The 115,343-nt window shown below is 61.9% G+C and carries 103 protein-coding genes, 2 tRNA genes and 2 pseudogenes (1 of these 107 running past the window's edge); 62 read left to right on the forward strand and 45 right to left on the reverse strand.

Translation table 11 applies throughout. From position 1 onward, the window contains the following. Together KG722_RS00885 and KG722_RS00890 are read left to right on the forward strand one after the other, a co-directional pair. Positions 1 to 361: META domain-containing protein (locus KG722_RS00885; RefSeq protein ID WP_213268592.1), on the forward strand; the 361-nt coding region annotated here is incomplete at its 5' end. Between the two features lie 88 nt (positions 362 to 449). Beyond that, on the forward strand, positions 450 to 1,931 hold the full coding sequence (locus KG722_RS00890) for an NAD(P)/FAD-dependent oxidoreductase (RefSeq protein ID WP_213268594.1): 1,482 nt from the start codon (positions 450 to 452) through the stop codon (positions 1,929 to 1,931). Positions 1,932 to 1,979: 48 nt separating this feature from the next. On the opposite strand, the gene KG722_RS00895 is transcribed toward KG722_RS00890, so the two are convergent. Continuing rightward, positions 1,980 to 2,825, reverse strand: a complete 846-nt coding sequence (locus KG722_RS00895; protein ID WP_213268596.1) for a crotonase/enoyl-CoA hydratase family protein — start codon at positions 2,823 to 2,825, stop codon at positions 1,980 to 1,982. A gap of 161 nt (positions 2,826 to 2,986) precedes the next feature. Here KG722_RS00895 and KG722_RS00900 point away from each other — a divergent pair, with 161 nt between their 5' ends. Further along, entirely contained in the window at positions 2,987 to 3,205 is a 219-nt protein-coding gene (locus KG722_RS00900; protein ID WP_213268598.1) for a hypothetical protein, read from the forward strand. Here the strand turns inward: KG722_RS00900 and KG722_RS00905 are convergent. The 5 genes from KG722_RS00905 to KG722_RS00925 form a co-directional block, all read right to left on the reverse strand. Then, positions 3,202 to 4,218: an NAD(P)H-dependent glycerol-3-phosphate dehydrogenase gene (locus KG722_RS00905; protein WP_213268600.1), complete on the reverse strand. Its 1,017-nt coding sequence runs from the start codon at positions 4,216 to 4,218 to the stop codon at positions 3,202 to 3,204. The genes KG722_RS00900 and KG722_RS00905 overlap by 4 nt on opposite strands. Positions 4,219 to 4,263: 45 nt before the next feature. Then, the gene (locus KG722_RS00910; RefSeq protein ID WP_213268602.1) at positions 4,264 to 4,992 is read right to left on the reverse strand and encodes a hypothetical protein; all 729 of its coding nucleotides are present in this window, start codon (positions 4,990 to 4,992) and stop codon (positions 4,264 to 4,266) included. 26 nt (positions 4,993 to 5,018) lie between these two features. Continuing rightward, positions 5,019 to 6,536: an acetyl-CoA acetyltransferase gene (locus tag KG722_RS00915; protein ID WP_213268604.1), complete on the reverse strand. Its 1,518-nt coding sequence runs from the start codon at positions 6,534 to 6,536 to the stop codon at positions 5,019 to 5,021. A 122-nt stretch (positions 6,537 to 6,658) separates the two neighbouring features. After that, positions 6,659 to 7,657, reverse strand: a complete 999-nt coding sequence (locus KG722_RS00920) for a haloalkane dehalogenase (RefSeq protein ID WP_213268606.1) — start codon at positions 7,655 to 7,657, stop codon at positions 6,659 to 6,661. Positions 7,658 to 7,759: 102 nt separating this feature from the next. Then, entirely contained in the window at positions 7,760 to 8,407 is a 648-nt protein-coding gene (locus KG722_RS00925; protein ID WP_366909854.1) for a LysE family translocator, read from the reverse strand. Positions 8,408 to 8,531: 124 nt separating this feature from the next. Here KG722_RS00925 and KG722_RS14875 point away from each other — a divergent pair, with 124 nt between their 5' ends. From KG722_RS14875 to KG722_RS00935, 3 genes are read left to right on the forward strand one after another with little or no spacing between them, the layout of a single operon-like run. Then, positions 8,532 to 9,284, forward strand: coding sequence for an FAD-dependent monooxygenase (locus tag KG722_RS14875; protein WP_300998133.1), 753 nt, complete (start codon positions 8,532 to 8,534; stop codon positions 9,282 to 9,284). Beyond that, the gene (locus tag KG722_RS14880; RefSeq protein WP_300998134.1) at positions 9,193 to 9,762 is read left to right on the forward strand and encodes a hypothetical protein; all 570 of its coding nucleotides are present in this window, start codon (positions 9,193 to 9,195) and stop codon (positions 9,760 to 9,762) included. The genes KG722_RS14875 and KG722_RS14880 overlap by 92 nt, the downstream gene beginning before the upstream one ends. A gap of 4 nt (positions 9,763 to 9,766) precedes the next feature. After that, positions 9,767 to 10,126 carry a nuclear transport factor 2 family protein gene (locus tag KG722_RS00935; protein ID WP_300998135.1) on the forward strand — a complete coding sequence of 120 codons (360 nt, stop codon included), beginning with the start codon at positions 9,767 to 9,769 and terminating at the stop codon, positions 10,124 to 10,126. A 20-nt stretch (positions 10,127 to 10,146) separates the two neighbouring features. On the opposite strand, the gene KG722_RS00940 is transcribed toward KG722_RS00935, so the two are convergent. The 5 genes from KG722_RS00940 to KG722_RS00960 all read right to left on the reverse strand — a co-directional run bounded on the left by KG722_RS00940 (position 10,147) and on the right by KG722_RS00960 (position 13,319). After that, positions 10,147 to 10,707 (reverse strand): universal stress protein, encoded by a 561-nt coding sequence (locus tag KG722_RS00940; protein ID WP_213268610.1) that lies wholly within the window; start codon positions 10,705 to 10,707, stop codon positions 10,147 to 10,149. Then, the gene (locus KG722_RS00945; RefSeq protein WP_213268612.1) at positions 10,640 to 10,996 is read right to left on the reverse strand and encodes a universal stress protein; all 357 of its coding nucleotides are present in this window, start codon (positions 10,994 to 10,996) and stop codon (positions 10,640 to 10,642) included. The genes KG722_RS00940 and KG722_RS00945 overlap by 68 nt, the downstream gene beginning before the upstream one ends. A 12-nt stretch (positions 10,997 to 11,008) precedes the next feature. Beyond that, complete coding sequence (locus tag KG722_RS00950) at positions 11,009 to 12,499, reverse strand: SulP family inorganic anion transporter (RefSeq protein ID WP_213268614.1); 1,491 nt, start codon at positions 12,497 to 12,499, stop codon at positions 11,009 to 11,011. Positions 12,500 to 12,680: 181 nt separating this feature from the next. Beyond that, positions 12,681 to 13,091 (reverse strand): DUF2177 family protein, encoded by a 411-nt coding sequence (locus tag KG722_RS00955; RefSeq protein WP_213268616.1) that lies wholly within the window; start codon positions 13,089 to 13,091, stop codon positions 12,681 to 12,683. A 154-nt stretch (positions 13,092 to 13,245) separates the two neighbouring features. Beyond that, a tRNA-Gly gene (locus KG722_RS00960) sits at positions 13,246 to 13,319 on the reverse strand. A 105-nt stretch (positions 13,320 to 13,424) separates the two neighbouring features. On the opposite strand from KG722_RS00960, the gene crcB reads away from it, so the two are divergent. Genes crcB through KG722_RS00980 form a run of 4 tightly spaced genes read left to right on the forward strand, consistent with a single transcriptional unit; the run spans position 13,425 to position 15,794 of the window. After that, positions 13,425 to 13,808: a fluoride efflux transporter CrcB gene (gene crcB / locus KG722_RS00965; RefSeq protein ID WP_213268618.1), complete on the forward strand. Its 384-nt coding sequence runs from the start codon at positions 13,425 to 13,427 to the stop codon at positions 13,806 to 13,808. Beyond that, entirely contained in the window at positions 13,805 to 14,854 is a 1,050-nt protein-coding gene (locus KG722_RS00970) for an RluA family pseudouridine synthase (RefSeq protein ID WP_213268620.1), read from the forward strand. Before crcB ends, KG722_RS00970 begins: the two co-directional genes overlap by 4 nt. Beyond that, positions 14,854 to 15,117, forward strand: a complete 264-nt coding sequence (locus KG722_RS00975; RefSeq protein ID WP_213268622.1) for a hypothetical protein — start codon at positions 14,854 to 14,856, stop codon at positions 15,115 to 15,117. Before KG722_RS00970 ends, KG722_RS00975 begins: the two co-directional genes overlap by 1 nt. After that, a complete protein-coding gene (locus KG722_RS00980) occupies positions 15,114 to 15,794 on the forward strand; it encodes an HAD-IA family hydrolase (RefSeq protein ID WP_300998137.1) in 681 nt (226 codons plus the stop codon). The genes KG722_RS00975 and KG722_RS00980 overlap by 4 nt, the downstream gene beginning before the upstream one ends. 6 nt (positions 15,795 to 15,800) lie before the next feature. Here the strand turns inward: KG722_RS00980 and KG722_RS00985 are convergent, their stop codons facing one another. Then, positions 15,801 to 16,319, reverse strand: a complete 519-nt coding sequence (locus KG722_RS00985) for a hypothetical protein (RefSeq protein WP_213268624.1) — start codon at positions 16,317 to 16,319, stop codon at positions 15,801 to 15,803. 221 nt (positions 16,320 to 16,540) lie between these two features. On the opposite strand from KG722_RS00985, the gene KG722_RS00990 reads away from it, so the two are divergent. The 20 genes from KG722_RS00990 to KG722_RS01085 all read left to right on the forward strand — a co-directional run bounded on the left by KG722_RS00990 (position 16,541) and on the right by KG722_RS01085 (position 39,361). Further along, the gene (locus KG722_RS00990) at positions 16,541 to 16,987 is read left to right on the forward strand and encodes a hypothetical protein (RefSeq protein WP_213268626.1); all 447 of its coding nucleotides are present in this window, start codon (positions 16,541 to 16,543) and stop codon (positions 16,985 to 16,987) included. A 53-nt stretch (positions 16,988 to 17,040) separates the two neighbouring features. Then, positions 17,041 to 17,769, forward strand: a complete 729-nt coding sequence (locus KG722_RS00995; RefSeq protein ID WP_213268628.1) for an ATP12 family protein — start codon at positions 17,041 to 17,043, stop codon at positions 17,767 to 17,769. Positions 17,770 to 17,864: 95 nt separating this feature from the next. After that, a complete protein-coding gene (locus KG722_RS01000; protein WP_213268630.1) occupies positions 17,865 to 18,386 on the forward strand; it encodes a hypothetical protein in 522 nt (173 codons plus the stop codon). Between the two features lie 155 nt (positions 18,387 to 18,541). Further along, a complete protein-coding gene (locus tag KG722_RS01005; RefSeq protein WP_213268632.1) occupies positions 18,542 to 20,074 on the forward strand; it encodes an acyl-CoA carboxylase subunit beta in 1,533 nt (510 codons plus the stop codon). 187 nt (positions 20,075 to 20,261) lie between these two features. Continuing rightward, positions 20,262 to 22,340 carry an amidohydrolase family protein gene (locus tag KG722_RS01010; protein ID WP_213268634.1) on the forward strand — a complete coding sequence of 693 codons (2,079 nt, stop codon included), beginning with the start codon at positions 20,262 to 20,264 and terminating at the stop codon, positions 22,338 to 22,340. 55 nt (positions 22,341 to 22,395) lie between these two features. Further along, complete coding sequence (locus KG722_RS01015; protein ID WP_213268636.1) at positions 22,396 to 23,145, forward strand: DUF695 domain-containing protein; 750 nt, start codon at positions 22,396 to 22,398, stop codon at positions 23,143 to 23,145. Between the two features lie 172 nt (positions 23,146 to 23,317). Next, on the forward strand, positions 23,318 to 24,253 hold the full coding sequence (locus KG722_RS01020) for a hypothetical protein (protein ID WP_213268637.1): 936 nt from the start codon (positions 23,318 to 23,320) through the stop codon (positions 24,251 to 24,253). A 244-nt stretch (positions 24,254 to 24,497) separates the two neighbouring features. Continuing rightward, on the forward strand, positions 24,498 to 26,069 hold the full coding sequence (locus tag KG722_RS01025; protein ID WP_213268639.1) for a hypothetical protein: 1,572 nt from the start codon (positions 24,498 to 24,500) through the stop codon (positions 26,067 to 26,069). 12 nt (positions 26,070 to 26,081) lie between these two features. After that, positions 26,082 to 26,855, forward strand: coding sequence for a hypothetical protein (locus KG722_RS01030; RefSeq protein ID WP_213268641.1), 774 nt, complete (start codon positions 26,082 to 26,084; stop codon positions 26,853 to 26,855). 74 nt (positions 26,856 to 26,929) lie between these two features. Continuing rightward, the gene (locus tag KG722_RS01035) at positions 26,930 to 27,925 is read left to right on the forward strand and encodes a threonine/serine dehydratase (protein WP_213268643.1); all 996 of its coding nucleotides are present in this window, start codon (positions 26,930 to 26,932) and stop codon (positions 27,923 to 27,925) included. Positions 27,926 to 28,111: 186 nt separating this feature from the next. Next, positions 28,112 to 28,996 carry a Flp pilus assembly protein CpaB gene (cpaB, locus tag KG722_RS01040; RefSeq protein ID WP_213268645.1) on the forward strand — a complete coding sequence of 295 codons (885 nt, stop codon included), beginning with the start codon at positions 28,112 to 28,114 and terminating at the stop codon, positions 28,994 to 28,996. Continuing rightward, positions 28,996 to 30,294: a type II and III secretion system protein family protein gene (locus KG722_RS01045; protein ID WP_213268647.1), complete on the forward strand. Its 1,299-nt coding sequence runs from the start codon at positions 28,996 to 28,998 to the stop codon at positions 30,292 to 30,294. The genes cpaB and KG722_RS01045 overlap by 1 nt, the downstream gene beginning before the upstream one ends. 3 nt (positions 30,295 to 30,297) lie before the next feature. Then, the gene (locus KG722_RS01050; RefSeq protein ID WP_213268649.1) at positions 30,298 to 30,561 is read left to right on the forward strand and encodes a hypothetical protein; all 264 of its coding nucleotides are present in this window, start codon (positions 30,298 to 30,300) and stop codon (positions 30,559 to 30,561) included. A 44-nt stretch (positions 30,562 to 30,605) separates the two neighbouring features. Then, positions 30,606 to 31,775 carry a hypothetical protein gene (locus tag KG722_RS01055; protein WP_213268651.1) on the forward strand — a complete coding sequence of 390 codons (1,170 nt, stop codon included), beginning with the start codon at positions 30,606 to 30,608 and terminating at the stop codon, positions 31,773 to 31,775. Next, a complete protein-coding gene (locus KG722_RS01060; protein ID WP_213268656.1) occupies positions 31,772 to 33,157 on the forward strand; it encodes a CpaF family protein in 1,386 nt (461 codons plus the stop codon). The genes KG722_RS01055 and KG722_RS01060 overlap by 4 nt, the downstream gene beginning before the upstream one ends. 14 nt (positions 33,158 to 33,171) lie before the next feature. Beyond that, entirely contained in the window at positions 33,172 to 34,155 is a 984-nt protein-coding gene (locus KG722_RS01065) for a type II secretion system F family protein (RefSeq protein ID WP_366909863.1), read from the forward strand. Positions 34,156 to 34,166: 11 nt separating this feature from the next. Next, positions 34,167 to 35,099 (forward strand): type II secretion system F family protein, encoded by a 933-nt coding sequence (locus KG722_RS01070; protein WP_213268658.1) that lies wholly within the window; start codon positions 34,167 to 34,169, stop codon positions 35,097 to 35,099. Between the two features lie 44 nt (positions 35,100 to 35,143). Next, positions 35,144 to 36,100 carry an acetyl-CoA carboxylase carboxyltransferase subunit alpha gene (locus KG722_RS01075; protein ID WP_213268660.1) on the forward strand — a complete coding sequence of 319 codons (957 nt, stop codon included), beginning with the start codon at positions 35,144 to 35,146 and terminating at the stop codon, positions 36,098 to 36,100. 9 nt (positions 36,101 to 36,109) lie between these two features. After that, positions 36,110 to 37,036 carry a thiamine-phosphate kinase gene (gene thiL, locus KG722_RS01080; RefSeq protein ID WP_213268662.1) on the forward strand — a complete coding sequence of 309 codons (927 nt, stop codon included), beginning with the start codon at positions 36,110 to 36,112 and terminating at the stop codon, positions 37,034 to 37,036. Between the two features lie 147 nt (positions 37,037 to 37,183). Continuing rightward, positions 37,184 to 39,361, forward strand: coding sequence for a sodium-translocating pyrophosphatase (locus tag KG722_RS01085; protein WP_213268664.1), 2,178 nt, complete (start codon positions 37,184 to 37,186; stop codon positions 39,359 to 39,361). 292 nt (positions 39,362 to 39,653) lie between these two features. Here KG722_RS01085 and bamE read toward each other — a convergent pair whose 3' ends face one another. Then, the gene (gene bamE, locus KG722_RS01090) at positions 39,654 to 40,136 is read right to left on the reverse strand and encodes an outer membrane protein assembly factor BamE (RefSeq protein WP_213268666.1); all 483 of its coding nucleotides are present in this window, start codon (positions 40,134 to 40,136) and stop codon (positions 39,654 to 39,656) included. 74 nt (positions 40,137 to 40,210) lie between these two features. Here bamE and KG722_RS01095 point away from each other — a divergent pair, with 74 nt between their 5' ends. The 9 genes from KG722_RS01095 to KG722_RS01135 all read left to right on the forward strand — a co-directional run bounded on the left by KG722_RS01095 (position 40,211) and on the right by KG722_RS01135 (position 47,266). Further along, complete coding sequence (locus tag KG722_RS01095; protein ID WP_213268668.1) at positions 40,211 to 40,747, forward strand: ubiquinol-cytochrome C chaperone family protein; 537 nt, start codon at positions 40,211 to 40,213, stop codon at positions 40,745 to 40,747. A gap of 118 nt (positions 40,748 to 40,865) precedes the next feature. Continuing rightward, positions 40,866 to 41,900: a phosphate acyltransferase PlsX gene (gene plsX, locus KG722_RS01100; RefSeq protein ID WP_213268675.1), complete on the forward strand. Its 1,035-nt coding sequence runs from the start codon at positions 40,866 to 40,868 to the stop codon at positions 41,898 to 41,900. A 32-nt stretch (positions 41,901 to 41,932) separates the two neighbouring features. Next, entirely contained in the window at positions 41,933 to 42,904 is a 972-nt protein-coding gene (locus tag KG722_RS01105) for a beta-ketoacyl-ACP synthase III (RefSeq protein ID WP_213268677.1), read from the forward strand. 95 nt (positions 42,905 to 42,999) lie between these two features. Continuing rightward, a complete protein-coding gene (locus tag KG722_RS01110) occupies positions 43,000 to 43,296 on the forward strand; it encodes an integration host factor subunit alpha (protein WP_213268679.1) in 297 nt (98 codons plus the stop codon). Between the two features lie 19 nt (positions 43,297 to 43,315). Next, the gene (locus KG722_RS01115; RefSeq protein ID WP_213268681.1) at positions 43,316 to 43,795 is read left to right on the forward strand and encodes a MerR family transcriptional regulator; all 480 of its coding nucleotides are present in this window, start codon (positions 43,316 to 43,318) and stop codon (positions 43,793 to 43,795) included. 89 nt (positions 43,796 to 43,884) lie between these two features. Next, a tRNA-Pro gene (locus KG722_RS01120) sits at positions 43,885 to 43,962 on the forward strand. 127 nt (positions 43,963 to 44,089) lie between these two features. Next, a complete protein-coding gene (msrB, locus tag KG722_RS01125) occupies positions 44,090 to 44,494 on the forward strand; it encodes a peptide-methionine (R)-S-oxide reductase MsrB (protein WP_213268683.1) in 405 nt (134 codons plus the stop codon). Between the two features lie 67 nt (positions 44,495 to 44,561). Continuing rightward, a complete protein-coding gene (locus KG722_RS01130) occupies positions 44,562 to 46,799 on the forward strand; it encodes a S9 family peptidase (RefSeq protein ID WP_213268685.1) in 2,238 nt (745 codons plus the stop codon). Between the two features lie 5 nt (positions 46,800 to 46,804). After that, a complete protein-coding gene (locus KG722_RS01135; RefSeq protein WP_213268687.1) occupies positions 46,805 to 47,266 on the forward strand; it encodes a hypothetical protein in 462 nt (153 codons plus the stop codon). Between the two features lie 65 nt (positions 47,267 to 47,331). Here KG722_RS01135 and KG722_RS01140 read toward each other — a convergent pair whose 3' ends face one another. Next, positions 47,332 to 47,787: a MaoC family dehydratase gene (locus KG722_RS01140; protein ID WP_213268689.1), complete on the reverse strand. Its 456-nt coding sequence runs from the start codon at positions 47,785 to 47,787 to the stop codon at positions 47,332 to 47,334. A gap of 136 nt (positions 47,788 to 47,923) precedes the next feature. Between KG722_RS01140 and KG722_RS01145 the strand changes: the two genes are divergently transcribed. Next, on the forward strand, positions 47,924 to 48,283 hold the full coding sequence (locus tag KG722_RS01145) for a DUF4870 domain-containing protein (protein ID WP_213268691.1): 360 nt from the start codon (positions 47,924 to 47,926) through the stop codon (positions 48,281 to 48,283). A gap of 1 nt (position 48,284) precedes the next feature. Here the strand turns inward: KG722_RS01145 and KG722_RS01150 are convergent, their stop codons facing one another. The 5 genes from KG722_RS01150 to KG722_RS01170 all read right to left on the reverse strand — a co-directional run bounded on the left by KG722_RS01150 (position 48,285) and on the right by KG722_RS01170 (position 52,874). Further along, on the reverse strand, positions 48,285 to 49,619 hold the full coding sequence (locus KG722_RS01150; protein WP_213268693.1) for a GH1 family beta-glucosidase: 1,335 nt from the start codon (positions 49,617 to 49,619) through the stop codon (positions 48,285 to 48,287). Between the two features lie 210 nt (positions 49,620 to 49,829). Further along, entirely contained in the window at positions 49,830 to 50,351 is a 522-nt protein-coding gene (locus KG722_RS01155) for a GNAT family N-acetyltransferase (protein ID WP_213268695.1), read from the reverse strand. Further along, positions 50,348 to 50,935, reverse strand: a complete 588-nt coding sequence (locus tag KG722_RS01160; RefSeq protein ID WP_213268697.1) for an ATP-binding protein — start codon at positions 50,933 to 50,935, stop codon at positions 50,348 to 50,350. Before KG722_RS01160 ends, KG722_RS01155 begins: the two co-directional genes overlap by 4 nt. Continuing rightward, on the reverse strand, positions 50,932 to 51,588 hold the full coding sequence (pnuC, locus tag KG722_RS01165) for a nicotinamide riboside transporter PnuC (protein ID WP_213268699.1): 657 nt from the start codon (positions 51,586 to 51,588) through the stop codon (positions 50,932 to 50,934). Before pnuC ends, KG722_RS01160 begins: the two co-directional genes overlap by 4 nt. A 68-nt stretch (positions 51,589 to 51,656) precedes the next feature. Further along, on the reverse strand, positions 51,657 to 52,874 hold the full coding sequence (locus KG722_RS01170) for an NADP-dependent isocitrate dehydrogenase (protein ID WP_213268701.1): 1,218 nt from the start codon (positions 52,872 to 52,874) through the stop codon (positions 51,657 to 51,659). Between the two features lie 84 nt (positions 52,875 to 52,958). Between KG722_RS01170 and KG722_RS01175 the strand changes: the two genes are divergently transcribed. From KG722_RS01175 to KG722_RS01190, 4 genes are all read left to right on the forward strand, one after another. Next, complete coding sequence (locus KG722_RS01175; RefSeq protein ID WP_213268703.1) at positions 52,959 to 53,705, forward strand: RNA methyltransferase; 747 nt, start codon at positions 52,959 to 52,961, stop codon at positions 53,703 to 53,705. Between the two features lie 185 nt (positions 53,706 to 53,890). Further along, the gene (locus KG722_RS01180; RefSeq protein WP_213268705.1) at positions 53,891 to 54,667 is read left to right on the forward strand and encodes a hypothetical protein; all 777 of its coding nucleotides are present in this window, start codon (positions 53,891 to 53,893) and stop codon (positions 54,665 to 54,667) included. 637 nt (positions 54,668 to 55,304) lie between these two features. Further along, entirely contained in the window at positions 55,305 to 55,655 is a 351-nt protein-coding gene (locus KG722_RS01185; RefSeq protein WP_213268706.1) for a hypothetical protein, read from the forward strand. A gap of 117 nt (positions 55,656 to 55,772) precedes the next feature. Continuing rightward, complete coding sequence (locus KG722_RS01190; protein WP_213268708.1) at positions 55,773 to 56,168, forward strand: hypothetical protein; 396 nt, start codon at positions 55,773 to 55,775, stop codon at positions 56,166 to 56,168. A gap of 540 nt (positions 56,169 to 56,708) precedes the next feature. Here KG722_RS01190 and KG722_RS01195 read toward each other — a convergent pair. Then, positions 56,709 to 57,473: a crotonase/enoyl-CoA hydratase family protein gene (locus KG722_RS01195; RefSeq protein WP_213268710.1), complete on the reverse strand. Its 765-nt coding sequence runs from the start codon at positions 57,471 to 57,473 to the stop codon at positions 56,709 to 56,711. A gap of 110 nt (positions 57,474 to 57,583) precedes the next feature. On the opposite strand from KG722_RS01195, the gene KG722_RS01200 reads away from it, so the two are divergent. The 5 genes from KG722_RS01200 (at position 57,584) to eda (ending at position 61,970) form a co-directional block, all read left to right on the forward strand. Beyond that, positions 57,584 to 58,777, forward strand: coding sequence for an acyl-CoA dehydrogenase family protein (locus KG722_RS01200; protein WP_213268712.1), 1,194 nt, complete (start codon positions 57,584 to 57,586; stop codon positions 58,775 to 58,777). A gap of 5 nt (positions 58,778 to 58,782) precedes the next feature. Next, positions 58,783 to 59,829 (forward strand): acyl-CoA dehydrogenase, encoded by a 1,047-nt coding sequence (locus KG722_RS01205; protein ID WP_213268714.1) that lies wholly within the window; start codon positions 58,783 to 58,785, stop codon positions 59,827 to 59,829. Between the two features lie 118 nt (positions 59,830 to 59,947). Continuing rightward, positions 59,948 to 60,502, forward strand: coding sequence for a hypothetical protein (locus KG722_RS01210; protein ID WP_213268716.1), 555 nt, complete (start codon positions 59,948 to 59,950; stop codon positions 60,500 to 60,502). Further along, complete coding sequence (locus tag KG722_RS01215; RefSeq protein WP_300998139.1) at positions 60,499 to 61,152, forward strand: N-acetyltransferase; 654 nt, start codon at positions 60,499 to 60,501, stop codon at positions 61,150 to 61,152. Before KG722_RS01210 ends, KG722_RS01215 begins: the two co-directional genes overlap by 4 nt. Positions 61,153 to 61,334: 182 nt before the next feature. Continuing rightward, complete coding sequence (gene eda, locus KG722_RS01220; RefSeq protein WP_213268718.1) at positions 61,335 to 61,970, forward strand: bifunctional 4-hydroxy-2-oxoglutarate aldolase/2-dehydro-3-deoxy-phosphogluconate aldolase; 636 nt, start codon at positions 61,335 to 61,337, stop codon at positions 61,968 to 61,970. A 15-nt stretch (positions 61,971 to 61,985) separates the two neighbouring features. Here the strand turns inward: eda and KG722_RS01225 are convergent, their stop codons facing one another. Further along, positions 61,986 to 63,515 (reverse strand): lipopolysaccharide biosynthesis protein, encoded by a 1,530-nt coding sequence (locus KG722_RS01225; protein WP_213268720.1) that lies wholly within the window; start codon positions 63,513 to 63,515, stop codon positions 61,986 to 61,988. A gap of 611 nt (positions 63,516 to 64,126) precedes the next feature. Here KG722_RS01225 and KG722_RS01230 point away from each other — a divergent pair. From KG722_RS01230 to KG722_RS01245, 4 genes are all read left to right on the forward strand, one after another. Next, the gene (locus tag KG722_RS01230) at positions 64,127 to 68,533 is read left to right on the forward strand and encodes a MupA/Atu3671 family FMN-dependent luciferase-like monooxygenase (protein WP_213268722.1); all 4,407 of its coding nucleotides are present in this window, start codon (positions 64,127 to 64,129) and stop codon (positions 68,531 to 68,533) included. A gap of 5 nt (positions 68,534 to 68,538) precedes the next feature. Next, positions 68,539 to 74,790: a type I polyketide synthase gene (locus KG722_RS01235; RefSeq protein WP_213268724.1), complete on the forward strand. Its 6,252-nt coding sequence runs from the start codon at positions 68,539 to 68,541 to the stop codon at positions 74,788 to 74,790. A 2-nt stretch (positions 74,791 to 74,792) separates the two neighbouring features. Beyond that, positions 74,793 to 75,770, forward strand: coding sequence for an alpha/beta fold hydrolase (locus KG722_RS01240; protein ID WP_213268726.1), 978 nt, complete (start codon positions 74,793 to 74,795; stop codon positions 75,768 to 75,770). Between the two features lie 133 nt (positions 75,771 to 75,903). Further along, positions 75,904 to 77,046 carry a glycosyltransferase family 2 protein gene (locus KG722_RS01245; RefSeq protein WP_213268728.1) on the forward strand — a complete coding sequence of 381 codons (1,143 nt, stop codon included), beginning with the start codon at positions 75,904 to 75,906 and terminating at the stop codon, positions 77,044 to 77,046. A 184-nt stretch (positions 77,047 to 77,230) separates the two neighbouring features. On the opposite strand, the gene KG722_RS01250 is transcribed toward KG722_RS01245, so the two are convergent. Next, on the reverse strand, positions 77,231 to 77,599 hold the full coding sequence (locus KG722_RS01250; protein ID WP_213268730.1) for a hypothetical protein: 369 nt from the start codon (positions 77,597 to 77,599) through the stop codon (positions 77,231 to 77,233). A 220-nt stretch (positions 77,600 to 77,819) separates the two neighbouring features. After that, positions 77,820 to 78,977, reverse strand: a complete 1,158-nt coding sequence (locus KG722_RS01255) for an L-lactate dehydrogenase (protein ID WP_213268733.1) — start codon at positions 78,975 to 78,977, stop codon at positions 77,820 to 77,822. Positions 78,978 to 79,346: 369 nt separating this feature from the next. Here KG722_RS01255 and KG722_RS01260 point away from each other — a divergent pair, with 369 nt between their 5' ends. From KG722_RS01260 to KG722_RS15320, 4 genes are all read left to right on the forward strand, one after another. Then, on the forward strand, positions 79,347 to 80,636 hold the full coding sequence (locus KG722_RS01260) for an outer membrane beta-barrel protein (RefSeq protein WP_213268735.1): 1,290 nt from the start codon (positions 79,347 to 79,349) through the stop codon (positions 80,634 to 80,636). Between the two features lie 58 nt (positions 80,637 to 80,694). Then, positions 80,695 to 83,100: a polysaccharide biosynthesis tyrosine autokinase gene (locus tag KG722_RS01265; protein WP_213268737.1), complete on the forward strand. Its 2,406-nt coding sequence runs from the start codon at positions 80,695 to 80,697 to the stop codon at positions 83,098 to 83,100. 75 nt (positions 83,101 to 83,175) lie between these two features. Beyond that, a complete protein-coding gene (locus tag KG722_RS01270; protein ID WP_213268739.1) occupies positions 83,176 to 84,315 on the forward strand; it encodes a hypothetical protein in 1,140 nt (379 codons plus the stop codon). A 69-nt stretch (positions 84,316 to 84,384) separates the two neighbouring features. Then, a complete protein-coding gene (locus tag KG722_RS15320; RefSeq protein WP_213268741.1) occupies positions 84,385 to 85,668 on the forward strand; it encodes an O-antigen ligase family protein in 1,284 nt (427 codons plus the stop codon). Positions 85,669 to 85,749: 81 nt separating this feature from the next. On the opposite strand, the pseudogene KG722_RS01280 reads toward KG722_RS15320, so the two are convergent. The 10 genes and pseudogenes from KG722_RS01280 to KG722_RS14890 all read right to left on the reverse strand — a co-directional run. Further along, positions 85,750 to 86,483 (reverse strand): annotated as a pseudogene (locus KG722_RS01280) (integrase core domain-containing protein); the annotation flags it as partial. A gap of 180 nt (positions 86,484 to 86,663) precedes the next feature. Next, positions 86,664 to 88,277, reverse strand: a complete 1,614-nt coding sequence (locus tag KG722_RS01285) for a glycosyltransferase family 39 protein (RefSeq protein WP_213268743.1) — start codon at positions 88,275 to 88,277, stop codon at positions 86,664 to 86,666. A gap of 24 nt (positions 88,278 to 88,301) precedes the next feature. Then, positions 88,302 to 89,165: a sulfotransferase gene (locus KG722_RS01290; protein WP_213268745.1), complete on the reverse strand. Its 864-nt coding sequence runs from the start codon at positions 89,163 to 89,165 to the stop codon at positions 88,302 to 88,304. 10 nt (positions 89,166 to 89,175) lie between these two features. Beyond that, positions 89,176 to 90,330 (reverse strand): hypothetical protein, encoded by a 1,155-nt coding sequence (locus KG722_RS01295; protein WP_213268747.1) that lies wholly within the window; start codon positions 90,328 to 90,330, stop codon positions 89,176 to 89,178. 72 nt (positions 90,331 to 90,402) lie between these two features. After that, on the reverse strand, positions 90,403 to 91,644 hold the full coding sequence (locus KG722_RS01300; RefSeq protein WP_213268749.1) for an acyltransferase: 1,242 nt from the start codon (positions 91,642 to 91,644) through the stop codon (positions 90,403 to 90,405). A gap of 419 nt (positions 91,645 to 92,063) precedes the next feature. Further along, complete coding sequence (locus KG722_RS01305) at positions 92,064 to 93,824, reverse strand: PQQ-dependent sugar dehydrogenase (RefSeq protein WP_213268751.1); 1,761 nt, start codon at positions 93,822 to 93,824, stop codon at positions 92,064 to 92,066. Positions 93,825 to 93,860: 36 nt separating this feature from the next. Continuing rightward, positions 93,861 to 95,294, reverse strand: coding sequence for an FAD-dependent oxidoreductase (locus tag KG722_RS01310; RefSeq protein WP_213268753.1), 1,434 nt, complete (start codon positions 95,292 to 95,294; stop codon positions 93,861 to 93,863). 26 nt (positions 95,295 to 95,320) lie between these two features. After that, the gene (locus tag KG722_RS01315; RefSeq protein ID WP_213268756.1) at positions 95,321 to 95,791 is read right to left on the reverse strand and encodes a GtrA family protein; all 471 of its coding nucleotides are present in this window, start codon (positions 95,789 to 95,791) and stop codon (positions 95,321 to 95,323) included. A gap of 186 nt (positions 95,792 to 95,977) precedes the next feature. After that, entirely contained in the window at positions 95,978 to 97,150 is a 1,173-nt protein-coding gene (locus KG722_RS01320; protein ID WP_213268758.1) for a glycosyltransferase family 2 protein, read from the reverse strand. 319 nt (positions 97,151 to 97,469) lie between these two features. Further along, positions 97,470 to 98,025 (reverse strand): annotated as a pseudogene (locus tag KG722_RS14890) (integrase core domain-containing protein); the annotation flags it as partial. A 249-nt stretch (positions 98,026 to 98,274) separates the two neighbouring features. Between KG722_RS14890 and KG722_RS01330 the strand changes: the two are divergent. From KG722_RS01330 to KG722_RS01340, 3 genes are all read left to right on the forward strand, one after another. After that, on the forward strand, positions 98,275 to 98,478 hold the full coding sequence (locus KG722_RS01330) for a hypothetical protein (protein ID WP_213268761.1): 204 nt from the start codon (positions 98,275 to 98,277) through the stop codon (positions 98,476 to 98,478). Positions 98,479 to 98,586: 108 nt separating this feature from the next. Next, a complete protein-coding gene (galE, locus tag KG722_RS01335; RefSeq protein WP_213268762.1) occupies positions 98,587 to 99,594 on the forward strand; it encodes a UDP-glucose 4-epimerase GalE in 1,008 nt (335 codons plus the stop codon). Between the two features lie 42 nt (positions 99,595 to 99,636). Beyond that, positions 99,637 to 100,635 carry a glycosyltransferase gene (locus tag KG722_RS01340; protein WP_213268763.1) on the forward strand — a complete coding sequence of 333 codons (999 nt, stop codon included), beginning with the start codon at positions 99,637 to 99,639 and terminating at the stop codon, positions 100,633 to 100,635. On the opposite strand, the gene KG722_RS01345 is transcribed toward KG722_RS01340, so the two are convergent. From KG722_RS01345 to KG722_RS01375, 7 genes are all read right to left on the reverse strand, one after another. Further along, positions 100,628 to 101,581 (reverse strand): RDD family protein, encoded by a 954-nt coding sequence (locus KG722_RS01345; protein WP_300998140.1) that lies wholly within the window; start codon positions 101,579 to 101,581, stop codon positions 100,628 to 100,630. The two genes, KG722_RS01340 and KG722_RS01345, sit on opposite strands and share 8 nt — an antisense overlap. After that, complete coding sequence (locus KG722_RS01350) at positions 101,578 to 102,576, reverse strand: stage II sporulation protein M (RefSeq protein WP_213268765.1); 999 nt, start codon at positions 102,574 to 102,576, stop codon at positions 101,578 to 101,580. Before KG722_RS01350 ends, KG722_RS01345 begins: the two co-directional genes overlap by 4 nt. Beyond that, the gene (locus KG722_RS01355) at positions 102,573 to 103,886 is read right to left on the reverse strand and encodes a DUF58 domain-containing protein (RefSeq protein WP_213268767.1); all 1,314 of its coding nucleotides are present in this window, start codon (positions 103,884 to 103,886) and stop codon (positions 102,573 to 102,575) included. The genes KG722_RS01350 and KG722_RS01355 overlap by 4 nt, the downstream gene beginning before the upstream one ends. Continuing rightward, positions 103,883 to 104,839 carry a MoxR family ATPase gene (locus KG722_RS01360; protein WP_213268769.1) on the reverse strand — a complete coding sequence of 319 codons (957 nt, stop codon included), beginning with the start codon at positions 104,837 to 104,839 and terminating at the stop codon, positions 103,883 to 103,885. The genes KG722_RS01355 and KG722_RS01360 overlap by 4 nt, the downstream gene beginning before the upstream one ends. After that, positions 104,826 to 106,046, reverse strand: a complete 1,221-nt coding sequence (locus KG722_RS01365; protein WP_213268771.1) for a DUF4350 domain-containing protein — start codon at positions 106,044 to 106,046, stop codon at positions 104,826 to 104,828. The genes KG722_RS01360 and KG722_RS01365 overlap by 14 nt, the downstream gene beginning before the upstream one ends. Then, complete coding sequence (locus KG722_RS15325) at positions 106,043 to 106,855, reverse strand: DUF4129 domain-containing protein (protein WP_213268773.1); 813 nt, start codon at positions 106,853 to 106,855, stop codon at positions 106,043 to 106,045. The genes KG722_RS01365 and KG722_RS15325 overlap by 4 nt, the downstream gene beginning before the upstream one ends. 243 nt (positions 106,856 to 107,098) lie before the next feature. Continuing rightward, positions 107,099 to 108,637, reverse strand: a complete 1,539-nt coding sequence (locus KG722_RS01375) for a GMC family oxidoreductase (protein WP_213268775.1) — start codon at positions 108,635 to 108,637, stop codon at positions 107,099 to 107,101. 138 nt (positions 108,638 to 108,775) lie between these two features. Between KG722_RS01375 and KG722_RS01380 the strand changes: the two genes are divergently transcribed. Next, on the forward strand, positions 108,776 to 109,741 hold the full coding sequence (locus KG722_RS01380) for an aldo/keto reductase (protein ID WP_213268777.1): 966 nt from the start codon (positions 108,776 to 108,778) through the stop codon (positions 109,739 to 109,741). A 60-nt stretch (positions 109,742 to 109,801) separates the two neighbouring features. Continuing rightward, a complete protein-coding gene (locus KG722_RS01385) occupies positions 109,802 to 110,269 on the forward strand; it encodes a GAF domain-containing protein (RefSeq protein ID WP_213268779.1) in 468 nt (155 codons plus the stop codon). On the opposite strand, the gene KG722_RS01390 is transcribed toward KG722_RS01385, so the two are convergent. The 5 genes from KG722_RS01390 to KG722_RS01410 all read right to left on the reverse strand — a co-directional run. Beyond that, the gene (locus tag KG722_RS01390; protein ID WP_213268781.1) at positions 110,255 to 112,255 is read right to left on the reverse strand and encodes a carboxylesterase family protein; all 2,001 of its coding nucleotides are present in this window, start codon (positions 112,253 to 112,255) and stop codon (positions 110,255 to 110,257) included. The two genes, KG722_RS01385 and KG722_RS01390, sit on opposite strands and share 15 nt — an antisense overlap. Before the next feature lie 65 nt (positions 112,256 to 112,320). Beyond that, a complete protein-coding gene (locus KG722_RS01395; protein ID WP_213268783.1) occupies positions 112,321 to 113,442 on the reverse strand; it encodes a cystathionine gamma-lyase in 1,122 nt (373 codons plus the stop codon). Continuing rightward, positions 113,435 to 114,430 (reverse strand): glutathione S-transferase C-terminal domain-containing protein, encoded by a 996-nt coding sequence (locus KG722_RS01400; RefSeq protein ID WP_213268786.1) that lies wholly within the window; start codon positions 114,428 to 114,430, stop codon positions 113,435 to 113,437. Before KG722_RS01400 ends, KG722_RS01395 begins: the two co-directional genes overlap by 8 nt. After that, complete coding sequence (locus KG722_RS01405; RefSeq protein WP_213268788.1) at positions 114,427 to 114,849, reverse strand: DUF1330 domain-containing protein; 423 nt, start codon at positions 114,847 to 114,849, stop codon at positions 114,427 to 114,429. Before KG722_RS01405 ends, KG722_RS01400 begins: the two co-directional genes overlap by 4 nt. A 3-nt stretch (positions 114,850 to 114,852) precedes the next feature. After that, positions 114,853 to 115,343, reverse strand: the 3' portion of a protein-coding gene (locus KG722_RS01410) for an NUDIX hydrolase (protein WP_213268790.1). The gene runs 79 nt beyond the window's last position; only the last 491 of its 570 coding nucleotides appear in the window; its start codon lies off the right edge, out of view; the stop codon is at positions 114,853 to 114,855.

Consider the following 115,343-nt stretch of genomic DNA (forward strand, 5'->3'; position numbering starts at 1 on the left):
CTCCTTCCCTTCCTTCCGGGCGTGTTCTGCCCGGGTGATGCCCGGCGCGGAGATGACGATGACGCCTGAGCCCGAAGCGGCCCCCGCGCCGGAAACGCCGGGCGCGTTCGTGCCGGGAACGGGCCGCCTGAGCAGCAAATCCGGCTGCAACCCCTATGGCGCGGGCTATACGCTGTCCGGCGAGGGGGTGAGCTTTGGCGACGCGTTCTCAACCGAGATGGCCTGTGAGCCGGACCTGAGGGAGCAGGCGCAGGCGTTTCTCGACGCGCTGCGCCATGTGACCGCGATCTCGTTCGATCCGGGTGGGGAGTTGAAGCTGCGCGATTATGAGTTCCGGCAGATCTGTCTCCGGTGCCAGTGAGCCCTGCCCCTCGGGCACCGGTTGACGGGCCGGGCGCCGCTTAGCAATCCTCCTTGCAAAGACACCTATCAGAGGGGCAGGCGGCCAGATGGGCTCGACGGTCAACAAGGCAACGACACGGATTGCCATTCTCGGCGCGGGGATGAGCGGGCTCGGCGCGGCGGCCAGGCTGAAGCAGGCCGGCTACAGCGTTATCGACATCTTCGAGAAATCTGAAGGCGTGGGCGGCACCTGGCGGGACAACACCTATCCGGGGTGCGGATGTGATGTGCCCAGCCACCTTTACTCCTATTCTTTCGAGCTTAATCCGGACTGGGACTATAAATGGTCGCTGCAGCCGCAGATCCTCAAATATTTCGAGGATTTTGCCGACAAGTATGATCTGCGCCGGCATTGCCGGTTCAGCACCGAGATCACCGAGTGCAAATGGAGCGACGCGGCCAATACCTGGACGCTGACCGACCGGGCGGGAAAGATCCATACGGCCGATGTCTTGATTTCTGGTCTTGGGCAGCTGAACATTCCGCATACGCCCAATTTTCCGGGACTTGAAACGTTCAGGGGCGCGGCGTTCCATTCGGCGCGGTGGGACCATACGGCGGACCTGAAAGGCAAGACCGTGGCGGTTATAGGAAATGGTCCGAGCGCGGTGCAATTTGTGCCGGAGATCCAGAAGGTGGTCGGCAGGATGTTGAGCTTTCAGCGCTCGCCGGCCTGGTGCCGCCCGCGCGGGCAGCGGGCGTATGACGCGAAGGCGAAGAAGTATTTTTCGGGCGCAGACTGGCGGATCAACTGGTACCGTTGGCGCATCCGGGCGTTTGCCGATTTCGGATTTGGGGCCTTCCTGCAGAAGTCTCCGATGGGGCTTGCGGGCTCGATGAAGAAGATGTGCCAGAAGCATCTTGAGGATCAGGTGAGCGATCCGGTGCTGAGGGAGAAGCTGACGCCGGACTTCGAGCCCGGCTGCAAACGTATTCTGATCTCGGATGATTATTATCCCGCACTGGCCCAGCCGAATGTCGAGTTGCTGCGCCAGGGCATCAAGGCGGTGACGCCGGATGGCGTGATCGGCGAGGATGGCCAGGAACACAAATGCGACGTGATCATCTGGGCGACCGGGTTCCAGTCGACCCAGTTCCTGACGCCGATGGAGGTTCATGGCCGCAATGGTCTCAGCCTGAACCAGGCCTGGAAGGACGGGGCGGAAGCATTCAAGGGCATGGCGGTGTCCGGCTTCCCGAACTTCTTCCTGCTCTACGGGCCCAATACCAATCTTGGCCACAACTCCATCATCCTGATGGTGGAGCACCAGATCCATTACATGATCCAGTGTATCGACAAGATTGCCGAGAAGGGCGTGGCAGCGATTGACGTGACGCCGTCCGCGATGACGGCGTATAACGTGCGTGTACAGAGTGAAATTGCCAAGACGGTCTGGGCATCAGACTGTCATAGCTGGTACAAGAACGAGGCCGGAAAGGTGACCAATAACTGGTATGGCAAGACAACCGACTACAAGAAGGAAACCCGGCATCCGGACTGGACCGATTTCGAAGTGATGAAAGGCTGACCCTCTCGCCCGACAAGAAAAAGCCCCCTCCGAGGAGGGGGCTTTTTGTTACATCGGCTCTGTGCGGACGGGGGCAAGGTCGGGGTAGACCGGCTCGCGCTTCTCCACCCTGGCAGAGAAAGCTTCGGCCATGTGGGGCGGCGGGAACATCGCGGCGTTCCAGACGCCGATATAGTCGAGCGTGTCGGCGGTATTGTGGTCGCGCCCGTAATTGATCAGGACTTTCGAGCCGGTGACGGCGAGGGGGTTTTTCGAGGCGATCTCGCGGGCCGTGGCCAGGACGCCGGCGATGAGCTCTTCATGCGTGTCGTAGATGTCGTTGACGAGGCCGATTTCCTTGGCCTTGACGGCATCGATCCGGCGGCCGGTATAGGCGAGTTCCTTCACCCAGCCTTCGGGGATGTAGCGCTGGAGGCGCGGGAAGGTACCGACATCGGCGGTCATCGCGATGTTGATTTCCATGATGCAGAAATAGGCGTCTTTGGTGCACCAGCGTATGTCGCCTGCGGTGATCATGTCGATAGCGCCGCCGATGACTGCGCCGTGGCAGGCGAAGAGGACCGGCACGCGGGCTTCTTCCATGCAGTTGAAGGATTGCTGGATGGCTTTGACATTGGAGCGGAAGGCCTCGGCAGAGACGTAGCGGTCATGCTCGGCGGCGGGGCGGGGGGCGGTGAAGACAGACGTGTCCATGCCGGCGGAGAAATGCTTGCCGGTGGAGGAGATGACGATGACGCGGGCGAGGGCATTGTTGTCGATCGCGCGGACGATTTCGGGCAGTTCGTTCCAGAACGCCTTGTTCATCGTGTTCATCGCCTCTGGGCGCGACATCTGGATGTGGGCAACCTTGTCCTCGATGGTCACCTTGAAGGCTTCGTAGGTGTCTTTCAGCATGGGTGTCTCCTCCGTTTGGGCATAAGTGTAGCAGGCGGGCACGGCGGGGCGAGGGGTGACGCCGGGGGAGGCGGCTCCATTGCCGTGGCGCCCGAAAACGCTAGTCCTTACTGTCAGGCAATGCCCAGGGCAGAGGAGCGCCTATGTATCGAAACAAAGCCGTGCTGGAGGCTGTCCTTCGGGTTCTGCGCGAGCGAAAATTGTCATTGGACGAATGGGAAGAAACCATTGGCTGGCCAAAGGGAACCCTATTGGCATCGCTGCAGCCCCCCGATGAACTCAGCATCAACCGGAACATCAAGCTCCCTGCCGAAAAACTCGGAATTGACGGGGCCGCCTTTTTTGAACAGGTCAGGCGGATTGATGCGGAACTTGACTAGCTCGGGCGATTGACCGCCTCAGCCTTTACCGGGCGCATCAGCAGGGCGGTGATGGCCTCGTCCACGGTGATTTCACCTTCTATGACGGCGGCGACGGCTTGGCAGATGGGCATTTCGATGCCGTGCGCGCGGGCAAGGCGGCGCAGGACCGGGGCGGTGGCGACGCCTTCGGTGACAGCGTTGCGGGCGGCGAGGATGCCGACGAGGGGCTCGCCCTTTCCGAGCGCCATGCCGAGGGACATGTTGCGGCTTGTTTCCGACGAGCAGGTGAGGACGAGATCGCCGAGGCCGGAGAGGCCGGTGAGGGTTTCAGCTTCTGCGCCGAGGGCGAGAGCGAGGCGCGTCATCTCGGCATAGCCGCGCGCAATGAGGGCGGCATGTGCCGAACGGCCGAGGCCTTTGCCGAGGGCAATGCCGCAGGCGATGGCAAGGACGTTTTTCACCGAGCCGCCAATCTCCGCCCCCAGAAGGTCCGTACCCAGATAGGGCCGGAAGGTGGGCGTGGAGATGGCCTGGATCAACTCGGCGCCGACGCGGGTATCTTCGATGGCGAGGGTAACGGCTGTGGGCAGGCCCCTGGCAACATCGATGGCAAAGCTGGGGCCGGACATGACGGCGGGTATGGCTTCGGGCAGCTCATCCTTCAAAACCTGCGTCATGAATTCGCCGGTGGCCAGTTCGATGCCCTTGGAGCAGAGGACGACGGGTGTGCCGGGGCGCAGGCTGGCGCGCAGGGCGCGAAGGGTCGTACGGGTGTGCTGGGCCGGGGCGACGGCGAAGATCACGTCAGCTGCGCCGAGGTCTTCCAGCTTGTTGGTGGCGCGGATTTCCGGCTTCAGGAGCACGCCCTTGAGGAAGGCGGTGTTCTCGCGCGAGTTGTTGATCGTGGTGGCGACCTCAGGCTCCAGCGCCCAGAGATGCACGGTCTGGCCGTCGCGGGCCAGCATCTGGGCGATGGCAGTGCCCCAGGCGCCCGCGCCGATGACGCCGAATGTCTTGAAGTGTGTCGTCATGGAAAGCTGTTTGGCGGAAGCTGCGGCTTGCAGCAAGGTGCTGGTTCAGCCGATCAATGATAAAGTCTGACCCAGAATAACTGCCGCGCCCGCCACAAGGGTCAGATGCCAGAGGAAGATTTGCCGGAAGTCGTAAACAGTCTGGCCCTCCCATGTGCCGTGGGCCTCTGTAACCATGCTGGCAAAGTCGGTGAGTTCGCGACGGGGAACTGAAGAAGAAATGCTCTCACCTTCCGGACCTGGGCCATCGACCACGAAGGGGGTCTTGAGCCGATAGAGCGCCATAAGCGGCCAGAACAGCCGGACGAATCCGTCCCGCGTGATCCTCGGCAGGCTCAGCAGCAGGGAATCGACGCGTCCCCTGGTTATCCACTCCCAGAAGAGTTTCCATCGATCCGAGTTGCCATTCTCGACTGCCACGAGATCATCTTTCTCGGCCCGGGACCAAGTGTTTCCGATAGACAGGTAAAGGGCAAACGCGTCTGCTAGCCAGAGCGGAAACGACACACCGTATCGCAGCAAGACGTCGCCCAGCTGATCCAGCGCGTCTTCTTGGGTTTCGACAATCCTGAGTGCCAGTCCCTCCAATTCAATCAAGTCCGCCAGATTGAGGTATTTGATCACCGAGATGGCTGCGAGAAGAAACAGGGGAAACCCCAGAATGGAAAAGATGCTGCGAAACGCGCGGCGTATGGACGGCCAGACCGACCCTGCAAGTAATTGAAGTTTCGTGGGAGCCTCTTTCACCAGCTCAGCGGAGCGAACCGTTTCCATGTCTTTGTTCATCGCGCGTAACAGGTTCAGACGAAGACGAAAGTGCCTTGTTCGCCATCTACCAAGACGGCGACCTTGCGGCCCACGGGGCTGGCGTCTTCGCGCAGAACGGCCAGCGTGGCCGCGTCGGCATTGTTGGCGAGGGCGCGGCGGCCGTCGGCGAGGCGGGCGAAGATGATGCCGCGTTCGGGGCCTTCCTTGCCATGTGTGACGGTGAAGGTTTCGAGCGTGGCGTCGCAGTTTTCCGTGGCGATTTCAACCTGGCTTTCCGGTTTGGCGCCTTTCTCGGCGGGGGTGAATTTCGCCGGTCTGGTGGTGGAGTAGACGCCGGCGGCTTCCTTTGTCATCCAGCCGCCATTGGCGAGGACGAGGCCGGTATTACCGGGGCTCTGGCGCAGCGTAGCGACCATCTCGGCTATTCCGTGCAGGGAGTAGTTGTTGCCTGGGCCGCCGAAGAAGGGCAGGCCGCCTGTGAGGGTGAGGGGGCGCTTGTCGGTTTTCCAGTCCAGCCCAAGGGCGGCAGCGCCGGAGAATACCGCGCAGGGGAAGCAGGAATAAAGATCAAGGTGGTGGATGTCTGCGCTGGTTTTTCCCGCTTGCGCGAGGGCGCGGGAGACGGCGGTTTCCATCGCCCAGGAGCGGTCGAGCACCGGGCGCACGGAGATATGATCATCACCCGCTTCGCCCCCGCCATGGAGGTAGACGCGTTTTGCTTCCGGCACGCCGAGTTCGTCTGCCTTTGAAGAGGAGACGATGATCGCGGCGGCGCCCTGGTTGACCGCGTCCTGGGCGATGAACCATTTCAGGAAGGGGTCTGCATACTCATAGTTTTCGCGGGAAGGCGTGGAGAGGAACTCGACCGAATGCTCCTGCGGGAATTGCGACCAGGGGTTTTTCGCGGCGACGGCGGAGAAGGGCTGGAAGAGTTCCGCCATGGCCTTGCGCTGACCGGAGCGGCTGCGGCCTTCGCGGGCGGCGATGGCGTTTTCGAACAGGCCGTAGAAGTAAGCGGGCGTGACGAGGCCGTGCTTGATCTCGCCGCGCGTCAGCATCATCGGTCCAAGGCCGCGGTCTTCGTAGGCGCGGGCGTCCTCGTCGGCCCAGTTGATCTCCACGCCATGCTTGCGGGCGCCCTTGGAGGCGCGGTTTGCCTCCGATCCGGAGACGAGGACGGCTTCGAACTCGCCTTCATGAATGCGGCGGGCAAACTCGTTGACGAGGGCCTGGGGGCTCTGGCCGCCGACGGTTTCGTAGAGAAGATAGGCGGGGTTTGTGCCGGTTTCGCGCGCCAGCGTGCCGGGCAGGTTTGTGTTGTGGCCGTGGGGGTGGCGGTCGCCGGGGACAGAATCCTCGAAGATGCGCACCACCGCGAGGGCATCGATGGCGGCGGCAATGCCAGGCGCGCCGGTGTCGGCGAGGGCGGCCTTGGAGGCGTCTGCCATGAGGGAGAGGGGCGAGGGGGCGCCGGGAGCGCCCTGCTTGCCATCCCACTGGCTCATCGCCTGGCCAACGCCGATCAGGACCGGAAAATCACCTTTTGCCATTGCCCGCGCTCCTCACATCCAAACAGGTCAGAGGCCGGTTTAACGCGCAGGAGCGTGGCAGGGGAGCCCCGACGCAGGGGAAGGACTGCGCCGGGGCGCAGGAGCTGACAGCGGCGCTGTTTTCAGGGGTTGGCGCGGATGAAGGCAATGATGGCGTCGCTGAAAGCTTCGGGCCGGTGTTCCTGCAGGAAGTGGCCGCCGCCGGAGATGGTGACGTGGTTCTGGCCCTTGGCGCCGGGGATACGGGTCTGGAACGCCGCTTCGCCGCCCTTGGTGACGGGATCGTCGTCAGCGAAGGCGGTGAGCACGGGCTTTTCGAACTTTTCCAGAACGGCCCAGGCCGCGTCGTTCTTGGCGCGTTCCTCTGCGCCATGGGGCATGAGAGGCACGAGGGAGGGGAAACGGCGGGCACCAGCGAGATAGGTTTCGTCCGGGAACGGAGATTCATAGCCATTCAGAACGGCGTTATCCGAAATGTCAGAGAGGAGGCCGAAGACATCGCGCACGGAAAAGTCAGGGGCCTCGGCGGCGTATTTGACCCAGAAGAGGAAAGCGCCGGGTGCGCCGGAGCGGAAGGCGTCGCCAACATCTTTCGCGCTGGGCACGGGCACCTGCGGATAGAGCATGCCCAGCATTTCCGACATCTGCGGGGCAAGCTGTCTGGAATCCGGCAGGCCAGTATTGGCCACGACCAGGCGCTTGAAACGATCCGGGTGTATTCCTGCCAGGCGCAGGCCGAGAAGCCCGCCCCAGTCCTGACAGACGAGGGTGAGGCCTGTGAGGTCCAGCGCCAGCATCCATTGTTCCAGCCAGTCGACATGGCCGGAATAGGAATAGTCTTCGATGGCGCCCGGCTTGTCGGATTTTCCGAACCCGATGAGGTCTGGCGCCAGGACGCGGTATCCGGCAGCCGTCAGCAGGGGGATCATCTTGCGGTAAAGGAAGCTCCAGGAGGGTTGGCCGTGGAGGCAGAGGAGGATCTCACCGTCATTGGGGCCTTCATCAAGATAGTGCATCCGCAGGGGCGTGCCGTCTGGCGCTGTGACGGTCAGATAATGCGGGGCGAAGGGGTAATCCGGCAGTCCTTCAAACCGTTCGTCCGGTGTCCGCATGACCTTCATTTTCTATCGCTCCCAGCCCTGGTGCCGCATGTATTGACATTATTCGTGCCATTTCTTGGGCAGGGCGGCAACAGGAAAGTTTTCAGGCGTTGGAAGCGGGCGTTAGGGCGCCAGCAGCAGGAGGGCGCCGGCGCAGAGGACAAGGCCGGTGAGGGCTTCGATGCTCCCGCGGACGGCGGGGCGGGCGAGGAAACGGCTGGCGCGGGCGGCGGCGCTGGTGATGAGGGCGAAGAAGGCGAGGCCAAAGGCGCAGTGGATGAGAGCGAGACCCGCGCCGAAGGCGATGAGGCCGGCCGGGGCTAAATGATCCTTCGGAAGGAACTGGGGCAGGAAGCTTGCATAGAAGAGGCCGACCTTGGGGTTGAGAAAATTGGTCGTCAGACCCCGGATGAACCAGTTGGGCTGGTGGGCGGTTTCGGCGCTGACTTTATCTGGGGATTTATGGTGGCGGAGCGTCTGGTACGCCGACCAGACCATCCGGGCGCCGAGCCAGAGGACATAGAGCGCGCCGGCTATGGGCAGGGCCTGGTAGGCAAGGGACGAGAGGGCGGCGAGGGAGCCGAGCCCGGCGGCGGCAGCCAAGCCCCAGACAAGGACGCCCAGCGTGATGCCTGCGCCCGCGACCATACCCTTGCGGGGGCCTTCGACAGCGGCTGTGCGCAGAACCAGGGCGGTGTCCAGGCCGGGCGTCAGCGTCAGCAGCAGGGCGGCCACGCAGAAGGAGAGGATGGCGGTTACGGGGTCCGTCACCGGGAGTTTTCCGGGCCGGTTAGCCCGGAAGAAATTGGCCTCTCGTTCCCCTCGGTCATGTTTGACAGCCTCCTTCAGGCGATGATGATTGGCTAACACAGATAAAGAAGTATTGGGGAGCCTCATGAAATACGACCTGATCATTGTGGGTGCCGGCATTGGCGGATCGGCACTGGCGGCTGTCATGGCGAAGGCCGGTTGGAGCGTGCTGCTGCTCGAGAAACAGGCGCAGTATGAAGACCGGGTGCGCGGGGAATGGATCGCGCCCTGGGGTGTGGCAGAGACCCGGCGCGTGGGGCTGTATGACCTGCTGAAGGGCGCGGGCGGGCATCACATTACCTCGCATGTGACCTATGATGAGAGCCTGCCGCCGGAACTGTGTGAGCAGGCGGCAGTGCCGCTGGGCCTGTTGCCGGATATTGCCGGCCCGCTGTGCATTGGCCATCCCCATCATTGCGAGACACTGTTTGGCGAGGCGGCGCGCGCGGGCGCGACTGCCCTGCGGCCGGCGGTTATCGAGCGCGTGACGCTGGGCGCGGCGCCGAGTGTGACGTATACGCATGAGGGGGTAACCCATAAGGCCAGCGCGCCGCTGATTGTGGGGGCCGAGGGACGGCAATCGGAAGTGCGCAGCGCGGCGGGGATTGGTCTGCATCAGGACAAGCCCCATCACTGGTTTGCCGGCCTGCTGGTCGACAATGTTAAGGGAATTGATGATACGCGCCAGTCTATCGGTACCGAACGGGATTTCGGGTTTCTGGCGTTTCCGCAAGGGGGCACCGAAGGTGCGCGTCTATGGCGGCTATGCGCTGGACGACAAGCGCCGGTTTACCGGCGAGGACCGGGCGCAGCGGTTTCTGGAGGCGTTCCGGTTTGACTCAGTGCCTGCCAATGAAGCGATTGCGGCGGGCACGCCTGTGGGGCCGCTGTTTGCCTATTTCAACAATGACAGCTGGACCGATCAACCGTTTGCCGAGGGCGCGGTTCTGATCGGCGATGCGGCGGGATGGAATGATCCGATCAATGGCCTTGGCCTGTCGATCACCTACCGGGATGTGCGGATGGTGTCAGATATTCTAAAAGCGGCCGGGCCGGGAGCCAAGCCGGACTTTGCGCCGTATGCTGAGGAGCGGTATGAGCGGATGCGGCGGCTGCGCTTTGCCGGGCAGTTGCAGGCGGCGCTGGACATGGAGTTTGGCGACACAGCAAGGGCGCGGCGCCATGCCTATCACCATCGGCGGATGAGCGACCCGACACTCGGGATGCACGGCGTGGCTGTGCTGGCCGGGCCGGAGATGGTGCCGCCGGAATTCTTTACGGAAGACCATCGCCAACGCGTTCTGGAGGCGGGGTGAGATCATGGGTGTTGATATTGAAACGTTCAATGCGGACTGGCTGAAAGCGTGGTCGGACAAGGACACTGAGCGGCTGGTGGCCTTCTATTCAGAGGACACTGTCTATATGGACCCGCAAACGGCGGGCGGGCTGAAAGGGCGAGACGCGCTGCGGACATATCTGCAGGACCTGTTCGGGGCGACACCGGAGATGGTGTATGTGCCCGAGGCGGTGTGGGCGATTGAAGGCGGGTTCTGTGGCCGGTGGATCTGCACGGTGGGCCCCGATGGGGCAGGCGGGAAGCTGCGCGGGTTTGACCTTGTGCTGCTCAGGGACGGCGAGATCGCACACAACGAAGTGTATGTGCACCAGTTGCCCGCCTGAACAGCCGGGCCCCTCAGCGGCTACCGGAACAGCAGCAGCGGGATGGGACAGGAGCGGATCAGCGAGGTTGTGGTGGAGCCGATGATCAGGTTGCGGATGCGGGAATGTCCGTAGGCGCCCATGATCAGTAGGTCTGCGCCGTCGCGTTCGGTTTCTTCGGTGATGATCTTTTCGGCGTGACCGGGTTCTGCTTTGGCGGCGGCGTCATAGCCAGCCTCTGTGAGGCGGGCGGCGGCGGCGATGCCGGCCTTGGCGAGATCTGAACCTTGGTCTGTGACGCTGAACACGGTGATCCGTGGGCGGTCTGCCATCGGCGACTGGACGAGACTGTCCAGGGCCTTGCGGGCGCTGACGCCGTCATCGAAAGCGAACACGGCATGGCCTATCGGCTTGAAGGCGCGGCTGGCGATGAGGACAGGCTTGTGCACGGCGCGCACCACACGCTCCAGATTTGAGCCGAGGTGGAGCTTTTCAAAGTCTGCGCCTTCGCCGCGCTTGCCCATGACGATGAGATCACCTGCGCGCTTGACGAGGGAGTCGGCGATCTCGCCGGTGCGCAGGGCGAGGCTGACATGCTCCACGCCTTGAGCTGTCAAGACGCTGCTGGGCGGCGTCCAGGATGGTGCGGCCGCGTTCCTTGGCGAGCTCGGCGGCGCGGGCGTCATGGGCGGCGAGTTCATCGAGCAGCGTTGAGCGGGCGCCCAGGCCGATAGCGCCGGAAAGATCGGCGGGGAAGGCGCTGGTGCGGCGCGTGTTGAGGACGTGGAGCAGCTCAATGTCTCCACCATACTGGCGCGCGGCCCAGGCGGCATGATCGCAGACGCTGTGGGTATACACCGAGCCGTCGATGAGCGCGAGAATATGGGTCATGGCTATTCCTCCCTAGTGGGACATCAGCTTGTCGAGCGCGCCGGGTTTGTCGTGCAGGGCGAGCTTGTCGACGATGGTTTCGCTGGCCTCGTTGAGGCCGATGATTTCGACCTTAGCCCCTTCGCGGCGGAATTTCAGCACGATCATGTCGAGCGCGGCGACGCTGGAAATGTCCCAGATATGGGCGTCGCTGACATCTATGATGACTTCATCGAGGGCTTCTTTGAGATCAAAGGAGGCGTTGAAGGCTTCCACCGAGGCGAAGAAGACCTGGCCTTCAACCTTGTAGCGGCGGACGCGGCCATCTTCGGAGACGGTCGAGGTGACCTTGAAGATCTGAGAGATCTTGCCGGCGAAGAACACCCCGGAGAGGAGCACGCCGATCAGCACGCCGATGGCGAGGTTGTGGCTGATGATGACGCCCGCGACGGTGGCGAGCATGACGATGGAGGAGCTGCGCGGGTGCACGCGCAGGTTTTTCAGCGACGACCAGCTGAAGGTGCCGATTGAGACCATGATCATGATGGCGACAAGGGCGGCCATCGGGATGCGGCTGACCCAGTCACTGACCAGGAGGATCATCAGCATCAGGAAGAGGCCGGCAGAGAGCGTGGAAAGGCGGCCGCGGCCACCGGATTTGATGTTGATGATCGACTGGCCGATCATCGCGCAGCCCGCCATGCCGCCGAAGAAGCCGGTGACGGAGTTGGCAACGCCCTGGCCGACGCATTCGCGGTTGCGGTCGCTGGGCGTATCGGTGAGTTCATCGACGATGGTGGCGGTCATCAGGGATTCCAGAAGACCGACCACCGCGACGGCGAGCGCGTAGGGGAAGATGATCTGCAGGGTTTCTAGGGTGAACGGGATGTCCGGGATGAGGAACATCGGCAGGGTGGAGGGCAGCTCGCCCATATCGCCGACGGTCCGGATGTCGAGGCCGAAGCCGATGGCAATGGCGGAGAGGGCGAGGATGCAGATGAGCGGCGAAGGGATGGCGCGGGTGACCATCGGGAAGAGGTAGATGATGGCAAGGCCGAGCGCGACCAGCGGGTAGGTCAGCATCGGCACGCCGATGAGCTCGGGGATCTGGGCCATGAAGATCAGGATGGCGAGGGCGTTGACGAAGCCGGTGAGCACCGAGCGCGAGACGAAGCGCATGTACTGGCCAAGCTTCAGGAAGCCCGCGAGGATCTGGAGGAGGCCGGCCAGCACCGTGGTGGCGAGGAGATATTCGAGCCCATAATCGCGTACCAGGGTGACCATCAGCACGGCGGTGGCGGCGGTGGCGGCGGAGATCATGCCGGGGCGCCCGCCGACGATGGCGGTGATGACGGCGATGGAGAAGGAAGCGTAGAGGCCGACCCGGGGGTCAACGCCTGCAATGATGGAAAAGGCGATGGCTTCGGGAATGAGCGCGAGGGCGACGACGAGGCCGGCAAGCAGGTCCGCGCGAACATTGAAGAACCAGGTCTCTTTGAAAGACTGGAAACTGAGGGCTGACATGTGAAGTCACTTCCGGAATAAGCGGCGGGCTCCTACTGCGAGGTCCGGGCCTTGCAGGCGACTCCAAGCCGGCGCTGACAGATCGGGCGCCGATACGGGCAAAGCCCTTCATGCTGCGGCGCAACAGGCCGGCGTGTACTGTGTTTCCAATAGGGTCGCAACCCTGTTGGGGCATCGCAGCTCAGGCGCCAGAGACGGCGCGTGCGGCGTAGTATCCGGCAACGGATGCGATAGCGGTGAGCACCGTGCCCCAGGCGAGGTCGACGAATGTCATCAAGAACGGCCAGTCACGCAAGGTGGCGAGATTGGTCAGATCATAAGTCGCGTAACAGAGAAAACCGAGGAAGGCGCCTGCGCCCAGAGCCGTCCAGACACTTTCTGCCCGAACAGCAGGCAGGACGGCGAATACAAGAATGCCGGTGACCATGATGAGATAGAAAGCGATGGCGGCGGGGATGTTGACGGCGTCTGCGCGCAGGGAGCCCAACTGGCTGCGATAGAAGGCATCGGCGACCCGGCCGAGCCAGATGAGGTCAATGATGGCAAAGGCGATCGCGATCCCTGCCCATCCGGCAATCACTGTTTTCAGCATTCAAAAGGCCCTCGCTCTGTCTTGCCCGCAACGCCGAGCGCGAACCGACCAGTGGCGGGATACTCGAACAGCGGTTGAACGTTGGGAGGCCGGGATGGTTCCAGCGGCATGGGCGCAGGAGCGCGGATTTAACCATCTAAGGGGCTGAAAATTCTGGAGCGGGTGAAGGGAATCGAACCCTCGTCGTAAGCTTGGGAAGCTTCTGCTCTACCATTGAGCTACACCCGCACGCACCTTGTTTTTGACGACTAACGCGGTGGCGCGCAAGGGGGCGTTGTGCCGTTATGGCAACTAGGCTGGTGTATTTTGCTGCCTCCGCGTAAAAGGCCGCGCATGAACGGATTTCTTCTCGTTGCTCTGGGCGGCGCCATTGGCGCGAGCCTGCGCCATGGCGTGGGGCAGGTGGCTGTGCGCCACCTGCCGCTCGGCTGGCCGTGGGCGACGAGTTTCGTCAACATTGCAGGCAGCCTGGCGATGGGCTTGCTGGCCGGTTGGCTGGCGCTGAAGGCGGAAGGAGCGAGCCAGGAGGCGCGGCTTTTCCTCGCCACCGGCGTGCTGGGCGGGTTCACGACGTTTTCGGCATTTTCACTTGAGGTCGCCAATTTGCTGCGCTCGGGCGAGACATTGAAAGCCGGGCTTTATGCCGGCGTTTCGGTGCTCTTCAGCGTGCTGGCCCTCTTTATCGGCCTCTGGATGGCCCGCAGGATATTCGCATGAGCGGACAAATCATTACTGAAACCGTGTCGGAAAAGGAAACCGGCGCGCGCCTTGACCGATGGATCAAGCGGCGCATGAACGCGACGCAGGGCCAGGTGGAGAAACTGCTCCGCACCGGGCAGATCCGCGTCAATGGCGGGCGGGCGAAAGCCAATACGCGGCTCGAGACCGCCGACGAAGTGCGCTTCCCGATCTTTGCGGCTGAAGACGCCGGGGCGCGCAAGGCGGCCAACGCCAAGCAGATCTCCGAGGAGGACCGCGAGTTTCTCCGCTCGATCATCATCCATGAGGATGATGACATGCTGGCGATCAACAAGCCGGCAGGCCTCGCCGTACAGGGCGGCTCCGGACAGGGCCGCCATGTGGACGGGCTGATTGCGGGCATGGATGTGGACGGGCACCGGCCTGTGCTGGTGCACCGGCTGGACAAGGATACGTCCGGCGTCCTGCTGCTGGCCAAGCATCCGGTAGCGGCCGCGCGGCTGACCGAGATGTTCCGCAGCCGGGAGATGGACAAGGTTTACTGGGCAGTGACAGTCGGTGTGCCAAGCCCCCAGGCCGGCCAGATCCGCTGCTGGATGGTCAAGGGCGTGCCCGATATAAACGAGCCTTCGGGATACCGCCCGGTGGATCCTTATGCGACCAAGCGCCGGGATGGAGACCGTGAACGGATGATCCGCTCCGCCCAGGGCGTCGAAGGCGCAAAGCATTCGATTACGGATTATGTCGTGGTTTCCACCGCTGGCCCGAAGGCGGCCTGGGTGGCGCTGCGGCCAGAGACGGGGCGCATGCACCAGCTGCGCTTCCACATGTTGGAAATGAACACGTCGATCCTTGGGGACTACAAATACAAGTCCCGCCGGGAAGTGCCTCAGGGGCTGGCCGAAGGGCTGCACCTGCATGCCCGGGCGCTGGTCATTCCGCGCGAGCACGGTAAGCCGATCAAGATCATCGCGCCGCTGCCCCCGCACATGAAAGAAACGTTCGAGACGCTTGGCTTCCTCGAGCAGGAGGCGGGCAAGGACCCGCTGGCGCCGTTCATCTGATGTCGGGACTGCTGCGGTTCTGGGCACATGTTGCGGGGGGCGCGGCGCTGAGCGGGGCCGTGTTCCTGATTTACATGTTCTTTTCCGGGGGCATCTGCCGGGCGGCGCTGGAATTTGCGCCGGCCTGCACCCTTGAGAGCCGGTGGCAGGCCCTGTGGCTGAACTGGGAGGGCGCGCTGTTCCTGTTACCCATTGCACTTTGCGTGGGCGCGCTCGTGGGCATGCGGGTGGCGCGGCTGGAGAAGAAGGCGCGCAAGACATGAGCCTGACTGAGCTGCGCCTTGCGATATGGGACGTGGACGGAACACTCGTGGACAGCCGCGATGTGATCCAGGCGTGCATGGAGACAGCGTTTCGCGGCGCGGGCCTGCCGGCGCCGCCTTATGACGCGACGCGGCAGATTGTCGGCCTCAGCCTTGATGTGGCGCTGACAGCGCTGGCGCCGCCGGACATCGGACCAGAGCGGCTGGCGAAACTGGTCGAGGCGTACAAGCAGGCTTTCGTTACGCACCGCACGAGCCCCGGGCATCACGAGCCGCTCTATGCCGGCGCGCTGGAGTTGCTGGAGCAGATGAAGGGTGATGGCTGGCTGATGGCGGTGGCGACGGGCAAATCCCATCGCGGGGTGGACGCGCTGTTTGCCAGGCACAAGCTGCGGCATTTCTTCGATACGGTCTGGTGCGCCGATGACGGGCCCGGCAAGCCGCATCCTTTCATGGTGGAGCAGGCCATGGGGGCGCTGGGATGCGTGCCGCAGGAGAGCCTGATGATCGGCGACGCCATCCACGACATTGCCATGGGCAAGGCAGCCGGCGTGCGCGCGCTCGGCGTCAGCTGGGGATTTGGCAAGCCAGAGGAACTCAGCGCTGCCGGCGCCGATGAGGTTCACCACGATTTTGGCAGCCTGACGGAAAGCCTGAAGGCTTTCGCGCTGGCGTAAGGCGGATCAGAGCGCGCCTGGATCGAGGACGGGCAGGTCTTCGTCTTTCAGGTAGGACCGGAAATCGGTGAGGGCCTGGGACCAGCTGTAGGCTTCGTCTGTGTCGAAAACGTTTTCGTCCCGCAGGTCCACATCCATGAGGATGCAGGTGATCGGCCCGACCCGGTCGGAGCTGTCGAGCACCATCGTGCCGGAATAGCTTTTGAGATTGTAGTCGTTCGCAGCTTCCAGGATCTGATCACGCTCTGCCCAGGGAAGAAGGCGGACGCAGGCCTTGAAGTTGACCTCCTCGCAGGTCTGCTTGTCGGTGTCGGCGTCATTGCACTTGTTGAGCGCTGTAACGGTGCCCAGGCCCTGGAGGTCTCCGGAGACCGTCGGCTGGCCGAACAAGATGCCAATGCGGCTGCTTTTCTGGCCGATCGACTCAAGCACGTCGCGCACCCTGAACACATTGGTCGCCTCAGAGTGAGCCACCGGCAGGGCGAGCAGAAAAATTGCAAAGGCAAGGATCGCGCAACGCAACATGGAAGAAAGCATTTCCTTGGGTTGTGTATTGAATAACGCAGTTGATGCTGCATATCCCACCCTCGGGGGGCAGGAAATAGGCGCCATGTAGAAGGCTTTTCAGAGGGGGCAGCAGGCGGCTTTAGAGATTGTTAGGAACCTCTGGCGCATTCGACGCGTTGATCGGCGGGCGCTCTCCTTTTGAGAGTGCCAGGCTGGGCCAGGCACAACCGACAAGAACCATGAAAACCCTCAAGATAGAGCTCGCAATTGCCGGGACTGCCCTTTTCGCCCTCGGCGCATTCGTGGCCACGCGCCCGCCCGAAGCGCAAGCTGTGCAGGCGGCGGGGCTGACGCAATTCTCGAAGGCAGACTTTGCTGCCTTTGACCGCGATTTCGGGATGGATGGGGAGACGTGCGACGTTGGCCTGAAGCGGGACCGCATCTGCTTTGGCGGGTCTCCGGTGGAGCATCTCCTCCAGCCGGGCATGATCCTGCCGCGCGAGATTCCGATGGTCGGCGCCGAATTCCGGATCATTGTTGTGACAGAGCTGAAGGACGACACTCTCCGCACGGTGCGTTTTGGGCGGTCTCTGGCGCTGGTCGATCCAAAGACGCGGTATGTGCAGGACGTGATCAACCTGTCGGCTGACCGGTTTGACGATGCGCGGGCACCGGCACTGCGCTAGGCGCCGCTGCCGCGGGCTTGGAAGGGCGCGCGGTTCGTCGTAAGGGCAGGCGCATGACCGGCACACCCCCCACCTTCGAGCGCCCCAAGCGTTTCTACAAAGACGTTACCATCGAGCCCGCCGGGGGCGGTGGTTGGCAGATCCTGCTGGATGGCCGGAGCGTCAAGACCCCTGGCCGCGCGTTGCTGAGGCTGCCGACCGAGGCGCTGGCGCAGGAAGTGGCAGAAGAGTGGGCCGAGCAGCTTGCCCATATCAATCTCCTGAGCATGCACCTGACGCGTCTCGCCAATGTCGCCATCGACCGGACCCCGGAGATGCGCGAGGAGATGGCCGAAGAGGTCGTCCGCTATTGTGAGACAGACCTTGTCTGCCACATCGCAGAGGAGCCCTTTGAGCTGGCCGCGCTGGAAGAAGCCCGCTGGCGGCCTGTGCTTGACTGGGCAGGCGAGACGCTGGGCGTGATTTTGATGACGACCGAAGGCATCATTGCCGAGCCCCAGCCAGGGGCCTCCCTGCAGGCGGCGCGGGATTATGCATTGGGCCTGGATGATTTCCGGCTGACGGCGCTGGTGTTCGGATGCGGTGTATTAGGCTCGGCGGTCCTGTCGATGGCGCTGGTCGAGGGGGCGTTGACAGCCGAGTCCGCGTTTCATCTCTCGCGCATCGACGAGGACTGGCAGGCCCGGAAATGGGGCCAGGACGAGGAAGCTAAGGCGGCCGCAGACGCCAAAGAAATCGAAGCTGACGCTATCGGCCGGTGGCTGGACGGCCTGCAAGCCTGAGCGTTCAGAAACCGACAGCCAGGTGAACCGGGCTGGAACCGGGAATGAACGCGCGCTTCAGGGCCGGTTTGGGTACGGTGTGTTTTTCTGTTCCCATGATGAAGCCGATCAGAACTCTAGGAGCTGCCGTCGTTGCGCTTGCTGCGCCGGCACTCTTCGCCCTCCCGGCAGCTGCTGACACCCCGCGGGGCGCCACCATTGCCAGGATCGAGACGCCGCTGCTCGGCGCTCAGGTGAGGCTCAGCACCGGCGCGCGGTATGATCACCGGGACAATTTTCGGGGGCCGCGCTACAATGGCCGCAACAAATGGGGCCAGACCGAGCGGCAGGTAAACCAGCTCACCCGCGACGCCGTTCAGGCCTGCCGTGCAGCGATCCGTTATGAAGGCCGCCAGGCCGGCTTCCGCGAGATCGACTTTGACGACGACCGGTGGGCCCGCCAGATCGGCCCGAACGGGTTTCATGTGACCTTCAATGAGGTCGAGTTTGAAACCCGCCGGCGGGATATTGAAACCCGTGTCAGCTGTGAAGTGCGCCGGGGCAATGTCGTGTCGCTTTCTGGCATTCCTCACAACCGCGGATACGGCAAGGGCCCGCCTCCCGGCCGCCGCTGGTAACGCAACGTAATCTTGCAGTTCAAAAGAGCGCCCCGGGACTGGACCTCCGGGGCGCATGGCTTTGTTGACCCTGCGCGAGCTTGCCAAGGCTCGCGGAGTGGCTATTCAGTCACCCGCAAACAGCAAAATCTGACGGATTGAAGGAGCAGCGCGGCATGCACGATCTCATCGAGGCTCTGGAGCAGAAACGGGCCAGCGCCCGCATCGGCGGCGGCCAGACCCGCATCGACAGCCAGCACGCCAAGGGCAAGCTGACCGCGCGCGAGCGTATCGAGGTGCTCCTCGATGAGGGCAGCTTTGAAGAATACGACATGTTCGTCGAGCATCGCTGCGCCGATTTCGGCATGGAAGAGCAGAAGATCCCCGGCGACGGCGTGGTGACCGGCCATGGCACCATCAATGGCCGTCTCGTCTATGTGTTCTCCAAGGACTTCACCGTGTTCGGTGGCTCGCTCAGCCGGGCGCATGCGGAAAAGATCGTCAAGGTTCAGCAGATGGCCGTGAAGAATGGCGCGCCGGTGATCGGTATCTTCGATGCGGGCGGCGCGCGCATTCAGGAAGGCGTCGATTCGCTGGCAGGCTATGCCGATATCTTCATGGAAAACGTGCTCTCCTCCGGGGTTATTCCGCAGATTTCGGTTATCATGGGGCCGTGCGCTGGCGGCGACGTCTACTCGCCCGCGCTGACCGACTTCATCTTCATGGTGAAGGACACCTCCTACATGTATGTGACGGGTCCGGATGTTGTGAAGACCGTGACCAATGAGGAAGTGACTCATGAGACCCTAGGCGGGGCTTCGGTGCATGCCAAGAAATCCGGCGTTGTGGACGGGGCGTTCGAGAATGACATCGAGGCGCTGACACAGATCCGCCGTCTGATCGATTACCTGCCGGCCTCCAACCGCGAGAAGCCGCCGGTCCGCCCGGTGCATGACACGTTCGACCGGCAGGAAATGAGCCTCGATACGCTCGTGCCGCCCAACCCCAACACGCCTTATGATATGAAAGAGCTGATCACCAAGGTGGTGGATGAAGGGGACTTCTTCGAGGTCAGCCCGCAATTTGGCGGAAACATCATCTGCGGCTTTGGCCGGATTGAAGGCTCGACCGTGGGCGTGGTGGCCAACCAGCCGATGACGCTGGCGGGCGTGCTCGACATTGACGCCAGCCGCAAGGCCGCGCGCTTCGTGCGCTTCTGCGACTGTTTCAATATTCCGGTGGTGACGTTTGTGGACGTTCCGGGTTTCATGCCGGGCACGAAGCAGGAATATGGCGGCCTGATCAAACACGGCGCCAAGCTCTTGTTTGCCTATGCTGAAGCGACTGTGCCGAAAGTGACCGTCATTACAAGGAAGGCCTATGGCGGCGCCTATGACGTGATGAGTTCCAAGCATCTGCGCGGCGACGTGAACTATGCCTGGCCCACCGCCGAAATCGCCGTGATGGGCGCCAAGGGCGCAGTCGAGATCATCTTCAGGAAAGAGGCCGGTGATCCGGAAAAGCTCGCCGCGCGCACCAAGGAATATGAAACCAACTTCGCCAACCCCTATGTGGCCGCGAAGCGGGGCTATATCGACGACATCATCATGCCCCACAATACGCGCAAGCGCGTCGCCACTGCGCTCCGCACGCTCAAGAACAAGTCACTGACCAATCCGTGGAAGAAGCACGATAACATTCCACTTTAGGGAATGTTGGGCCGGTATTCTGTAGATGGTCAGTATCCCGGAAAGTGCAAAGCGCTTCTCCGGGATAGCGGGCCGTGAGTGGCGAGCCGCTCCGGCCAGACCTTCCCACCCCCGCCCCAATGTGCGACCAATGCCTCTAAACAGACCGCTCCCATCGGGCGCGGCGGCGGCAGGGAGGATTTCCAGGATGTTGAACCGGTTTGGGAGCACGGCGCTGGCGGCGCTGTTTATGCTGGGGGCGTGCGCGCATGAGGTTGAGGCGCCCGCGCTTGATGTCGTTGAAGCGGCGCCTGCGCCGGTGACGGAAACATGGTCCGTGCGCCTGTTTGATCAGACGCTTGGCCAGCTGGTTGCGACCACCGAAGGAAACACCATCAAGGTCGATTATGAGTTCCGCAACAATGGCCGCGGGCCGACGCTGGCCGAGACGATTACCCTTGGCGAGGACGGCCTGCCGGCAGCGTGGAAAATTGACGGCGCGACGACCTTCGGCAATGAGGTCCATGAAACCTTTGCGCTCGAGGGCGGCGTTGCCAGTTGGACCGACACGACCGGCTCGGCCAGTGCCGAGCGCACAGAGCCTGCAATCTATATTCCGCAGAACGCCTCGCCCTATACGCTCGCCATCTATGCCAAGGCTTTGCTCGCGGATAATGACATGACCTTGCCGGCATGGCCGGCGGGCAGCCTGACGATGAGCGCCCAGGACAAGTTGCGGGTCGAGGGCGCGGGAGGGCCTGTCGCTGCGACGGTCTATGCACTCGTTGGCGATGATGTGGACCCGACGTATTTTCTGACCGACGAGGACGGCGATCTGTTCGCGCTGATCTCGCCGCGCTTTGTTGTCGTGCGGGAAGGCTATGAAGAGGCTGATGATCAGCTCAAGGAGCTTGCCACGCGCCTTTCTACGGAGCGGCTGGAGACAATCCAGACCGAGACGGCCCACAGGTTTGATGCGCCGCTGGCGATCATCAATGTGCGCATCTTTGATCCCAAGGCGAAGGCGATGTCGGCGCCCTCCACGGTGAAGGTAGAAGACGGCGTGATCACGTCCGTCACGGCGGGCGTTGCCGATACGGCCGGCGCCTATGTGGTGGACGGGCAGGGCGGGTCGCTCGTGCCCGGGCTGGCCGAAATGCATGGCCATATGGGTCAGGACGCGGCGCTGAAGAATATTGCGGCAGGCGTTACGCTGGTGCGCGACATGGGAAATGAAAATGCCGTGCTCAGTGAGCTGATCGGCAAGATCGAAGCCGGCAAGCTCGCCGGGCCGCGCGTAGTCCGCTCCGGTTTCATTGAGGGCAAGAGCCCGTTCAGTTCGAACAATGGTATCCTTGTGAACAGCGAGGAAGAGGCGCTTGCCGCAGTTGATTGGTATGCGGATCAGGGAGATTTCTGGCAGGTCAAGATCTACAATTCGATGACGCCAGCCTGGGTGCCAGCTGTCGTGGAGCGCGCGAAGGAGCGCGGCCTGAAGGTGAGCGGGCATGTGCCGGCTTTCACCAATGCCGACGCCATGATCGAGGCAGGCTATGACGAGATGACCCATATCAACCAGCTGATGCTGGGATGGGTGCTGGCGCCGGAGGAGGACACGAGGACCCTGCTGCGCCTGACGGCCCTGCAGCGGCTGCCAATGGTGGACCTTGATGGCGCTGAGGTGATCCGGACGCTGGACCTGATGGCTGAGAACGGCGTCGCGATTGATCCGACTTATGCGATCCATGAGGCGTTGCTGCTCTCGCGTAATGGCCAGGTGCAGGCGGGCATGGCTGACTATGTCGACCACATGCCCATCGCCGTGCAACGCGAGGCGAAGGCAGCCTGGTCAGCCATCGGGAGCCCGGAAGAAGACGCAGCCTACAAGGGCGCCTTCGATCAGATCACCGGCACCATCCGTCGGATGAAGGATCGCGGCATCTTTATCGTCATGGGGACTGACCTTGGCGGCGCGCTGACGCTGCACCGTGAACTGGAGCTCTACCAGAAGGCCGGCTTCACGCCTGAGGAAATTCTCGCCCGCGCGACATTTGAGGCGGCCGACTATATGGGGCTTGGCGATGAACTCGGCTCGATCGAGCCGGGCAAGAAGGCGGACTTCTTCCTCGTGCCCGGAAATCCGGTGGAAGACCTCAAGGCAATCAAGACCATCCGGCTCGTGTCAAAAGGAGATACGCTGTATTTCCCGAGCGAGATTTATCCCTATTTCGGCATTCGGCCCTTCACTGACATTCCGGCAGTGACGGCGCCGTCCGCTCAGGACTAGGTTGGCTTTGCAGACGCCTGCCACGCACCGGCGGCAACCGGGAGAATGGACGAGCATGACTGAAGACGCATGGCGGATGTATTTTGCGGATATGGGCGGGCTGCCTGCGTCCATCGTGTTCAATGACGGTATTGCGCAGCGCATCAACGACCTGCCACTGGTGCATGCGATGAAAATCCGTGTGCCGCTCAAGTCGCCACGCGGTGATGGCCTGACAACGAGCGAGGAGTCCGGCGCGATCAATGCGCTTGACGAGCAGTTCGACCAGATCATCACCGGCCATGGCGGGGAGTATCTCGGCCGCGTCACCAACAATGGCGCGCGCTGGGTGCTTGCCTTGATCCGGCCGGGGCCGCGCGAGCTTGAAGCAGCGTTGCACGCGGCCGCCGCGGAGGCTGGCTACGCGCCGGAGATCCATGTCGAGCAGGATCCTGGCAAGGCGATCTACTGGCAAGATCTCTACCCTTCGGAAGACGACCGGCAGGTGATGGTGGATATGGAAGTCCAGCGGGTCCTGCTAGAGCGTGGAGATCAGCCGGAAAAGGTGCGTGAGGTTGAACACTGGACCTATTTTCAGGAGGAAACGGCCGCGCGCGCGTTTGCAGGCTGGGCGTCTGAGGGCGGGTATATGGGGGTCTGCGTCGAACCCCCGGCTGAGGGCGGACCACCGCTCTGGTGTGTGAATATGAAACATCAGGGAACTTTGCAGCTGACTGATATTTCGGGCCATTCGCTCGCAATCAGCCGTCAGGCGCGGGAAGGTGGTGGGTTGTATGATGGTTGGGTGTCACCTCTGACTCTGTAGTGAATGCTGCAGTAACGATCGCGGATAGTGTATTCGGTATAATGATTGTTTCCGGAATGGTAGCAATCATTCTCATTCTGTGCCGGGACAATATGGTTTCTTGAGAAATTATTGCGCCGGAGGCGCGACTCAAGCATTCCCCACCAAACGTCCTTCCGGTATGTAAAACGCAATGAGTTTGCCTCGCAATCAGTCAGCGCCTGAACAGGCAAACCGCCTGGATCAGGTTGGGGACAAGAAGCGCGTGCTGCGCTTCTGGCAGACCGCGCGCGTCGGGAAGATGAACAGCGCGCTGGAGTACATGCAGTTTGGCGGGGATCATCTTCGCCCGCTCGTATTCCTGACCTCCATAGAGTATCCCGCTGCGCCGCCCTGGGGGTTCTGCATTGATGCAGCCAATGCCGGGTTTGGTGTGTTCAGCATTCGCCGGCCGGGCTTTGGCGCTTCCCAACCCGTATCCGGGGTCGACCAGCAGGCAGCCCTGATTGAAGCTTTCCTGGAGGAAGCAGGCCTCAAGGACATCATCCTCATTTCGGTTGGTTCGGCCAATCCGGTCGGGGCGCGTATCGCGCTGAAATCGCACAGAGTGGCGTTGAGCGTGTTCGCTAACTGTGTGTTCAACCGCGACGTGATGGGGGAGTTTCGCCCTGCCTGGTTTGGGCGGCTGTTGTCCCAGACACTGGAAAGCCGCGGGGGGGCTCGTATATCCCTCGGCGCCATCAGGCAGGCTGGCCGGCAGTTCGGCAGCCAGTCGTTTTACCAGACCTGCTTCCAGAAAAGCCCGGGCGATGTTTCCTATGTGAAGTCGTTTCCTCGCGAAATGGCAGAGGCCTGGGAAGTGGCCAGCGCCATCAGCCCGGAAACATGGCAGCAGGAACTGCACCAATCCCTGAAGGGCGACCCGCTCCTGACGGACGACCTGTTTGGCTCCATACCCTGTCTGGCGATTTCCGGACTGGAAACGACCGACACCTGGAAAAGCGGCTTTGAGGCTGAAGCTCGCAGGCTTTCCATTCCCGTGTCCTATCTTACGAGCGGGGACATCCTCGTGCCGTATCAGTCTGGAACCGAACTCCTGGGCCTTCTTAAAAACAGGGTTGCGGCCTGACGGCCTGATCCGGCCACAAGTGTTAGCGGGATATTAGCGCGCGCCTGTTGCGGGATTGCAACAGCCTTGGCCTTTGAAGATGGCTAACACCTTGAGAACATGGAAACCCGGTCGCCTAAGATTTGGTCCGTTAACAAACATTACGTTTTGGCGAGACACAGGATCGCTTAGAACCTTGTTAAGCCTCCCGCCTGACCCTCGAGATGGGCTGAAAACATGAACTTTCGCAGGCGAGAGGTTCGCAATGAACAAGAAAACTGTGCGCTGGGGCACGGACACCGGCTTCGAGAAGAAGGTGAAGCCGTTCGATGACCGCAATGAGCTATCCGCCCACGGATTGCGTGGAGCCCGGGCCAGGGGCGATCTGGGGCTGAGCCGCGGGATGACCCGCAGGGAGGCCCGGCGCGATGCAGCCGATGCCATACCGGTATCCGAAGCGATCACGCAGGATCAGTGGAGCGAGCGGGAACAGCAGATTGCCGAGCGCGCTGAAGAAGTTCGACGAGGCCTCGGAACCTGGATGTCCACGACAGCTGCCGGCGTGCGCAATTACATCCAGGATCAGACACCTTCCGACATTCATCCTGATCAGTTGCGTGAGGCGATCAAGGCAGAAGAGCACGAATACAGGCACTACGAACTCGACGACACCGAAGACGCGCGGACCAGCCATTCTGCGGCGATCATCGAGCTCCAGACTTTCCGGCAGACACACGGCGCGCAGATCGGCGAACGCACGCCGGACATCAAGAAGAATGTCGAGCAGGCAATTGCCATCCTGATGTTCGTGATGCTGGTGGAAGGCGCGTTCAATGCGCTCCTGTTCAAGGACGCGCAGGCTTCCGGCTTGCTCGGTGGACTGATGATTGCGTTCGGCGTATCGGCCGTGAACGTTTTGTTTGGTGTCGTGGCTGGCTTTCTGGGGCTGCGTTATCTCAATCATCCCGCGTTAGCGGCCAAGATCATGGGCGGCGTGGTCGCGGGCATCTCGATCCTTTGCGGCATCTTCCTGAACTTCTTCGTGGCGCATTACCGGGACGCAGTCGAGCACGGCCTTGCCCGCGCAGAAGTGGCCGGCCGCATGGCGGAGTTTTCGATGTTCGAAATTCCGCCCGGCAGCGTCATTGCAGGCATGTTCCCGAACATTTTCGGTCTCGACAGCTTTGTAGCACTGGCGCTCCTCATCCTCGGGCTGACCGTATTCGCGATCGCGGTCTATGAGGGATATGACCGGATTTCCGACAAATATCCTGGCTATGGCCGTGTCTGGCGGAAGGAGCGTAAGGCCTATGAGCGGCGCCAGCAATTGCGGGAAGACCTGCGCACGGACCTTTCGGACTATTTTTCCGCCAGCCGGCTGTGGTTTGAAACACAGCTGTCCCGGCATTCCCGGGCCAAGCGGGAGATTGAGAAAGCGATGAACGTGATAGAGGCGCGCCGGGACATCGCGGTGGCTGTCGCGGCCAAGGCGGCAGACCAGGAACGGGGCCTGAAGGTAGCTTATCGGCAGGCACACAGGCGTCAGCGCAACCAGCTGCGTGACAAGCTCGGCGAGCAGGCAGCGTGCCCGGCCTATTTCGATGAAATCCTGACGCCTCAGCTGCCTCCCTTCGACCTGACCAAGGAACGCACGCAGGCCAATGCCGCGATCAAGACGATTGAGCAGAACATTCTGGCGCTGAACCTCACGCGCGAATGGCTGGAGACCCATATCCAGCATGTGCAGCAGGGACTTTCTTCAGTCGAGAAGAAGGTGGTCGAGGAGATCGCCCGGGTACGTGACGCCAAGGGCGGCGACGCCAAGAAGACCGGCTGAGGAGGCGGACCCATGCCACGACGCAAGGAAAAAGGTCCCTGGTTCTGGCGCAGCGCAATTGCGCTGATGCTGACATCCGTGTTCGGATTGTTCGCAGCCGCCGCCATGAACCAGCCCCCGGCAACTGACAGCGAAACGAACTGCCGGCTCGATCGGCAGGACCCGTCGCACACAATTGTGCTGGTCGATCAGTCTGATCCGTTCAATGCGACCGATGTGGCGTGGGTGCGAGCGCTGCTTGAGGATGAGGCGCGGGCATTGCCCAAATATGGCCGGCTGACACTGAGTGTTCCGAATGCGGCGTCTTCCTATGATCCGGTGACGGTCTGGACGGGGTGTTCGCCCGGGAGTGCCGCGGCAGCAAATCCGATTTTCCAGAACCCGAAGATGATCGAGCAGGCCTGGCAGGCAAAGTTTCACACGCCCCTGATGGCGGGCGCCGAAGCCGTCCTGATAGACAATGTCGCGCCCAGTTCGCCGCTGATGGAAGCGATGTTCACGCTGGGCGACCGGCCCGACTTTCAGGAAAACGTACCGGTGCGCCGGCTGATCCTGGTGTCTGACCTGATGCAGCACTCCAGGGAGTTCTCGATGTACAAGACCGGGACCGATTGGGAGGCCTTTGGAGGCTCGCCGCTCATGGACATGCGGCCCGGCCTTGACGGCGTCACGGTGGTATCCCGGGTTGTTCCGCGTCAGGAATATGCCTTGCCGCTCGGCGCGGTGAAGGCTTTCTGGCAACGCTGGTTTGAGGGAACCGGCGCTGTCTACGGCTCGGTGACCTGACCGTTGGGCCCCGTCTGAAACGTTTGCTCCGGAAGCCACTTTACGTGGCCCCGTGCTTCCGGTTAGACGGCGCCATGACCGACACATTGAGACTGCCATCTTTTGAAGACGTCCTCGCCGCCGAGAGGCGCCAGAAGGGCGTGGTGCGCGAGACACCGGTACTGCGCCACGACGCGCTTGATGAAGCGGCAGGCGCCGAACTGTTGATCAAGGCTGAGTGCGTGCAGGTGACGGGCAGCTTCAAGATACGCGGCGCAATGAACCGGCTGGCGCAGGTGCCGCCTGAAGGCCGGAAAGCCGGAGTGGTGGCATTCTCATCCGGCAATCATGCACAGGGCGTGGCGCGGGCCGCGCGGCTTCTGGGGATGCCGGCGCTGATCGTTATGCCGTCGGACGCGCCGCAGGTGAAAGTCGACGGTGTGCTGGCTGATGGCGGCGAAGTTTACCTTTACGACCGTAACACCGAGGACCGCGAAGAGATCTGCGCACGCCTGGCAGCAGAGCGCGGCGCGGTGATCGTGCCGAGCTATGATGATTTCGACATTATTGCAGGCCAGGGTACGGCGGGCCTCGAATTTGCCCGGCAGGCCGAGGCAGATGGACAGCCTTTGGACCATTTAATCTCCCCGGCGGGCGGAGGGGGCCTGATCAACGGGGTAGCGCTGGCGTTCGGGGCGCTCTCGCCAGACACAAAGATATGGGCGGCCGAGCCTGAGGCGCATGATGACTGGGCGCGTTCCCTGGAGGCCGGAGAAATTCTTGCCAACGCGCCGGGCACGCGATCCATCTGTGACGCGATCCTGACGCCCCAACCGGGAAAACTGACATTTGCCCTCGGGAAGCGCCAGCTGGCTGGCGCATTCCGGGTGTCGGACGAGGAGGTGCGCGAGGCCATGCGGATGGCGTTCCGCTATCTTCGGGTCGTGGCGGAGCCGGGTGGTTCTGCCGCGCTGGCCGCTGCTCTGGTGCACTTGCCGGCAGGGATGAAGGGCAAGCGCGTCGGCATCATCCTTTCGGGCGGAAATGTGGACGCGGCGCAGTATGCGCGCATCCTGGACACCGTATCCTGAAACATGGTTTACGCGGGTTAACCCTGTCAGTCGGCGGATCATCGTCTGCAGCGCGCGCGGGTATGGTTAACTCGATCTTCTGTGTCCGGAATAGATTAACCGCGTCTCTTTCAGGAGACCTTATTGTGCCTTGATTAAACCTGTAGCCGGGAACGCAGCAGAAGCTGCAGGATAGAGGGCTGCAGAATGAAAGCGATACCCCTGATCAGTCTGGGTTTGTCCCTGGCGCTCGGCGCAGGTGCGATATTCTTCGGGCGCGAGTTCATGTCGGATACCGGGCCCGAAGCAAACGCGGCCGCTTCGCCGGCCATTCAGATGACCCAGATTGCCGTGGCGCGGGCCACGATAGAGCCCGGAAAACTGATCGATCCAACAATGGTGGAGTTGCGCGATTGGCCCGCCAGCGCTGTGCCTCCCGGCGCGCTTCGGGCTGTTGCTGATCTGGGCGATAAAGCCTATTCGCGCGGACTGGTTGTGGCCGGAGAGCCCATCCTGGGCGAGAAGATCGATACAAGCGGCAGCGTTCTCACCCTGGCCGCCAATATCCAGCCGGGGATGCGAGCCGTGTCTGTTGTCGTTGCAAGTGATACGGGCGTTGCCGGTTTCGTTCTGCCGGGAGACCGGGTGGATGTGAACGAATTCGTGGAAGAAAAGGACGCGCGCGCGGCGCCAGAAGACGCGCGCCGGTCAGCAGACGTTTTTGCCCAGCCGGTACTCAAGGGCGTCAAGGTCCTCGCTGTGGACCAGATCTTTGAGTCCGGTCTCGAGGGCGCCCGCCCGTCCAATACCGTGACCCTGGAAGTGACCCCCGAAGATGCGCTGCTGCTCGGCGCTGCCAGCCGTCGCGCGGCGCTCGGTCTTGCCCTGATTGGGCGGGAAGAAGAATTGAAAGAAGTTGTTGAGGTGCCCAAAGTAGTGCCGCCAAAGAAACCGCAGACCCGGCCCGCCCGGACTGTGCGCGCGCCTACTACCGCAACGGTGCGTGTCATCAACGGGGAAAATGATGCGCAGGTAACAACGCCGGTGGCCAAACCCGCGGGCCCTGCAAAGCTGACAGGAGATGCCGGCTGATGTTTGATGTTCGCCGTATACTGATTGCAGGCCTTATGGCGTCTCTTTTTGCGCAGCCTGTTGCCGCGTGGACCGAACGCTCGGCGCCGGATGGGGCCGACAGGCTGGAGCTGCGCCGTGGGAAGTCGGCCGTTGTGGAGGCTGATGCTGCCTTTGCCACAATCGTGGTTGCAGATCCGCAGATCGCAGAGGCTATGCCCACATCCAACCGCTCATTTTTTGTGCGCGGCAAAAGCCCTGGCAGCACGACAGTGCTGATCTATGACGGGTCTGGCGCTATCGCCGAGCTGATCGAAATCGAAGTCAAGCTCGGGCTGGATGAGTTGCGGGGAGACCTTCGCCGGCTGCTGCCTGGCGAGCTGATTGATGTCTATGCGGTGCATGACGGCGTGTATCTTGATGGCAAGGTGACGACCGCTGCCGCCGCTGAGATGGCATTGCAACTGGCCGAGCGCCATGTGCCGGGCGGTGTGGCCAACGGCCTGTCCGTGGGCCAGAGCCAGCAGGTTCTGCTGGAGGTGCGCTTTCTTGAAGCCAGCCGAAATGCGGTGCGTGAGATCGGTTTTGGGCACAATGTCGACGCGAATGATGTCGTGATCGGAACTGAAAGCGGAACCGTCTCCGGGCTTCTGGAAAAGACCGTGGCGCTGTTCACGAATGTTGGCGGCGAAAACATCGATATCCGCCTTCGCGCGCTGGAAGAGAAAGGCATCATCCGCACGCTGGCAGAGCCAAACCTTGTCTCTCTGTCCGGCGACACGGCGAGCTTTCTTGCGGGCGGAGAATTTCCCATTCCTGTTTCCAGCCGTGACAACGAAGTTACCGTGGAGTTCAAGAAATTCGGTGTGAGCCTCGATTTCACGCCGACGGTTCTGGGCGATGGCCTGGTCAATCTCCGAGTGCGCCCGGAAGTATCTGCGCTGGACCGGGGCAATGGCATCCGGGCCTCCAATATCGACATTCCCGGCATTTCGGTACGCCGCGCCGACACGACGGTGGAACTTCATGATGGCCAGGCGTTTGCCATCGCGGGTCTGCTCCAGAACAATTATACAAATGATGTTCGCCAGACGCCCTGGATCGGCAATGTACCGGTGCTCGGCTCATTGTTCTCGTCCAAGCGCTATCAGCGAAACGAGACGGAACTGATCATCATCGTGACGCCGCGCCTTGTGCAGCCCTTCTCCCATCCCGAAGGCGTTGCTTCTCCCCTGGACGCCGTAAGCGAGCCAACGGAGGCGGAATTCTTCCTGCTGGGCAAGACGACTGGCGATGCTGCAGAAATTTTGGGGGACTGACAGATGAGCAAGACGATCAGAATGGTATTGATTTCCGGTGTCCTTTGGGTATCCGCATGCGCAACCCATGACCGTCAGGACCATTATGTTCTGGGCGAAGCCACGCGCGGGAACATTGCGGCGCAGGCTGTGCGCGACGTGAACCTGCCGAACTCGCGTCCTGTCGAGACGAGTTCGGGCGTCCGGGCGGCCAAGGCCGTGCAGGCGCTGAACGAAGGCAAGACCAAGACGCTTGCCGATGCTGGTGGCACCGGGGGCAGCGAGTGACACAAGGGGCCACAGCAACATTTACGCCGGCGCCGGAAAGCTCCGTGGGCGCCCTGCCGGCAATGGCAGTCCTGGCGCGTCCGGACCTTATATCAGCGCTTGCGCCGCATTGCGCAGAGCTCTCCGACATCAGCGGGCTCACCCCGCCAGAGATGGCGCTCCGCCATGGCGGCGGATTGATCCTGATCGAACAGGGATTGCCTGGCTGGGACCAGCTTCTGCTGCTGCTGGCCGTGGAGCGTCCATCCAGCGCCGTGATCGTGGTGTCCGATCATCTGCCGACGCACATGGTGCGGGCACTGATGAAGATTGAAGCGTCAGACATTTTGCCAGGCTCGGCAACACCAGGCGATATCGCAGGCGCGTTTGAGCGGCTATGTGAAACGCGCGTATCCGAGCGCGAGAAAGAGCCTCCGAGTGCGTCCGTTTGCTGGGCATTCCGCGGCGCAGTTGGCGGAGCAGGCGTTTCCACGCTCGCCATTGAAAGCGCCTTCGCGCTGGCGCGTATCGTCGGCCCCGGCAAGGTCTGCCTTGTGGACCTGAACCTTGCAGATGGTATGACGGCCTCCTTCCTTGAGGCAGTGCCAAAGCTTGATCTCAAGGCGCTGTCCGCTGCGCCAGACCGGCTCGATCAGCGCCTCCTGGCGGCCTGGTGCTGGCAACATGAAGACGGCGTTTCGATTATTGCCTCGCCGCGCAATCCGGATGCGGACATCATGGCGACGGAGGCGGCCATTCTGCGCCTTCTGGATGTTGTTTGCGGAACGTTTGAGTATGTCCTCCTCGACATGCCGCGCCACATGATGCCCTGGACAAAGCCGGTTATGGGCGCTGTCGATCAGGCAATAGTGGTCAGTGAGCTGACGGTACCGAGCCTGCACGCTGCGGCAGATATGTGCCGGGATATCGACATGCTGCGCACTGACGGGACGAAGGCGCGGCTGGTGCTGAACCGGATGTTCCCGAAAAAGCAGTTCCGCGCCGGCTTCCCTGTCGATACCGCTGAGAAATCCATCGAACGCAAGATTGATGTGACGATTACGTCTGACTGGGACGCAGCGCGAACGGCCGTCAATCTCGGCAAACCCATAGCGGATGTAAAACCGAAAAGCGCGCTGGTGGCCGACGTTGCAAGCCTCGTGCGCAAGCTTGCACCCGAAGACATCCTTGCCACGCATGCGGCAAACCACAGAGCGAAGCGAGCTAAACGATGAGCCGGTTTGGATTTACCAGCGCTGCACCGGGGGTTCTTGAAGCGGCCCAGACGCCCGCTGAAGCAGCGCCTGCGCCTTCCTCGCGTCAGCGCAACGAACCTGAACCAGCCTCCTTTGATTTGCTGGACGCAAAACTCCGTGTCCACGCAAAATTGATCGACGAGCTGGACCTTTCGGCGCTGGACAAGCTGGACGACGAGACGATGCGCCGCCGCGTGCGCGGGATCATCAGCGAGATTATCCGCAAGGAAGAGATGGCGCTCTCTGCCGCCGAGGAAGCCTCCTTTGCCGATGCCGTGATGGACGAGATGACCGGCCTCGGCCCGATCGAGCCACTGCTGAAGGACGATTCCATTGCCGACATCCTGATCAATGGCTGCAATCAGGTTTATGTCGAGCGGCGCGGCAAGCTGCAGCTGGCGCCCGTGCGCTTTGCAGACAATGACCATTTGCTGCGCATCGTTCAGCGGATCGTGGCCGCCGTTGGCCGGCGCGTCGACGAGAGCCAGCCGCTGGTAGATGCCCGTCTCCTGGACGGAAGCCGGGTCAACGCTGCCGTCGCACCCATTGCCATTGACGGGCCGCTTGTTTCGATCCGGAAATTCTCGAAATCTCCGCTGACGATGGACAAGCTGGTCGGGTTTGGTGCGATCCCCAAACCGGTTGCCGACTTTATCCTGGGCGCTGTGAAGTGCCGCGCTTCGACCGTGATTTCCGGTGGCACGGGTTCGGGCAAGACGACATTGCTCAACGCGCTCTCTTCCGCGATCAGCCCCGATGAGCGACTGATCACGATTGAAGACGCCGCCGAGCTCCAGCTGCAGCAGCCCCACGTTGCTCGCATGGAAACGCGCCCGCCCAATATTGAAGGCAAGGGTGAGATCCGCCAGCGGGAACTCGTGAAGAACGCCCTGCGCATGCGTCCGGACCGGGTGATTCTGGGTGAGGTACGCTCCGAAGAAGCTTTCGACATGTTGCAGGCGATGAACACCGGCCATGAAGGCTCCATGGCGACCATTCACGCCAACAACCCGCGTGACGCGATCACTCGTCTTGAGCAGATGGTGATGATGGGTGGCATGAAGATTTCCGAAGAGGCCATCCGGGGGCAGATCGCTTCTGCAGTGAACTTCATCGTTCAGGCAACGCGCCTGTCGGATGGCTCGCGCAAGGTGATTTCCATTGCTGAAATCACCGGCATGGAAGGCTCCGTCGTGCAGCTGCAGGAAATTTTCAAGTTCGAACGCACGGGCACAGCGCCGGACGGGAAAGTGCAGGGCCATTTTGCTGCCACGGGCCTGCGCCCGAAATTCATGGACGAAATGGAACGCAAGGGTGTGTTCATGCCGGCGGGTCTGTTTGACCCGACCAGCAGGTTCTGACGGGGCGCGCGCCAGTGTTCGGACTGCCTGATCTTTCAAGCCTGGACATGAGGCTGGTGATCCCGGCGATCATGGCGGTTGGCGCGCTCTTGCTGGCGGCGCAATCCGTCATGAGTCTCGTTTCAGACGTCCGGACACAGCAGATCGTCAACAGACGGCTTCAGTTCAAGGAACGCTACGCCACACACAATGAAGCTATGGTTGAGCTGCGCAAGAGCCGGGGACTCGACGGGGATGGAAACCTCACCATGTCGCTGCGATGGCTCAATCGGCTCATCGTGCGCTCGGGGCTGAAATTCCAGCCGGCGCGGTGGGCGGCAATGTCGCTTGCGGGCGCCTCAGTCGCCGGCATCGCGGCGTTCATCTATCTCGGGGGGATCTACGCTGCGATCCCTGTGTTTTTGGGGGTGCTTGTCGGCGGTCCCATTCTCGTGATCCGCCACAAGGCGGTGACACGCGCCAAGAAACTGGCAACACAACTGCCCGATGCGCTGCAGATCGTCTGCCGCAGCCTGGAAGCGGGCCACCCTGTGGCGACAGCTGTCAGCCTCGTGGCGCGCGAGATGCCCGATCCGATCGGCACAGAATTCGGCATGACCGCAGACGAAGTATCGTACGGCATGTCACTGACCAGCGCCGTGCAGCGCATGGCGGAGCGGGCTGGGGACCCGGATGTGGAACTTTTTGCGGCAACCGTGCGCCTCCAGGAAAAGACCGGCGGCAACCTGACGGAACTCCTGAAGTCCAACACGAATACCATCCGAGAGCGGCAGACCATGCGCCTCAAGGTGCGTGCGGCTTCATCCGAAGGGCGTGTCTCCGCGATGATCCTCACATCAGCGCCGTTCATCGTGATGGCGGCCATCCACATGCTGCGCCCGGAATTCTACGGCAATGTCATTCATGAGCCGCTGATCAAGTACAGCTTCGCCGGGCTGCTCGTCTGGATGGGCATCGGTAACCTGGTCATGAACCGCATGATCAATTTCAAGATGTAAGGACACAGACGATGCCGGCGCTGCTCTCTTCTGGTCCTGCCATTCCCATCCTGCTCGGGCTGCTTGCCTTGTTGCTTGCCGTGCCGGGGCTCTTTTCCTTTGGGCGCAGCCGCCAGGATGCCGGTGACATCGAGCGGCGCCTGGCACGCCGGCCCGTTGGAGCGCCTGCCGAAACCAAGAAGAAGGAGAGCCAGCTCGGCAAGGCCGTCATGGGGATTGCCGACAATGCGGCGCCTACGGACGGAGCCGAGGTCAGCGCCGCCCGCGCGAAGCTCAATCTGGCGGGGTTCACAGGGCCTACGGCGATCTCCAGGTATTTCCTCGCGCGCTTTGTCTGCGTGGTGATCCCGCAGGTCGCCCTGTTCTTCGCCCTGCCATATTTGCAGGATTACCCGAAATATGTGCCGGTGCTGGCCTCGATCACGCTGGTGCTCGCCGGGCTTGCCGCCCCGGGAAAATTCCTCGATGCGCGGATTTCTCAGCGCAAGCAGGCCTGCTCCAGCGGGTTTCCGGACATGATGGACCTGATGGTCGCCTGCGTTGAAGCCGGTCTGAGCCTTGATGCATCCGTGCAGCGGGTGGGCGAAGAGCTGGAACTGCGCCACCCGATCATCGCCGGCCACATGCGCACCCTGTCCCTGGAGCTCCGGGCGGGGCGATCCCGCAAACTCGCCTGGCGCGCATTTGCTGACCGCCTTGGCATCGAAGAGGCCGGATCGCTTGCCACAATGCTGCGTCAGGCAGAGGAAATGGGCACCAGCCTGGGGCAAACCCTGCGGGTTTTCTCAGCCGATATGCGTCAGCGGCGGATCCTGATGGCCGAGGAAAAGGCAATGGCGCTGCCCGCAAAAATGACTTTGCCACTGATTTTATTTGTTTTTCCAGTTCTTCTGGGAGTGCTTATCCTTCCGGCGGTGGTCATGCTCACCAAGACGCTGGGGTGAAAAGCCGCTAGGCGAACCGGGCCGGGATTGCTAATCAGGCCCCTATGGCAACCTATCTTGAATTTGAAAAACCGATTGCAGAACTCGACGCGAAGATCGCGGAGCTCGAGGCGCTGGCCGCCCGCAAGGATGGCCCGTCGATCAGCGACGAGCTGGCGAAGCTGAAGACCAAGTCGGTCAAACAGCTCAAGCAGATCTATTCCGAACTCAACGCCTGGCGCATCACTCAGGTGGCGCGCCACCCTGACCGGCCCCACCTGTCGGATTTCATCAACACCGTCTTCGAGGATTTCGAGGAGCTGGCCGGTGACCGGGTGTTCGGCAATGACGAGGCCATCATTGGCGGCATCGCCCGGTTCAAGGGTCGCTCTGTCGTGCTGATGGGCCATGAAAAGGGCCGCACGACGGAAAAACGCCTGAAACATAATTTTGGTATGGCCCACCCTGAAGGCTACAGGAAGGCTGTGCGCCTTATGGATCTGGCCGAGAAGTTCAATCTGCCGGTCCTGTCTTTCCCGGACACCGCCGGGGCCTATCCCGGCAAGGGCGGGGAAGAGCGCGGCCAGGCCGAGGCGATTGCCCGGGGCACCCAGCGCGGCCTGTCGCTGGGCGTGCCATTCGTGACGCTGATCATCGGCGAGGGCATGTCCGGCGGCGCCATCGGTATCGCGGCGGCAAACCGCGTCCTGATGATGGAATACGCAATTTATTCAGTGATTTCGCCGGAAGGCTGCGCGTCCATCCTCTACCGGGACGCGACCAAGGCGAAGGACGCGGCCGAGGCGATGGGCATTACCGCGCCCGAGCTTCTGAAGCACCGAATCGTCGATGGCATCGTGAAAGAGCCCGTTGGCGGCGCGCACCGTGACCCGCAACGTGCCATGGCTGCTGCAGCAAAGGCGATTGATGCGGCGCTCTTGGAGCTTGAGGGCATGAGCCCGGCCGAGTTGCGGGCGCAGCGGCGGGACCGGTTCTATGCTATCGGCCGTGAGGGCCTTTAAGAGCCTCTGATGGCCGAGAAGGACTGGATCAGGACGTACTTCGCGCCGCTGGCCAAGGCGCCTGGCGCGGCCGGTCTTACAGATGATACCGCTGAACTTTCAAAGGGTTATGGCCCCCTCATCGCGACCGTGGACGCGATGGTTGAAGGGGTGCATTTCTTTTGCGGTGATCCTGTAGAGACGATCGCGCGCAAGCTGGTGCGGGTGAATGTGTCCGATATCCTTGGCTCCGGAGCCGTCCCGCGGGAGGCATTGCTGGTCCTGGGATGGCCCAAAGAGGGGCGCGATCGGGGACAAATCCGGCCATTTTCGGCCAGTTTGGGTGCAGAGCTGGACAGATGGGGCATCCTTCTGGCTGGCGGCGACACCGTTTCGACGCCCGGCGGGCTCTTCCTCTCCCTGACCCTGACCGGCGAGTGCCTGGGGCCTGCGCCGGTGCGCCGGGGCGGGGGAAAGCCCGGCGACGACCTCTGGGTGACCGGCGAGATTGGCGCCGCCCGGAGGGGATATCTGTGGAAAACGACAGGCCAGGGCGAGGCGCGTTGGCTGAGCGCGCTGCAGGCGCCGGACCTGCCGCCGCTGGCTGCAGCGCGGCTGTTGGCAGACCATGCCAGCGCGGGGATGGATATCTCCGACGGGCTGCTGGGCGATGCCCTCAGCCTGGCGGCGGCAAGCGGGATCGCCGCTCAAATCGAGCTTGATCGCGTGCCTTTTGCCGGCGGGGCGGTAAGCCTTGTGGAAATGTTGGATCTTTCGACCTGGGGCGACGACTATCAGCTGTTGTTTGCGGCAGACCCCAAGAGCGCTGTTTTCATAGAGAAAACAGGCATAAACGTCACCCGGATCGGCCGTCTGGCCGAAGGATCGGGGCTCAGCGTCACGCACTGTGGAAATCCTGTTAACTTGCCGGAAACACTCGCCTTCGAGCATGGCTGAGTCGGCAGCCCTGCCGTTCGCTCATGACGCGATGCATCTTGCGCGCGTCCGGCGCGGCTGGCAGGCAAGTCCGTCTAAGAAGAGAAAGGGACCAGACCGGAATTCATCCGGCTGAGTCTTTATCGGGGAAAGCAAGGAGGAAAGCCTATGACATGGTACGCCCTGGCACTTGGTGCAGGTATACTGTCAGTCCTATACGGTTGGGTTCAGATCCAATCGATCATGAAAGCCCCTGCGGGCAATGCCCGCATGCTGGAAATCGCAGCCGCCATCCAGGAGGGCGCCAACGCCTATCTGAAGCGGCAATACCGCACCATCGCAATTGTCGGCGTCGTTGTCGCCATCATCCTGGTGCTGCTGCTGACCTGGAAAGCCGCGCTCGGGTTCGTTATCGGCGCTGTGCTGTCGGGCGCGGCCGGATACATCGGCATGCTGGTATCAGTGCGGGCGAACGTGCGCACGACGGAAGCTTCACGCCATGGCCTGAATGAAGGCCTCAAGATGGCGTTCAAGTCGGGCGCCGTGACCGGCATGCTCGTGGTCGGCCTCGCGCTGATCGGCATCGTTGGCTATTACGGCCTGCTGACCGGCCCGCTGGGCCTCAGCCTCGGCGATGAAGGCCAGAAGCGGGAAATCATCGACTCGCTCGTATCGCTCGGTTTCGGCGCCTCGCTGATCTCGATCTTTGCCCGTCTGGGTGGGGGTATCTTCACCAAGGGCGCAGACGTTGGCGGCGACATGGTCGGCAAGGTTGAAGCCGGCATTCCTGAGGATGATCCGCGAAACCCGGCCACCATTGCTGATAACGTGGGCGACAATGTCGGCGACTGCGCCGGCATGGCCGCTGACCTCTTCGAGACCTATGCCGTGACCCTCGTGGCCACAATGGTGCTCGGCGGGATCTACTTTGCCTCGACGCCTTACATCGCCGAAATCATGATGCTGCCCCTCGCCATTGGCGCGGTGTGTATCGTCACCTCGATCATCGGTTCGTTCTTTGCCACGCTCTCCAAGGGCTCCACCAATGTCATGGGCGCGCTCTACAAGGCGCTCAACGTGACGGGTGTCCTGTCCATCGGCGGTCTTGCCATTGCCATCCATACCGTCCTTCCGGGCGGCCTGGGCGGCACTTTGGAAGGGGCTGGCGCGCTGCTGGGCCTCGTTGATCCGGTCACCGGAGAAGCCGCCCAGATCACGGGCTGGCACCTCTTTGCCTGCGGTGTGGTCGGCCTGTTCGTTACCCTGCTGATCGTTGTGATTACGGCATATTACACCGAGACAAAGTACCGTCCGGTGCGCTCCATTGCGAAGGCTTCGGAGTCCGGCCATGGCACGAACGTCATTCAGGGGCTCGCCGTTTCGCTGGAGGCAACGGCCCTGCCGGCGCTGACCATCATTGGCGGCATCCTGCTGACCTACAACCTGGCAGGCCTCTACGGCATCGCCATTGCCACCACGACGATGCTCGCCCTGGCTGGCATGATCGTGGCGCTCGATGCATTTGGTCCGGTAACGGACAATGCGGGCGGCATTGCAGAAATGGCAGAACTGCCTTCTGAGGTGCGCACGACGACGGACGCTCTGGACGCCGTTGGCAATACGACCAAGGCTGTTACCAAAGGCTACGCAATCGGCTCTGCCGGTCTTGGCGCCCTGGTGCTGTTTGCGGCGTATGCGGAGGACCTGAAATACTTCTCCGAGCGCGCCGTGGAAGGATCTTTCTTCTACAATCTCACGGTCGACTTCTCGATTGCCAACCCCTACGTCGTGGTCGGCCTTCTGTTCGGCGGTCTTCTGCCGTTCCTGTTCGGCGGCATGTCGATGATGGCGGTGGGGCGCGCAGCGCAGGCTGTCGTGGAAGAAGTCCGCCGCCAGTTCCGCGAAATGCCAGGCATCATGAAGGGCGAAGTAAAGCCTGATTATGGCCGCGCCGTGGACATGCTGACCCAGGCCGCGATCAAGGAAATGATCGTGCCGTCGCTTCTGCCAGTGCTCTCGCCGATCGTCCTGTTCGGCGTGATCCTGGTGATCGGCGGACCAGGCGAAGCGCTTGCCTCGGTTGGCGCAATGCTGCTGGGTGTGATCGTGACCGGCCTGTTCGTTGCCATCTCGATGACCTCGGGCGGCGGCGCATGGGACAATGCGAAGAAGTACATCGAAGACGGCCATCATGGCGGCAAGGGCTCTGAAGCCCACAAGGCTGCCGTGACAGGCGATACGGTGGGAGATCCCTACAAGGATACCGCCGGTCCGGCCGTGAACCCGATGATCAAGATCACGAACATCGTGGCGCTTCTTATGCTGGCCGTTCTTGCCGGACACTGAGTGTCAGGAATGACAAGACTGAAAACTCCCGGAGGCAACTCCGGGAGTTTTTTTGTGCGGGGCATGTGCCGGCAAATCCTTTAGGAGCCCATCCCCGTTTCGATCGGGCAGCGTCCATGCGGTCTCTATTGTCCTGGTCAAAGCAGCGCCTTCAGGATCAGAACGCTGCGCAGGGAGGTTCAGCAGGACAAACGATGCCCCGGTGTCCACTGGCGCCATCGTTTGCCCTACTGAACGAAGAAGGCCGCAGCCGGGTTTCCGGTTGCGGCCTTCGGTTGCCTGGTTTCAGGCGCTACTGGCGGCGGCCGGTCGGGTTGCCGGGCGTCACTTCATCCGTGTTTGGCAGGCGAACCGCGCCGACCGTCCCGAAGATCTGTTCCCAGAAGCCGAGCTCGCGGCCACGGGTCGGGGTTTCGCGCGCCGCATAGGAGACGATTTCACCGGCCGTAACATCGTATTTCACAACTTCATCGACGGCATCGTCCTCGCTGAAGCGGATCGCGACGATGCTGCGCTCCACCACTTTCGGGCGGTAGAAGGCAAACCGTTCCTGAATGTCGGAATAATAGAACCAGGTGTTCGTGTCGAACAGGCCTTCGGTCGAGGGCGATCCGAGCTGGGCGAGCACCGTGGAGCGTGTATCTTCGCCCGGCTTGATGTCGATGGGCTGGATTTCATCTGCGATATAGCCATGGAAATCGCGCGCTGGGCTGATGCAGGCAGTCAGCGTCAGTGCGGCGACAAGGCCAGCAGCTACAAGGGAAAGACGCGCCATATATGGCTCCTATAGGCTTTGACCGCAGACCTAGCGACAGGTAACCGGGCTTGGCAAGCATTGGAGTACACAGGTTGATCGCTTTTTCAGGCAGCTGGTTTCGGCGGCGCGGCGCGCTCAAAAAGGCTGTGGCCGAGGCTTATGGCCGGTTGGTGCGCGAGGCGCTGATGCCGGTGCATTACGAAGTCCATGGCGTCCCGGATACGTTTGAGGGGCGCGCGCAGATGGTGACGGTGATGACAGCCCTAGCCTGCGCGCGATTTGCGGATGTGGGCGGGCCGCTGGCAGCCGAGCTGACCGAGCGGCTGAACGCCCGCGTGCTGGACGGATTTGACGCCGCCTATCGGGAAAAGGGCGTGGGCGATCATTCGATTGCGCGCAAGGTGCGCACCCTGGCCGAAGGCCATTCGGGGCTCGGGCGGGTGCTGGTGGCAGCGCTGCAGGCGGGCGAATCGGAGGAGGCACTGGCAGATGTCCTGCGCCGGAATGGGGTGGCGGCGCCTGAAAAGGTGGGGGAACTGGCAGCGGCGCTGCGGCGCTATGAGGCCCTGTTTTCAGCCCAGCCGGACACGGAAATCCTGAGCGGTGGGTTCGCCTGCGGTGCGAATTAGCCAGCTGTCTGATCGGCGCCGGGTTGTGCCGCACCGCATCTGGCCCGTTGCCTTGAGGGGCGGCGCCACTTAAACCACCCGAAAATACGCACAACGCCGTAACTGCGGTCCTTTCTCCATGCAGCGCAACCTGACGCTCTCGATTGATGCTATGGGCGGCGACGCCGCGCCCGGCGTCACCATTGACGGAACCGCCGAGTTTCTCGCGGGCCGGCCCGATGCGCATGTGCTGCTGCACGGCGACGAGGCACTGCTGGCGCCTCTGGTGGCCGCCAAGCCGGAGCTGGCGGGCAAGGTGACCATCGTTCACGCCGCCGAAAAGATCACCAGCGACATGAAGCCCAGCCAGGCGCTGCGCCGGGGCAAGGGCAGCTCGATGTGGAGCGCGGTCGAGGCGGTCAAGGATGGCCAGGCTGATGCGTCGGTGTCGGCGGGCAATACCGGCGCACTGATGGCGATCTCGATGCTGGTGCTGCGCAAGATGGAGGGCGTCCATCGCCCGGCCATGACGGCGCTGTGGCCGACGCTGCGCGGGCGCACGGTGGTGCTGGACGTGGGCGCGAATGTCGACGCGGACGCCGAGCAGCTCGTGACCTTTGCGATCATGGGCGAGGCGTTTGCGCGGGCGACGCTGGGCGTGGAGCGGCCATCCGTGGGCCTGCTGAACATCGGCTCGGAAGAAATGAAGGGCCATGAGGAAGTACGCGAGGCGCATGACTTGCTGCGCAACTCCCCTCTGAAGATGGACTATCGCGGCTTTATCGAGGGGGATGACATCTCAGGCGGGGCGGTGGATGTGGTCGTCACCGACGGATTTACCGGCAATGTGGCGCTCAAGACCGGCGAGGGCGTGGCCCGGATGCTGGCGAGCCGCATGCGCGAGGCGTTCACCTCCAGTCTCAGCTCGAAGATGGGCGCGGCCCTCGCGATGAGCGGGCTGAAGCGTCTCAAGGACTTCATGGATCCCAGCAATGTGAATGGCGGCGTCCTGATCGGGCTGGGCGGGGTTTCGGTGAAGAGCCACGGCAGCGCAGATGCACGCGGCTTTGCGCGCGCCTGCGAGCTGGCCGCCGATCTGGCTCTGAGCGATTTCCGGACCGAGATAGCAACCAATCTGGCGCGCGTCGGAACCAGCGCGCCGGCGGCTGAGTAACGGCGCCGGTCGCCAGACGAGGATAAGAAGGCATGGCAAAGCGCAGCTTTATCCGTGGAACCGGCAGCTACCTGCCTGAGCGTGTTCTGACGAATGAAGAACTCTCGACCATGGTGGAGACCACCGATGCGTGGATCCAGGAGCGCACCGGCATCAAGAAGCGCCACGTTGCGGCAGATGGCGAGCTGACCTCGGACATCGCCGTGCAGGCGGCAACGCGCGCGCTGCAAGCGGCCGGCATGCAGGCGAGCGAGATTGACCTGATCGTGCTCGCCACCACCACGCCGGACCAGACCTTCCCCGCAACCGCGACCGCCGTGCAGGCCAAGCTTGGCACAGGTCCGGGCGCGGCGTTTGATGTTCAGGCAGTCTGCTCGGGCTTCCTGTTTGCGCTGGCCACGGCGGACTCGCTGATGAAGCAGGGCCTGTTCCATAAAGCGCTGGTGATCGGCGCGGAAACCTTCACGCGCATCATCGACTGGTCCGACCGGGGCACCTGCGTGCTGTTCGGCGATGGTGGCGGCGCGGTCGTGCTCGAATGCATCGATTGGGACGGGCCCGATGACGCCGGCGTCATCACGCACCACATCCGCACGGACGGGACCAAATCGGACCTGCTTTATGTTGACGGCGGCGTCAGCTCTACCGGCACGATCGGCCATGTGCGGATGGAAGGAAACCGGGTCTTCAAACATGCGGTGACCAACATCTCTGCTGCCATCGAGGCGGTGCTGACCGAAACCGGGCTGACATCGGCCGACATCGACTGGTTCGTGCCCCACCAGGCCAACAAGCGCATCCTCGACGGGGTCGCCAAAAAGATGAGCATTCCGGAGGAAAAGGTGGTGGTGACGGTCTCCGAACACGCCAACACCTCTGCCGCCTCGATCCCGCTTGCGCTGGACCATGTTGTGCGCTCCGGCCGGGCAAAACCGGGGGATCTGATCCTGTCAGAAGCGATGGGCGGCGGGTTCTCCTGGGGCGCGAGCCTGTTCCGGCTCTGACCCGCAAAGAATCTGACACAAATTTAGCTAACGCCTGCGCTAGGAATTCGTTAAGATTGCAGGTCTAGGCTTTCATAAAGAAACGGGCTGACAGAATGAGCGACCGTACACTTACCCGCGCCGAAGTCACTGATGCCATCGTCCGAGAAGTGGGCGTGACGCGTCAGGAATCCGCTGACCTGCTGGACCGAACGCTGGACCTTATCGGGGCCGCGCTCGAGCAGGAAGAGGAAGTCAAGCTGGCGCGTTTTGGAAACTTCGTGGTCCGCTCCAAGGCAGCCCGGGAAGGCCGAAATCCGAAGACCGGCGAAGAGGCACCGATTGCCGCCCGCCGCGTCGTGACGTTCCGGCCCTCGCCGATGCTGAAATCCCAGGTCGGCGGAGACGGCTAGAAACTTCAGGAGGCACTGCATGACGGCGCTCAAAGCCCGCATCGAGAAATCTGCAGATGCCTTCAGGTCCATCGGGGAAGCCGCCGCTGAGCTTGGCCTGGAAACCCATGTCCTGCGCTATTGGGAAACCCGCTTTCCGCGCCAGGTAAGCCCTGTGAAGCGCCCCGACGGCCGCCGGCTGTTCCGCCCTCAGGATATTGACGCGCTGCGCGCCATCCGCATCCTCGTGCACGAGCGCGGCATGACGCTGAAAGGCGCCAAGGCCGTGCTGACAGAGCAGGGCGTGGGCACAGTCCTCGCCGGCACGGCAGCCATCACGCCGGAGGGCGTCGCAGACGCGGCCAGCCATGCCCGCGCGCTGCAGGAGACCCTGGCCCGGGCCTTCACCGATAGCCCCGAAACCCCGGCAGACCGTCGGGAGCGCCTCAATGAGACGCTCAGCGAGCTTTCGGGCATAAAAGAGCGCCTCGAGGCATTGCGGGCGCGCCGCGCGGGCTGATGCTCCCCGGGCCGGGCCGGGCTTCACAGATTCACGGCAAGAAGCCGGTTGCGGCACCGGTAGCCTTTGCCTATACAGCGCCTCTCGGTCGGAGCGTGGCGCAGCCCGGTTAGCGCACTAGTCTGGGGGACTAGGGGTCGGAGGTTCGAATCCTCTCGCTCCGACCATTGAAATCCGGGCCCCTGCCGGATCATTCCTGAGAAAACACCCGTTTGATGGCGATTGCGTTGCCAATGGTGAAACAGGCCATTGCGCGCCTATATTAGCCGGGAAACGAGACAGGAGACCTGGTCCATGGCAAAGCCGAAAATCCAACGCACCGATCGCGAATGGCGCGAAATGCTGACCGAGCAGGAATATGCCGTCGGCCTGCAGGAAGGCACTGAGCGGGCCTTTACGCCGGGCAATTACCAGGACGAGAAGCGCAAGGGCATCTATCATTGCAAGGGATGCGGCACCCCGCTCTGGTCTTCCGAGCACAAGTTCGACTCCGGCACAGGCTGGCCAAGCTACTGGCAGCCGGTCAGCGAAGGCGCCGTCGCAACCAAGACCGACTTCAAGATGATCTACCCGCGCACAGAATGCCATTGCGCCAGTTGCGGCATGCATATGGGGCACGTGTTCAAGGACGGCCCGCCGCCCACCGGTCAGCGCTGGTGCATCAACGGCATCGTTCTGGATTTCCGGCCCGAAGCGTAAGGATGGGCTGGACATAAGCGGCCGGCCTACCTCAGATATTTCGACTATCGATAAGCGGACCCCTCCCATGCGCTTTGCTGCAAACCTCGCCGGCCTGATGGCCGCCTCAACACTTTTGACCGGATGCATGACAGTGAGCGAAGATACCGACACTTCGGCGGCGCTTGTGGCCGAAACGCCTGCAGCAACCCTGCCGGCGGCGCCGATGGCCCAGCGGATTGATCACGAGATCACCCAGGTCGGCCGTACTCGGAACGACCCTTATAACTGGCTGAAAGACGAGAACTGGCAGGAGGTGATGCGTGAGCCATCCTTGCTGCGCGCCGACATCCGCGACTATCTCCTCGCCGAGAATGCCTTCACCAAGGCGGTTCTGGAAGACCCGACCGCCGCCCTGCGCGAGGAGCTGTTTGCCGAGATGCGCGGGCGCATCAAGGAAGACGACAGCTCGGTACCGGACATTGATGGTCCGTGGGCATATTACACGCGGTTCCGCGAGGGCGGGGAATATGCATTGTTTGCGAGGCGCCCGGCAGATAAGGCCTTCGATGCGGACGCGCCTGAGACCCTGCTGCTTGACGGCGACGCGCTGGGCGAGGGGCAGGATTATTTCTCCTTCGGGGATATCGAGGTCTCTCCAGACCACAGGTTCATCGCCTATGGCACGGACCTTAAGGGCAGCGAATTCTACGAGATCCGGGTAAAAAATATCGAGACGGGCGAAGATACCGGCGTCCTGATCGAGAACGCTTATGGCCCGATGGAATGGAGCGCCACGGGCAAGGCGATTTTCTGGGTGGCGCGCGATTCCAATGGCCGCCCCAATGCCGTGTACCAGCGCAGCCTGGAGACCGGCGAAGACACGCTGATCTATGAAGAGCAGGACCCGGCGTTCTTCGTCAGCATCTCGACGACCGAGAGCGAGGAACTGATCCTCATCAATGCCTCAGGCCACACAACCTCGGAAATCCACTGGTTCCTGGCTGATGAACTCAGCCCCACGCTGCGCACGGTTGCCCCGCGTCAGACCGATCACGAATACTCCGTCACCCAATGGGACGGCGCGTTTTACATAATCACCAACATGGATGGCGCGGTTGACTACAAGCTGATGAAGGCGCCGCTCAGCGCTTCCTCAACTGCCGAGTGGGAAGAGGTCATCCCGCATCGTCCGGGTACGCTCATCATGGGTATCACGGCGCAGCAGGACTATCTGACAATCATGGAACGTGAGGAAGGCCTGCCTCGCATCGTGATCCAGGCGCGCGCCGATGGTTCCTCGCACTCGATCAGCTTTGATGAGGCCGCCTATGAACTGGGCCTGGAGGGAGGGTATGATTACAAGACCCCCATCCTGCGCTTTGAATATGCCTCCCCGGCAACCCCGGATCAGGTGTTCGATTACGATCTGACCACTCGCGAGAAGACGCTGCGCAAGACGCGGGAAGTGCCTTCTGGCCACATTGCGGCTGATTATGTGGTCGAGCGGATCATGGCGCCGTCCTGGGACGGAGCAGAAGTACCCGTGACGCTTTTGCGTCACAGGGATACGCCCGTCGACGGCACCGCGCCGCTGCTCCTGTATGGGTACGGATCCTACGGCATGTCTATGCCGGCAGATTTCCGCACCGGGCGTCTCAGCCTTGTGGACCGCGGATTTGTTTATGCTATCGCGCACATCCGCGGCGGCATGGAGAAGGGCTATCAGTGGTATCTTGACGGGAAGCTCGACAAGAAAACCAACACCTTCAAGGACTTTGTCGCAGCTGGGCATCATCTCATTGACAGGGGCTATACAGCGAAGGGTCAGATTGTCGGCCATGGCGGCTCGGCGGGCGGCCTGCTCGTGGGCGCGGCGGCGAACATGGACCCCGAACTCTTTGGCGGCATCATCGCGGCAGTTCCGTTCGTTGATGTGCTCAACACGATGTCGGATGAAAGCCTGCCGCTGACCCCGCCGGAATGGCCGGAATGGGGAAATCCGCTGACGGATGAAACCGCGTACGACACCATCCTTGCCTACAGCCCGTATGACCAGGTCGGCAACAAGCCCTATCCGGCGATGCTGATCACCGGCGGCGTGACAGATCCGCGCGTTACCTACTGGGAGCCGGCAAAATGGGCGGCGAAGCTGCGCCACGAAGCGCCGGGCGGCGGGCCCTATTTCCTGCGCATCAACATGGATGCCGGGCATGGCGGCGCCTCGGGCCGGTTTGAAGGCCTCAAGGAAGTGGCTACCGAATACGCCTTTGCGCTGGCCGCAGTCGGCAAGGTGGACACGTTGAAGCTTGACCGGGAGGATTAGGGCGCTTGCTCTACTGCCTCGACTGCGAGTTCAACGGCTTTGGCGGAGAGCTTATCAGCCTTGCCCTGTCGGGTGAGGTGGATGAGCTCTACCTTTGCCGTCCGGATGCGGAGCTTGAGGCGCTTGAGCTTCATCCCTGGGTCGAGGAGCATGTGTTGCCGGTTCTGGCGTTGAGGACAGCACAGCCAGTGACCTTGCCGCTGCAGGATTTCGGGCGGGCGGTTCAGGCCTTCCTGACAAACGGCCGCGACCCCTGCGTGGTGGCAGACTGGCCCGAAGACCTTATGCACCTGATGCAATGCCTGATCATTTCACCCGGGCAGATGGTGCGGATACCCGATCTGTCGCTGAAGCTGATGCAGGTCTCTGCCTGGCCGACCGATCTGGGCGGCGCCGTGCAGCACAATGCGCTTTGGGATGCGCGGGCGCTCAGGCGCGCGCTGACGCTCATTCGCGGCGAAGTCTGAGGCACAAAAAAGGGAGGCGAGGCGCCTCCCTTGTTCGTTGCCCCGGCAAGGCCGGGCCGCCGGGATCAACCGTAGAGAACGGTAATCGACTCGGCGACGAGGGCCGGACGGTCCTGGCCTTCGATTTCGACCGTGGCTTCCATCTTCATCTGCTTGCCGCCCGATTTGGCTTCGACCGACAGGCATTTCTGGCGGAGGCGAACCTTGGAGTTGACCGGCACCATGTTGGTGAAGCGGACCTTGTCGGAGCCATAGTTGATGCCGCGTGTGACGCCTTCGACGCGGAGCACTTCAGCGCCGAGCATCGGGAGCAGCGAGAGCGTGAGGAAGCCGTGGGCGATGGTGGAGCCCATCATCTGCTTGGCTTTCTCTTCGTCGACATGGATCCACTGATGGTCGCCGGTCGCGTCGGCGAAGAGGTTGATGCGGGCCTGGTCGATCGTGTGCCAGTCGGACACGCCGACTTCCTGGCCCACCAGGGATTCGAGTTCGGCATAGGCAACTTTGCGCGGATTGGCCATGGAATTCCTCCTTGATTGTATAAGACTTCTTCTGGCGCGGCTCCCGGCGATCTGCAAGGTTAACTGAGCGTCAACCCGGCGCAGCCTAAGCGAGGCGGCCGCCAGCAGTCTGGCAGGGTTGACGAGGGAGGCAGATTTGGCCGAGTCGCCGCAGATTTCGATTGATCCCGGAACCCGGGGCAATGCCAACCTTATCTACTTTCTCTACATTGTGGCACCCGTCTTTTTCCAGACTCTGGCGCTTATCGGCGTCATCATGGCGTATCTGGGAAAGGGCAAGGGCGATGCGCTGATCGAGAACCATTACCGCAATCAAATCAACATCTTCTGGAAGATGCTGCTTTATTGCCTGATCTCGGGCCTTTTGACCTTCATCCTCATTGGCGTGCTGCTCTTCCTGGCGGCGCTGGTCTGGTACATCGTCAGGATCGTCAAAGGCCTCCAGGCGCTTTCGGCCGGTGAGATGGTGGAAAATCCTGAGAGCTGGCTCCTCTGACCTAGGCGGTAGAACTTGCCCGGGCGAGCGCGGCGAGCCAGTGGTAAGATGCCTTGGGCGTGCGTTTCAGGCTGGCATAGTCGACATGCACAATGCCGAATCGCGGGCCATAGCCCATGGCCCATTCGAAATTGTCGAGCATTGACCAGACAAGATAGCCGCGAATGTCGGCGCCGGCGGCGCGCGCATCGCGGACGGCGCCGAGATAGCGGTCCAGATAGGCTATGCGGGCGGCGTCCCTGACGGCGCCATCGGTCCCGGGCTCGACATCGTCGGCCATGCCATTCTCTGTCACATAGACCGGAACGCCATAGCGCCGGGCCGCTTCGATCAGCGTGTCGCGGAAGGCTTCGGGCTTGACGTGCCAGCCCATGAGGGTGGTTTCGGCGCCTTCGGGCGGGTCCATGTTGCGGAAGCCCCACCGGTTGGACGCAGCGGCGGCGTAGGTGGGCGAATAATGGTTGAGGCCCAGCCAGTCGAGCGGGGCATGGATGGCGTCTTCGTCGCCCGCGCGGATGCGGTCGCCCATCCAGTCGCGCGTGATGGGATCATACTTGCCGAGGAAGACCGGGTCGGCGGTGGCGCGGTTCATGGCCGCGTCCATCCTGGCGGCGGCTTCCCGGTCGGCATCTGTATCCGTCGCGGGCAAGGCAGGCTGGAGATTGGGAACCGAGCCGATCAGCGCGCCAGCGGGCAGGTCCGCGCGCAGGCGGCGGACAGCGGCGCCATGCGAGAGGTTTACGTGGTGGACCGCGTCCAGCCAGGCGCCCCGGTCCCGGATACCGGGCGCATGAACGCCCGCGCCATAGCCCAGCATGGTGAACATGTTAGGCTCGTTGAAGGTCGCCCAGCGAGGCACGCGGTCGCCGAGGCGGCGGGCAAGCAGGCCGGCATAGTCGGCAAAGAGGGGCAGGATCTCGCGGCTCGTCCAGCCCAGCCCGGCTTCGTGAAGGGCGAGGGGCAGGTCCCAGTGATAAAGGCAGAGCCAGGGCTCTATGCCATTCTGAAGGAGCTCGTCGGTCAGGCGGTCGTAGAAATCGAGGCCCGCTTCATTGGGCTTGCCCTTGCCCTCGGGCAGGACACGGCTCCAGGAGACAGAGAAGCGATAGGCGGAGAAACCTGCCGCGCGCATCAGCGCCACATCTTCCCTGTACCGATGATAATGATCGCAGGCGACATTGCCGGTATCGCCATTCTTGACCTTGCCGGGCGTGGCGCTGAAGGCGTCCCAGATGCTGGGCGCGCGGCCATCAGAGGCGTGGGCGCCCTCGATCTGGTAGGAGGCCGTGGAGGCGCCCCAGACGAAATCTTCCGGAAAATCCTGACGGCTGACCATGTGTCTCTCCCTGTCGCTGCGCCTTTGGCGTCTTGCGGGAGAATGTGCGATGGCGCAGCGGGGAGGGCAAGGGCAGCAGTTTAGGCCGGAACGCACGTTGTTTTGCGCGCGGCCGGTGTTGCGCGTTTATTGAGAGCTCCCCCATGTGGAAGCGGGGACAGTCAGGGACGCGGGCCGGTCACCGGCATGCGAAAATGTCCGGAGCGGGTCTTAAAGCGGCTTTGCCAGGACAATGTCATCATAGATTTTTTCGCCGACCTGGAACTGCCGGGTGCCGGCAAGCTCGAAGCCGGCTTTCCGGTAAAAGGCGATGGCGCGGTGGTTATCCTCATAGGTGCCGAGCAGGAGGCGGGGCGCGCCGCGCTGGCGGGCGTCGTCTATGGCAGCCTCCATCAGGCGGGGGCCAGAGCCTGTGCCATGGAAGCGGGAGAGGACGTAGATGCGTTTGAGCTCCACATCGCCCGGCTCCAGAAAGATGGGGAGGTCGGGCGGGCAATTGACCGCGTAGCCGATGGGCGCGCCGGTGGCGGCGTATTCGGCAATCCAGACAGAGCAGGCAGGATCGGCGAGGTATTTGGCATAGACTTCGCGCGAATGCTGGCGCGTGCAATGGGCGATGATGGCGTCGCCGTCGATGTCGAAGACATAGCTGTCGATGAAGGTGGCTACCCCGATATGAGCGAGGCGCTCGGCATCCTCTGCCTGCGCGCGGCGGATCGTTATGTCGCTCATGGGGCGGTTTGGGGCTCTGCTTTGCAACGGGCAAGAAGGGCGTCGATGGCGCAGGTGGCCTGCTCGACGCGGCCCTCCCACGGGCCGGTGATGAGGGTGTAGGCAGTCCCCTGGGCCTCGATCAGCTCGACGAAGCGGTCATGCATCCAGCCGCGTATCTTTTCGCCGTCGCGCACGCCGTCCTGGACGAAGGGGACTTCGGGGGTCGGGATGAGGTAGAGATCGACCTGGTCGCGGTTGCCGATGGCATCGACCTGCCTGTGGCGCTTGCCGGCATAGCGTTCATACCAGGTGGCTGTGGCAAAGGCGTTGGTGTCGGCAAAGAGGATACGGTTGGCGCGGGCGGCAGCTTCGTTTTCCCGGCGCTGTTGTTCTTCGGCAATGTGGATGAAATCGGCGTCCGTCCATTCGGGAATGTCGCCGCCTTTCAGCGACTGTGCGGCGAGTTTCTGCTCCCAGAGTTCGCGGCCGAATTCGGCGACCCAGACGGTGTTGTAATGCCTGGCCAGCTCGATGCAGAGCGTGGTCTTGCCGGTGGATTCCGCGCCGATCAGCACGATCCGGAGGATTTTATCGCAGCTCATGCTTTCACCGATTTGCGCCATTCCAGCAGGCCCATGACCGAGAGCGCCAGAAACACCGCATACAGAAGGGCCGTCAGGTAGAGGCCATTATAAAGGCAGACGGGGATGTAGATGATGTCGGCGATGATCCACAGCCACCAGCATTCGAAGATTTTCCGGCTCTGAGCCCATTGGGCGGCGAGGCTGATGGAGGTGACAAGGGCGTCCCAGAATTTGGTAGCCCCGCCGGCTTCATCCAGCAGGCGGTAGAGAAGGGCGGTGGCGCCCGCAATGCCGATGACGGTGAGCGCCCATTCGAGGCGGGGCGCGTGGCGGATTTTCAGGGCGCTGCGGTTTTCGCCGCCATAGAGCCAGAGATACCAGCCGGCGAGATTGATGGCGAAGAAGACAAGCTGAAGCCCGGCCATGGCGAAGAGGTCGGAGAGGTAGAAGACAACGGCGTAGATGCCGACCGTGATCAGGCCGAGGGGGAAGTTCCAGATGTTCTGGCGGGTAACCAGCCAGACGCAGAAGACGCCGGTGACGAAGGCGATGGCTTCAAGATAGCTTGCCGCGCCGGTGTGCCAGGCGGCGGCTGCAATGGTGGCAGAGATGAGGAAGAGACCGATGACGAGGACCGTGCCGGGGCGACGGGGGGCGGCTGATGCGGTCATTTGGTCAGCCTTCCCCTTGCACTTGGTGGAGAGGCCCCCCTTTGGGAGGGGCCTGCCCGGAATTTGCGTTACGCTTTGCCCATCTCGATTTCGAGATTCTGGGCGACTTTTTCGATGAAGCCTTCGGTCGTCAGGTAGCCCTGGTCTGGGCCGACGAGGAGGGCGAGGTCCTTGGTCATGAAGCCGGCTTCGACGGTCTTGATGATGGTCTTCTCGAGCGTCTGGGCGAACTTGCGCACTTCGGGGGTCTCGTCCATGCGGCCGCGATGGTCGAGGCCTTGCGTCCAGGCGTAGATCGAGGCGATCGAGTTGGTCGAGGTCGCTTCGCCCTTCTGGTGGGCGCGGTAGTGGCGGGTGACGGTGCCGTGGGCCGCTTCGGCTTCGACGGTCTTGCCATCGGGGCTGAGCAGGACCGACGTCATCAGGCCCAGCGAGCCATAGCCCTGGGCCACGGTGTCGGACTGGACGTCGCCGTCATAGTTCTTGCAGGCCCAGACATAGCCGCCCGACCATTTCATGGCGGCAGCGACCATGTCATCGATCAGGCGGTGCTCGTAGGTGCCTTTGAACTCGGCGAACTTGGCTTTGAACTCCTTGTCCCACTCTTCCTGGAAGATGTCCTTGAAGCGGCCATCATAGGCCTTGAGGATCGTGTTCTTGGTGGAGAGGTAGACCGGGAGCTTGCGCTGAAGGCCGTAATTGAACGAGGCGCGGGCAAAATCGCGGATCGACTCGTCGAGGTTGTACATGCCCATCGCGATGCCGGCGCTCGGGAAGTCGAAGACTTCCTTTTCGATGACCTTGCCGTCTTCGCCTTCGAATTTCATCGTCAGCTTGCCCTTGCCGGGGACGAGGAAGTCAGTGGCGCGGTACTGGTCGCCGAAAGCGTGGCGGCCGATGATGACGGGCTTGGTCCAGCCCGGCACGAGGCGCGGGATGTTGGAGATGACGATGGGCTCGCGGAAGACCACGCCGCCGAGGATGTTGCGGATGGTGCCGTTGGGCGACTTCCACATCTTCTTGAGGCCAAATTCTTCAACGCGGGCTTCGTCGGGCGTGATGGTCGCGCATTTGACGGCGACGCCGTATTTCTTGGTGGCTTCGGCCGAGTCGATGGTGATCTGGTCGTCGGTCTCGTCGCGCTTCTGGATCGAGAGGTCGTAATATTTCAGGTCGATATCGAGGTAGGGGTGGATCAGCTTGTCCTTGATGAGCTGCCAGATGATCCGGGTCATCTCATCGCCGTCCATCTCGACAATCGGGTTTTTGACCTTGATCTTCGCCATGTTTTAGAATCCTTGCGCTGCGTACGGTTTGGCGGGGCTATAGCAGACCCACCGGCCGCGTCAAAACCCGGAAGATAGGCAGTCATGCAACGCTCTCCTGCAATCATTCTCCATGCTCCCCAATTGGGCGAAAACATCGGCGCGGCTGCCCGGGTGATGCTCAATTTCGGGCTGAGCGACCTGCGGTTGGTGAGCCCCCGGGACGGATGGCCGAGCGCCCCGGCCGAGGCGATGTCGGCCGGAGCGCTTGGGCAGGGGGTGGAGGTGACCGTGTTCGACACGCTGGAAGCGGCGATGACAGGGCTGACCTACATGATTGCCACCACGGCGCGGCCACGGGGGATGGAGAAGGCGGTCTTCGGGGCGCCGGAGGCTGTTGCCGAGCTCAAGAGCCGGGCGGGGCAAAGCGCGGTGCTGTTCGGGGGAGAGAAATCGGGCCTGCCGAATGAGGCGGTGGCGCTGTGCGACGCGATCCTGACCTATCCTGTGAACCCTGACTTCTCCTCGCTGAACCTTGCGCAGGCCGTCGGCGTGTTCTGCCACCAGTGGGGGGCGAGCGCCGGGCTGGCGGGCAAGTTTGACGGGACGACCGAGGGGCTGGGCGAGCCGGCGCTGCGCGAGGAGCTGATCGGAATGTTCGAGCATTTCGAGGCGGAGCTGGAACGGGCGGGCTATTTCTATCCGCCGGAAAAGACGCCGGTGATGGTGACCAACCTGCGCAACGCCCTGGTGCGGGCGCAGTGGACACAGCAGGAGGTGCGCACGTTCCGCGGGGCGATTAAGGCGCTGGCGCTGGGGCGCGGGAAGGCGCGGGTGATAAGGGAGGAGTGAGGGGGCCGTTGAGTGGTCAACTCCGCCAGAGCGGCCTGTGGAACATGACCTTTAAACTGCCAGCATGTCCTGATCGCGGGCACAACTTCCTCTCTGTTACCCAAATCTCTCAAATCTGATGCTTCGCCAGCGGCCAGCCTTAACCAAGGCCCGCTATGGTCCCGAAAGACCATCGGGGACCTCGAATGAGCGACCAGTTCCTACTTTTCCTGCTTCTGGTTCTTCCGGTGCTCATCGCGGGCATTCTGGCCTATCTCGGGATACTGGCTGTCGGTCTCGGCACGGTCGTGGCCGCGTTCAGGTCGGCTCACCCGGTTCAGAAGGGCACGCTCCTGCTGGTTGGCGTTCTGGTGATCCTGAGCCCCGTCCTGTTTCATGCCGGCATGGAGATGCGCGCCCAGCACAAGGCGGATCAGCGTCAGGCAAACCTTGGGCAACTGGAACGCACCAGTCTTGCCGGCCGGCTGCCCGGGCACTTCATCGCCCTGGGCGGCAGTTTCCGGCCTGAACTCCTGACTTCCATAAAGACACGCTACGGCCTGCGCACTTATCCGGAGGCGGAAAACCAGCGCCTGGCGGAGGCTTATCGGTCGTATCGAAGGGCCGAGTTGTGCCATCGCCGCCATGGCGGCGAGAAGATGCCGGGCACCGCCCTTCCCAAATGCAGAACGCTGCCCGAGACGGTTCAGGGCGCGCTTGATCTGCGCGAGCCCCTTCTGGTTTTTGCCGAAGGATTCAACACGTCGATGCGCGAGGACAATGTTCTTGCAGGCGACATTTACGAAATAAGACTGATCACGCCGCAGGAAGACCTGCTCGTCGCCTATTTCGAGGAGCGCACGGTCGAAGGGACGCCAACGATCTTCAATCCCTGGACGCCGCCTCGACGCAACAGCGCCGACACGCAGCCACCGACACTGGAACAGTTTATCGAAACGGCCCTGCAGGGAGCAAGCCGTTGATCGATCTCATCAGACAAGCCGTCAGCCTGGTGGCCGGCGGCATATTCATCATGCTGTGCTCGCCGTTGGCGCGATGGCGGTGACGGTGTTCGTCTTTGGACTTGTGGCAGGCTTGCCCCTCGGACGGCAGGACATGGCGCGTGACCCTGCGCCAGTGCTCCAGCAGGGCAAGGGACCAGAAACGCAATCGCTCTGAACCCTGGTTTGGCAGCATGTCACGGGCCCAGCGCGCTCGTGCTGTCTTGCCGGCGGGTGCCTGCCCAATGCATGCGGCGAAACAGCCAGAACAGGCGTTGCAGGAAGGTGGGTATCGCTTTGCGCAACCTACCCTGCAGATTGTTGCGAGCCGGCTCTGTTGAGCACTCCGCTCATTCCCGCGAAGGCGGAAATCCGGGCAGGGCAGAGGCACTCTCCCGATCCCCCAGCCTTCGCGGCGCTGAGCGGAATATGGTGGGGAGGGTATTGGCAGGGCGCTCAAACAGTTAGCCAGTTCTTAAGAAACTCGTGGGATTTTTTGTCTCAATCGAGAAGCAAAGAATTTGCGGGAAACGGGCGGTCTGGTGGGGCGCGTCTGGCTGTTTCTTGTTGTGTGGCTTCCTGATGCTGCTGCCCTTGCGAACAAAGATGGAGATGACCCGTGTCGCAAACTGCTTATCTGGTTTCCTGCGAAGTCCTGTGTGGCGAGGGGAGCGATGGCGCCCTGGAAGGCATGGACGGCGCGTATGTGATCGTTGGCGTCTATGCCGCCAATGAAGACGAGGCGATGACCAAGATCGAGGAATCGTTCGAGGAAGAAGGCTACGCGCTGGTTGAGGCGGAGTGGATTTCGGCCGCAGGCGACGTGGAATGGGATGACGCCGAAGCCGCCGCGGAGGCCGCTGACCTTGTGGCACGCATGGCGTCCATCCCTGATGAGGTGGTCTATGGCCCGCTCTATCCGCAGGTCGATGACGAGGACGAGGAAGAAGAAGTGGACGAGGCCGCCTGAGGGCTGGCCGGGGTTCCAGAGGATTGATTGGGAAATGAGAAACGGCCACTCCGGGGAGTGGCCGTTTTTTTCATCGCCGGTAAGGTTGCTATTCCAGCCAAGGAAGAGAAACGGCCCATGCCCCTGTCGAAACTGCTCTATGTGATTGCAGCTGTGCTCAGCCTGCTGGGCGCTGCGGCGCACGAATTTGTGGGCGCGCCGATGGTGCTCTCGCCGCTTGAAGGCTCGGGCCTGCCGCCGGACATCATCTGGCTTCATCATTTTTCCTGGCATGTGGGCACGGTTGCCGTGATGGGCATGGTGGCCCTTTTCGGCTTTGCGGTCGTGCATCCTGCCGGCCGGCTGCTGGCGGCGCTTGCCTCATCGATGAGTGCGGGCTTTGCCGCTCTTGCGATCGCGCTCGCAGTGTTTGGCGATCCGGTCGTGTGGACGACGCCTGCGCCCTACCCGTGGACGCTGGTGGCGATCCTCGGATTTCTTGGCGTGGTGCTGGCGCCGCGAGCCAAAGACTGAGCGGGAAGATTGCCGGGTTTACTGGCCGGGTTTACTTGCCGAGTGTTTTGCGGATGCAGGCCTGGGCGCGTCAGGATGCCGGCGGGGGATTGGGCTTCTGTCAGTTCGGCCGGCGGGCGTTCAGTTGCTCAATGGCCTCTGCTTTGCTCAGCCCGGCCGGGATGGCTCAGCTGTTGAGGTGGGTCATGCCTCTGAGGAGTATCTGGCGGTTTAAGTCCGCGTCTGTGTCAAGCTGTCCTTGTGCGGAGAGATGGTTGGCCGCGCTGATCAGGGCGGCGCAGTCGAGATGCGAGCCTGCCGGGGCGGCGCCCGGCGTGCAGGCGGGCAGCAGGCAGGCGGCGGGGAAAGCCAGGGCGAGGGCGAGGTTTGGCAGGGCGTAGTCTCCTGCTGGCCGTGCCGGGCGGGAGAGGGATGCCAGCAGGGGCTCAGGGTATCTTTTTTAGGAAAAAACCCCGGACCACTGGGCGATCCGGGGTAGCTTGGGTCCCGGCTCAATCGGCGGCTGCGCTGCCTTTGGCCGGGATGACAGTTTTTATGGATTTACTTGCCCTTCCAGACGGGCGCGCGTTTTTCGATGAAGGCTTTGGGGCCTTCCTTGTAGTCTTCGGTGTTGATGATGCTGGCGAAGGCGACGCCGGAGTCTTTCCAGAGCTCTTCGTCTGTCTTGCTCGTGGCGCTGATCGCGACGGCGCGGCTGGCGGCGACGGCGAGGGGGGCGTTTGCGGTGATGCGGGCGGCGAGTTTTTCGGCTTCGGCCATCACCTCGGCTTCGGGGACGACCTTGTTGACCATGCCGAGCTCATAAGCGCGCTGCGAGGAGAGCGGGTCACCGGTCAGGATGGCTTCCAGGGCGACGGCCTTGCCGATCTGGCGGGGCAGGCGGAAGAGGCCGCCCGCGCCGGCGACGAGCGAGCGCTTGACTTCCGGCAGGCCGAAATTGGTGTCGTCGGCTGCGATGATCATGTCGCAGGAAAGGGCGATCTCTGTGCCGCCGGCGAGGGCCGAGCCCGTGATGGCGGCGATGAGCGGCTTTGTGCGCTCGCGGCGGGCGATACCGGCGAAGCCGCCTTTCTTGGTGGAGAGGGCGCCGCCATTGCCGGCGGAGATTTCTTTCAGGTCTGCGCCGGCGCAGAAGGCTTTGCCGACGGCGGTGAGGATGCCGACCCAGACTTCCGGATCTGACTCCATCTGGTCGAGCGCGGCTTCCATGGTGGCAGCCATTTCGCCGTTGATGGCGTTGCGGGCCTCGGGGCGGTTCATCGTGATGATCGCGACGTGGCCTTTTTTGACGTATTCGACGGGCATTGCTGGTCTCTCCCTTAAATTTCAGTGCCCCCCAGCTAAGAGGGTTTCCGCAACGTCGCGCAAGAACCCCTCTTGCGCGACGTTGGGGCAAGGGGCGAGAGAGTTGCGTCATGAAGCTGACACTCGACCCCCAATATGAAGCCTTTCGCGCAGAAGTCTCCGACACGCTGGCGAAGAACGCACATCTGGCGCCCACGTCTGAGGACAAGGGTTACAAGAACGCCAGACGGATCGCCTGGCAGAAACTGCTGATCGCGAACGGACTGGCAGCGCGGACCATCCCCAGGGAGTATGGGGGGTATGGCGCCGAGCCGGATATTCTCAAATCGCGGATCATCGCCGAGGAATTTGCGCGCTCAGCGATTCCCGGGCCGATGGCGGGACAGGGCATTTCGATGCTCGTGCCGACGCTGCTGGAGCTCGGCACGCAGGCGCAGAAGCAGGCCTACATACGTCCGACCATCGAAGGCGAGATGATCTGGTGCCAGGGCTATTCGGAGCCGGGCGCGGGGTCTGATCTTGCGGCGGTGCGCACCTCGGCGGTTGAGGACGGCGATCATTATGTGATCAACGGTTCGAAGATCTGGACCTCGACGGCCAAGCAGGCGGACATGATTTTCTGCCTTGTGCGGACGGACCCGGCGGCAAAGAAGCATGAGGGGATTACCTATATCACCTTCCCGATGACGACGCCGGGCATTGAGGTTCGCCCGCTCGTCGATATGACGGGGAGCGCGAACTTCAACGAGGTTTTCTTTACCGATGTACGCGTGCCCAGGAGCGGCGTGATCTTTGCACCCAACAAGGGCTGGCACGTGGCCAACGCCACACTGACCCATGAGCGCGGCATGCTGGGCGACCCGAATGCCACGAAGGCACGCCTGCTGGAGCTCATTACGCTGATGAAGGCGGAGACGGTGAATGGGCAGAGGCTTATGGATAATCCCGTGCTCCGCGACCGGCTGATGAAGCTGCAGGGCGAAGTCTATGCGATGCAGGCGAACGGACTGCGCATCACGACGAGCCGGTTGCAGGGACAGCCAGCGGGGCTGGCTGGGCTGGTCGTGAAGCTGCAGGGGTGTGATCTCAACCATGAGATTGCCCGCCTCGCGATCGACGCGTTGGGCGAACTCGGCATCCTTTATGAGGAGGGCGAGCATCTGCGCGCCGACGGCAACTGGCAGTGGCGGTACATGTATGACCTTGGCCTGATCATTGGCGGGGGCACCGCGCAGATCCAGAAGAACATCATTGCGGAACGCGGGCTCGACATGCCGCGTGAGCCGAAGCTGGCAAAGGCATAAGGCAGATGGAATTTGCACTATCTGAAGACCAGCGCATGCTGCAGGACAGTCTCAAGGGTGTCCTGAGCGAGGCGGCGCATCTGGACCGTATCCGGAAGATCGCGGCGGGCGAGACGGGTGAAGCCGCGGCGCTGGACGCGGCGCTCATCGAGTTTGGGCTTTCGGCGCTGATGGTGCCAGAGGCGGCTGGCGGGCTGGGCCTCGGCGCGCTGGACGCGTGCCTGGTGCAGGAGGCGCTAGGCTATGATGTGGCGCCCTCGCGGTTTCTGGCGACGGCGGTGGCGGCGAAGGTGTTTGCCGGGAAGCCTGAAACGCTCGGCGCCATTGCCGGCGGGGAGGCGAAGTTTGCCCTCGCGCTGACCGAGCTCTGCTCGCGGCGCGACGGGGCGGGCGCGGAGCTGAAGGGCGGCAAGCTGAGTGGCAAGAGCCTGCTTGCCCAGAGCGTGGACGGGGCGACGCATATCCTTCTGGCCGATACGGCCGGGACGCTGCATTCTGTGGCAGCCGGCAAGGCGAAGATCACGGTCATGCAGACCATCGACCGGACACGGATATTCCACGAGCTGGCGTTTGACGGGGCTGAACCGCTTGTCAGCGTGACGCCGGATGCCGAAACGCTGGCCTTTGCGCGGCTGCTGGTGGCGGCCGATACGCTGGGCGCGGCGCAGGCGATGATCGACAAAGCGGTGGCCTATTCCAGGGAGCGCCAGCAGTTTGGCCGGGTGATCGGCTCGTTTCAGGCAGTCAAACACATGTGCGCCGAGATGGCAGCGAAGCTGGAGCCGGCGCGCGCGCTGATCTGGCATGCCGCGCACGCGCTCGACATTGGCGACGCCGAAGGGCCGATGATGGCGACCCTCGCCAAGGCGCACCTTTCCGAAGTGGGCACCTTCGTGGCGCGCACGGCAACCGAAGTGCATGGCGGGATGGGGTTCACCGATCTGGTCGGGCTTCATTACTGGTACAAGCGCATTGGCGTAAACCGGCAGTTGCTGGGCAGCCCGGAGCAGGCGCGAGAGACCGCCGCCCAATTGCAAGGGCTGGTTGTTTAGTTACAAATTCCTGCCAATTCCACAATCAGACCGCGAGTTTTATGCTTGCGGTTAACCATGAGTTGTGCCATCGCTTCTGCAAAATACACGCACTGGTCGTATTTTGTGGAGGCGCACCTTGACCGAATTTCTGATCGACTATTCCCGCCTGGCAGCGCGCGCGGAGGAGTTTGGCTTCCGCCGCGGCGCGTTTCTGGAGCTGAAGGCTGGGCTGCAGCTGGCCGAGGAACTGACCGGGCAGGTGATGGCCACGCCGGAGTCGATCACCTGGATCGACAGCCTGACGGGGATGACCGGATGGGTGACAGGGAGCCCGGTAGACGGGATATTCATATCAGTGCCGCTGACGGCGGCGGGGGTGGCGGCGGTGCGCGATGGGAGTTTCGTGCCCGGCTGGCCGTCTCTGGCGCATATCTGCGAGCAGGGCGCGCTGTGCGCCGGGGTGTATATCGGCATTTATGCGGGGGCGACGAAGGACGCACGGCGGCGCGTGATGATGGCGGCAGCGGTCGTGCGGGTGGACGTTTTCGGCGCTGTGCCGTGCTTTGCGCGCGGGGCGACAGAGGATGGCAAGCGCTCGATGGCCTCGCTTGGCTTTCAGCCCATAGAAGGCGGTCTCAGTGATCTTTGGGGGCAGGACACGCTGTCGCAAAGTCAGGTGGACGCTGCTTGAGCCGCAATCCGTCGATCGGGGAGCTGGTGCTCGCGCGGCCGCTGCCGCCGGGCGCGCTGGAGACGTTTTCCGCCCGGCCGGCGCGGACGCTGGAAGAGTATCAGCAGGCGATCGCAATCCGCGCGGCGGTCTACATGGCCGAGCAGGACTGCCCTTATGAAGAAGAATATGACGGCAATGATTTCTCAGCCACGCACATGGTCGTTTATGCCGGGACGCGGCCGATCGGGACGATCCGTGTAAGGTGGTTTGCCGGATTTGCGAAGGTGGAGCGGACCTCGATCCTGCCGGCATTCCGGGGAACGTCAGCGCTGAAGGTGTTGCTGGCGGAGACGTTCGAGATCATTGCCCGCAAGGGATACCGGCTGGCGCTGGCGCAGATACAGGCGCGGCTGTGGCCGACCTGGAGCCGGGTGTTCCGCTGCCGGCTGGTGAGCGGGCGGCCAGGCTTTGCGTTTTCCGGCTTCGAGTATGCCGAGATGGAGATCCCGGTGCCGCGTCACCCAGAGGCGCTGGGTGTGCGGGCGAGCCCGCTGCAGGTGATCCGGCCGGAAGGGGCATGGGATGAGCCAGGGGTGCTGGACCGGTCGGCGGACCGGCCAACGGACGGGCCAACGGACGGGCCAACGGACGGGGCGGAGGCGGCGTGAGCGCGGGCTGACGCTCTGCAAGGAGGCGCCGGGAAGCGCCTGCTCAGCGTTATGACACCGGGCGCATTTTGCTCGATGGGTGCTTGTCATCCCGGGCGACACGGGCCACAACAACGTTGACAAAGGGGCGCTGCTGCGGGGCGGCGTAGCCTCAGTATCGACTGCCTGCCGGGACCTGACGCATGACTGACGCCATTCAGAAACTTGATGCCGCTGCCAGGAAGGCGCCGGTTGTGCCGGTTCTCGTCGTGGACTCGGCGGCTTCGGCAGCGCCACTGGCGAAGGCGCTGGAAGAGGCGGGGGTGACGATTGCCGAGGTCACGCTGCGCACGGCAGATGGGCTCAAGGTAATCGAGGGCATGCGCAAGGCTGCGCCCGGCTTGGTCGTCGGGGCGGGCACGGTGCTGAGCGGGCGGGATGTCGATGCGGCGCTGGACGCGGGAGCGAGCTTCCTTGTTTCGCCGGGCATGTCGCCGGGCCTGCGCGCGGCGCTGGGCGGGCGGGAGCATCTGATGATCCCGGGCGTGGCAACGGCAAGCGAGGCGATGGCGCGGATGGAAGAGGGCTTCAGGCGGCTGAAGCTGTTCCCGGCCTCGATTGCGGGCGGTGTGCCCGCACTCAAGGCGCTGGCCGGGCCACTGCCGCATATCCGGTTCATGCCGACGGGCGGGATCACTGAAGCGGACGTGAAGGCGTATCTGGGGCAGCCCAATGTGTTTGCGGTGGGCGGCTCGTGGATTGCCAGCCAGGCAGACATTGCAGCGGGCAACTGGTCGAAGATCACCGAGACGGCGCGGCGCCTGCTGGCACGCGCCTAGACGGTTCGCCGCGGCTCAGCGCAGGAAGCCGCGAGCCCGAAGCCGTTTCCGCGCAAAACTCAAGGCAGTCTGCTCGATCCCGTCCGGGCGTCCATGAACTGTCCAAAGCAGAATATGGGCGGACGCATAAGTGAGCATGCCGCAGGCCGAGAGGACACCGACTGTCAGGATATTGCCAGGGACTGTATCCGGGAAATTTATCATCTGGCGGACGGCGAGGACAACACCTACCATCAGAAGGGTCGAGAGGATGGAGCGGCCAAAGCTGCTCACCTGATCGAGTATGCTGATCTGGATCAGCCTTTTGAGGAAAATCAGGTTGATCACTGTGGCGATCAGTGTCGAGACGGCGTAGCTGCCCAGCAGGCCGATGAAGCCGAAGAGCAAGGTTCCGGTAATCAGACAGGATACCCGGATCACGAAGTTCAGGATGTCGCGGCCCAGCATCAGCTTTGTCCGGCTGAGTGACATGGCCACAGAGCGGATGGGGCCAGCAGCCAGTAGCAGTCCCGTGCAGGGCGCATAGAACTGAACGATGGTGACAGCCTCCTTCCAGTTGGGCCCAAGCATGAGGGGGATCAAGGGGTCTGCGACGAGTGCAAGCCCGGCGCCCAGCGGCAGCGACAGCGCCATCGTGGCGGACTGTGCCTTCAGATAGGCCGCGCGAAATCTGTGCATGTCATCGGCGAGCCGGCTGAACGCGGAGAAGAGCGAGCGGATGATGGGCGTGAGAATCAGGTGGGAGATCTCCGAGGAGAGCTTGTTCCCGACATGCAGCTGGCCGAGGATCGCCTGTCCGAAAAGGCGGCCAGAAATGAGATAGGCAGCATCCTGGTTTAGCCGGTTGACGATCATGCTGAGCCCCAGCCAGACTGAATAGCCAAACAGCCTCCTAGGCGAACGCAGCGAAAGCTTCGGCATCCGGCGCGCAGCTATGTAAGTGACGATCATGCTGACAAGGGCCCCGGCCAGCATCCCAGCCACGAATGCCCAATAGGACTTCCAGATCAGGGCCGCACTGATACTGACAATGACCTGTACGACCTTGGCGGAAACTTCGGCCAGGACATCCCAGGAGAAATTCAGAGAGCGGGCGAAATTTTCAAAATAGGGGTTCCTCAGACCAAAGATCATGGTTTGGCCGGTCAATGCCATCACAACGGGCGCGATTTCCGGCATGTTGAAGACCATGGCCAGAGGGTGGGCCGCAGCGAGGATTATGACCGAGACAAGGATCGACCGGAGGATGGAAATGGTCCAGGCAGTGTTAAATTCATCTTCTGTCGGGGAATCCAGCGCAATCAGGGCGGACGTGACAGGAAGATCCAAGAGCCCGGCTGCTATGCCGACAATCGCCATTGAGATAGCGATGACGCCGAAATCTGACGGCACGAGAATGCGGGCGAGGATGATGGTACTCAGGAATGCAGCCGCATAGCTGGCGATCTTGGCCAGGCTAAGCCAGGCGGCCGCGCGCATAACCTGCGCGGAAGATACCTCCCGCCTGTTTTCCGGCCCGAAGCCATCATTATTCTGGTCGCTCATGGGCACATCAGTTTGTGTTTCAGTTCGAAACGAATTCCGGGGATCAGCTTTGATAAGAGATTATCGTGCCACGCAATTCGCACGCTACGACACTCTCTTATAGCCAGTCCAACCATTTAGGGAGTGTGAAAAATCTGGTCTCTGGGCAGTGACAGGAGGGGCGGCAGGCTAGCTTTCCGCCAGCTGGTTCATTTCCTGCATATCCCTCGTGGGCCTTCAGGAAGGCAGGTGCAGATCACCGTCTGCTAACGGGGGGAAACAGAATAGAAATGGAAAACTCCGACATGAATTGCACATGTATTGATAGAAAATCGGACGGTAATTGAATGAAATTCGAATTACCATTTTTACCACATCTGATTGAGTATCGCGTAGGAAAAACGGGTCAACGCTTGATCAAATAAAAAAATAAACGTTACTTCAAGGGTGGGACAGATGTTTGTAGTGAAGTTGCATAGGGTGGGTGGCTCGTGAGCAGTATTCGTGCGCTATTTGTGGGCGATGGTCCACTATTGGAGCAATGCCTCGAGGCTTTTGTTCATTCAGGGGGGCAGGTTGCGGCCATTTTAACCCAGGATGCAGGTATTGCCCGGCGGGGCGAGGCAGCCGGCATGCGCGTCCTGGGCAAGAGCCCGGCGAGCCTTGCGGCACTTGAAGCGCTGGAGTTCGACTATCTCCTGAGCATCGCCAACCTCGACATGCTGCCGGAGACGCTGCTGAAGCGTGCCCGCAAGATGGCGATCAATTTTCACGATGGTCCACTGCCGCGCTATGCCGGTCTCAATGCGACGTCATGGGCGATCCTGCAGCGGGAAACCTCGCATGGCGTGACCTGGCACGAGATGACAGCAAAGGCCGATATGGGCGCAATTGTCGAGGCGGCAGCCGTGACAGTTGACCAGCATGATACCGCCTTCAGTCTCAACGCCAAGTGTTTCGAGGCGGGCTTTGCTGCGTTCAAGGCGATGATCCCCGGGCTGATGTCGGCCAATGTTGCCCTTCGCGCGCAGGAAGGCGAGCGCACCTACTTTGGCCGGTTCAAGCGGCCAGACGCGGCGGCGACCCTGCGGTTTGACCTGCCGGTGGCGCAGACACTGGCACTTGCGCGGGCGATGTCGTTTGGTCCTTACACCAACACATTATCACATCTCAAGGTTTGGACCGGGCAGCGCGTGCTGCTGGTGGACGAAGTGACTGAGGCGGGCGACGCGGCCTCCCCGCTGCCGCCGGGAACCATCGTTGCGCTCGAAGATGAGGGCCTTCGGGTTGTGGCAGAAGGCGGAAAGCTGCTGCGAATTTCCGGCCTGACGGATACCTCGGGCGCGGCGGTGAACCCCGCCTCGATCGGCGAGTTGCAGGCTGGCGCGTGTCTGCCGGTTCTGTCAGCGGAGGATGTTTCCGGGATTGATCAGCATACAGCTGCCAGTGCCAGGGCAGAGAGCTTCTGGATGGCGCATAGCGCGCGCGTGATTGCCAGCGAGGCAGCGCCCTATCCGCGCGCCATGAAGCCCGCATCGGGCGACCACAGGTTTGATCTTGATGCCGGGGCTGATGCGGCGCTGGGCGTCGCCGCACTGGCGGCGTGGGCGACCCATGTTGGGGCCGGGTCTTCGGCAGCCATTGCGCTTCATGATGGCGCGCAATGGGCGGGGCTTGGACGGTATGCGTCCTGGTTTGCGCCGTGGCAGCCTCTGGTTCTGGATGTTGCACCGGATGCGCCGGGCGGCGAGCTGCTCGCCAAAGCGCGGGCAATTCTCGACGCGGCAGCAGGCAAAGCGGCGCTGGCATGCGACGCCTACATGCGGCGCCCGCGGGCTGAACGCCTGCAGGGCCGGGCTGATGATTTTATTCTCGGCGTCGTAATGGGTGATGAAGCACCAGAACATCCCAACGCAGATGTTGTATTGCAGGTTACAGAGTCCGGGCTGGCTCTTCGCGTCTCGGCGGGCGCCTATGACGCCGATGTGGCTGGCGTGATCGCTGGGCATGTCAAGGCGACATTGGCCGCGCTGAAGGATGCGCCTCATGCGGCGCTGTCCGCACTGGATTTGCGACCAGCGGATGAGCGCGCGACACTGGCCAGATTTGAGGCCGGGACCGACGTGGCTGTTGCGTTCGTGTCGATGCATCAGGGCGTAAGCGTACAGGCCGCGAAAACGCCGGGCCGTGTTGCACTGCGCACCCGCGATGGCGCGATGACGTATGCAGAGCTTGATGCTGTGTCGAGCCGTGTGGCCGAGCAGTTGATGGCGCGCGGCGTTGAGGCGGGCGAAACCGTCGGCGTGTGCATGAACCGCTCCATCGCAATGGTGGTCGCGCTTCTGGCGGTGCTGAAAACCGGATGTGCCTATGTGCCGCTGGATCCGGCCTATCCGGCCGACCGCGTCGATTTTATGCTGGAGGACAGCCAGTCCCGGTTCGTCATCGTCGACGCAGCTGGCGGGCAGGACGGCTCCGGCGCCCAATGCCTGGCGTTCAGTGAACTGACCAGCGGCGTTGCGGGGAACTGGCAGCCAGTGGACGTGACGCCGCAGGATCTTGCCTATCTGATCTATACATCTGGCTCTACCGGGCGCCCCAAGGGCGTGAAGGTGCAGCATGGCGCGCTGGCAAACTTCTTCGCTGCTATGGATGTCCGCCTGCCTTACAAGGACGGCGACACCTGGCTGGCGGTGACGAGCCCGAACTTTGATATTTCCGTGCTCGAACTGTTCTGGACGCTGTCGCGCGGCCTGACCGTGGCGTTGCATGGCGCCGAGGCGCAGAAAGCCAAGCCCTTCAGCCTGTTCTATTTTGCTGCGTCCTCATCGGCGAATGCCGATCAGTACAAGCTCCTGTTTGCAGGCGCCCGCTTTGCCGACGAAAATGGCTTTGAGGCCATCTGGACGCCCGAGCGGCACTTCCACGATTTCGGCGGGTCGTTCCCCAATCCGGCTGTGACAAGCGCCGCGCTCGCCGCGATCACCAAGAATGTCCATATCCGGGCGGGCAGCTGCGTACTGCCGCTGCACCATCCCATCCGCGTGGCGGAAGACTGGGCGGTGATCGATAATATCTCGGGGGGCCGGGTTGGGCTCGCAATTGCGACGGGCTGGCAGCCGAACGATTTTGTTCTGGCACCGGACAATTTTGCCGGACGCAAGGATACGCTGCCGCAGCGGATTGATACGCTCAAGCGCCTGTGGCGCGGCGAGGCTGTGCCTTTCGTCAACCCCAATGGTGTTGAGATCGCGACGCGGACCCAGCCGCGCCCCGTTCAGAAAGAACTGCCGATCTGGCTGACCATTGCCAAGGCGCCCGAGGCGTTTGAAAGCGCAGGCCGCCAGGGCTTCAACGTGCTCACCCACCTGCTGGGCATGTCTGTGGCCGAGCTGGGCGGCAATATCGCAAAGTATCGCGAAGCGTGGAAGAAAGCCGGGCATCCGGGCGAGGGCCGCGTGACGCTGATGCTTCACTCCTTTGTGGGCGATACGGATGAATATGTCCGCGAAGTCGTCCGCCAGCCGATGAAGAATTACCTGCGCACGGCAGTAGACCTTGTGCGCGACGCGGCATGGACCTTTCCGACGCTGGTGCAACGCGGAGAGGCGAGCGGCCGGACGGCGCAGGAGGTGATGGACGCAGAGCCCCTGACCGCCGAAGAGATGGACGCGCTGCTGGATCATGCATTCGAGCGTTACTTCCAGACGAGTGGCCTCTTCGGATCGGTGGAAACCTGCGCAGAGATGACGCGCCGGGTGCATGCCATCGGGGTGGATGAGGTCGGTTGTCTGGTCGACTTTGGCGTGGACCAGGACCTCGCCATTGAGCACCTGCCTTACCTGCGCCGCGTGATGGATCGGGCGGGCGCCTCTTCCCATGAGGGTCGTCATACGGTTGCCGATGATCTGGAATTCTTCGGCGTCTCCCACCTTCAGTGTACGCCCTCCATGGCTATGATGCTGGGCGGGGAGAGCGACAAGCTGACCGGGCTCCAGGTGATCTGTGTTGGCGGGGAAGCCCTTCCGATGGAGCTGGCGCGATCTTTGCGGGCCAATGCGCCGCAGGCAAAACTGTTCAACATGTATGGCCCGACAGAGACAACCATCTGGTCGACCATGTGTGACCTCACCGAGATCGGGGCTTATATTCCGCTGGGCGAAGCGCTGCTGAATACGACCCTGCGGATCGACTCCGCTTCGGGGCGCCCGCAACCGGCGCTGGCTGCGGGCGAATTGCTGATCGGCGGGGACGGGGTGACGCTCGGTTACTGGAACCGGCCGGAGCTGACGGCAGAGCGTTTTGTGACGCTGGCGGATCGTCCGGGTGAGCTGATGTACCGGACGGGTGACCTTGTGCGCCGACACCGCGATGGCAAGCTGGAATTCCTCGGGCGAATTGATCATCAGGTCAAACTTCGCGGCCACCGGATCGAGCTAGGCGAGATCGAGGCCGCGCTTGTGGCCCGGGACGAGATTGCCCAGGCAGTTGTTGCCGCACTCGGCGAAAGTAATGAGAACAAGCGTCTTGTGGCGTATTGTGTCGTGAAGCCGGGAACAGACCTCGATGCGAAGGCACTTCGGGCCGAGCTCTCGCAGAGCCTGCCGGAAATCATGGTGCCAGCGCAGATCGTGGCACTGCCGGCGCTGCCCCTGACGCCCAACGGCAAGATCGACCGCAAGGCGCTGCCTGCGCCAGAGGCTGTGGTTCAGGGCTCTGTCGAAACACCGAGCGACGAGACAGAGCAGAAGCTCGCCGCGCTCTGGCAGGAGCTGCTTGGGCTGCCGGCGATCGACGTCAACGCGAACTTCTTCGACCTTGGCGGTCACTCGCTTCTGGCTTTCCAGATGCTGCGCCGGGTACAGAGCGAATTTTCCAGAGAGGTCACCATTACCGACGTCTTCCGGTTCCCGACCGTGCGGACGCTGGCCGACCGTATACGGAAGGGTGCCGGAGATGACAAGGACAAGCCGAATGCCGCTCTGGGCCGGGCCCAGGCACGCCTTGGGGCGCGCCGCCGTGATCCTGCGAGGACCTGATTGCAATGGCCGATGAGAACAGCATCGCTATCGTTGGCATGGCCGGGCATTTTCCCGGCGCGCGGTCCGTGCGCGAATACTGGTCGATGCTGGAAGCCGGGCGGGACGCGACCCGCTGGCTGACGCCGGAAGAGCTGGTGGCGGCCGGGGAGTCCTTCTCGGCCATTCAGGACCCGCGATACATCCGCGCGACGATGGCCCTGCCGGACATGGAAATGTTCGATGCAGGCTTCTTCGGCTTCAGTCCGCGCGAGGCGGCGATCCTTGATCCCCAGCACCGGCACTTTCTCGAGTGCTGCTGGGAAGCACTGGAAGACGCCGGTCACATGCCTGCGGATGAATTTGAGGGCGCGGTTGGTGTGTTCGGCGGCTGCGGGATGCAGGCCTATCTGGCGTTCAACCTGCTGAGTAATCCGGAACTTGTCGAGAGCGAGGGCATGTTCCTCCTGCGCCATACCGGCAATGACAAGGACTTCCTGACGACACGTGTATCCTACCTCCTGAACCTGCATGGCCCCAGCATCGGCATCCAGACGGCATGCTCTACTTCGCTGGTGGCCATTCATATGGCGGTACAGAGCCTGCTGGCGCGAGAATGCGACATGGCGCTGGCGGGCGGGGCAAGTATCGACCTGCCTCATGGCCGGGGTTATCGGCATGCGGAAGGCGAGATACTCTCCTCGACCGGACGGTGCCGCGCGTTTGACGACGCCGCCGATGGCACGCTGTTTGGCAGCGGCGCCGCCGTGGTTGCGCTGCGACGGCTGGACGACGCGCTGCGTGACGGGGACAATATTCATGCCGTCATCCTCGGTTCTGCCATCAACAATGACGGGGCCCGCAAGGCCGGATACCTGGCGCCCAGCATTGACGGCCAGGCGATGGCGGCGGCTGAGGCCCTGGCGATCGCCGGGGTTGATCCGGCGAGTGTCGACTATATAGAAGCTCACGGCACCGGCACTCTGGTCGGTGATCCGATCGAGTTGTCGGCTCTGCAACAGGTCTATGGCGAAGCGCCGGCCGGGTCGATCGGCATCGGCTCGGTGAAAACCAATATCGGTCACCTTGATACGGCGGCGGGGATTGCTTCCCTAATCAAGGTCGTGATGGCGATGCGCGGAGAGAAGCTTCCTGCGACGCTGAATTTCTCTAAGCCCAACAGCCGTTTTGACTTTGCCCGCAGCCCGTTCAAGGTCGTCGGTGAACAGAAGGACTGGCCCCGGACGGGCCGTCCGCGCCGGGCGAGCGTCAACTCTTTGGGGGTTGGCGGAACAAATGCGCATGTGGTGATCGAAGAGCCGCCCATTCTGCCGCCTGCGATGGCGTCTGGGCCGCAGATCATTGCGCTTTCTGCCAAGACGAAGACATCGCTGGAAGGCCTCGTTGCCAAATGGCGCGACTTTGCAACAGATCCCGGGCCGGGCTTCTGCATCGCCAACTCCGCCTTCACGACGCAGACGGGGCGCAAGCATTTTGCCCATCGCGCGACTGTGGTGGCTTCCGATGCGGCCGAACTGGCCGATCAACTCTCGCCCAATGGCACCTGGCGGCGGACGGCGGCCACGGCGAAGGACGTCAAGCCGCGCATCGTGTTCATGTTCCCGGGTGGCGGGGCGCAATATCCCAATGCGGCGCGGTCGCTCTATGAGAACAATCCGGTCTTCCGGAATGCCGTGGAGGCCTGCTTCAAGGTGCTTGAAGCGGGGCTGGCTACCGACCTGCGTAGGCTGATGTTCGACGCAGCGAACTTTCAGGAAGGGTCTGCCGCGCTGGAGCGGCCGACCTATTCGCTGCTTGCCGTGTTCATTGTAGAGTACGCACTTTCCAAACTATGGGAAAGCTGGGGCGTGGTGCCCGATGCCGTGATTGGCCACAGCGCTGGTGAATATGCTGCCGCTGTGCTTGCCGGGATCATGTCGCTTGAAGACGCGATCGGGGTCGTTCTCGAGCGGGGCGAGATTTTTGAGAACGCGCCTGCTGGCGGGATGGTCAGCGTTCAGGACGAAGAGGCGCGGGTGCGCGCGCTTGTCGGCGACGATCTCGACATTGCCGTTCTCAATTCGCCTCAGGTGACTGTTGTTTCTGGCGCGCTGGAGCCTTTGGCGGCGTTTTCAAAACGTCTTGAGGCGGAGGGCATCAAGCATGCGCCGGTGCGCATCAAGGTGGCGGCCCATTCCCGCATGCTTGACAGCGGGCTGGCGCGGTTCCGGGCCCGCCTCGACCGAGTGAAGCTGACAGCGCCAAAGATCGAGTTCATCAACAATCTCGTGGGCGCAGCGGCAAATCCGCAGGAACTGGCGACGTCAGACTATTGGGTCAGCCATTTGCGCGGCGCTGTGCGCTTTGCAGATGGTCTTTCCGCTGTGCTTGCAAAGCCTGATACCATTCTCCTGGAAGTGGGCCCGGGGCAGGCGCTTTGCGCTCTGGCTGGCCTTGCGCAGGCCGAGCATGCGCCGCGAGGCGTTGTGGCGAGCCTGCCAACCGCCGTCGAGCATCATGACGCTGCAAGCTATGCCCTGTCGGCGTTTGGTCATTTGTGGGCGCTTGGCGCGCCGGTAGATTTTTCCCGCATACGGACGGGAGAAGGGCTGCGGCGTGTTTCTGTTCCCTCATACGCATTTGAGCGCCAACGTCATTGGATCGAGCCTGGCAAGGGCAAGGCGGCGGCTGAAACGGACATGCCGCAGATTTTCCGCAGCGCGGATGTGAAGGACTGGTTCGAGACACGCGTCTTTGAGCCCGCACCCCTGTCGGCCGCGCCGCAGGCGGCGCGCGCGCATGTCGTGTTCAGTGATGGCAGCGAGTTGGCCTCCGAGGTGATCAACCGGCTGCGCGCCCGGGGGGACACCTGCTTCGTCGTCTCCCATGATGCTGCGGCGGAGACGGTTCAGAGCGGCGATGGCGCGTATTCCTTCAATGCAGCAGCAGCAGACTATGCGCCGCTGATCGATGCGCTGTCGAAGGATTGCGGGGAGCCCGATACGCTCGTTTTCCTGTGGCCTGCGTTGTTTGCGAGGACAGAAAAAACGAACGGCCCGTTTGATGCTGCGTTTACCCTGACCAAGGGTCTGCAGCTTTCCGGCTGGGCGGAGAAGGCCCTGTTCCTGGCGGTGACGCAGAACGCTTTTGCCGCGCAGAACGGCGAGACCTGTGACATTCCGCAGGCCGGTGTTCTCGGCCCCTGGCGGATGCTCAGCGCCGAACAGCCCGGAGTTCGGTCGCGCCTCGTAGACTTTGATGCCAAGGATGATGCAACAGGCCGGGCCCTGGGGATCGTTAGTGAACTGGATGCGTTGGGTGATGCGCCGGTCATAGCATGGCGGAACGGGCAGCGGTTGGCGCCGGTTCTCAAGCGCGAGCCGACAGATGCGCAGGCCTCGGTCCTGCGCGACCGCGGCGTTTATCTCATCACGGGCGGCCTGGGCGGGATTGGTCTGGAACTTGCGCGTTATCTGGCCGGTTCGGTCAAAGCGCGGCTTGTCCTGACGGGGCGCACACCGGCGCCGCCGCGCGAAAACTGGGAACGTCTTGCGGCGGGCTGGGGCGCATCGGCAGAGGTGGCACGGGCCCGCGAACTGATCGCGCTGGAGGAAATGGGCGCCGAAGTGCTCGTCCTGGCGGCCGACGTGGCCAAAAAGGCAGCCATGGAGGCGGTCGTCGCGGAGGCTACTGCGCGCTTCGGCGCAATCAACGGCGTATTTCATGCTGCCGGCATGATTGATGATGCGCCGATGGCAATGAAATCTCTGGAGGAAGCCCACCGCGTGCTCGCTGCCAAGGCCGATGGCGCGCGCGTGTTGGACGCGCTGCTTCCGGATGGATCCCTTGATCTGTTCACTGTATTTTCGTCAACCAGCGTCCTCATCACCCCGCCGGGGCAGAGCGACTATGTGGCCGGCAATGCGATTGCAGAGGCCGTTGCGATGTCCCGGCGCGATGGCAGGGTCATCACCTGGGGTGTCTGGTCCGACATTGGCATGGCCAAGCGGGCAGCCGATGCCGGCGCAGTGGGCACTGGCGGGGTGATGCATCCGCTGCTTGGCGCGCGGCAGGAGACAAAGAACGGAACGCTGCAATTTGCCGAAACTTTCTCGGAGGCTTCGCTGTGGGCTCTGGCCGAACACCGGATTGGTGACATCGCCGTGTTGCCCGGCTCGGCCTATGTTGAAATCGCCAGCGCCGCAGCTCTCAGCGCAGGGCTTGGGGATGCCATCGAGATCAGCCAGCTGAGCTATGTGGCGCCGTTGGCGATCCATCCGCGCCAGTCCCGGCAAGTCCGCACGACGCTGACGCCGCTCGAGGATGATGGCTTCCGGATCGAAGTGGAAAGCCGCGCCCATGCTGGCGAAGTCTGGCTCCTTCATTTCGAGGCGCGCCTCTCTGCGCGCTCTCTGGGAGCGGAGCCTGTGGCTTCTGTGCCTTGCCCGGCAATGCTTGGAGCAGAGCGATTGACACTGACCGAACGCGGTGTCGCATTTGGTCCGCGCTGGAACAATGTGATCCGCGCAGCAATGGGCGACGGCGCTGTCAGCGCGCAGTTCGCTCTGCCCGGGGAGTTTGCAGCCGACCTCGGTACATACAGGATCCATCCGGCACTGTTTGATACAAGCTTTGCGGCGGGTCTTTTCCTGCTGGAGAATGATGCCGAGCGGGGCGTCTTCGCGCCGGTCTCCATAGATGCGGTTAGGGTCCATGGCGCGCTCACCGGTGCGTTCACGGCTGAAAGCCGGCTGATATCGCGCAGCGAAGACGCCGCTTCGTTTGATGTGGATATCCAGGATGCGTCCGGCGCGCCCCTGCTGGAAATCCGGGGGGCGTCGTTCCGGTTGGTCTCGTTCAGCGGCGATATTCCGGCCGTTCCCGATATGTCGGCCACTGTCCGGGACCGTCTGCTTGCCGAAGGCATCCGGGCTTCTGAAGCGCGCGGGATGTTTGAGCATCTGTTTGCCCAAGGGGCGCAGGCCTTTGTTGTTTCGCCCGTGTCGGTCTCGCAGGCGCTGCTCGTGACGAATGGCCCGGCAACTGCGACGCAGGGCCCTTCCGGCGCGAGCGCAGACCGGCAAGCTGTCATCGGCAGAGACCCGGTCGAGCAGCGCCTGGCGCAGATGTGTTCGGAGATCCTTGGCGTCGAAGCCCTGGGGCTGGACGAGGAATTCCTCTCCTATGGGGGCGGTTCTCTTACCGGTGTGCGTCTGTTTGCGCGTATACGGCGGGAAATGGGGGTGGAACTCGCCCTTAGCGCGCTGCTGCAGGCGCCGACGATCCGGACACTGGCGGTGCTGGTGCGGGAGGGCCTGCCCGAGCCGCTGGAAGAGACGCCGGCTGCTTCGGAAACGTCGGTTGCAGTCGCAGAAACGACCCGGCCGGCGACCGTGCCGCAGAAACCTGCGATCCGGTCAGTTCCTGCCAAGAGCCGGTGGACGCCGATTGTCCGTATGGTTCAGGGAAAGTCCGGCGTCAAACCTGTCTTTCTTGTGCATGGAGCGGGTGGCACGGCGCTGGTGTTCAAACCGCTTGCCGACAGCCTTAAGAACGGATCAACGATCTACGGGATCGAGGCGCAGGGCGTAGATGGTACCCTGCCGGTGCATGAAACCATCGAGGAGATGGCCGAACTCTATGTGCGGCACGTGCTAACGGTGGATCCAGCCGGGCCTTACCGGTTCATCGGCTATTCCGGCGGGGGCGTGATTGCCGTCGAAATGGCGCACCGGCTGCGTCAGAGTGGCCGTCAGGTCGAGTTCCTCTGTATGCTAGATACGCTTGCGCCGCAGGAAATGTACCGGCCTGTGCAGCTCAATCATGAACTGAAGCGGCTCAGCCGCAAGGTGCGCGGCTGGATGGAACTCGGGCCAGGTGAAATCAGAGCGCGGTTTGCAAAGCGCGCACGCAAGGTTGTCGGCACGATCAAGCCCCCTGTCGAGCCCAAGGGTCAGTCACAGCCCAGATCGCATATTGAAGTCTTTTCCCGCAACTGCATCGACGCCTATAAGCGCGCGCAAGAGCGCTACCATCCGCCGGAGTATCCCGGTGATGTGCTGCTCTTCCGGGCCAAGAATGCAGAGCTGCCCTTTGAGCGGGCGGGAGACCGGCTTGGCTGGGACGGCATCATCACTGGAGCCATGGAAGTGATTGTAATGAATGCCGATCACTACAACATCCTCAGAATACCGAATATTGACAATGTGGCTAAAGAGATTTCGCGAAGGCTGAAGGCTCTCGATAGCGCGCGCAGTAAAGCCGAAGAGGTCGCGTAGCAATGCGGGTGATCACGTTAACCTTGGGCGCCGCAGGATTGGTTGCCATTGCGTTGGTCTTGCTGCTTGCCGCCTGGCGGGAATCTAAGGGGCTGACCAGTCCGCCGAGCTACAGCCAGCCGGACCCCGAGACATTTGTGTTTCCAGAAACGCCCCAGTCCCGTTCCGGTCTTCCCTATGAGGATGTCAGCTTTGCCGTTGCTCCAGGCCAGACCCTGCGGGGCTGGCTTGTGCCGTCGGCAGATGAGAGCGACCTGGTGGTCGTCACCCTACACGGCCGCAGTGGCGATCGGCGGACACATCTCAAGCATCTGCCTATGCTGCATGACCTGGGCGCGGCCGTCCTGCTTTTTGACATGCGCGAGAATGGGCTGAGCGACGGCCAGGGCCGTGGCACAGGCTTGGCGGTTCGCGAGGCCAGGGATGCCGTTGCGGCAGCGCGCGAGATGCACGAGCGCGGATACGGCCGCATTGTCGTCATGGGCTGTTCGCTTGGCGGTTCAGCGGCTATCCTTGCTGCCGCGCAGGAACCGCTGATCGACGGTGTGATTGCAGAAGCCTCGATTGCGCGGTTTGAAGACTTCGTCGGTGATTATACGCGCCAGCGCCTGAGGGGCCGGGCGGATTGGGCGGGCCGGATGTGGGGGCGTTTCGTAGTTGGCCTGACGCGACTACGCATCGGTCTGGATGAGTATGCTGCCCCTGCAGATATGATTGCGGATATTTCGCCGCGGCCGGTTTTTCTGATCCATGGCGGGCAGGACAGCGTCGTAAAAAGGTCACACGCGGACTTGTTGCACCAGAAGACCGGTGGGCAGGCGGAGTTCTGGCTGATTGAGGACGCTGGGCACTGCAACGGCTTTGAGACGGCCGGTGAGATTTACCAGGGTCGTGTTGCTGCCTTTTTGGGCCAGTTTCGCACGCGCGACGACGCAACAGGCAGCCCTTCGCCTGAAACCCAGCCTGAACAGCATCAATGACTTGCCCCGGTCCAATCTGGTCTGAGAACTGCATATATGGCGGTTCTTAAAGCGTGCAGAAGTAATGCTGGCTCGAATTTGAGGGTTTAGACTTTATGTGCAGGCTGGAGTTAACCGCTCAAGGGAGCATCGCATGACATCTCAAGTAAGTGTCATTCTGCCCACATTTAACCGAGCCGATCTGATCGCAGAGACGCTGGATTCTCTTCTGGTACAAACGCGACCGGTGAACCAGATCCTTGTCGTCGATGACGGATCAACCGATGGCGTCAAGGATGTGGTTCTGCGGTATGCGGACAAGGTGACCTATGTGCGCCAGGAGAATGGCGGCAAATCCCGCGCTCTGAATTTTGGCATGACGCTGGCGACCGGGGACTATATCTGGATCTGCGATGATGACGACTTGCTGGAACCTGATGCTTGCGAGCGCTTAGCCGGAGCGCTGGATGAAGATCCCCTGATCGGGTTCTGTGCCGGGCGGCATGATGATTTCACAGTCGATCCCTTGACGGGGGAGCAGAGGATTAAGGCACCAGGTTACTGGCTGGCGTCAAAGCCGGAGGAGATATTTCCCGACCTGCTCGATGGTTGCCATATCTTTCAGCCTGGCATGATCGTGCGTCGCTCCGTCTACGCTGCCGTGGGCGAATTCAATCCTGACTTCATCCGGTCTCAAGATTATGAGATGCTGCTGCGGATAGCACGGAATTCGCGCGGCCGACTTTGCCCGGAACGCGTATGCCTGCACCGCGAGCACAGCGGTGCCCGCGGCTCGGCCAAGATGCGGTTCACGCCAGAGCAGAACAATGAAAAGTGGATGAAGTTCCACCGGATGATCTTTGATCCGCTGATGGCTGATCTTTCCGACGATGAGTTGTTGGCGCCTGCAGTCTGGCTGATGCCGGAAGTGGCTCGCGTCAGGGCCCGTGTTGCCCTGCTCAAGCGGGGACGTGTCTTTGCCCGGCATATGATGTGGCCCGAAGCACTGGCCACCTTTACCGAGGCCGCCCGGCTTCACGTGGATGTACCGCTGAGCGAGGTCGAGAAGACCCTCATTGCCGGCGCTACCACCTACAGTTTCGGTTGCGCGCCCCTGTACGAGGTTCCTGCCCACAGGGCCGCTATCATGGCGCTGAAGACTGTATCGCCTGTCGGCCGCAGCCTGGCTGTGTTGATCAGTAGGTCATTGCACTGGCGTATCCGGAATGCGGCTGGGCGGGGACAGTTTGGACTTGCCATGAAGCTGACCGCCTTTGCCGTCTCCAGCCGGGTTTGAAGCCTGACGCCTGGCTCAGGAATGGAATTCCAGCACATTCTATCTGCGGAAATTTTCATGTAGCCCGATTGATCGCTGCGTCATACCAGTTCGACCTGGGGCGGGCTTTGACAACAGGCTAGGCGTGTTGAGACAGGATCGCGGCGGAACTTCGTGAATGGGAAGGCCTTCTGCAGGCAATCGATCACAGGAATTCGACGGCGTAAAACTCCCAGCCAGCGTTGGAGTCGTATCGCAGGTAATTACCCGAAACCATAATCGCGGGCGTTGTCAGAGTAGTGCAGACCACCCGTGCGGGCCACAACATGCTCAGTTGACGGAGGGTAAAGTAGAACAGGCTGGTGGAGTTTCGCAGCAGCGCCGCTGTGACAAAGCCTGAGATGAAAAAGAAGTGCTTCACGCCACAGGCCAGAACCGGCGGGCCAGGTCTGAGCCAATCGGACAAGATGTCGCCATAAGCACAGATAGACTGACCCTTATACTCTTGGGTCCAGCCGATCGTGTAATGCGCAAGAAGGCCCCAGATGGCCGCAAGGCCGCGCATACCACCCAAGGCCGGAAGATGTCCCGTGCCCGAGGGGGGAAGCGGGGAGGGTGATCCTTCGAGTGAAAATCCAGTTGCCCGGGCCACACTCTCTTGGGTTTATGCCAATGTACGGGAAGGATAACTGGTAAGCCTTAGGCTGTTTTTTCTTCCGCCGTCCTGGTTTGGCAGGTTTTTGCACGCCTCATGCTTTGGAAAGCCCGCTCTGCCAGGGGCTTTGGCCGGGACGTCAGGACAGGAGACTGGGTGAGGCGGCGGTCACGCGGGTGATGCCGGTCAGCGCCATGGAAACGGAAAGCTCTCCTTGCATGGCCGCCAGCAAGTGGGCGAGGCCATTTACGCCGCTGCCGGCCAGGGCATAGACCCAGGGGCGGCCAATCATGACAAGGTCTGCGCCGCTGGCGAGGGCCTTGAGGATGTCCTGACCGGAGCGGACGCCGCCATCCATCAGGACCAGCGTCTTGCCGGCCACGGCCTCTGCGATCGGCGGCAAGGCGCGGATCGTGGAGGAAACCCCGTCGAGTTGTCGTCCGCCATGGTTTGACACGATGATGCCGTCGGCGCCGCAATTGACTGCTTCCAGCGCGTCTTCACGGTCGAGGATCCCCTTGATGAACAGGGGGCCACCCCATTGGGATTTGACCCATTCGATGTCTTTCCAGCTAACCGAGGGGTCGAGCGAGGCATTTGCCCAGGCCGAGAAGTCCGCCGGCGTGGCGGCGTTGGCGACATAAGGAGCAACATTGGCGAGGATGTGCGGCCTGCCGCGTAAACCGACATCCACGCTCCAGCCAGGGTGCATCATGTAGGACAGCAGGCCGCGTCGCAGGCGCGCCCAGGCGCCGCCGCCGCCACTCATGGTATTGCGGACGTCGCGATAGCGGGTGCCGACCACCGGCAGGTCAACTGTAAGGACCAGAGCGGATGCCCCGGCAGCCTTTGCCCGGGCGATCAGATCGGCCACTGAGCCGCGATCCCGGATCATGTAAAGCTGGAACCAGAGAGGCCCGCTGGTGGCCGCGGCCACCTCTTCGACCGAGCAGATCGACAAGGTGGAGAGGCAATAGGGAATGCCAAAGTCGCCAGCCACTTTTGCGGCCAGAGCCTCCCCCCGGCGCGCCATCATGCCCGAAAGGCCGATGGGGGAGAGGGCAAGGGGCATCGTTAAGCGATTGCCGAGAAAGGATTTTTCAGTCGAGAGGTCGGAAACATCCCGCAGGATGCGTTGGCGCAGTTCGATGGCCTCGAAGTCTGCCCAGTTCCGTCGCAATGTCAGCTCGGCATAGGCCCCCCCGTCCAGATAATCGAACAGGAAGCGCGGAAGGCGCTTTTCCGCCTTCAGACGATAATCGGCTGCGCAGGCTGCAGCGAGGGAGAGTGTTGGCATTGATCAGGTATAAGAGCGCGATACAGGACTTGGCAAAGATATTCTCAAACGGAATTGTGTGCCTTTGCGGGGCGCTTCTCTTTGTTTTGTTCCAGATTAAATCAAATTCAAACACAGCCGTTTAGACCCTGTTAAGTCTAGACTTGCGCGCCCGCAAGGCGATCACTTCAGATGAAGCGCGCCTTCAGAGGCGAAATCTACGAGATCGTGATATTCAATTGTAATCCATTTCCGCGTAGAAAGATTTTCTAATTCGTCGATCTGAACGCGTTCAAAGCCTACCGGGCGGGGTGGCGCTGAACTTGCAGGGGACCGCCAACAGTTCGGGCCTGAAAGGCCACGCACACCAAAGTGAGAATGGTATTTCGCATGACTGATCTGAAACGCATGACCCTAACCAGCGTTGCCTTGTGCGCGATTGTTGCCTCAGTGGCCAATGCGCAGGGCAATGATTTCTACAGCCGGGACAAGTACACTGCGGTTCAGGACCGCGCGCAGCCTGAATTCGACCCCGAGCCGGTGCGGCTTGGTGCGTTCATGGTGCGCCCGGTAGCCGAACTGGGTGTTGCATATTCAGACAACATTTTCGTTTCGTCCCAGGATGAGCAATCTGGGGCCATTGGCAACGCCGGCGTCGCGGCGACCGGGGCAACGACCTGGAGTGTTCATCAGGTCGGCTTTGATGTTTCAGCGCGCCGCAACGAGTATTTTGACCAGGGCAACGAGTCCAATAATGACCTGCGCGCTCGCGTGAACGGAAGGCTGGATGTAACCCGGAACTTTTCCCTCGGCGGTGGCATCTATGCCGAAGAGCGGATTGAGCCCCGCACCGACATCACCAACGATTTCAGCCCGGATGAGCCGATCAGCGTTTCGGTGCAAGGCGCCGATGTGAGCCTGATCTATCAGAGCGACCGCGTCCGCTGGACAAATGGTCTGGGCATTCGCGAGGAAGACTATGGTAACAGCCGCCAGACTGGCACCGGCGCGCTGATCGACCAGACTTACCGTGACCGGACAGTCGTCGACGGGCGCACGCGCCTGTCCTATGCTGTCTCCCCCAACTTCGCTGTGTTTGGCCAGGCCACCTATGAGCAGCGCGAGCATGATGCGTTGCAGGATTTCGGTGGTATTCCCCGCTCACGCGACTCTGAAGGCTATACGGTTGCTGCCGGTGTCGATTTCGAGTTGGCTGCGCTGGTTCGCGGCGATGTCGCGGTGGGCTATCTGAAGGAAACCAGGAGCGATACTTTCTTCGAAGATGTTTCCGGTCTGTCTTTCGATGGCCGTCTGCAATGGTTCCCTACTGAACTCACCACCTTCACTTTCACCGGCACCCGCCGCGTGACGGATACAGGCTTCTTCTCCTCTCCGACAGCGGTTCAGACCCGCGGCGGTTTCCGCGTCGATCATGAGCTTCGTCGCAACATCGTACTGCGGGGGGATGCCATCTACCGCGTCACTGATTTTGAAGGCATCGACCGGGAAGATGAAGCAACAGAGTTTGGCGTCTCAGCCATCTACAAGGTCAACCGCCGTGTGCACTTTGATGTCTTCCTCAATCGGCTTGATCGTGATGTGACCGGTGTCGATGTGTTCGGAGATCCTTCTTTTGGCGTGACCCGGGCGGGCGTCGGCGTTCGTCTGTTCCCGTACTGATACTTCCCTGGGAAGCCCGCATCCTGGGGGCTTCCAGAACCTTTCCAGAGACCCAGCCTTGACCAAGTCATACACTATCGAGCTTCCCTCCAGCGTCGGTTCCGGCGGAAACTCGGGCGCGCAGGACATCAACCTCTTCGACATCAAGTCGCTTATGGGGATGATCTACCGGCGCTTCTGGCTGATCTTTGCCGGGTTCATAACCGTGTTCGGCCTGGTGGCGTACATGACCTTCACGCAGACGCCGACCTACCGGGCGCAGGCGGTGATCCAGCTTGATACCAACCAGATCAATGTCATCGACCTTGGGGAGCTGTTTTCCGGAGTCGGCGGGGCAACAACTTCTGTCATTGATACCGAAGTACGGATCATAGGGTCCAGGACCCTTTTGTCCCGCGTGGCGCAAGAGCAGAACCTGATACAGGATCCGGAGTTCAACTGGACGCTTCAGCCCAGGAAGGAGAGCTTTGTCTCGTCGGCTCGGAAAACGGTCGTTGGGCTGCTGGGCGGAGACACTTCTGAAAAAGATCCTTTCGCAGGAATGACACCTGCGCAGAAGGAGAACGCCCTGTTCGAAGGTGCCGTCGGAACACTGATGAACAAGGTACGCGTTGGCCGCATCGGCACGACCTATCTGCTCACCGTGGAGGTGACCAGCACATCGCCGGAGACCGCCGCGCGCCTCGCCAATGAGGTTGCCGAACAATACAGGGTCCAGCAGCTTGAAAAGAAATACGAAGCCACCCGGAAAGCCACTGAATGGCTTCTGGAGCGTGTGACGGGCCTGCGCGACGAGGTTGAGGAGAAAGAGCAGAATGTAGAACGCTTTCGCTCTGAAACCGGCCTGCTTGAGGCTCAGGGCACAACCCTGACAGAACAGCAGATCGCCTTCCTGACCGGCCAGCGCGGACAGGCCCAGATCGAAGTGGACCGGGCCAGGGCGAGATATGAAAGCATGCGCCGCCAGATCGACAGCGGCGCTGGCGTCGAGGGTGTCTCGGAAGTCATCAACTCCGACCTCATCAACAGCCTCAAGACCCAGCGGTCCGAAATCCTGCGCCGCGTCGCCGAGTTGGAAACGCGCGTCGGAGACCGCCACCCCGACCTCATCAGTGCGCGCAATGAAGTGACTGACATCGAGCGGCAGATGAATGCCGAGATGAACCGCATCGCGGCCAACCTTGAAAGTGACCTGCAGGTGGCGCAGGCTCAGCTCAACTCAATTCAGGGTGAGATCGGCCGCTCGACATCCCAGCTTCGAGGCAACAATGTCAGCCTTGTCCGCCTGCGCGAGCTTGAGCGTGATGCCGAGACCAGCCGTGTAATGCTTGAAGAGTTTCTGGCCCGCTCCAAGCAGACGCGGGAACAGGACGCTCTGATTACTGCCGATTCCAGCATCCTCTCCACGGCATCTGTTCCGCGCGCGCCTGCTTCCCCGCGCGTCTTCTTCAACTTGCTTTTGGGCTGCATTCTGGGCGTGGTCATCGGGGCCGCTCTGGCGGTTGTCACGGAACTGTTCGATGCAAATATCAGCACGGCAGAAGATGTCGAGATCAAGCTCGGGGCCAATCCGATCGGGTCTGTGCCGCTGATCCGCACGGCAGGTTTTCTCGGGCTTGGTCAGACGAGTCCGGCAGACGTCCTTGTCGAGAATCCGCTGTCGGCTTATGCGGAAAGCATCCGCTATCTCCGTGCGGCGATTGCCTTCTCCGACCTCGACAGTGAAACCAAGACGGTGGCGATTACTTCGTCGCTGCCCGATGAAGGTAAAACCAGCCTGGCGCTGAGCCTCGGCCGGATGTCTGCGATGTCCGGGTCTCGCACCCTGGTGATCGATGGCGACTTCCGCCGTCGCCAACTTACCGAAATGGCTGGGCTGAAACCCGAAACAGGCCTTGTGGAACATCTCTTCGGGGCGTGCCAACTGTCCGACGCCATCGTTAAGGATCGCAAGACGATGCTGGACATCCTGCCCCTCTCGCTGGACGGGCATACGCCCCACGATGTTTTCGGCACGCGCGCCTTTGACGAGCTGCTCGAACGCCTGAGGTCGATGTATGACATCATCCTGATTGATACGGGGCCGCTCTTGCTGATGGCTGAGGCGCGTGTCGTCGCAGGCAAGGTCGACAAGGCGATCCTTGTTGTGCGCTGGCGCCAGACCACGCGGTCGGCCGCCCGTCAGTCGCTCACCCTGCTGCGCAATTTCAATGCCGACCTTCTGGGCGTGACCCTCAACATGGTAGACCTCGATCGCCGCCGACATCATCGCGATCCGGGGGCCACGTATAAGGCCTATCGCAAATACTACCAGATGGAAGCCAAGCCGGGCCTTTTCGGCTGGTCGAAACCCAAGTCGCCGAAGCCCAACACCAAAGGCCCCAAATCCTCCGTCGCAGTCCAGGTGCCGCCGTCCAAGGCCAGTAAGCTCACTGACCCGGCCGACCGGATTTCGGCCGAATAGGCAGCGCAGGTTCGGGAACAGGTGACAAGTCGTGGGGCGCGTATGCTTTACCGGCCCGCATCACGGGGACCAAGTATGACGAGGATCGCCTTCTTCGGCCATGATGCTGCAGATGCAGCGATCCGCCGGCGTGTGCGGGCGTTTCAGGATGATGGCTTTGAAGTCACCGGCTTCATGATGCGCCGGCGTGAGCCGCTGGATCTTGAGTGGGAAAATATTGACCTCGGGGAGACACGCGACGCAGCCTTCCTGCAGCGGATCTGCCAGGTTTTCCGGGGTGCACGGATTGCGGCGGATGCAGGCAGCCCGCTTCACTCAGCCAATGTGATCTATGCGCGCAATCTTGATATGCTGGCCTGCGCCTTTCTGGCCAAACGCCATGCCCGGCTGAAGACGCCCGTTATCTATGAATGCCTCGACATCCACCGACTGCTGTGCCGGAAGGATTTGATCGGGATAGGCCTGCGAGCCATAGAGGGCTGGCTGCTTCGGCGTTCGCAGGCGCTGGTGGTCTCTTCGCCCGCCTATCTGAAACAGCATTTCGAGCGCTACTATCCCGGCACGGCCCGGAGCCATCTATTGGAGAACCGCCTTTCCGGCCACGCTGGCTACGGCGCGCGCGCTGCAGGCCGCCAGAGCGGCATACCGGGGCGCCTTCGCCTTGGCTGGGTCGGAAATCTCCGCTGTCAGAGGTCACTTGATCTGCTTTGCCAGCTGGCCGACCAGTTCGGCCCACAGGTCGAAATCCGTTTGCACGGCGTGCCCGCACTGACCGAAATCCCTGATTTCGAGACTATGATCAGTTCACGGAAGAACATCGCCTTTTTTGGACGGTACAGGTCTCCGGAAGATCTTCCCGGCATCTATGCCGGCCTCGATGCGGTCTGGTCGGGCGACTTCATGGAGGCGGGGCTCAATTCTACCTGGCTGCTGCCAAACCGTATTTATGAAGGGGGCTATTATTGTGTGCCGCCTATCGCGTCGGCTGGCACCGAGACGGCCCTGTGGATTGCCCGCCATAACTGTGGTTTTGTGCTGGAGGAGCCTCTGAGCCAGACCCTGCCGGCGCTGGCGGCGGACCTGCTGCAAGATGCCTCCCGCCTGTCCGAGTATTCCGGCGCTCTGGAAGCCCTGCCCGAAGAGACCTTCATCCAGCCCCCGGGCTTCCTGTCCCAGATCATCGATCCGGTGGTGAACGAGAAGCAGGCTTCATGATCTTTGCAGCTTTCTGCCGTATGGTCTCCCGATATGGCCGCACAGATGGCCAGGTTTCGGAGGTTTCTTGTGTCTGATTCCGCATACGCCCGCAAAAGCGCGACTGTCGAGCCAGCCTATGTGAACCTCTACTCTGTCCAGAAGGGCGCTGGGTGGCCTGAGCAGGCGTTCGTCACCCTGTGGATGTTCATCATCTATCTGCCGCTCGACCAGTTCTCGCCGCTTCGTTATCTTTGCATCCTCGGATTTCTGGCGATCATGGTCCATGACTACAAGCGCCTGATGCCCCTTCTTCTGAAGTGCTGGCCGCTTTATATCTTAGCCATCTTGGGCCTTATCTCCATGGGGTGGTCGCCTTATCCGTCACAGGCTATGCGTCAGGGCGTACTCTTGTTCCTGTCAGCGTTCGTCATAGTCGTGATCGCGGGCCGTCTTACAACACGCCAGACCCTCAGGGCGGTAATGTTTGCGGGCATGCTGACCACGATCATTGTGGCCCCCAACTGGGCGACGTTCCAGTATGGTGGGGAGTATTACGGCAGCAAGAACTATTTTGCCCTCCATATGCTATTCTGCATGCTCCTTAGCCTGATTGCCGCGCTGGACGATAAGGAGGCCGCCCCCATCCGGCTTCTGGCCTTGCCGTTCATTCCGGTTTGTTTCCTCTTTATCGTGCTGGCAGAGTCGGCGACAGCGCTGGTGTTTGCTGTATTGGGAGGCGCCGGGTTAGTCGCAATCAAGCTGTTTTGGTCACCGGCTTCCAAGGTGCAGGGTTTGCCCTTCTTGGTGATTTTGCTTGGGCTGATAGCCGCTCTTATTGGGGCCATTGTCGTCCTGAACCTGCCGCAGAACAGCTTCGTAGAGTGGTTCCTTGACCTTGTTGGAAAGGATCCGACGCTGACCGGTCGGACAGCCCTCTGGGAAGGCGCGCGCCTGGCCGCCCAGGAGCGGCCCTGGCTCGGCGTCGGGTTGGAGGGCTTCTGGCAATACGATACCGGCGCAGCGCAGACGCTGAACATAAATGACTTTAAACCCGTCGGTACAAAGCTGACTTTCCACAGTGCCTATTGGGAAGTCCGCGTGCATCTCGGCTATATCGGATTGGCGCTGTTTGTGACTTATCTGACTTGGACGTCTCTCAGAATGCTATTGCTCTGGCTCCGGGACGGCTCCTTGCTGAACTCTGCGCTGCTGGTTTTGCTGGCCGTCAATCTGACCATGAGTTTCACCGAATCTTCCCTTTGGCAGACATTCACAACCCCGGTGTTTATGCAGGGGCTCGCCGGGATCGCGGCTTTCAGACTTTACGATCCCAAACTGGAAGGCCGCGCACGCATTGTCTCGAGATCGTAACGGTAGTTCTCCCATTTTTATGCGGCTGAATTGCGGGACTTCACGCGGCAAGTGCCAGCTTGGCTGCGCCAGTGTTCGGCTCATGGCGGGGATCATGCCACCGATGCCCATCTTCGGGCGCTCATTGTTGTAAGTCCATAGCCAGCTGGTGGCGTCTTCCTTGACCTCCTCGATCGTGTTGAAGATGAACTGGCTGAGCCATTCCTGGCGGACCGTCCGACTGGGGCGCTCGACATAGGCATTCTGCTGCAGCTTGCCGGGCTGGATGTAGAAGATCCCGAGGCCATGCTTTGCCGCCCAGCTTTGTAGCGCGGCGCTGACATTTTTCGGGGCCAGTGTCGACGCGAGGGCACATCGGTGTCCCGCGCCACCCGATGATCTGGTTGAGCGTGCGCACCACGCGGGCTGCCAGTAGGGAGAGGTCGAGTTCAATGGCAAGGCTCTCGCGATTGACGTCATCAAGCACGTTCAGTGTCCGGAAGGATCGCCCATCACTGAGTTGGTCAGCCATGCGCCGAAGGCAGGCGAAGCCAACTCCATCGACCACATTGCGTTCGGCCGCTCTGGAACCGCCAGCGCTGCAGGCACGCCCTTCTTCGGCCCGTTCAGCGAAAAATCGCGGTGCGATTTCCATTCCGCCCCACCTTCCGCCAACGATTTGACGACGCCTGCCTGCGGCTCATATCTGACATTAGCGACGCGTCCCTGCCGTCATGCTTGCTGCGCCAGTTGTTACAGGTCGCTTTTCTGATCCCATGCCCGCGGCACAGATCAGGCGCAGGCACGCCGTACGCGCCCAGCTTCAGGATCGCCAGGTTCGGCGGCTCGGTAAATCCCGATCTGTCGGTAGCGCCTGCCTTCGGTTCATTCTCCTCTTCGTCGATGACCAACGCCGGAGACGCTTAGTTTTCAAGCCGTTTGATTTCAGGGAGGATTACCGCCAGGCCCGTTACAACGGTTTCATAGAGGGTTGGTTTTACAGTCTGAAGCCAGAGTTAACGGGCGTAGAGGGTGATGCGGGTGGAGGGTGCTTCCAGGATAACGAAGTCCGCCGCGTTGCCCTGGATGTTGGCCTCGCTCGAGTTACGAAAGCCAAGCGCGGCTAGCCTTGCTTCAATCTTTTCTTCGTAGCCGTCGGGGCAGAAGGCGCGGATGAACATGACCTGATCGTCGTTCGACAGAGCAGCCTCCAGGCCACCTTCGATGAGCCATCCACCCCCGAGGGCGGCGTCGATCTCTCTGGCATTCGCAGCTCGCAGCCAGCTCATGCCCATGCGGGCCGCCTGCCAGTATTCGGGGCCTTTGTAATGGAGCACCTCGCTGCCCCGGGCATAGAGTATGCGTCCCTGCCTGCGGGCTTCCCAGGCGGCGGCCGTCTGGAAATGCACGCAGGTTAGCGTAGGGGCGGCGTCAAAGCCGTTCTGCTCGGCAAAGGCGTAGGCGCCGGGAAAGTCTTCAAGTTTGACACGGTGCGCCAGTTCGTAGGCTGATGAGATGAAGGCAGCGACGGCCAGCAGCGCGCCCGTGACGGTCATTGCGCGAATGGGCTTAAGACGAGATAGCGCGTAACCGGCTCCCAGCGTTACACCAATTATGCTGGGCAGGAAAATGCGGTTGCCAAAGATCGGCTGGCGCAGATGCATTGCCATGATAACCAACGGGTAGGCGATTATGAGCCCAGCGAGAAGCAGGGCAAGGCCCTTGCGGCCGCTAAGCCAGGCAATGGGAATGGATAGAGTGGCAAGGGCGTAGAGAATAGCCTCGAAGGGCAGGGACAGATTGGCAAGGCCAGGGAAGCCGGTGACATTGCGGTAGTACCAGTGAACAAGGCTGAGTGGGATGCCATCGGCGAGACCGGGAAACGTGCCCGAGGCACCGGAGATGGCGATCAGCCAGGGCAGGGTGAGCACGAAAAGGATAACATTGCGAAGTAACCAGGCGCGCATAAAGCGCAGCCGGGCGGCTTCATCCTGTCCGCTCAGCAGGCCGCCGGCGAGACTTGAAAAGCCGATGAGTGCCATGGCAATCAGGCCAATGATGTGGCTGTAGATCGCAAATCCGCCGCCAATGATGTAAAGCGCGGCATAGATGGCCGGTCGACGCGCGTCGTGAACGACATGGCCAAGGGCGCCCCATACGGCGAGGATCAGCCCGAACACCACATATGGATACATCCGGGCGTCCTGGCTGAAATAAATATGGCCCGTAGAGAACGCGAACAGCAAACCGACAAAGATAGCTGCCCGGGCCGACAGTATGTCCCGTGTGGCCAGCATCAGGGCTGCCACCGATAGCGAACCGAAGAAGGCAACAGGCACGCGCGCAGCCGAGGTGTCGGGATTGATGAGGTACCAGACTCGCTGGATCACCCAGGTAAGGCTCGGATGGTTATCGATGTCTTCCCACAGGATGGCACCAAAATCCAGCCGGGCGAAAGCGAGCGTAACGGCTTCATCCATCCAGATGGGCGCGCCGCCCAGATTCCAGAAGCGCAGGACCGTCCCCGCGCCGACAATAGCGAAAAACCATAGCCACCAGCGGGCCACGGGCGCCTCTTCAGCCGCGACGAAAGCCTGCGCGCGCGTTTTCGCGTTGGTGATCCAGCCCATGATGCCCTCCCGGAAAGAGCCTGATCAATGCCTTTCCTGCCTATGGGGGGCAGAGGCGTAACCAAGCCTTTCCATCATTTCATAGAAGCCGGATGGAAGGTCTGCAAGCTGCTCCGCGGTTAGACTGGCGCGGCCACGGCCGATAGAATCCGGCGTGATGGGGCGCGTGACGGCTGCGTGATGGGCATGGCGCTCGACATCTGCAAGCCGCTCGGGCACGCGGATCAGATGGCCGGGTTCGAAACTCAGGCCGGCCCAGGCGAAGATGCGACGGAAGACATCTTCCGGTTCAGTCACCAGGTCTTCGTAGGAAATAGTGAGGGGGGGGCGGTCTGTATTCTTGAGGTGCTGCAGGCAGGCAGTGTTTGCATCGACCCAGCGTTGGGCAGAGCTGCGGATGTCGCGCATGTCGGCCTTTACCTGCGAAGCGACAACATCAAGGCCATCGCGCTTGAGGTAAAGATACCATGCATCGGGATAAGCTTTGACGATGTCTTTCAGATGGTAGGTGTTCCAGGGTGTCTTGTCGCCCCAGCGGTCAGATGTGAAGCCGTGTTCCTTTGCCATGAAGGCGTAGAGCGCATTGTAGAAGTGACGCAGTGTGCGCTGGTCCTTCGGTGCATCTTCCAACGCTTTGGTTAGCGGGGTGAAGCTGTCGATCTCGAAATCAGCGCGGTGGGGATGGCGGTCGAAGAAGGCACAGGCGAGCCAAATCTTTTCGCGCCAGGTGAGGCGGTGCCATTTGGACCAGCGCGAAATTATTTCGCCGAAAACATAGGTTTCCGGCGGGATGTAGATCTGGCCAGAGGCCATCAGTACACGGCGGGTTAGTGTATTGCCGGAACGGGGGGCGCCGATGATGAAAAGAGGCGGGGTCTGAGAGGTCATGAAGGGGTGCCTATGCCTTGCTGCGCAGGCGGCGGCGGTGGAAACCGGCCCACCGGCGCGCTGCTGTAAGAGGGGAAGCGGCGATGCGGCCCTGCCGGGAGAGGGTACCGCGGTCGCGCGCGAGACTTTCGAACCGGGCAGGAACCGCGTCTGCCGCAAAAGAAGTGATGCACCATTCGCGGGCAGCCATGGCTGCTGCGCGGGCCCCGGGCAGATCTGCGCGCAGGGTATCAAGCGCGGCGGAGACCTCTTGCGGCGCGCAATAGATCGCATGCCGGCCAAAGGTCGCCTCAAGACCAGGCTGGAGGATGCACCGCGCGCCCATGAGCATGGCCTCGGCCACGGTGCGCCCGAAGGTTTCTGTCCAGCGGGAATGGTGGAAGTAGGAGAAGACGTCAAGGCTGCCCAGGAAGGCCGGAACAGGTTCTGCATTGAAGGGCAGTATATCCCAGGCCGCAGTGTCGAGGCCCATCGAGGTGAAGAACGCCCGGTCTGTGCCCATCGTGCGGATACGGGTCTGCGCGTCGGCGGGAAGGCTGGCAGCAATTCCCGCAGGGGTGTCACCCCACTTATCCGGATGCGGACGGCCGTGGCGGCCGACCGTGAGCACCTGGCTGGTAAACTTTGTGCGGCCTGGCTGCCACTCGCCGGTGTGGAAGCTGTTGGGCCAGTCCTGCTCGGTCAGGCGAAGCAGCGGCGCGAAGCTGCTTAGCTGAGCGCGGCAGATGCCGGAGATCGGTGCCCAGAAGGGGTTGGTGCGGAACTGGCGGGCGATGCGGCGCTGAATGGTGAAAGGATCATAACCGAGCGCCCCGTCGCCCTTGAACGGCGCCTGGTGGCATATGACGACGCTGGCAGCCGCCTCGACAATGATAGGGTTTGTAATGCGTGTCTGGAAGGGTTCGGGATGGTGGAAGAAGGCCGCGCGGGCGCGCGCCGGTCGGTCGTCGGCAACAGGCTCCACGCCTGGAAGATCGAGCAGGGCGGAGAGTTTCGGGTTGGGTGTCTCGTGCGGCTGGAAAAAACCGGTGCTGTTGACGAAATGCAGCCCAACCTTGAGCCCGCCTGACTGGAGGGCGCGCACATCAGTTTCCACGGCCATGGCCGTTCCGCCCATGAAGCGGGGATCAACGAGAATGAGGGCGTCATAAGCTGGCGTCGTCACGGGCGCGGGTCCGGTTAATTAACAAGGAGGAGGCGAACCCCCAACGCCTAGCAAAAGCCGTGCCTTGCGCAATCAGTTTCCCTGCGCGGGCGGGGGCTTCAGCCGGTGCCCGGGCATGCGCAGCAGGCCAAAACGAGCCTGCAGCCGACCAGCGCCGCTGAGGAAGCGTGCCAGAATGAAGCGCTGCGCAGGCATTTCCACAAGCTTGTGGATAAGCAGGGCCGTGGCAATCAACAGGGCAAAGACGATGATGAGGGCAACCCAGGGGGGGATGTTGGCGGAGTTCAGCCAGTGCAGGTAAATCATACCGGGGCGCTCATGGAAGAGATAGAGCGGATAAGAGGCGAGGCCGATCGCGATGACCGGTTTCCAGGTGAGGGGCTTCAGGAGTGGGCTGCCTGTGAGGAACATGATGAAGGGCAATCCGGCCATGGCAAGCATGACGGCATTGCGGGGGGCAAAACTGGCAAATTCTACCCCGCCCGGGCCAATAATGAGGATCGTGCCAAAGAGAATGGCCATGGACGCCATGATCGCGAGCAGGCTGAGCACAAGGCGCTGGCCGGGCTCCCGCCATTTCCAGCTAACGAGGCCGAGAGTGAACCAGCCGAGCATTTCCGGTTGGACGATGAGGCCGAGAGACCAGAGACCGCTCGACAGCGGCATGGCGGCTTCGATCATTATGTCCAGCCCGAGAGAAAGCGCCTGCAACCCCGCCCATACCCAGAGGAAAAGCGCACGCGGACTGATCCAGTAGGCGAGCGCCACCAGTGCGTAGAAACGCACTTCACACCAGAGCGTCCAGTAGACCCCTTCCACCCAGCGGGGCCTGTCGGCCTGCTCTATGCCGAAGATGGCGGCGGTGAGATCAGGGGGTACAAAGACGATCGAGGAGAAGTACTCCACCGGCGTGACCTGCCAGCGGGCGACATTTTCATACACATAGGCGATGCCGGAGGCATTGATCAGTATCGCGGACAGGCTGGCGCAGAAGATCATGGCAGGCCAGAGGCGCGCCGCGCGCCGGATGGTAAAGTCGGCAAGACCGGTCGTTTTCTCCAGCGTCATCATGATGACGAAACCGGAGATCAGGAAGAAGAGACTAACCCCGACTTGCCCGGCGACCTGTAAAGGCAGGAAGGTGGCGAGGGCATCTCCGTGCGGATAGATCGTGGGGTAGAACATCGGCTCGGCCCAGCGGGCGAGGAGATGGAAGGCGACGACCATCAGCGCCGCCAGGCCCCGCAGCCCGTCCAGGACTTCCAGGCGCTGACCGGATGCGGCAGTGATACTGGTTACCGGCGTGGCGGTCATGATGCTCTCTACTTGGTCATCGCGGACTGCGCGGAAGATTTGTGCTGCCCCAGGTGGCGCCGGGGAAAGTTTTGGGCAATCAGCGTACGTCCGTCAACTGAAAGGCGTCGTTCCAATGCGGTCGTTTGCCGGGCAAACAGAACAACTTCATCTACGCATCCTCAAACACAGGCTGGATCAGGCCTTGTCCGGGAAGAATGGTCTCGATAGGCGGCCTCCGGCGCGGGGACAGAAAGATAGGGAACGCCGGGTAAAAGCGGCAGGATGATCATGTCGAAACCGCTGGTAGCCAGCTATCGGGTGACCTGAGAAGCTCGCATCCCTGATTTATTTCGACAGTCAGGCCCTTTCTGAACCGCTCCCCAAAGTACGCGCATCACCACCTGCCAGGGCAGTATGGAGGCGTTGTTCCCACCCGATCAGAACTGCCTGTCGAGGTATTCCAGATAGTCTATCAGAGCCTCAGTGACGCGGGGGTCATTGATGCCGGAAGCGGGCATGTAGCTGTCAGCAAAGGCATCGGGATTGTCGAGGAAGGCCGTGAGGCTTTCCCGGTCCCAGTTGCCCTTCCTGGATTTCAGGCCGTCGGAGTATCCGGCAAAGGCGGTTTCCCCGATGGGGTCATTGAAGATCTTGGCGAGGCTGGGGGCTTTATCATCGTCACCAATCTGGAAGGAATGGCATTCGACGCAGCGGCCCATAGCCGTGTCGACACCGGACTTTACGCCGCGGGGCAGGTCTGCAGTTGCCAGCCAGTTCTGGAAGCGTTGTCCCTCATCAACCCGTTGGAGCGGGGAGAGGAATATCAGTTCTGAATTATCCGTCCACAGCACGATGCGGCCGTCGGTGTGCTGGTGAACATAGCGCACGCGCGAGCCAATCTCTATGCGCTCCGAATAGACGGGTATCTGTCCTTCCATCCGTATCCGGAATAGAGAGAGGTCAGACAAGGCCGAGACGAGGAGGTCTCCCTCCCAGCTTTCATCGAAGCCGTTGATAAGCGCCATGCCGGAGACGGCAACGGAAGGCATCCAGGCAAAGACTGGCCTGGCGAAGCTGTCATGCCGGCCAAAAGAGATCGCGCCCGGGATAGGGGTGCCACTATAGGTGGTGCCGTAGCTTTCCAGCGGCCAGCCATAATTGAGACCGTCTTCTATGATGTTGAGTTCGTCCCCCCCTCGCGGGCCGTGCTCGGCGACGAGAACGGTCCCATCCTTTAGGGCGGCGATGCCCTGCATGTTGCGGTGGCCCATGCTAAGGATGCGGCCTTCTCCGGTTTCCACATCGACCAGCAGCGTCTTGCCATACATCGCATCAGGATCCTGCGCGATGCCAGGACCGGCCGAGCGCATGCCGTCAAGATGGAAATCCCCGCTGGTGAGGATGATGGAGGAAGGCGCCTGGAACACCATGCGGCCACCGGCCATGTGGCCTTCCATCGCCAAGTGTTCCTTCTTGAACTCCAGGCAGGGAGTGGTGCGGAAGATGACTTCCCAATCCTGCGGGGAAGCAGAGACCTCATCTATACTCGTGGCGCCGACGGGCAGGGGAAGTTTTGCAAGGGCATTGGCGTAGCAGCTGCCTTCGGGATTGAACTCTGTGTAGGATGCAACCAGCAGCGGGCCGGAGGGAGCCTCAACATACATCAGGTCATTGTAACGCAGGTATCCACGATGGAAAGAATAGTCCGCATAGTCCGGATTGTCCGGCAGGGCCTGGTAGGCGGTCTGGTTGTTGTCCGGGCCCATGACGGCGGTCTCGCGGACGTCGCCGGGGCCGGAGGACGCGTAGATTTTGCCATTATAGGCGAGGAGCAGCACATTTTCGCCAAATGAAGTGAGCCCCCCGCCATTGCGGCTGAGCATGTTGGTATCGTTTGGGTCGCGTCCCGTATCAACGAGCGCGACTTTTGCCTCAAGGCGCAAAAGCGCAGAATTGTAAACGGTCGACTCCAGCTGGGGTGGAAGCTTACGGCCGAAGAACACGTTTTCGAGTTTGTTTGTGACCTTGGCAAAGAAGGGATAGGCAGGGCCCACCGCGCGCTCGCCCGAAACGAAGCCGAGGAAGAAGATGAAGGCGAGGAAGCCTGCCACTATGGCGCCAAAGCCGGAAAGCTGGAGCCAAAGCGGAAGACCGCGCAGCCTTGCCCATGCTGCTTGAAGCCGGCCTGAGAGGGTCATCTGTTATCCTGACTTTGAGGTTTTCTGGAAGGCTGCCTATTTGGCCGCTGTGGCGAGGGTGTGGCTGGCCTCCGTCTTGCGGCTGGAGGCGGGCATGGTGAGCGGCGGGTTGGTGGGCGAGGTTACATCGGTGGTGCCTGAAGCCAGGGTGTCCATCAGCAACCGGGCCATGCGGTTGCCATCGCGGACAGCATAATTGGTCCCCCGGTCCATCGGATAGATTTGGCTGAAATTGCACATCAGGACACCGGGGCAGGGTGTTTCATGCGGCACCAGCTTGTTTTCCTCAAAGCCAATGTCAACGATGTGCTGCGCATTCCGCATACGGAAAAGGCCATCATCGATAATCTGGCTGGGATCGAAATCCGGGAACATCTTCTTCAACTCTGCATACCAGAGGGCTTTGAGTTCCTCGGCTGGCATCGACATGTATTTGTGTTCGGGCGGAATGTAATCACCAATGTAATATATGTTGTTGCCGTCAAAGGACTCGGTGCCGATCAATGCGGAGAAAGACAGGAACACCACAAAAGGCGAATTGGGGGTGTTTATGTTGTGCCAGTAGAAGTCGGTGATCTTCTGCGGCGTGCAGAAAGAGAGGACGGCGGCATCAAGATACTCTACCGAGCGGATCTTGTCGAAATAGGTAGAATTGATGGATTCGTAGTCGGCAATCATCTTTGCCAGGACATTTGACGGGACGGTGGCGAGCACCCGGTCAAACCGCTGTTCTTCCCCGCCTCTCAACGTGACGACGACTTCACCTGTAGCCGGATCGTGCCAGAGCTTTTCGACAAAGGTGTTGAAGCGCACATCATAGCCTGCTGCGCGAACCGGAGCCTCCAGCGCTTCAATCACGGTCTTGAAACCACCATCAAAATAGCCGAGCGCTTCGCCGCCGAGCTTGGCATCGCGCGAATCCACGCGCTGAAGCACGCGCCCCCAGAGCCAGGACATTGTAACCTTATCATAGTAGCGGTCGAACTTGCCACGCAGGAGCGGTTCCCAGATCACGTCTGTCACGGCGCGCCCGGCAAATTTGCGGAGCCATTCCAGCGCAGTGATCTCCGAGAGCTTTCGCCAGTTGCGTTCGCGCTGCAGCCAGAGAACAGTGACACCTGCGCGGATGCGGTCAAAGAAGCTGATGGGAGTGAACCGGAGCAGGTCGATCGGGCTTTCCATCGGATAGAGCTTTCCATCGTAATAGGTGGAAACCGAAGATTTGTGAAAGCTGAGTTTGTCCGTCAGGCCCAATTCCTTGACGAGGGCGAGTATGTATTCATCCGTTTTATACAGGAAATGGTAGGCTTGTTCCATTCTGTAGCCGGCAAGGTCGTAGCCTGCGGCAAGGCCGCCGAGACAGTCACCGGCCTCGAAAATGGTAACGGCAACATCTTCCTTGGTGAGCCGGTAAGCGGTCGTCAGACCGGTCAGGCCGCCACCAATGATCCCGATACGTGGCTTTGTCATGATTCAATAATCCTTGAACTTTGATGTTACGGGCTGACGGCACCACCGGTTTTGCGGAAAGTGATCTTGGAGTTGAGGAGGTACTGGACGATGAATACAGCCGGCAGGGATAAAACCTTGCCAATATTTGCCCCGACTACTGCATCCGTGAATACTTGCTGGACAGAGATGATTATGGCGTAACCGACCGCATAACCGATTGCGCAGACCACGCAGAAACTGAAGAAGCGTAGCCAGGCATGATTGGTGGTCTTGAAATTGTGTCGCGCGTTGATCACGAAGCTGAAAACGACCGCCGTCGGCACTGAGACCGAATGGGCCATCAGTTCGGATGTGTTCACCAGATTGAACAGGATGAAGAACAGGGCGAGGTCGATCGCGCTCGCCATTCCGCCGATGAGCAGGTATTTAAGGATCTGCTGATGTTGCGCATACAGGGCCTGAAGCTTTGTGATGAGGCCGGTGCTTTTGGCTGGATGCAGGTTTTGGCTGGTCATGGTGTCAAACTCTCTTGCCGGACCTTGCCGGTTTCCTATTTCATGCAAGTTTTGGTCCGGGGGTGTTCTTCATCGCGGGCACACTTGTCAGCCAGGGCGTTTAGGGGGCGTGCCTCTTATTTCGCAAGGAAGCTGAAGCATGCCCTCCATTTGGCTCAAGCCCCAGCCCCTTGCGCGAACCCTCGCCTACGCTGCCTGTTGATCGCCAGCATGCTTCAACGATGCCCGTCGTCTAACCATGATGCTGGGATATTTCGCGCGGCCCCAGACGAAGGCGTTTGTGGCAACATAGTTCCACACGACCGTTATCAGTGCGCCAGCCACTGCCGGTATGAAGACCGAGAGCGTGGGGTAATCTTCATGCAACACGCTGGCGACGCCGACATTACCAAGGATGCCGACAGAGCAGAGCGTCGCGAAGACAAGGAACCCGAAGTAGAACTTTGCCCCCCTCAGCTGGCGGTCAGAATAGGTGACGAGGTTGTTGACGGTGTAGTTAAAGCCCATTGCAACGAAGGTCGCCACCAGCTGGGCGCTTACGAAGCCGTCTCCTGCCCCGCGATTTCCCAGAAGCAATAGCGCCGGAAAGAGGACCGCCAGATGCACCAGAATGCCGATGGAGTTGATGAAGGCGAACGAGATGAAGCGCGCCGGTAGCGGCAGGATCGAGCTGATCCTCTTCTCGATGAAGAAGAGGAAGAACTCGTACATGACCCGGTTGTCGAGCTTGGAGGCGCCGTGCTTGCGTTCACGGAAGCGGAAGGGCACCTCGACCACACGCGGGCGCGGGCGGGCTGAGACGATCAAATCCATCAGAACCTTGAAACCAAGCTCTGACAGATCGGGCAGCGCGCGGCGCACGACATCCCGGCGCACAACGAAGAAGCCGGTCAGCGGGTCTGTCATGTCGAGCTTGAAGATGAGGTTGGACAGCTTGATGCCATTGTTCGAGATTGCCGCGCGCTTGGCAGAGGAAAGCCCCTTTGCGCCATCGGCCAGCAGGAAGCGGCTGGCCGAGACGAGGTCAGCCTCTCCATCGCGAACCTGGCGGTACATGTCTGGCAGCACGCTTTCATCATGCTGCAGGTCCCCGTCCATAACGGCGACGATATCAGCCGACGCCGCAAGTGCCCCTTCAATTACCGCTGAGGCGAGGCCGCGGCGGTTATGGCGTGAGATAAGGCGGACGCGACGATCTTCGCGAGCGATTGCGCGCACGATGTCTGCTGTCCCATCAGGGGAGCCATCGTCTACAAAGATCAGCTCCCAAAGAATACCCTTCAGGGCTGCATCCAGCCGGTTGACCATCTCATGGATGTTCTTGCTTTCATTGTAAGTGGGTACGACCACTGAAAGCATTGTTTCTGCATGAATTGTAGTATCCTCAGAATGCCTGGCTGCCATTCCGTCTTCGCCCAGTGCCATTTTCGTCCCCACGAAGCATTACACCCACATGCGCGCACTACGGCGCGTCATTCTACCAAAAGTTAAAAACTCAGCGCTTCAGTGTCCAAAAAAATGCGCTTAAGTCTTTCAATAGTAACTGTAAATCTAGGCGTTGGAAATACTGGCGCCGTGCGGCGTGATGGAAAGTTTGACTTTTTTGTGTTCAGAAGTGCTTGCGCGTTTCGTTTGAACAGATTCCGGTCACTTTCTATGTGGCTTGCTGCCCTTTGCGTTACGCCGCGACCCGGAATAGTTGCAGCGTATTGAAGTGGGCCTGGTCTGGCGTTCTCCGGTCAGGCGATGGGTGCGGTCTCTTCCCGTTATAAAAGGAAAGGTACCGGCCGATCCCGGCGCGGGCGTCCGGAACGCTGGCACAGGCCCGGAGGCAGATCGCCTCGTATTTGATGGAGCGCCAGAGCCGCTCGACAAAGACATCATCCTCCCAGGCACCGCGGCCGTACATGCTGATCCAGATGCCGCGGCCTTTCAGGGCCCTGGTGAACAGGGCTGAGACAGACGCCCACCTCCATCGGGATCGACAGCCGCCAGGCAGGCACGCTCAGGCTTAACCCGTCGACGACGGCGAGGAGATACACAACGCCCCCGCCATCGGCACCTGGGTGATGTCAATCGCCCAGACATGGTTCGGCCGGGGCACCGACAGCTTGCCCAGGAGGTAAGGGTAGACCTTGGTGGCCGGGCCCGGGTTTCGACGTGTTCGGCTTTCGGTCGAGCGCTTCGATGCTCATCGGCTTCATCATTCTGGAGACATCCAGCCGGCCTATCTGCTGGCGTTGGCTGGCTCACTTCTGTGTGCCCGGCAACATGGCCGATCTGCAGGCAGAAATCTCACCTGACCTGGCTGTTCAGATTTCCCAGGCCAACTCTGGCAGCCCTGGCATTTCAGCTCGATTGCGAACGGCCGGGCGAGGAAACGCCTCATTAATGACAGAATTTGAACCGTATTTCTCATAATAATACGACTTAGCAACTGTGCTTTAAATCGCTGTTAAGGCTTCGCTGTTGTAGATCAGGTTATGTCGCGTTTTAGCCAAATGATGCCAATGAAAACAGGCGCCTTCACAGACCCCGTTTCGGGAGTACGCGAGAATGATAGTGCAATTTTGAACGAATTCAGCGGACAAAAACTGCCTGTCTGGCTGCGGCTTCTGACTATTGTTGGTCTGAGCGCCGGGCTTTGGGGCGCCATCATCTGGGCGTTCATTTCGATCTTTGGCTGAGACAGCGCCCATCTGGTGCGCGATAACGGTTGGATTCTTGCACATCCTGGTATGAATGGATCCCGGTGTTGCGCCAGGAGACAGTCTAACTTCATGAGGGGGTGAGGAATGCCGGGAAAAGTGCTTGTTTTAGGTGGGGCGGGCTATGTCGGTAGCCATTGTTGCCGCGCATTCTCGGACGCAGGCTGGGAAGTCACGGTTTTCGACAATCTCTCGACCGGCTGGCGCGACCTGGTGCGCTGGGGCGATCTGATCGAAGGCGATCTGAACAATACGAGGGACATTGAAGCAGCCTTCAGCGCCGTGAAGCCGGGCGCGGTTGCCCACTTTGCCGCGTCCACGCTGGTGGGCGAGTCCGTTACCGAGCCTGGCAAATACTACCGCAACAACACCTTTGCAACGCTCAACCTCCTGGACGCCATGCGCCGCCACGGAACGAACTCGATTATCTTTTCATCGACATGCGCGATCTTTGGTCATGCGCAGACCGACCTGCTGGCCGAAGACCATCCCTGCAACCCGATTAACCCCTATGGCATGTCGAAGCTGATGGTCGAGCAGATGCTTGCCGGCTTTGATCATGCACATGGTATCCGCTCCGCCTGTCTGAGATACTTCAATGCCGCCGGCGCTGACCGGGACGGGCTGATCGGAGAGCGCCATGCCTGCGAGACGCATCTGATCCCGCTGGCGCTCAAAGGCGCCTATGATCCCGGCTACGCCTTCACGATCAACGGGACGGATTTTGATACGCCCGATGGCACCGCGCTGCGTGACTATATCCATGTTGAAGACCTCGCTGAAGCCCATCTCCTGGCCCTCAACGCCCTTGAAAGCGGCGCGCCGTCCAACGCCTTCAATCTGGGCACCGGCCGGGGCACGAGCGTTGCCGAAATTGTAGATGCTGTGGAACGGGCAACCGGCCGCCGCCTGCCGCGCAAGACAGGTCCCCGCCGCCCGGGCGATCCTGCCCGCCTGATTGCCGCTCCGGACAAGGCAAAGGAAATCCTCGGCTGGACGGCAACCCGTTCAGACGTCGACAACATCATTACATCTGCGCTCGCCTGGCATCAGAAAGACTGGGCGGTAAACCAGGAAGCCAGCTTGCAGGGTTAGTCCGCCGGCTCGCAACAAATTCGTGGACTGAGGACCTTTCGGGTGGAACAAGTTACTGTCATCATTCCCTGCTACAATGCGGAAGCCTTTATCAGGATCGCCATCGACAGCGCGTTGAACCAGACCGTTCCGGTGAAAGTTGTTGTCGTTGACGATTGTTCGACGGATGCAAGCTTCGCGCTGCTCCAGTCCATGGCGGAAGCTGAGCCTCGCCTGACCGCAGTTCGCCAGCCAAGGAATGGCGGCCCGTCCGCCGCGCGCAACGCAGCGCTGCGCCTCGTGACAACGCCGTGGGTCGTCAACCTGGATGCCGATGATTACATGCTGCCGGACCGCCTTCGCAGGCTGGTGGCGCATGGCGAGGCGCAGAAGCTCGATTTTGTGGCTGACGACGTTATCCGCGTGGAGCCCGGACAATCTCCCGGCAATGGTATTCGCGTCTGGAAGGATGAACTGATTGGATCGGTGCCCATGGGGCTCGCCCGTTTCGTTCGGGAAAACCTCGCGAAATATTGCGGCCCGCGCCGGGAGATCGGCTACCTCAAGCCATTGATGCGGATGGAGTTCCTCCGCCAGAACACTCTCTTCTTCCGGGAAGACATGCGCCTGGCAGAAGATTTCGAGTTCTACGCCCGTTCGCTTGCCCTGGGCGCGCGTTGGGAGGTTATCGATCCGTGTGGATACATTGCTGTCAGCATGCCGGAATCCCTTTCCAAGGCCTATCCAACCTCCGCGATCGGAAAAATGGTGGAAGGGGATGAAGCCTTGCTGAAAACGCCTGGTCTTTCATCTGATGACCGCGCGGCCCTGAAGGAGCACCTGCACTATACCCGGACCGACTATGCCTGGCGCACGATGATCGATGGCGTACGGGCGAAAAGCCCGGGCCTTGTGTTGCGCGCCCTGATGCAGCCTCCGGCTGTCGCGGGCAAGGTCGTGTTCCGGATGGTAAAACATCTTCTACGCTTGCCCATCCTGCCGCCCCTGCCGGACGAGCCTCGCAAGACGGCGCGCGAGTCGGCTGGTCTCGCCCTTACCTGACATCAAATTTGTCAGCCTTCCGTTCACCCAGCAGCATGCGCTGCTCCAGGCGCCGGCGCAGCGAGCCATAATAAGCTTCCAGGAACGCAAGATCTGTTTCCCCAGGCTGCTGCGCCCATCCGATCTTTGTGCGGATGCGCGCGGCTACCTGCCGCTTGACCTCAACCGTGGACTGGCGAAGCACGTCCTCCAGAACATGCAGCTCATGGATGCCGTAGGCTTCTGCTTGCGCGGTTGTGAAATTGAAGCGGGACCCGGAGTCCGGGACGCTATTTGCTGACGTAATGTCGTGCATCAGCTTTGTTTTCGGAGAGCGGATGACCCAGGTGCCCGCGATAAGGTCGCCCACGCGCATCTTGTCCTTGTTGAAGATCGGGAACAGCAGGAATACCCCCGACCAGAGCAGGCCGAACAGCGCCATCCAGCCGCTCGCCTCGTCCCCGCCCATCAGCGCAAACTGGAAAGGCAGGCCGATCTCGATCTCGCGGATGAAGTTACGCGCCAGAACGGAGTTGGCAGTCAATCGGCCGCCATTGCGCGCCGCTACCCGCAGGCCAAGCGCCCGCTTGCCAGGCGTTGCGGCCCGCTGCCCGATCTCGAAGAAGATGTAGTAGAAATTCCGGACAAAGAAGAAGAACACCAGCCAGAAGGCGAAAGCGATATTTGAGCTGCCCTCGCCCAATCCGGCCATCAGGAATGAAAGGCCAAACAGCGTGGCAATCACGATGGCCCACTGGATGGCAATGTCGATCAGGAAGGCGCCTGCGCGCTCGGCCGCGGTCGCAAGCTTCAGGCGGATGGCGGCGCCCTCCGGCGTCACCAGCCGGCGGATGAGCTTGGACTGGCGCATTTCCTCGGCCATGCGCGCGCGGCGCTGTGTAGCAGCCTCAATGCTGACCCCTGGACGCTGCCGCTTGTTCGGCGAAGGGGTGGCCGTGTTCGTCATCCGCGCCGCTCCTCGCGCCGCATGTAGAAGTAGAGCATCCACCAGACGCCCGTTGCAGCTGCGATCGTATAGCGTGCAACATCGGAATTGATGAGCTGCCGGCCAAAGCCCTCAAGCAGGGCCGCAATGATCAGCATCACCACGCAGCCCATGGCAATGGTCGCGGCTTTCTGGCCGGCCGATCGTGCTGACGCGAGCCGGGTCTGTGCCCCCGGAAAAGCAACCGCCCCGCCGATGATAAAGCCTGCTGCGCCCGCCAGGATGATAGCGAAAATCTCGGTCACGCCATGGATCATCAGCCAGCCGGTGAACTCGAAGCCGAGCCCCTTGTCCCAGAACACGGCATACATCGATCCGATCATCACACCGTTATAGACAAGCAGCCACGCGGTCGGGATGCCGAACGCAAAGCCCAGCGCAAAGGCAAACAATGCAATCTGCGCGTTGTTATTGAAGAGGTAACTGGAAAAGGCGGTCAGCTGCCCGTCGCCATGACCGTCCGTATAGATCGTGCTGCGCAGGTACTCGACTGTCGCGTCGGGATTACGGCCTTCGAAAAAGCTGTGCCCGTGAAAGGTCCAGTACCATTCCATGTCCTGAAGGCAGAGGAAGAAAGCCAGGCCCCAGCCGCCGAAAAAGAAGAGGGCCGACAGCAGCGTCGGCCACACGGCCCCGCGCACGGCCGCCGGCCAGTCGCTGCGCAGGAACACCATCATGCGTTCGCCAATGGTTGTGCGCGCGCCGTAGACGAAGAAATAAGCCCGCGTGCACAGGCTCTCCAGATAAGCGATCACATTCTGGTCGAGGGAGATGGAGCGGGCGACCGACAGCGAGGATACCGCCTGCCGGTATAGTCGGGGCAATGCCAGCATCTGCTCGTCGGTCAGGCTTTTCACCCCGCCATTCTCCGCCCGTGTCAGGATCAGGTCGAGCTTCTGCCAGTCGGCCTGGCGTTCTTCACGGAAACGGTAGGATTTGAGAAGGTCGCCGCTCACAGCATGTCCCTCTGCTTGATCTGAAGGTAGCGCGAAACCAGTTCTGCCCCGAAATGCTCCGGCCGGGTCTCAATGATCTGCACGCCCATCCGCTGCAGCCGCCGGAAAACGACGTCGCGCTCTGACAGCAACGTGTCGGCAATTACGGCCCGGGCGACATCCTCGCTCTTCTCCGGCAGCGCGTCCGCCATGGTGGCGAGGGCCTCATCCTCGAAGGTCGCAAACAGGACAAGATGCCGGTCGGTCAGCCGTTTCACATTCTCCAGCATCAGTTCGGCCGAGATGGTGTCCACGAAATCGGAGAAGATGATGATCAGGCTGCGCCGCTCAAGCCGCGCTGCCAGGTGTGTCAGGGCGAGTGTAAAGTTTGCCTCTTCGTCTGAATAGTCCATCTCCGCAACGGTTGCCTGCGCCTTTGGAAAGCTGCTTGTTCCGGTGAGAAAGCCGCTGGTTACGCCGGGCCTTGAGGAAAATCCGTAGAACATCGTCCGGTCACCCGAGCGCAGGGAGACATAGGCGAGCAGCAGGCCGGCCGTTACCGCGCGGTCGATCTTCGCCACCCCGCCCAGAGGCTCGCTCATAAGCCGGCCGGTGTCGAAGGCAAAGACGATGTTGTGGTTGCGCTCGGTCTTGAATTCCTTGGCCAGCAGGTGGCGGTGGCGGGCGGAGTGTTTCCAGTCAATCGCGCGCCGGTCCATGCCGGCGGTAAATTCGCGCAGCGCGTCAAACTCGCTGCCATCGCCGCGCTCGATCTGTGTCTTGATGCCGAACTCCGCGTCCCGCGAGAACAGGCGGATCGCCTCGTCGCGCACCCAGCGGACATTGGGGGTCACGGGAATGTCCACGCCGATCTCGTGGACATGCCGCTTCTGGACAAGCCCCATCGGTCCGCGCCACCGGCTCCACAGACAAACGACTCGCGCCATCCCCCGGCGACCTGGCGATAAGTCCATCTCGTAGTGCCGCTCCCGCGCGTCCCATCCGCGCAGGCCCTGCGGGTCAGGCTGGGGAATGAACTCGTTGGTCTCCAGCTGGATTTCAATTCGCTCCGGCAACGGACCAGTAGCAAAGCGCAGCTTGAGCGAAGCGGTATCCCTCTCCCCGACATAGAGCAGCGGCGGGAGCCCCGCTTTAACCTCATACGCCCTCAGACGCGCGCCCAGCAGCCCGTCCATCAGCACGATCCCGCTGACGCCCGCAATCCATCCTGCCGACAGTATCCAGAGACCCGGCGCAAGCAGGGCAATGGCAAGGAGCAGGGGCATGCCCATCAGCATCAGGAAAACGGCGCGGGGGGTAGGTGAAATCACCGTGGCGCCGCCGTCTGCTCGATGATCCCGGACAGGGTTTCGTCGGTGGTCCGCCCCTCGATGTCGGCCGCTGGTGACAGGATAACACGGTGGCGCAAGGCGGGCAGGGCGAGTGTCTTGACGTCATCGGGGATCACGAAATCACGCCCGTCCAGCGCCGCGCGGGCGCGCGATCCCATGGCCAGCGCCGCGGCCGCGCGCGGGCTGGCCCCGGTTTCCAGCGCGGGCGTTTCACGCGTCGTGCGGACGATGTCGACGATATAGGAAATTATCTCGTCATTGAGGCGCACCTGCGACACCGCGTTGACCGCCGCGTCGAGGTCTGCTGCGCTCAGCACGGGCTGCACGCCGAAGGCTTCCGGCGTCTTCATCCCGGTGCGTGTTCCGTGCTGGGCCACGATGCGGATTTCTTCCTCGCGCGTGGGGTATTCCAGATTGTGCTTGAACAGGAAGCGGTCGAGCTGCGCCTCGGGCAGGGGATAGGTTCCCTGTTGCTCGATCGGGTTCTGCGTCGCGATCACGGTGAAGCGCGGGTTCAGCCCATAGCTTTCCCCGTCAATCGTCACCTTGCGCTCCTGCATCGCTTCAAGCAGCGCCGCCTGCGTCTTGGGCGGGGTACGGTTGATCTCGTCGGCCAGCAGGATGTCGGTAAAGATCGGGCCCTTGGTGAGGCTGAACTGGTTGGTCTGGAAATTGAAGAGGTTCGTGCCCAGAACATCCCCGGGCATCAGATCCGGCGTAAACTGGATGCGGCCGAACTGAAGCGAGATCGCGCGGGAGAAGCATTGCGCCAGAAGTGTCTTGGCTGTCCCAGGCGGCCCCTCCAGCAGTACGTGTCCGGATGAAAAGAGGGCGACAAGAAGCAGGTCAACGCTCCCGTCCTGGCCGATGATGGCCTTGCGCACTTCGGTGCGGATACGATCCGCCAGGTTCCGGATTTCAGCCACGCTCATGCATAGTTCTCCTGATGATTTCCCTGCGCCAATGGTGCAGCTCCCGTGCGCTTTGCAAGAGATCCTCCCGGTTGGCGGCGAGTTCCTTGATGGCTATTTCGAGTTCAGAGAAGGACCGGCCATACGCTTCAGCGGGACCCATCCTGTCATAAAGTTCCGTCAGCTGACTTTCAGTCAATGATTTCGGCAGGCCCAGCGCCCGCGCCAGGCGGCGGCGAATGAGGCTCACATAGCCTGGCGCCATCCGGGTTTCCCGGCGCGCCATGGTCACGAGGCCGGCTGAGTTGTCTGCCAGTGCCTGCTTGCCCAGCGCAATGGCGCGGGCCTCCCGGGCCGGCGGCCCGAAGCGCACGGTCGCCGCCCAGCCCAGAAGCAGCGCGCTCGCCAACGCAATCAGCGTCGCGCCGATATAGGGAACGCTGAACAACATCTTGAGCAGGTTTTCAGAGCGGGAGAACCCGTGCAGCGTCGCGTCCATCAGGATCGGTTCGCCATCCGAGCTGCGCAGATAATTTACCAGGTTCGTCGCAAAGATCGCGTTCTCGACCCTTGCCAGCCCGAACGTATTGATCATGTCCGGATCGCTGAGGATGTAGACGCCCGTATCAGGGTCGTATGCGACCAGCGCGCCGTCATCGCTTCCGATAACGGTCTCCAGCGCGTCTGACCGTATCAGCTGCAGGCGCACATCCGGCTTCACGGCCCCGGCATCGAAGTCGCCGTTCAGTTCGTCAGGTTTGCTCACCCGCAAGACTTCGGCGTCTGGATAGATACGCCGTATCCGGTCGTTGAGTTCGCGCGCGTCGATAAAGCGCGTGTCGGCCTGGCGGCTGGGATTAAGCGGGTCGGGCCGGCCATACCATTTGGGAAGCACGGCGAGCGCGGGTAGCTGGAACGCCGTATCCTCCAAAGCATCGAAATCTCCGAAGGCAGGCAGGGTCAGTATCATCAGGCCCCAGTCGCGTGTCTCCAGATTGCGCTCCAGACGGGACACGCTGACAGGATATCCCTGCGCCTCCATCAGGCGCACGAAGCCGTTATACCCGAGTGCCGAAGTGGAGTAAGGATGATCGCCCGCCTGATCGCGCTGGCGCAGTTCCGGCGCCCAGCCGGCCAGCACAAGCACGCCGCCGAAAGAGATCACGGCAATCGCCACCATAATCGCCACTGTGCGGGCAGAAAAAGGAGACTCGCTCACGCCGTTCATGCCCAGCCGTCCCCGAAAGCAAAGTCCTCATAGCTGCGCCGGGCGCTCTGCCAGCCTGCAGCATCCACATCCCGCCCGCCGAAGAAACTGTTCTCGACGATCTGGATGATCGGCCTCAGCGCGCGCCGCGCCCGTTCCGGCAAGCTGCCGAGACCAGCAATTTCGCGCGCGGTCATCGAGGTTGGCACACCGCCTTCAAGGCGCTCCTGGACATCCTCGATGGACCGGAAGAGCAGCAGGTGAACCGCCTCGGCAAACTTGCCCTCCCGCGCCAGCGCGTCGGCTTCTTCCAGCAGTGATCGCGCGCGGTCCCCATCAGGCCGGATGTCGGTCAGCACGTCATCGGCCGGCTTGTCCGTTTTCTTTCGGCCCAATCCGAGACGCATCCGGATGGCTTCGCCAAACAGGAAATAGAGAATGCCGGCAATAACCAGGCCTGCCGCAATCCAGAAAATGACCCTGAACAATGGTGCCAGCGATTCGATGAACCGGCCAAAAGCTGCGAGCCAGCCAGGCGGTTCGGCCGGCTCGACATCAACATCTTCCAGTTCCGGCCGGGTCAGCTGGAGGTCGCTGTCACGCAGAAACCGGGTGTGTGCATCCCGGACAGCCTTCTGGTCGGTTTGCGGCGCAGTGTCCCCAAACTCGTCGAGATACTCGACATCCTCATAGGCCTCAGGGTCCGGCTCCAAGGAATAGACGGGCGGCGTGACCTCGATCGGCGCGGGGTTTTGTGCCAGCGCCGGTGCTCCTGCTGCCAGGAACGTCCATGCGGCCAGTGCAACTGCGCTGGACCTGACGCGTGGCACCACTCGGAAATCCTCCTGCCGGCATTCCGCTGATGCCTCTCTGGAAACTATTTCAGAGCTTGCAGGCGGCTTCAACGTCTCATTCCATCCTGGCTGGAAGTTGAAGGCCTACGCGCCGGGACCGGCGGCATGTGGGCAGCAGCAAGGCGGTTTTCGGTCCAGGGGGCCCGTATCGACCGCGCGCAGAGGTCGGGCCATCCCCGGTTCAGGGGGGAACAGGAAATGGCTGGGTGTTGCTGGCGCCTAGCGTACGGCGTGCGCGCAGGCCCGCGCGGTCAGCGCCATGATGGTCAGCGTCGGGTTCTGGATGCCCTGCGAGGGAAGTGCGGCGCCATCTGTTACGTAGAGCCCCGGCATCGCCCAGCACTGATTGTCCGGATCAAGCACGGAGGTCTGCGCATCTGCGCCCAGCCTTGCCCCACCACACTCATGCACCGAAGTTCCCGGATTGGCCGGGCCCGCAGGCCGCACCAGCACTTTTGCACCGATCGCCTCGAAAAGCTCGTCCAGCGCGCGCCCCATGATAGCCGCCAGCGTCATCTCCGGCTCGCGCCATTTCATGTCGATGTGCAGCAGCGGGGTGCCCCACTTGCCGGTCTTGCCCTTGGCGAGGGTCACACGGTTTTCCGGCGATGGCGCCATCTCGCCAAAAGCAACCGCCGTCGTCCAGGCGCCAGCCGGGTTCACCGTCGCATAAAGCTGCACGCCATAGCCCCGGCTCTCCCGATTGCCGCCCTCGCGCAAATCAAACCGGGGCAGGTACACACACCGTCCGGGCTCAGATGCATCGGTCATCGGCAGAGGCGGGCTGATGCCTTCTGCTTTGAGCATAACATGATCGGTGAGGTAACGGCCCAGCGCGGGCAACTGGTCTGACAGCCCGCCGGAGGCATTTCCCGAATTGAGCAGGATGCGCGTCGATTCCAGCGCCGACGCACAGAGGAACACCAGCGGCGCCTGCGCTGACCCCCGCTGCCCCGTCATCGGGTCCAGCCACTCCACACCGCTTGCCTTGCCGTCAGGGCCAGCCAGAATGCGTTGCGCATTTGCCCGCACGCGCAGGGTCAGCCGCCCCGTTGCATCCGCCATGCCGACAAAGTCCACAGGCGGGGCATACCGGCTGAGCATTTTCTCGGCGCCGGGCCATTTCCGGCCGATCGTTTCCAGCACGACTTCTTCAGACGCATTGGGCGAAACTGGCCGCGCAATCAGGCTGTCGGGAATGAAGTCCGAGGCGTCCTGCCCTCCGGCCAGGCCAAGATGGCGCTCAACCTTCTGATACCAGGGCTCGAGCGCCTCAATGCCGAATGGCCAGGGGCTCGGCATGTCGGTTTTGGGGCCCAGATCGGTGGCGCCAAACCGGTAATACTGGCGCCCATGCCCCGGTACCATCATTCGTCCGCCCAGCCCATGCGACCGGATCCAGGTAAACGGCGCGCCATCGGGCGTCTCGTAGGGATGGTCCTTGTCATCAACAAAGGCGTCGGGCTTCTGGACCCAGGCGAAGCATTCGGTCTGCACAGGCTGGCGGATCCGCCCTGCGCCGCGCAACACCCTGGTGCCCGCATTGATCAGCCTCGGGTGCAGGATATTGGCCAGCCTCGGATCTGAAACCGCCCCTATGGTTGCCGCAACGGTCTTGCTCAGCGGCTTGCGCCAGAACGGATACTCGGTGCCCGCATCCAGCAGCAGAACCGACAATCCCTGCTCGCAAAGCAGCGCCGCAGCGAGCCCGCCCGAAGCGCCCGCGCCCACCACGATTGCGTCATGTCTGGCTGCCATCAAAGTCCCCGGTCTTCGCGCCCGTCATATCTTTGCACGAATAATGCATAAAGGGTGCCGGAGGTGCAGCTTGACCTGCCAACTGCATGCAGAAACTGATTTGTTGACATTCACATTAACTCTAAGTCACCTGCCGCGATGACCAGTAATCCCACCGTAGACGCAGTCTCCCGGCTGCTCTCCCGGCCGTCCGGCCCGCTCGGGTTTGGCACAGGACTGCTGCATTTCGTTAAGGAACCCCGCTCCGCCATTGAGTTGCTCCGCAAGGCGCATGAAGAGGGCGTGACATATTTCGACACAGCGCGCCTCTATGGCGAAGGACGCTGCGAAGCGATGGTCGGCGAAGCCTTCGCCCACATGCGGGATGACGTGCTGATTGCCACCAAGGTCGGCATCCTGCCGTCTGCGTCCGACTTCTATACCCGCGCCCGGGGCAAAGCCCGGGCTCTCCTGCGCCGCATTCCCCCCCTGCGCGCGATCGTCCCGCCGCCAACCGTGCGCTTCCCGGAGTTTTTTGTCTTCGACCGCCAGCGGATGCAGCAGAGCCTCGAGACGAGCCTCAGAGAGCTGCGCACCGATCATGTCGATGTCCTCCTCCTGCACGAATGCAAGCCGGAACATGTGCAGAGCGAAGAGGTCTGCGATTTCCTCGATCAGATGGTGCGTGAGGGCAAGACCCGCACTTACGGCATTGCGCCGGAAGCCGGTGCCATGAAGGCGATCGCGGCCAGCGGCGCCGCCTATGGCGAGGTGGCCCAGTTTGATGCAAGCCTGCGCCCGGGCATGCCTCCGCCTGCCGCCTCCGGACCCGCGCTCGTCGTCACCCATTCCTGTCTTGGTCAGCGCTTCCAGGACCAGCTCGCCCGCCTCAAGGCGGATGCCACCCTGAAAGAGCGCTGGTCCTGCGCTCTCGGCATCGATGCGGCCGATCCCTCTGCCCTCGCGCAGGCCTATCTCGCCCACGCGATCCAGCAGAATGCAGGCGGCCTCGTCCTTTTCTCGACAACCCGGCCCGAGCGCCTGAAGACCAATCTCGACGCCCCGGCCTGGCTCAACTCCCCTGAACGCGCCGCAGCCCTTTCCCGCCTGATGGCAGACGGGTGAATGGACAAGCGTGCGCGAGCACATATCTAGGGCGTTTCAATCCATCACAAGGTGCGCCCCATGGACAAGGCTGAAGCCTACCGCCAGCTCAAGGAAGAAATCGACAGCGTCGTAGCCGGGGAAACCTCCGACACCGCCCGCTATGCCTCGGCGGCCTGCCTGCTCACCCAGGCGTTCAAGCCGCGCTTCTTCTGGACCGGCTTCTACCTGGTCGATCCGCTGAAAACAGATGAGCTGGTTGTCGGCCCCTATCAGGGCACGCTCGGCTGCCTGCGCATTCCCTTCGGCAAAGGCGTCTGCGGCCATGTCGCCGCTACGAAAGAGCCTATAATCGTGCCGGACGTGCACGAGTTTCCCGGCCATATCGCCTGCGATTCAGCCTCCAATTCGGAAATCGTCGTGCCGGTCTTCCGCGCCGATGGCAGCCTCGCGGCCGTCCTCGATGTCGACTCCTCCGACTATGACGCCTTCGACGAGGTTGATCAGACAGGGCTCGTGGCGATCTGCGAAAGCCTACTGACCGTCTGATGCCGGCTCTGATGCGGGGACAGCCTCGGCAAGAGGCTGGGGCTCCGGCGCAGGGGTTGGTAGAGACGCGGGGGCCGCAGCACTGGCATCGTCCTCAGCGGGCACTTCGGCAGGCGGGGTCAGCGGCCGCAATACCGGTTCGGGCAGCACCTCCTTCCGCGGCGCAGCGGCAGGCGGACGCGCGGTCGCCGGTTCCCGCCGTATGACCGGCGCCGCTTCTGCGCCCGCCTCGACCGCTGGCAGGTCATCGGGCGCGACCGGTTCGGGCAGATCAGGCATAGGCGGCGGGCCTGCCATCTTCTCGATCCGCTGCAGCAGCGTCTCTTCCAGAATGTCGAGCCGGCGCGCGCGCAGCCCCTCGATCACTCGGATGGAATGGTTGAGGTCCAGCCACACATCCCGGTCCAGGGAATAGGCGGGCCATTCAGGCACCCCGGTTCCGTTCGGATCACCCGTGCGGGCAAAGTTCGTCCAGTAAGTCATCATCGCTTCGGTCAGCGCCATGTCTGCGTCCGTGACCTTCAGTCCGGGCAGGTGGCTGTTGAAGACGAAGGAGATTTCCGCCGCGTGGAAGGCGCCGATCGTCTGGCGCGGCGAAGGCGGCACGCGCGTGAAATGATAGAGATAGGTCGGCGCCCCGTCCTCGGCATTGCGCCGGCCGGCAAAGCGCATGTGGACCCCGAACATGTCGTCGCCCAGCATGTCGGTCGCGCCCTTGTCCCAGCTCTCCAGCGTGTTCATCCCGTAAAGCGCCTGCAGGGCCTTGGCCGGGTTCAGTCCGAACACGGAGGCAAGCGCCGCTTCGCGCTCCTCAAGGGTCCCGGTCATCTGCGGCTTCAGGACTGTCGGCGAATTGATCGCGTCATAGAACAGCGTGCCCTCGTCGGCATTGAACCCCGCAATCATCGGCAATCGTGGCACTCCGCCATCGCGGAAGGCAGCGCCAATCGGCCGGGGCAGCACCTTGCCATCCACAACCGGCAGGAAATAGGGGCTGAGGTCGGGGCGTGCTTCCGCCTGCGCGATGATTGCTGCCGCCGGAATGCTGCGCAGGTCAGCTGCGCGCGCCGCAGGCGCCACAAGCGAAGACAGGAACTCCGTGCCTGCTTCTTCGGCGCTCTTTACGCCGGGGATCACCGAGCGCTTCAGGTGCAGCGCGTTGTAAGTGCTCGCTCCGCTCTGCAGGATCACCTTGTTGAACAGGCCCTCCGAGAGAGGGCTCGCCATCAGTTCCGTGACCGACTGGGCGCCTGCGCTTTCGCCAAACACGGTCACATTGTTCGGGTCGCCCCCAAAAACGGCGATGTTCTCGCGCACCCAGTTGAGCGCCGACACCTGGTCGAGCAGGCCGTAATTGCCCGAGGTTCCCGCGTCTGCGGTGAGGGCCGGATGGGCGAGATAGCCAAACGCACCAAGGCGGTAATTTATCGTGACGAGCACGACGCCATTTTCGACAAGGCCGTTTGCCTGATAGATGGACTGCGATCCTGAGCCGAACTGGTGTGAGCCGCCATGGATCCACACCATCACCGGCTGCAGGTCGCGGCCGCCCAGATTGGCTGTGCGGATATTGAGCGACAGGCAGTCTTCGGACTCAGGCGGCGTCTTCTGCAGTGACAGAACCACGCGCGCCATCATTCGCTCGAAGCCGGACAGGCCTACGCCTTCCAGGATGGAGTCCACAAAGCTGCCGGAGCGTTGACGGCTCTGGATGCATTCCGGGCCGTACTCCCGGGTATCGCGCGAGATTGCGCCCCATTGCGGCGGCGAGGCCGGCGGGCTCCAGCGCCTGGCCGTGGCATAGGGAATGCCGTTGAACACGATCATGTCGGGGTTGTCCCGGTCCACGCCCCCGATCACGACACCCTGATGGATGCGGACAGGCTCGGACATTTCCATCGGCTTGGGCGGCTTGCGCAGCGCGTACCAGCCATAGGCTGCGCCCGCCAGCAGGATGAACAGCACGATTAAACCAAAACGGCGCATCGCCGGACCCCGCAAAACTCGAATCTGTTGCCATCATAGCGGCCCGGCCGGGCGATGGCTAACCCCTAACAACCGCGCAGGTTCAGCGTGTCCAGCGTCCGCACGGTTGCCCCGGTCAGGTCGGCAACCGGCTCGATGCCGCAGGCCATCCGGATAAAGCCTTCGGGCACCTTGTCGCCCCAGCGCACGCGGCATTCAGCGGCCGAATGCACGCCGCCAAAACTTGTTGCCGGCGTAATCAGGGGATGGCGCTCAATGAACTGTTCGGCGAGGAGCCGGCTCGGCAGGCAGAAGCTGACAATCGGTCCGTACCCGCTCATCTGCTTGCGCGCGACGCCGTGCGCAGGGTCGGTCGCCAGCCCCGGATAGCGCAGCCCCGTCACGCCTTCGATGCCCGAAAGCGCATTCGCAACGGCCAGCGCATTGGCGTTCGCCCGCGCCACGCGCAGCTCCAGCGTGGCAAGGCCCCGGTGCAGAAGGTAGGCATCAAACGGGCTGCAGATCGCCCCGCCCAGCCGCCGCCAGGTCTTCAGCGGCGCCATCAGCGAAGGGTCGCGGCTCGCCACATGCCCGGCCAGAATGTCCGAATGCCCCGCCATCGCCTTGGTGTCGGCCATGATCGTAAAGTCCGCGCCGAGATCCAGCGGCCGCTGGCAGAGCGGCGTTGCGGTCGTGTTGTCCACCGCCAGCAGCGCACCCGCCGCCTTGGCATTGCGTGCCAGCTTGGCGAGGTCGCACACTTCAAGCCCCGGATTGGACGGGGTTTCGGCCAGCACCAGCTTCACGCCGGTCAGGTCGGCCTGCGCCATCTCCGCCGTGGGGCAGGTAGCCATCTCGATGCCCAGCGGCGCAAAGTACGTCTCCAGCAACGCGCGGGCATTGTAATAGCCGTCCGCATGCACCAGCACCCGGTCGCCTGGCTTCAGCTGGGCGTAGAACACCGCCGCAATCGCGGCCATCCCAGACGGGAAAAGCACGGCCTCGGCGTCTTCCAGCAGGCCAATCTCGGCCTCCACTTCCTCAACGGTCGGGTTGCCATAGCGGCCATACACATGGCTCGCCAGCGGGTCGCCCGGCAGATGGAAGGTGGTCGAGGCCACAATGGGCAGGGCGACAGGATCGCCCTTCTGCAGGCTTTCGCCCCGCCGGTGAAGCAGGCGCGAAATGGGGGAGAGGTCTTCAGCCAAGTATGTCTGCTCCAGGTCCGATAAGCCGCGCCAGCCCGGCGCGCGTGTCAGCGTCCAGCCGCTGCCACTCCTCGCGCAGGCTCGCAAGACACTTCACCTGATATTTGAACACGCCCTGCTCATACCAGCCCCCTTCGATCATCAGCGAAAAGGTCTCCGCCCCCGCCTCAATGGCTTTGGTATTCGCCAGAAGGAAGGGCAGGTAGGTGTCCCCCGCCTGCGCCAGCAGCCTGGTGATGGCCGGGCTCGCCAGCGCCGCTTCGGCGCCGGCCCAGTCCCCGCCAATCCCGCTGGCATCATCGGCATGGTCCAGCCAGCGATAGAGGTAAGGCACAGCCTCCCGCATCCATGCCATCGGCGTCGGGTCATAGCTCATCACCTTGAGCTGGCCATAAAAGGCAAGATCGGCGAGCGAGATCCGGTCCCCGAACAGGAAACGCCCTGGCCCGAGCGCCATCTCCTGCAGCGCCGCGCAGCTGCGCTTCCAGCTCGCTTCGATCACCGGCGCCGTCTCCGGCGTACACCCCACCAGCGCCATCCGCGAAATCTGCCGCGCACGGATCACGGCGGCCGTATTCTCCACCGTTTCCAGCCCGGCATTCGGCATCGAATCATACATCAGCCAGTTGGCGCACCATTCCTGATCGGCCTCATAGAACCACCGATAATGGAACATCGCCTTCATGAACCATTCGTCGGCCATGTCCTCCAGCAGCAGGCACACAAAGCGCGATGCCGCGTCCTCCGGCACCAGCGCGCGCCCTTCCCCCTCAATGGAGAGGAGGAAGGGCGTTGAATCGTTCGTCCAGCTGCCATCAGGTTTGCAGACTACGGGGATCACCTGCGCCTTGACATTCGGCATGATCACGCCGCGCTCCTCGCCCGTCATCCCGGTCCAGCTGTGCGGCAAACGCTTCGCCCGGAGCGCCGCGCGCACTTTCAGGGAGTATGGAGACCCCAGCGCGCCATAGACTTCATACCCGCTCATTGCTTCTCCCCATTCACCCATGTCGGCCGCGTCACGATCAGCTCCTGGCAGAGCAGCCCCGCCTCGCGGTGACGCGCCATGTCCTTGTAGTCCTTGTGGTTCAGCGTTGCGATGAAAGCCTGCCGGCTCGGAAAGTGGTTCACCAGAACCGCGTCCCAGTCCCCGTTGCCAATGAAAAACCGCTCCGTATCCCCCAGCAGCAGCGTCGTCCCGCCCACTTCGGCGGCTGCCACCGTAAAGGCTTCCGAATAACGCATATACGCATCCCGCCCGCTGATCTTCTCGCCATATTCCGGGTCTTCGGGGCGATACTCCGCCTTCACCTTGAACTTCAGGATGTTCACCTGCGCAACCGGCCCGTCATACGGGTCATCCCGGAACGCGCGGAACTGGTCGGCCGTCGGCTGAAAGGCGGGCATGGCTTACTCCTTGGGGCGATGGTGGGGGTGTTTGGAAAAATACCGCTCGGCATAGAAAAGCGCCGCCGCATGCAGCGCGTGCTGCACAGGCTGGTTACCGTATTCCAGGAACTCCGTATACGGCATTTCAAGAACCTCGATCTCCTCGTTGGGGTCAAGATCCCGGCTCGCGCCGGGCGTGCTGCCAAGGGCAAGGTAATAGTGCAACATATTGTCCTGCGTGGCCGGGTTGGGATGGCACGCGCCCACCCACACCATCTCGCGGGCAACATAACCGGTTTCCTCACGCAGCTCCCGGGCGCCGACAGCTGCCCAGTCCGTCTCGCCCGGATCAGACGCTCCGCCCGGCAGCCCCACCATCACCGCCCGCGCCGCATGCCGGTACTCGCGCACCAGCACGACATTGCCCGCATCCGTCACCGGGATCACCGTCACCCATTCTGCCAGTTCAATGACATGATAGCTCTCGACAATATGCCCGTCCTCCCGGGCGC

This window comes from Hyphomonas sp. (assembly GCF_018402285.1).
Lineage (GTDB): Bacteria > Pseudomonadota > Alphaproteobacteria > Caulobacterales > Hyphomonadaceae > Hyphomonas.

Coding starts and splice junctions, on each gene's coding strand:
- KG722_RS00890 (WP_213268594.1), top strand. CDS start 450: ATGGGCTCGACGGTCAACAAGGCAACGACACGGATTGCCATTCTCGGC.
- KG722_RS00895 (WP_213268596.1), bottom strand. CDS start 2,825: ATGCTGAAAGACACCTACGAAGCCTTCAAGGTGACCATCGAGGACAAG.
- KG722_RS00905 (WP_213268600.1), bottom strand. CDS start 4,218: ATGACGACACACTTCAAGACATTCGGCGTCATCGGCGCGGGCGCCTGG.
- KG722_RS00910 (WP_213268602.1), bottom strand. CDS start 4,992: ATGGAAACGGTTCGCTCCGCTGAGCTGGTGAAAGAGGCTCCCACGAAA.
- KG722_RS00915 (WP_213268604.1), bottom strand. CDS start 6,536: ATGGCAAAAGGTGATTTTCCGGTCCTGATCGGCGTTGGCCAGGCGATG.
- KG722_RS00920 (WP_213268606.1), bottom strand. CDS start 7,657: ATGAAGGTCATGCGGACACCGGACGAACGGTTTGAAGGACTGCCGGAT.
- KG722_RS14875 (WP_300998133.1), top strand. CDS start 8,532: ATGAAATACGACCTGATCATTGTGGGTGCCGGCATTGGCGGATCGGCA.
- KG722_RS00935 (WP_300998135.1), top strand. CDS start 9,767: ATGGGTGTTGATATTGAAACGTTCAATGCGGACTGGCTGAAAGCGTGG.
- KG722_RS00945 (WP_213268612.1), bottom strand. CDS start 10,996: ATGACCCATATTCTCGCGCTCATCGACGGCTCGGTGTATACCCACAGC.
- KG722_RS00950 (WP_213268614.1), bottom strand. CDS start 12,499: ATGTCAGCCCTCAGTTTCCAGTCTTTCAAAGAGACCTGGTTCTTCAAT.
- KG722_RS00955 (WP_213268616.1), bottom strand. CDS start 13,091: ATGCTGAAAACAGTGATTGCCGGATGGGCAGGGATCGCGATCGCCTTT.
- crcB (WP_213268618.1), top strand. CDS start 13,425: ATGAACGGATTTCTTCTCGTTGCTCTGGGCGGCGCCATTGGCGCGAGC.
- KG722_RS00970 (WP_213268620.1), top strand. CDS start 13,805: ATGAGCGGACAAATCATTACTGAAACCGTGTCGGAAAAGGAAACCGGC.
- KG722_RS00975 (WP_213268622.1), top strand. CDS start 14,854: ATGTCGGGACTGCTGCGGTTCTGGGCACATGTTGCGGGGGGCGCGGCG.
- KG722_RS00980 (WP_300998137.1), top strand. CDS start 15,114: ATGAGCCTGACTGAGCTGCGCCTTGCGATATGGGACGTGGACGGAACA.
- KG722_RS00985 (WP_213268624.1), bottom strand. CDS start 16,319: ATGTTGCGTTGCGCGATCCTTGCCTTTGCAATTTTTCTGCTCGCCCTG.
- KG722_RS00990 (WP_213268626.1), top strand. CDS start 16,541: ATGAAAACCCTCAAGATAGAGCTCGCAATTGCCGGGACTGCCCTTTTC.
- KG722_RS00995 (WP_213268628.1), top strand. CDS start 17,041: ATGACCGGCACACCCCCCACCTTCGAGCGCCCCAAGCGTTTCTACAAA.
- KG722_RS01000 (WP_213268630.1), top strand. CDS start 17,865: ATGATGAAGCCGATCAGAACTCTAGGAGCTGCCGTCGTTGCGCTTGCT.
- KG722_RS01005 (WP_213268632.1), top strand. CDS start 18,542: ATGCACGATCTCATCGAGGCTCTGGAGCAGAAACGGGCCAGCGCCCGC.
- KG722_RS01010 (WP_213268634.1), top strand. CDS start 20,262: ATGTTGAACCGGTTTGGGAGCACGGCGCTGGCGGCGCTGTTTATGCTG.
- KG722_RS01015 (WP_213268636.1), top strand. CDS start 22,396: ATGACTGAAGACGCATGGCGGATGTATTTTGCGGATATGGGCGGGCTG.
- KG722_RS01020 (WP_213268637.1), top strand. CDS start 23,318: ATGAGTTTGCCTCGCAATCAGTCAGCGCCTGAACAGGCAAACCGCCTG.
- KG722_RS01025 (WP_213268639.1), top strand. CDS start 24,498: ATGAACAAGAAAACTGTGCGCTGGGGCACGGACACCGGCTTCGAGAAG.
- KG722_RS01030 (WP_213268641.1), top strand. CDS start 26,082: ATGCCACGACGCAAGGAAAAAGGTCCCTGGTTCTGGCGCAGCGCAATT.
- KG722_RS01035 (WP_213268643.1), top strand. CDS start 26,930: ATGACCGACACATTGAGACTGCCATCTTTTGAAGACGTCCTCGCCGCC.
- cpaB (WP_213268645.1), top strand. CDS start 28,112: ATGAAAGCGATACCCCTGATCAGTCTGGGTTTGTCCCTGGCGCTCGGC.
- KG722_RS01045 (WP_213268647.1), top strand. CDS start 28,996: ATGTTTGATGTTCGCCGTATACTGATTGCAGGCCTTATGGCGTCTCTT.
- KG722_RS01050 (WP_213268649.1), top strand. CDS start 30,298: ATGAGCAAGACGATCAGAATGGTATTGATTTCCGGTGTCCTTTGGGTA.
- KG722_RS01060 (WP_213268656.1), top strand. CDS start 31,772: ATGAGCCGGTTTGGATTTACCAGCGCTGCACCGGGGGTTCTTGAAGCG.
- KG722_RS01070 (WP_213268658.1), top strand. CDS start 34,167: ATGCCGGCGCTGCTCTCTTCTGGTCCTGCCATTCCCATCCTGCTCGGG.
- KG722_RS01075 (WP_213268660.1), top strand. CDS start 35,144: ATGGCAACCTATCTTGAATTTGAAAAACCGATTGCAGAACTCGACGCG.
- thiL (WP_213268662.1), top strand. CDS start 36,110: ATGGCCGAGAAGGACTGGATCAGGACGTACTTCGCGCCGCTGGCCAAG.
- KG722_RS01085 (WP_213268664.1), top strand. CDS start 37,184: ATGACATGGTACGCCCTGGCACTTGGTGCAGGTATACTGTCAGTCCTA.
- bamE (WP_213268666.1), bottom strand. CDS start 40,136: ATGGCGCGTCTTTCCCTTGTAGCTGCTGGCCTTGTCGCCGCACTGACG.
- plsX (WP_213268675.1), top strand. CDS start 40,866: ATGCAGCGCAACCTGACGCTCTCGATTGATGCTATGGGCGGCGACGCC.
- KG722_RS01105 (WP_213268677.1), top strand. CDS start 41,933: ATGGCAAAGCGCAGCTTTATCCGTGGAACCGGCAGCTACCTGCCTGAG.
- KG722_RS01110 (WP_213268679.1), top strand. CDS start 43,000: ATGAGCGACCGTACACTTACCCGCGCCGAAGTCACTGATGCCATCGTC.
- KG722_RS01115 (WP_213268681.1), top strand. CDS start 43,316: ATGACGGCGCTCAAAGCCCGCATCGAGAAATCTGCAGATGCCTTCAGG.
- msrB (WP_213268683.1), top strand. CDS start 44,090: ATGGCAAAGCCGAAAATCCAACGCACCGATCGCGAATGGCGCGAAATG.
- KG722_RS01130 (WP_213268685.1), top strand. CDS start 44,562: ATGCGCTTTGCTGCAAACCTCGCCGGCCTGATGGCCGCCTCAACACTT.
- KG722_RS01140 (WP_213268689.1), bottom strand. CDS start 47,787: ATGGCCAATCCGCGCAAAGTTGCCTATGCCGAACTCGAATCCCTGGTG.
- KG722_RS01150 (WP_213268693.1), bottom strand. CDS start 49,619: ATGGTCAGCCGTCAGGATTTTCCGGAAGATTTCGTCTGGGGCGCCTCC.
- KG722_RS01155 (WP_213268695.1), bottom strand. CDS start 50,351: ATGAGCGACATAACGATCCGCCGCGCGCAGGCAGAGGATGCCGAGCGC.
- KG722_RS01160 (WP_213268697.1), bottom strand. CDS start 50,935: ATGAGCTGCGATAAAATCCTCCGGATCGTGCTGATCGGCGCGGAATCC.
- pnuC (WP_213268699.1), bottom strand. CDS start 51,588: ATGACCGCATCAGCCGCCCCCCGTCGCCCCGGCACGGTCCTCGTCATC.
- KG722_RS01170 (WP_213268701.1), bottom strand. CDS start 52,874: ATGGCGAAGATCAAGGTCAAAAACCCGATTGTCGAGATGGACGGCGAT.
- KG722_RS01175 (WP_213268703.1), top strand. CDS start 52,959: ATGCAACGCTCTCCTGCAATCATTCTCCATGCTCCCCAATTGGGCGAA.
- KG722_RS01180 (WP_213268705.1), top strand. CDS start 53,891: ATGAGCGACCAGTTCCTACTTTTCCTGCTTCTGGTTCTTCCGGTGCTC.
- KG722_RS01190 (WP_213268708.1), top strand. CDS start 55,773: ATGCCCCTGTCGAAACTGCTCTATGTGATTGCAGCTGTGCTCAGCCTG.
- KG722_RS01195 (WP_213268710.1), bottom strand. CDS start 57,473: ATGCCCGTCGAATACGTCAAAAAAGGCCACGTCGCGATCATCACGATG.
- KG722_RS01200 (WP_213268712.1), top strand. CDS start 57,584: ATGAAGCTGACACTCGACCCCCAATATGAAGCCTTTCGCGCAGAAGTC.
- KG722_RS01205 (WP_213268714.1), top strand. CDS start 58,783: ATGGAATTTGCACTATCTGAAGACCAGCGCATGCTGCAGGACAGTCTC.
- eda (WP_213268718.1), top strand. CDS start 61,335: ATGACTGACGCCATTCAGAAACTTGATGCCGCTGCCAGGAAGGCGCCG.
- KG722_RS01225 (WP_213268720.1), bottom strand. CDS start 63,515: ATGAGCGACCAGAATAATGATGGCTTCGGGCCGGAAAACAGGCGGGAG.
- KG722_RS01230 (WP_213268722.1), top strand. CDS start 64,127: ATGCGCGTCCTGGGCAAGAGCCCGGCGAGCCTTGCGGCACTTGAAGCG.
- KG722_RS01235 (WP_213268724.1), top strand. CDS start 68,539: ATGGCCGATGAGAACAGCATCGCTATCGTTGGCATGGCCGGGCATTTT.
- KG722_RS01240 (WP_213268726.1), top strand. CDS start 74,793: ATGCGGGTGATCACGTTAACCTTGGGCGCCGCAGGATTGGTTGCCATT.
- KG722_RS01245 (WP_213268728.1), top strand. CDS start 75,904: ATGACATCTCAAGTAAGTGTCATTCTGCCCACATTTAACCGAGCCGAT.
- KG722_RS01255 (WP_213268733.1), bottom strand. CDS start 78,977: ATGCCAACACTCTCCCTCGCTGCAGCCTGCGCAGCCGATTATCGTCTG.
- KG722_RS01260 (WP_213268735.1), top strand. CDS start 79,347: ATGACTGATCTGAAACGCATGACCCTAACCAGCGTTGCCTTGTGCGCG.
- KG722_RS01270 (WP_213268739.1), top strand. CDS start 83,176: ATGACGAGGATCGCCTTCTTCGGCCATGATGCTGCAGATGCAGCGATC.
- KG722_RS01285 (WP_213268743.1), bottom strand. CDS start 88,277: ATGGGCTGGATCACCAACGCGAAAACGCGCGCGCAGGCTTTCGTCGCG.
- KG722_RS01290 (WP_213268745.1), bottom strand. CDS start 89,165: ATGACCTCTCAGACCCCGCCTCTTTTCATCATCGGCGCCCCCCGTTCC.
- KG722_RS01300 (WP_213268749.1), bottom strand. CDS start 91,644: ATGACCGCCACGCCGGTAACCAGTATCACTGCCGCATCCGGTCAGCGC.
- KG722_RS01305 (WP_213268751.1), bottom strand. CDS start 93,824: ATGACCCTCTCAGGCCGGCTTCAAGCAGCATGGGCAAGGCTGCGCGGT.
- KG722_RS01310 (WP_213268753.1), bottom strand. CDS start 95,294: ATGACAAAGCCACGTATCGGGATCATTGGTGGCGGCCTGACCGGTCTG.
- KG722_RS01315 (WP_213268756.1), bottom strand. CDS start 95,791: ATGACCAGCCAAAACCTGCATCCAGCCAAAAGCACCGGCCTCATCACA.
- KG722_RS01320 (WP_213268758.1), bottom strand. CDS start 97,150: ATGCTTTCAGTGGTCGTACCCACTTACAATGAAAGCAAGAACATCCAT.
- KG722_RS01330 (WP_213268761.1), top strand. CDS start 98,275: ATGTCGCGTTTTAGCCAAATGATGCCAATGAAAACAGGCGCCTTCACA.
- galE (WP_213268762.1), top strand. CDS start 98,587: ATGCCGGGAAAAGTGCTTGTTTTAGGTGGGGCGGGCTATGTCGGTAGC.
- KG722_RS01345 (WP_300998140.1), bottom strand. CDS start 101,581: ATGACGAACACGGCCACCCCTTCGCCGAACAAGCGGCAGCGTCCAGGG.
- KG722_RS01360 (WP_213268769.1), bottom strand. CDS start 104,839: ATGAGCGTGGCTGAAATCCGGAACCTGGCGGATCGTATCCGCACCGAA.
- KG722_RS01365 (WP_213268771.1), bottom strand. CDS start 106,046: ATGAACGGCGTGAGCGAGTCTCCTTTTTCTGCCCGCACAGTGGCGATT.
- KG722_RS01375 (WP_213268775.1), bottom strand. CDS start 108,637: ATGGCAGCCAGACATGACGCAATCGTGGTGGGCGCGGGCGCTTCGGGC.
- KG722_RS01380 (WP_213268777.1), top strand. CDS start 108,776: ATGACCAGTAATCCCACCGTAGACGCAGTCTCCCGGCTGCTCTCCCGG.
- KG722_RS01385 (WP_213268779.1), top strand. CDS start 109,802: ATGGACAAGGCTGAAGCCTACCGCCAGCTCAAGGAAGAAATCGACAGC.
- KG722_RS01390 (WP_213268781.1), bottom strand. CDS start 112,255: ATGCGCCGTTTTGGTTTAATCGTGCTGTTCATCCTGCTGGCGGGCGCA.
- KG722_RS01400 (WP_213268786.1), bottom strand. CDS start 114,430: ATGAGCGGGTATGAAGTCTATGGCGCGCTGGGGTCTCCATACTCCCTG.
- KG722_RS01405 (WP_213268788.1), bottom strand. CDS start 114,849: ATGCCCGCCTTTCAGCCGACGGCCGACCAGTTCCGCGCGTTCCGGGAT.